This window comes from Nonomuraea sp. NPDC049141, assembly GCF_040648415.1.
Classification (GTDB): Bacteria; Actinomycetota; Actinomycetes; order Streptosporangiales; family Streptosporangiaceae; genus Nonomuraea.
The window spans coordinates 166,659-253,883 of record NZ_JBEZDR010000018.1; the positions used below are offsets into that span (position 1 = coordinate 166,659).

Sequence of the window (87,225 nt, forward strand, 5' to 3'; positions counted from 1 at the left end):
CCCTCTTCGCCACCGCCCCAGAGCAGCCGCATGACATCGATCGCCTCATCAGTACGACGGCCGCGGGTGCTGAAGTCGACCCCCACCGCCCGGGCCTCGCCCGCCAAGGAGCCGAGGCCCACGGTCAGCAGCCGCATCCGTCCCTTGGACAGCAGATCGATGGTCGCCAGGCGCTTGGCGAGGATCACCGGATGGTGGTACGGCAGCAGCAGCACCCCCGTTCCGAGCAGGATCCGCTCCGTGGCCGCGGCGACGAAGCTCAGGCAATCGAGCGGATCGCCGTAAGGCAGCGACGGCGGGAGCTCAAAGGGCCCGACCGCGGCGCCGGGATAGAGCGCGATGTGCTCCGGCAGGTACAGCGACTCGAAGCCACAGTCCTCGGCATGCCGGGCATAGGCCGTGATCCTTTCGGGGTCAACGCCGTAGTAGGCCGAGTTGTAGCTGATCCCGAACTTCATCCGTCATTCCTCCGATGATGCGGCACCCACTTGTCGCGGCCACGCTAGAACGTTGCCACCAGCGTCAAGGCAACTGAGACAGCGGAGAGCTGATCAGGGTCGCCCAGGGTGCCGACTCCCCGCCGGAGAGCCGGGCTCAGTTGCCCACGCCGAGGTTGGACATGAACGCGGGCGGGTATCGGTCGCCGCGGGCCGCGTTCGGTGGCACCGCCTTCTCGATCTCCGCGAGGTCGTCCGCGGTGAGGTCCAGGTCGATCGCGGGCAGCGCCTCGGCCAGCCGCTCGCGGGTGCGCGCGCCGACCAGCGGCACGATGCCCTCGCCCTGTGCGGCCACCCAGGCGATGGCCAGCTGGGCGACGGTGCGGCCCTTCGCCTCGGCGACCCGGCGCAGGGCCTCTACGAGGGCGAGGTTGTGTTCCACGTTCCCACCGGAGAAGCGCGGGCTGATGCCGCGGATGTCGCCGGGACCGGCGGTGTGACCGGCGGTCCAGTGCCCGGAGATGAGGCCGCGGCCGAGGACGCCATAGGCGGTCAGGCCGATGCCGAGCTCCCGCAGTGTGGGCAGAACGTCCGCCTCCACCGCCCGGGACAGCAGTGAGTACTCGATCTGCAGGTCGGCGATCGGGTGCACGGCGTGCGCCCGGCGGATCGTCGCCGCATCGACCTCCGACAGGCCGATGTGCCGCACGTGTCCGGCGTCGATCATCTCCTTGATCGCGCCCACCGTCTCCTCGATCGGTACCGCCGGGTCCAGCCGGGCGGGACGGTAGATGTCGATGTGGTCGGTGCCCAGCCGGGTCAGCGAGTAGGCCAGGAAGTTCTTCACCGCATCGGGACGGCTGTCATGCCCGCCGAACTCGGAACCCGGCCCCCGCAGCATGCCGAACTTGACGCTCAGCTGGTAGCTGTCGCGATCCCGGCCGCGCAGCGCCTCGGCGAGCAGCAACTCGTTGTGGCCCATGGCGTAGAAGTCGCCGGTGTCGATCAGTGTGATGCCGCTCTCCAGCGCGGCGTGCACGGTGGCGATGCTCTCCGCGCGGTCGGTCGCGCCGTAACCGCCCGACATGCCCATCGCACCCAGGCCCAGCTCGGACACGGTCGGTCCGGTGTCGCCCAAAGTTCGGCTCCGCATCACGTTCTCCCTCGTTGTCAGATGTCGTCCCCCCAACCATGGGCCCGGGCCGGGACCTGCGGGAGCGGAGCGTTCATCATGGGAGAGCCGCTCCCTGGCTCGGCTGACGGGCCGCGAGGCAGGATGTAGCCATGCAACGTGACCAGCTCGCCGACTTCCTGCGCCGCCGCCGCGAGGCGATCCGTCCGGCCGAGGTGGGCCTCGCCGACGGCCCTCGCCGCCGTACCGCCGGCCTGCGCCGGGAAGAGGTGGCGATGCTCGCCGGCATGTCGGTGGACTATGTCGTACGCCTTGAGCAGGGTCGCAGCAGTCAGCCCTCGACCCAGCTGCTCGGCTCGCTGGCCCGGGCGTTGCGTTTCTCCGACGACGAGCGTGACCATCTGTTCCACCTGGCAGGCCACCGGCCGCCGCCCGCCGACGGGGTGGCCCGCCTGGCCCGCGCCGGCCTGATGCGCATGCTCGACCTGCTCGGCGACACCCCGGCCATGGTGCTGTCCGATCTGGGGGAGGTCCTCGCCCAGAACCGGGCGGCCGTCCTGCTGATGGGCGACCAGACCGGCTTCTCCGGCGACCGGCGCTACATCATGTACCGCTGGTTCACCGAGCCCGCCGTCCGCGCCGTCTGTCCGCCCGAGGAGCAGGAGCATCGGGCCCGTCAGCTCGTGGCCGACCTGCGCGCGGCCGCCGGCCGCCGGTCCGGCGACCCCACGGTCGACGGACTCGTCGACCGTCTGCGGGCCGCGAGCGCCGACTTCCGCCGGCTCTGGGCCGAGCACGAGGTGGCGGTCCGGCGCGCCGACCGCAAGACCATGCTGCATGAGCGGGTGGGCCGGCTGACCATGAACTGCGAGACCCTGGTCACTCCCGATCAGGGGCAGCAGCTGCTGGTGCTCACCCCGGCGGACGCCGATACGCGCGAGCGGCTGGAGCTGCTGCGGGTGCTCGGCATCGAGGAGTTCCCCACGGGGGCAAGGGGCACGCCCGTACGGTGAAGCGGCCGCTGGAGACGTTGTAGGTGTCGTGTCAGCGGCTGCGTCAGGACGGCAACGGCCCGGGCGATCACGTTGATCGGCTACCTGCGGGCGCGCGCGTCGTTCACGAAGCGAGGGTGATCTCGGCCAGCTCACGCCAATCCCGCTGCTGTCCGTCACGGGTCGCCTCGGTGAACGCGGTTTCACCGAGGCGATTCCGCGTGTCCGCGGCGATCCTGGAGGCGTCCGGCTGCGAACGATCAGGTGTACCGCGCACGCTGTCGCTTCCCGCGAGCAATCGGGCGGCCTGCTCGTACTGTTTCTGGCGCAGTGCGAGATCCGCGACCCCGATCAACATCTCGGCGATCAGCGGTGGATACGTCATCTCCACAGCGGCGCGGAACGCCTCGGTCTGATGCTCGCGGGCCTTGTCGAGATCCTCGGTGAGGTAGCCGGACAGGTTCGCGGCCTTGACGCGGGCCAAGGCGCTCAGTTCCTCGCTGCCCAGCATCGCCCGCACCATGGCCAGGTGCTGATGTGCCTTGTCCGGCTCGCCGCGCCAGCGCGCCAGCTGCGCCTTCGAAAGCTCCAGGTCGGCAAGCGTGTCCGGCCAGGTGATCCCCTCCGCGTACCGCTGAGCTTCGGCCATGGCGGATGCGCTGGATCGCTCGTCGCCGAGCAGCCAGTACAGCTGAGCCTGCCGCGCCCGCAGGCCGACCACGTCCTCGATCGCGCCTACCTCGGTCAGCGCCACAGCCGCCTCTTCGTGGTGCTCACACGCGCGGGCGAACTCGCCGCGCATGGCGAGCCGATCGGCCAGGAAGGTCAGCGACAACGAGATCCCCATCCGGTCACCCAGCGTGCGGAACTCGGCGAGGGCGATCTCGGCGTCGATGTCCACGTCGGTCTCGTCGCCGCCGAGCGTGAGCCGGAATCGGCCGCGAGTGATCCTGGCCTGCGCGCGCACCCAGGGATCGTCGTCGGTGATGAGCGGCTCGAGCACGGGCAGGAAGTCCGTCGGCGCCCGCAGCAGTTGCTCCCACAGCGCGACGAACCCGAGCATCTGGTGGTGATGCCCGCCGCGCTGGGTGAGCCGGTGCGCCTTGTGGATCCACTCCTCCGCCTGATACTGATCGCGGCCGGGCCCGGAGGTCAGGAACACCGTCACGATGGTGTACGCCAGCGCCCGCACCTCATCGGAGACCTCACCCTGCAGCGAGGCCGCCGCGATGCTCAACTCGGTGCCCTCGGTCCGGTGCCCGCTGAGGAACCAGTACCAGCCCGCGGCCCCGACCAGCCGCATCGCCTCCTGGGCCCATCCCTCGGAGATCGCCCCGCGCAGGGCCGCACTGATGTTGTCGTGCTCGGCCTCGAGCCTGGACAGCCACTCCAGTTGCTCGGCCCGGCGCAGGTGCGGATCGGCCGTCTCGGCCAGCTCGGTGAAGTAGGCAAGGTACGCCTGGCGCGCCGGCTCGGTCTCCCCGGCTTCGGCCAGCCGGTGCGCCGCGTACTCCCTGATGGTGTTGAGCATCCGGTAGCGCGGCATGCCCTCGCCGTCGGCGAGGAGAAGCGACTTCTCGATCAACGCGGTCAGCACGTCGAAAAGCTGTTCCCCGGCGAGTGCCTCGTCCCCGCACACCCGTTCGGCCGCTTCCAGGCTCGCCCCGCCGGCGAACACCGAGAGCCGCCGCAGCACGCCGCGTTCGGCCTCGGTCAACAGATCCCAGCTCCAGTCCACGACCGCGCGCAGCGTCTTGTGCCGGGGAAGCGCCGTACGGCTGCCGCTGGTCAGCAGCCGGAACCGGTCATCGAGCCGATGTGCCAGCTGATCGACGGACATGGTACGCAGCCGTGCCGCGGCCAGCTCGATCGCCAGCGGCACCCCGTCGAGCGCCCGGCAGATCCGCGCCATGCCCGACAAGGCGTGCGCGTCGGAGCCGATGTCCTTGCGCACCAGATCCGCGCGGTCCCGCAGCAGTCGCACCGCCGGCGAGGACCCGACCTCGGCGGGGTCCGCTCCCTGCGCGGGCAGCGCGAGCGGCTCGACCTGCCACAGCACCTCCCCGGTGATGCCGAGTGGCTCCCTGCTCGTGGCCAGGATCCGCAGCCTCCGGCACTCCCCCAGAAGCCGGTCCGCGAAAGCGGCGGCCGCCTCGATCACGTGCTCGCAGTTGTCCAGGATCAGCAACATCGTGCGCTCCCGGACCGCGGCGATGAGCCGATCCATCGGCTCCCCGTCCCGCGCACCACCGAGCAATGGCTGGTCACGCAGGCCGAGCGCGGTAAGGGCGGCCTGCGCCAGATCGCCGCCTGCCCCCACCGAGGCCAGTTCGACCAGCCACGCCCCATCCGGCAGCTCGGTGAGCATCGTCCGCGCGGTCTCCGTGGCCAGCCTCGTCTTGCCGGAGCCACCCGCGCCCGTCAAGGTGACCAGTCGGTGCCCGATGGCCAGAACGGCGACCGCGGCGATGTCATCGTCCTTGCCGACGAAACTCGTCAGCTCGGCGCGCAGGTTCGTCCTGCGGTTCTCCGCCCGCTCGCCCAGCTCACCCCGCAGCAGCGCGGTGTGCAGCGCGGAGAGCTCGGCCGACGGATCGGCGCCCAACTCCTCAGCGAGCCGCTCGCGCGTCCGCTGGTAGACGGTCAACGCCTCGTTTCCACGCCCCGCCTCGGCGAGCGCTCGCATCAAGGCCGCCACGAACCCCTCTCGCAGTGGGTACGTGGCAACCAGCTCGGTCAGCTCGGAGACCAATTCCGAGCCACGGCCGAGGCGAATGTCCGCATCCACCCGATCGCCGAGCACGGCGACGTAGAGGTCGTCCAGACGCGCGACCGCGGCGTCGAACGCATCGCTGTCTCGCAGTGCGATGTCCGCCATGGCCGAACCGCGCCACAGTGCCAAGGCCGCGCGCAGCAGATCCGCCCGCGCGGCGGGCTCGGCGGCACGGGCCTGACCGACCAGGTGCTCGAACCGAGACACGTCCACGGCATCAGGAGCCACGGCCAGCCGGTATCCGCCGGAGCTCGCCTCGATGACGCCGTCAGGCAACGCCCTGCGCAGCCTGGACACCAACGCCTGCAAGGCATTCACTTCGTCCGCGGGCGGCTGTTGCCCCCAGATCCAGTCCACCAGCCTCGCACGCGTGACGATCCGGCCCGGTTCGAGGGCGAGTGCGGCCAGCAGCGCGCGCAGCCGAATCCCGGGAACCTCCGCCACGACCCCATCGTGGTTGCGAACCTCGAACGGTCCAAGCAATTCAACTCGCACATCAGACATTGTGCCGTGTCATGTCAGCGGCCGTGTCAGCACGGCGACGGCCCCATATCAGGGCGGTCGGCGATGGTGGATGCCATGGAACACACCGTCACCACGATGCCGGCCACGCGTCAGCCCGGCTGTCCCTTTGACCCGCCCAAGGAGCTGATCCAGGCCCGCGAGCAGAGCCCGATCAGCCACTTCCCCTTCCCCGACGGACATCAGGGCTGGCTGGTCACCGGCTTCGACCTGGTCCGGTCGGTCCTGGCCGACTCGCGGTTCAGCTCGCGCAAGGAGCTCATGGGCCACCACCCGACCATCGACTACGGCGGCTTCGAGGTCCCGCCGGCGCCGCCCGGTGAGTTCCTGCTCATGGACGAGCCGCAGCACGGCCGCTACCGCAAACCGCTGGTGGGCAAGTTCACCGTCCGGCGGATGCGGCTGCTCACCGAGCGCGTCGAGCAGGTCACCGCCGAGCACCTGGACGCGATGGAGAAGGCCGGGCCGTCGGCGGACCTGGTGACCGCGTTCGCCAAGCCCATCCCCGCCATCATCATCTGTGAGCTGCTGGGCGTGCCGTACGAGGACCGGGGCTCCTTCCAGGACAACATCGACAAGTTCCTCGGCGGGGAGGTGAGCGACGAGGAGCTGATCGCGGCCTACACCGCGACCCAGAGCTACCTCGCGGAGCTGGTGGCCGCCAAACGCGCCAACCCCACCGACGACGTGCTCAGCGACCTGCTCGACAGCGACCTCACCGACGAGGAACTGAAAGGGATGGCCCTGATCCTGCTGTCGGCCGGGTTCGACACCACCGCGAACATGCTCGCGCTGGGCACCTTCGCGCTGCTGCGGAACCCGGAGCAGCTGGCCGCGCTGCGCGCCGACCCCGCGCTCACCGAAGGGGCCGTCGAGGAGCTGCTGCGCTATCTGAGCGTCGCCAAGCAGTTCCAGAGGGTCGCGCTGGAGGACGTCGAGCTGGGCGGCCACACCATCAAGGCCGGCACGACGGTCATCCTGTCTCTCAACACCGCCAACCGCGACCCCGAACGCTTCACCGACCCCCAAGCGCTCAACCTGCGCAGGCAGGACGGCGGGCACCTGGCCTTCAGCCACGGCATCCACCAGTGCCTGGGCCAGCAACTGGCCCGCGTCGAGATGCGGGTCGCCTTCCCCGCGCTGCTCAACCGCTTCCCCACCCTGCGCCTGGCCGTACCGGCCGACGAGGTCGCCCTGCGCCCGGAGGCCGCGGACATCTACGGGGTCAAGAGCCTCCCGGTCACCTGGGACGCGTGACCGGGAATGATCGTGCCCGCTCTCTGTGTTGCGCGGAGCAAAGATTCGTCGACAGCGTGGAGATGGGCGACATGCCACTCAAAGGCGAGTACGAGCCGAGCACGGCGCAGTTCGTACGTGACCAGGTGGAACTGTACGAAAGCTCCGGTGGTACGGAAGGAACGACGCTCGGCAGCCTGGTCGGTTCGGAAGACGTGCGGCGGCGGGACCTGCCTGTCGTCATCCTGACCACCCTGGGCGCGAAGAGCGGCAAGATCCGCAAGTCCCCGCTCATGCGGGTGGAGCACGACGGCTCCTACGCCGTCGTCGCCTCCTTGGGAGGCGCCCCCAAGCACCCGGTCTGGTACTACAACGTGGTGGCCGACCCCCGGGTGGAGCTTCAGGACGGCCCGGTGCGCCAGGACATGCTGGCACGCGAGGTGACCGGGGACGAGAAGGCCGTGTGGTGGGCTCGCGCCGTCGAGGCGTACCCGGACTATGCCGACTACCAGAAGAAGACGGACCGGGAGATCCCGCTCTTCGTTCTGGAGCCGGCGGCCGAGGAGCACTGATTCCGGGCCCTTACCGTGGGCTCCGGGTCGATGCGCCGGTCATGCGCCGCATGATCGCGGCGACGGTGGCGGGGTGAGTGAGGTGCGGATGGTGCCCGGCGCCGGGGACGGTCGTGACAGTCGCCGGGCCGGGCTCGCCGGCCAGCGGATCCAGCTGTCCGGCCACGATGTGGACCGGGACTGAGACGGTTCCGCCCAGCAGGGCTTGGAGGGCGGCGCGTTCTGTGGGCTGGTACGCGGCCCGCAGCCACTGGGCCGTACGACGGGCGACGCCGGGCCGGTGCAGTTGGGCGGCGGCGCTCGCGATGGCCCGACGGGCCTCGTCTGAGGGAACGCCGCCGCTCGTGCCCAGGAGTGAGGTCGCGAGCCGGTCGGTGGAGATCCTCTTCAGGAGTGGCGCGGCGAGCATCGGTGTACGGAGCAGCCACGAAGCCTCCTCCTGGAGGAAATAGGGCGAGACGAGGAGCAGGGCCGAGACGCGTTCGGGATGAGCGGCGGCATAGCGGAGCGCCGGTGCGGTGGCCGCCGAGTGGGCGACGATGACGGGCCGGGTTCGTACGGGCGCCAGCAGATCGGTGAGCCAGTCCAGCGAGGTGGCAGCCGTGGGCGCGGAACGGCCGAGTCCCGGCAGATCGGCGACGAGGGCGGGTGCTTCGTCCAGTTCGCCGAGCACTCCCTGCCAGGACTCGCCGTCGAGGGGAAGCCCGTGCAGGAGGACGAAGCCGGGCGAGGTCCTGTCGCCGGCGACATAGGTCCGGGATCCGCCGACGTCGTGGAAGCCGCCGGGAAGCCCGCCCGGGGCCGTCCCGAACCTCTCCGCCACCAGCCGATCGGCCCAGCGGCGCAGCGCGGTCTCGACGGGTGGCTGCCGGAGCCCCGCGGCCTCGGCGACCTTCTCGGCTGAGACCGTGTCGTACCGGTCCTCGGTCAGGAAGGCCAGGGTCTCGGGGTTGGCTCCGGTCAGCGCGGCGGGCAGGCGGCGGATCAGGGACACCGGTACGAGAGTCCTCGGCGCGGGTACGCCCAGGTGGCCGCCGAGCAGGCGCACCAGGTCGGGCAGGTCCGGGGTGTTCTCGTCGAGCACCCAGTGCAGGCCGCCGGGCTCCGGGTCGTGGTCGGGAATGGCGGCCATGAACTTCGCGAAATGATCCACGCTCACCACGGGCACGAACGTACGGGCGGTGCCCGGCAGCGCCGGAAGCTTACCCATCCACAGGTCGCGGACCAGTTCGGCCAGGCCGATGAACTGGCCGGCCTCGCCCGTGGTGGAGTGGCCGATCACGGTGCTCGGATTCACCACGGTCAGCGGGACCCCCAACTGCGCCGCGATGACCCGTACGGCCGCGTCCCCCTCGGTCTTGGAGCCTTCATAGGCCCCCTTGCCTCGGTAGAGCTTCACCAGTTCGGCCTCCGGGAGCGGATACCGCGCCACCGGGTCCAGCCCGACCCGGTAGCCCGACACGTGGACCAGCCTGCGCAGGCCGGTCCGGGTCGCGGCCCAGCGCAGCACGTTCAGGGCGCCTTCGACGTTGACCGTCCTGGCCTCCTCGCGCCGCAGCCCGAACCGGTAGACGGCGGCGGTGTTGAAGACCTCCCGTACGCCGGCCAGCCGCTCGTCGTCCGCCCCGCTCAGCCCCAGGCCCGTACCGGCCGTGAGATCACCGGCCACGACCACGAGCCGTTCGGCACTCACGCCGTGATCTTGTAGCCAGGCGCGCAGTTCGCCCGCGCGGCTCTGCACCGGTTCGCGGAGAACGGCCGCGATCGTGCGGCCCTGCTTCAGCAGGTGCAGCACCGTCCACCTGCCGATGAAGCCGTTCGCGCCGAACACCACGGCGTCCATCTCTTCCATTCCCATTCCTATCTAGACCGATCTACATAATCTGTGAGCAGAAAAAAGGCGCCGGCACCCCCTGCGCTGGTCAGCCAGTGCCGAGCAGCTTGGCGATGCGGCGGCCGGTCCGCTCGATGGGGATCCGGCTGCGGCCGGCGCGAGCCAGCACCAGCGCGCCTTCGATCAGGGCGAGCACTGTCGCCGCGAGCTCGTCCGACTCCTCCGCGTCGTGACCGTCGGCCCGCAGGGCATCGGCCAGCGCCCGCTGCCAGCCCGCGTAGATGCCGCCGCAGATCGGCTGGAGGTCGTCGTTGGTCGCGGCGACCTCCAGGGCGACGGTCGCCACCGGGCAGCCCTTGGCGTAGCCGGCCGCCACCATCCGGTCGGCCAGCCCGTCCAACAGGGCCTGAATGAGATCGCGAGCGGTGGAAGCCGTCGCGGCCAGCTCTTCGACCATGCCGTCGACCTCCCGGCCCGCGGCGGCGAGGGCCTCGCCGACCAGCTGGTCCTTGCCGCCGGGGAAGTGATGATAAAGCGAACCCCGAGGGGCGCCGGCCACCACGAGCACCTCATTGAGCCCGGTGCCGTGGTAGCCCTTCGCCTCCACGAGCGTCCGAGCCGCCTCGATCAGCCGGGCCCGCGTCTCATCACCTTTGATCGCCACCCTCTAGAAAATAGACCGGTCTGCATAGTCTTGTCTAATTCGGCGCTTCACTTCTCGGCGGCCAGCCGTACTCCCAGCCCGATGAAGATGCTCCCCGTCGCGATGTCGAGCCGGCGGCGCGCGGCGTGCCGGCGACGCAGCCATCCTCCGATCCGTCCCGCCAGCACTCCGACCAGGCCGTCGACCAGGAACTCCAACACGATCAGAATGGCGCCGAGGATGGCGAACTGCAGCCAGACCTGACCCAGCCGCGGGTTGATGAACTGGGGAAGGAAGGCGATCGTGAAGGTGACCATCTTCGGGTTCAGCAGGTTGGTCAACAAGCCGTTGAGATACGCCCGCCGGCCCGGCATCCCTTCGCCGACGACGGGCATCTCATCATGACCGGCCTTGCTGCGGCGAAGGGTCTGCACGCCGAGGTAGATCAGGTACGCGGCGCCGGCGATCCGTACCACCGTGAAGGCGACCGGCACCGCCGCGAAGAGCGCGGCCAGTCCCGCGGCCGCCACGGCGATGTGCACGGCCTCGCTCGTCGCCACCCCGGCCGTGGCGAGCAGGCCGGCGCGCGGACCGCCCCGCATCCCACAGCCCAGGATGAACAGCATGTCGGGCCCCGGAGTGATCATGGCGACGATCGTGGTCACGGTGAAAGCGAGGAGTAGGTGCTGGTCGATTGGCATAACGCGATGGTGCCATAGCCGGAAATGTCGGCCGCATGGTGCCCCATGCGGCCTGCGGGGCGTGAGATAATTACTCCCACGACGCCCTCTCGGCCTCGGGTCCAGCGACCCAGGCGAGAGGGTTTTTTCATGCCCGCAGTGACGCGTCACCCTGCGGCGGCATGCCACCCGATCAAGGAGTATTCGATGAAGCTCGGTCTGACCTGCCCACGTTTCACCTGGCCCGGCGGTGATTCCGCCATCTCCGGGCGGTTCGCGGCCGTCGCCCGCGGCGCCGACGAAGCGGGACTGCACAGTCTGTGGGTGATGGACCATTTCTTCCAGATCCCCAACTTCGGCGCCGTGGAGGATCCGATGCTGGAGGCGTACGGCGCGCTGTCCTACGCCGCCGCCCTCACCAGCCGGGTCACGCTGGGCACCCTGGTCACCGGCGCCGTCTACCGTGAACCAGGACTGCTGGTGAAGCAGGTCAGCACCCTGGACGCCCTCTCGGGCGGTCGCGCCGTCCTCGGCATCGGCGCCGGCTGGTACGAGTCGGAGGCCCGCGGGCTCGGCCTGCGCTTCCCTTCGCCGGCCGAGCGGTTCGAGCGGCTGGAGGAGACGCTCCAGATCGCCCGGCAGATGTGGAGCGAGGAGGACAAGCCTTACGAGGGCCGGCATTACCGGCTGGAACGTACGCTCAACGCCCCGCAGGCGCGTCCGCCGATCCTGATCGGCGGCAGCGGGGAGAAGAAGACGCTCCGGCTGGTCGCCGAGTACGCCGACGCCTGCAACTTCCTGGATGGCGCCGACGTACGGCACAAGCTCGGCGTGCTGCGCGCGCACTGCGAGCGGCTGGGCCGGCCCTACGAGGAGATCGAGAAGACCCTCCACATGCGGGTGCCTGACGGGCAGAGCATCGAGGAGAGCGTCCAGCGCTGCGGCGACCTCGCCGCTCTGGGCATCGACCACGTCATCGTCGCCGTCCCCGATGCCGCCGCCGACTCCTCACTCGCGCACCTGGCCGAACTCGCCACGCGGATCTCCACCATCACCCCAGCGGGGCGCTGACCGCGAGCGCCTGCCTCAGCCTCGGTTGCTCGGCTTGAGCAGGCCGTTCTCGTACGCCGCCGCGACCGCGGCCGCCCGGTCGTTCACCTTGAGCTTGGCGAAGACATGCAGCAGATGCGTCTTCACCGTCGCCTCGGTGATGAACAGTTTGGCGGCGATCTCACGATTGGTGGCGCCCCGGGCGATGAGCCCGAGCAGTTCGAGTTCGCGGCGGCTCAGCGGCTGCTGTCGCGGCGGCTGCGCTCGGGGCGTCAGCACGCCGGCCACGGAAGGGGACAGCACCGTCTCACCACGCGCCGCGGCCTGCACGGCCCGGCGCAGCTCGGTTCGGGGGGTGTCCTTGAGCAGATAGCCGGTGGCGCCCTCCCGCATCGCGGGCAGGACGTCGGCGTCGTCGTCGAAGGTGGTCAGCACCAGGACGCGGACGGCGGGTGCCTGTTCGCGTAGCCGGCGGATGACCTCGGCGCCGCTCATCTTCGGCATGCGCAGATCCATGAGCACGACGTCGGGGTCGGTCCGCATGGCCACGACGAGCGCTTCCGGCCCGTCGGCCGCCTCGCCGACGACCTCGAAGGCGTCGTCATCGGCGAAGATCCCGCGCAGCCCGTCGCGGACGACTGGATGATCATCCACGATGATCAGGCGAATGGGTGGGTTCATGAGGCAGCCGCGGGAATCGCCGGAACGGTGGCGGAGATCCCCGTCCCCTGACCGGGGGCCGTCTCGACCTGGAAGTCACCGGCCAGCCGGGTGACCCGTTGCCGCATCGCGATGAGCCCGAAACCGCCCTCCTTCGAGGGATCAGTCGCCCCGGGGGTGAAGCCGGAGCCGTCATCCCGTACGTCCAGCACCACCACATCCTCCATGTACGACAAGGTGAGACCGACCCGGCCGGCCGAGGCGTGCTTGCCGACGTTGGCCAGCGCCTCCTGCGCCACCCGCAGCAAGGTGAGCTCCACCTCCGCGTGCAGCGGCAGCTGATCACCGGTGACCGACACGAGGACGGGCACGCCGGTGGTCTGCGTCCATTTCGCCGCGACGTCACGCAGGGCGGCGGCGAGCTGGGCCTCGCCCAGCGACGCCGGACGCAGCGCCTGAACCGAGCGGCGGGCCTCGTTCAGGCTCTCTCTGGCCATGGCGCGCACCGTGTCCAGGCGCGAGCGGGCGGCGGGCGCGTCCTCGATCACCCTGTCGGCGGCTTCGAGCTGGGTGAGGATGGCGGTCAGCCCCTGCGCGAGGGTGTCGTGGATCTCCCTGGCCATCCGCTGCCGCTCCCCCAGCACGCCGGCCTCCCGAGCCCGGACCAGGAGCTGGGCCTGCAGGCCGGCGTTCTCCTCGGCGAGCGCGGCCAGCTTGGCGCCGGTCTCCTCCAACTGCGCGATCATCACCTTGCGCTGCTCGTTCTGCGCGGAGATGGTGCGGTTCAGCAGGCCGGCCGCGGAGGCGACCAGCACCGCGACGAGGAAGGAGAAGATCAGCTCGCTCGGGGTCCGCCCGCGTCCGGCGACCAGCACGGCGGCCGTCGCGACCACCCCCGCGTACGCCCACCATCCGGGCAGCACGCTGAACGCCTGGATGAAGGCGCCGACACCGGTCACGAAGAACAGCGAGTCGAGGCCGACCAGCACCCCGATGACGGCGAGCAGCACGACGAAGTAGCCGATCCCCGCCACCGGCCGCTCGATCCGGGCGAAGCGCGAGGCGACCATGAACCAGTGCCACGCCGCGGCGAACACCGCCAGGACCAGCACTTCCGGCCGCCACTCCCGCAGCAGGGCGAACACCGCCGGAAGCAGGATGAACAGGTACGGCAGAGCAGCCGAGGCACGATCCCAGCGCGAGAGCCCGATCACCACAGGGACGCCCGGCCGGCGACGACGGATAACGCGACCATGATTCTCAGGGTAACGAGCTTGAACCTCCCGTGGCGGGAGGTCTTACCGTCGTGTCCGTGACCGAAAACGACGGCGACGAGCGTCGATGGACCATCGGGGAACTGGCCAAGGCCACCGGTGTCACCATCCGCACGCTCTACCACTATGACGAGATCGGCCTGGTCCAGGCCGGCGAGCGGACCGCGTCGGGCCACCGCCGATACACCGGGGCCGACCTGCGGCAGCTGTATCGCGTACGCGCCCTGCGCGGGCTGGGACTGTCGCTGGAGGAGATCGCGAACGTCCTCGCGCGGCCGGTGGACGACCTGACGGCCATGCGCGGCCTGCTCGCCGCCCAGCTGGCCGAACTGGACCTGCAAGTCGCCCGGATAGGGCAGCTGAAGCAGCGGCTCGGCGGGCTGGCGGGACTGCTCGACCAATCGGTCATGCCCGACCCCGAGCAGTTCATGACCACCCTCGAAATGATCTCGGTGTACGAGAGCTACTTCGGCCAGGAGGTACGCGACGACCTGGCCAAACGCCGGATGCAGCTCGGTGAGGACGCGATGGAGCGCTTCCGGGCCGAGTGGCTCGTCCTCCTCCGGGAGGCCCGGGAGCACGTGCTGGCGGACACCCCCGTAGACGACCCGCGGGTGCGGGAGGTGGCCACGCGCTGGGAGGCGCTGGCGACCGCGCTCCAGAGCGGTGACCAGCAGGTCGACCAGCGGGCCCAGGCCGCCGGAATGGCGTTCTGGCGCGACAACAGCGCCGGGATCAGCGAGGAGATCAGCCGCCAGATCGACTGGCTGGACGCGGGCGACCTGCCCGCCATCATGAGCTACTTCGAGCGCGTCCGTAAGGCGCGCGACGAACACGAATCAGGAGGGTGACACGGGGATGCGCTATCCCGAGGCACCGGTACGGCCGGAGCGCAACGAGGTGGGTGGGATGGTCTTCGACGACCCCTACCAATGGCTGGAGGAGGACGACGGGGAGGGCGTGGCGGCCTGGCAGCGGGCCCAGGACGAGCTGGCCCGGTCCTACGTGCACGGCTGGCCGCATCATGAGGCGCTCGCGGCCCGCGTCGGGGACCTGGTCGAGCAGATGGACGCCCGCAACCTGGTGGTCCCGGTGCGATACGGGCCGCGATGGTTCCGCGGCCGCATTCCCGACGGCCGGGAGCTGATGGTCTTCGAGACGGCGGACGCTCCCACCGGTCCATGGCGCATGGTGATCGACCTCAACGAGATGTCCGACGGTACGCCGCTGCGGATGAGCCCGCAGCCCTCGCCAGACGGCAGCCTGCTGGCGTACTCCCTGGACGCGGGGGGCCAGGAGTTGCCGGCGCTCAAGGTGATCGAGATCGACACCGGGAAGGTGCTGCTGGACGGCGTACCGCAGCAGCGACCGGGCCTGGTGGCCTGGCTCCCGGACGGCAGCGGCTTCTTCTACATGGCCAACGAGGCAGGAGCGGCGGCGTTACGGTGGCGGCTGTTCTTCCACCGGCTGGGGCAGCCGGCGCCCGCCGAGCCCGAGCCGTTGGACATCCCGCACATGTTCGCCATCCCCAAGATCTCCCGGGATGGGCGCTGGGCGCTGCTCCAGGTCGACCATCTGCGGCCCCGGCCGCACTTCATCGCCCGCCTGGACGAACCGTGGGAGTGGCGCGAGTTCATCACCGACGCCGAGCATCTGTACAAGGGCGTCCTCGTCGACGGCTCCTACGTGGCCGTCACCACGGCGGGCGCCCCGCGCGGCCGCCTGGTCCGCATCCCGCTGGACAGCCCCGGCGACCCCGCCACCTGGACCGAGCTGGTGCCCGGCGGCGACGCCGTACTCACCGGTGTGACCCTGGTCGGCGACCGGCTGGTACTCGGCGAGCTGGTGGACACCGTCTCCCGCGTCCGGATCCTCGGCCTGGACGGCGCGGACCTCGGGGAGGTCCCGCTGCCCGGCCAGGGCTCGGTCAGCTCAATCGCCCAGGGAGTCGTCGCGCTGGGCGTGATGGACCAGGTGGTGGGCTGCGAGGACGCGATCACCTTCGGCTACACCTCCTACACCCAGTCCCCCACGGTCTACCACTATGAGCTGGAATCGGGGACGTTGACCGCCCTGCAGGGGTCGGGTCACACCCTGACCGGGATGGTCACCACCCGCGTGTGGGCCACGTCGGCCGACGGCACCCGCGTGCCCTGCACCCTGGTCCACCGCGCCGACCTGGACCGTTCGCGCCCGCAGCCGACCCTGATCCAGGGGTACGGCGGTTTCAACGTCGCCGTTCTGGCGTCCTATCTCGGCCCTTTGGCGGCGTTCGTGGAGGCGGGCGGGATCTACGCGCACGCCCACGTACGCGGCGGCGGGGAGTTCGGCCTGCAGTGGTGGGAGGGCGGGCGGCTGCACGCCAAGCAGAACACCTTCGACGACCTGTACGCGATCGCCGAGCAGCTGATCGCCGATGGGGTCACCACGCCCGACCGGCTGGCGATCCAGGGCGCCTCGAACGGCGGCCTGCTCACCGCCGCGGCCGTGACCCAACGGCCGCAACTGTGGCGGGCGGTCGTCTGCGGCGCCCCCAAGCTGGACCTGATGCGGGTCGCCCGCGACCCGGTGGGCACCGCCGCCACCCTCTCCGAGTACGGCAACCCCAACGACCCGGCCGACGCGCCCGTGCTCATGGCCTACTCCCCCTACCACAACGTGAAACCGGGCACGGCCTACCCGGCGATCCTGCTGGACGCGGGCGCCAACGACCCCCGCTGCCCCGCCTGGCACTCCCGCAAGTTCGCCGCCAGAACGCAGGCCGCCACCACCTCCTCCCATCCGATCCTGCTGCGCGTCTGGTCCGACGCGGGACACGGTGGGACGAACTGGAGCACGATCGTTCAGCAGCAGAGCTTCTGGCTGGCGTTCGTCATGCGGGAACTTGGGCTCACGGCCGCATCCCCTTAGGGAACCCGGTCCAGCGCAGATCGGCCGGGAGGTGGCTCATGTCGTTGAACATCACGATCGTGGGCGGCAGGGCGTCGCGGTACTCGATGACCGTCAGTGCGGTGTTGGCGCTGTTCAGTCCGAGCCACCGGGCCGGCGGCGCGTCCAGTGCGTGCCGCAGCAGCCACGCGATCGGATAGGCGTGCGTCACCAGGATCTCGTGCGTGTCGGCTTGGGCGGTCGTGCCGGGGACCTTCGCGAACCGGGCGACCAGCGCCTGGGCCAGCCTTTGGCCCGCGGCCGCCTCGGTGTCGTCGTAGCCGTCGAAGAAGCCGGCCCAGGACGGGGGTGTTTCGGCCGGACTGGGAACATAGGGCACGTGGTCGATGAGTTCGGCGGCCTCGGCCACGGGCACGTTCGGGAGATGCCGGGCGAGTTCGTACGCGCTCGCCGCGGCGCGTGGCAGCGGAGAGTGCCACACGGCGTCGACCGGTAGGCCGGCGAGCCGTTCGCCGAGCAGGCCCGACTGCCGCCGCCCGATGCCGGTGAGCTCCCCGAACGCGTCGGCCGCGCCGTGGCGGGCAAGGTAAAGGTGTCGCGTTGTCATGGGCGGTCAGGGGCGCGGCGTCCGTGCGGATCCGCTTCCCGGCTCCTTTCGAGCTGCTGGTGGCTTGGTCGCCGTGATGGTGCCGGTGGAGCCGTCGATGGTGATGACGGTGTCGTCGTGGAGCCTGCTCGTCGCGTTCGGGACGCCCAGGACAGCGGGGATGGCGTGCTCGCGGGCGACGATCGCGGCATGGCAGAGCACGCCCCCGGTTTCGGTGACCACGCCGGCGACGATGCGCAGCAGCGGCGTCCAAGCGGGGTCGGTGAAGGGGCAGACGAGGATGTCGCCCGGGTGCACGCGCGCGAAGTCGCCGGGGCCGCGGACGATCCTCGCGGTGCCGGTCACGGTCCCGCGGCTGCCTGGTGTTCCGGTGAGTGCGGCGGCCGGGGTGTCCGAGGTGCTGGAAGGCGGTGGGGGCGCGGCGGTGACCGGTCGTGCCTGCAGAACCCAGGTGCGGCCGTCGGCGATCGACCACTCGATGTCCTGTGGTCCGCCGCGCAGGGCGGCGATCTCCTTGCCCAGCTTGGCGAGCCGTGTGGCGGTCGCGTCGTCGATCGTCGGCCGGTCCCGGGCCTGAGCGGGCACGTCGCTCACGACGAGCCGTGTGCCGCGCCGGTCAAGGCGGGTCCGCTTGTCCGCGACAGTGCGGGTGACCGACCCGTCCCCCGCGACGCGGTAGGCGTCAGGGGTGACCGTGCCCCCGACGATGCTGGGGCCGAGGCCCCAGGACGCCTCGATCTCGGTCGTGTCGTCCGGGTCCGCGGGGGTGAACATGACCCCGGACACCTCGGCATCCAGATGGCGTTGGACGAGGACGGCCATCACAGGACCGTCGGAAGCCTGGTCCTGCCGGTAGTCCATGGCACGTGGAGAGAACAGTGAGGCCCAGCAGGCACGTACGGCATCGGCGACCTCGCCGACTCCGTGCACAGCGAGAAAGCTCTCGTACTGACCGGCCGCCGATGCCTGACCGGTGTCCTCATCCGCGGCCGATGATCTGACCGCCACGGGCGGATCGCCGAGCTCGTCGAGCGCGCGTCCCAGCGCTTCGATCACGACCGGGCTGGCCTCGATCGTCTGCCGCACCGAGTCAAGATCGTCCAGGTCCCGGAGGGCGGCGAGGTAGGTAGCGAACGGGACGACGAAGCCGTCAGGAACCGGCAGACCCGCGCGCAGCAACGCGCCCAGCGCGCCCGCCTTGCCCCCGCAGGTATCGGAGGCGGCCTCCATGAGGGGTACGATCATCCGCCCGCCTTTCAACAGAATGTTGACAACATTTCGTTGAGTGTGCACCATGAGGTGCATGCCACGCAAGCAGGACTTCGATCACACCGAGCACGCTGAACACGTCCCGGCAAAGCCGGACGTCGCTCACGCCGAACACGTCCAGGCCCACCGCGAGCGGGACGCGTCTGAGCGCCTTCTGAGCCTGGGTGCGGCCGCGCTCGACGCCCGCCCGTGGCGCCCCGCGCCCGCCCCGCCGACTGCGGTCGACCTCCTGCAGTTCGCCGTCTGGCGCTGCGCCGACCTGGACCCGGAGGACATCCTGAGCGCGCTCGCCCTCCTGCCCGCTGCCCGCGCCGAGGTCGAAGGACTCGAATCGGGCCTGCTGTTCATGGCCCGGAGTGCCGGACTGACCTGGGCGCAGATGGCGCAGGTGATGGGGTTCAACTCGCCGCAGGCGTGCCAGCAGTGGTACACCCGCCTGAGCGCCCGGCAGGAGGCCGGCTCGTGACGCGGGACTCCGCGCCTGACCTCCTGGTCCTGCACGCCGTGCGCATCACCGGGTTCGCGGACACCCCGGTGATCGCCCATCGCTACGGGCTCGACGCGGCCGAGACGAAAGAGCTGCTGCACGACGCCGAGGCATACGGGTGGGTCGAGCACAGCGCCTTCGCCGGCACCGGAGGCTGGTCGTTGACCGAACGGGGCCGAGCCGAGAACGAGCGCCGGCTGGCGGCCGAACTCGCCCGCGTCGGCGGTGCCGACGAGGTCCGTGACGTCTACCGCGCGTTCCTCCCGCTGAACGCCCTCCTGCAACGAGCCTGTACCGACTGGCAACTCCGGCCCACCGCCGGCGATCGGCTCGCCGTCAACGACCACTCCGATCCCACCTGGGACGCCGGAGTCCTCCTGGAGCTCGCCGGCATCGATCGCGAGCTCACACCACTCGCGGACCGGCTCGGAAACGTCCTCGCCCGGTTCCGCGGATACGACACGCGCTTCACCACGGCCCTGGCGCGCGCCCGAGCCGGGGAGGGCGCCTGGGTCGACCGCACCGACGTCGACTCCTGCCATCGTGTCTGGTTCGAGCTCCACGAAGACCTCATCGCCACGCTCGGCCTCGACCGGCACACGGAACCCTGACCTGACCGCTGCTGGCACGGGGCCTCAACGCCGCGCGTGGCTCGCGACCCGCCGGGCCGGGCCGTCACCGTCCCCTGCGCACGTAGGCACGCAGCGACAGCGGGACGAACACCACCAGCAGCGCCGCCGACCAGAGCAGGACGGTGGCCACCGGATGCGCGAGCGGCCAGACCACGTCTCCGGACGGGGCGCCCGGGTTGCCGAACAGCTCCCGTGAGGCGGCGGTGAGCGCGCTGACCGGGTTCCAGTCGGCCAGGAAGCGCAGCCAGCCCGGCATGCCGTCGGTCGGGACGAACGCGTTCGACAGCATGGTGAACGGCAGGAACAGCGGCACCATCGCGTCGGCGACCTGGTCGTTCTTCACCGCCAGGCCCACATGGACGCCCACCCAGCTCAGTGCGTACCGCACCACGATCATCAGCAGGAACGCCTGGGCCGTGGGGATCAGGCCGCGGTGCGGCTGCCAGCCCACCAGCAGGCCCGCGCCCACCATGATGGCCAGCATCAGCAGGCCGATCAGCAGGTCGGCGCCGGTCTGCCCGAACGGCACCGCCAAGCGCGCCATCGGCATGGAGCGGAACCGGTCCATCACACCGCGGGAGGCGTCGCTGGCCATCCGCGTCATGACCCCCATCACCGAGGAGAAGGTCACCATCGCGAACAGACCGGGCATGAGGTACTCGCGGTAGTCGCCGCCGTCCGGCACCTGGATCGCGCTGCCGAAGACGTATCCGAACAGCACCACCATGATGGCCGGGAAGATCAGCGCGCCGATGAGTTCGCCGGGTTCCTGGCGCAGCCGTCCCAGTTCGCGGCCGATCAGGGTCAGTCCGTCGGCGAACGTCCAGCGCAGGCGGGTGTACGCGGTCATCGGACGCTCTCCTTGCGGTCGGTGAGGCGCAGGAACACCTCGTCAAGGGTGGGGCGGCGCAGCCTCACGTCGGCGGCGGCGACCCCGGCGCGGTCGAGTTCGCGCACGATGCCGGCGAGCCGGAAGCTGCCGCTGGGCAGGGCGACGCTGAGCTGGTCGGCGCCGGTCATCGTGGGTTCGGTCCCGGCCAGGGCGTTCAGCGCGGTCGCTGCCGCCGGCAGTGAGGCGGGGTCTTCGAGTTCGACGTCGAGGCGGTCGCCGATGGTGGCCTTCAGCTCGTCGGGAGTCCCGGTGGCGATCACCTGACCGTGGTCGATGACGGCGATGTCGTCGGCCAGCTGATCGGCCTCGTCCAGATACTGCGTGGTGAGCAGCACCGTGGTGCCGTCCGCCACCAGTTCGCGGACGCTGTCCCAGATCTCGCCGCGGCTGCGCGGGTCCAGGCCGGTGGTCGGCTCGTCCAGGAAGAGCACCTCGGGGCGCAGGATGAGGCTGGAGATCAGGTCGAGGCGGCGCCGCATGCCGCCGGAGTAGCCGGTGACCTGCCGATCGGCGGCGTCCATCAGGCCGAAGCGTTCGAGCAGCTCGTCGGCCCGCCGGTGCGCCTCGCGCCGGGACAGGTGGTAAAGGCGCCCGAACATGCGCAGGTTGCCGCGGCCGGTGAGCTTCTCGTCCACGGCGGCGTACTGGCCCGCGAGCCCGATCCTTGCCCGCACCTGGCCGGCCTCGCGAACGACGTCGTAGCCGGCGATGCGGGCGTGCCCGGCATCGGGATCGGACAAGGTCGCCAGGATGCGCACCGCGGTCGTCTTGCCCGCGCCGTTCGGCCCGAGCACGCCGCAGACCGCTCCTTTCGGCACGCTCAGGTCCAGTCCTCGCAACGCATGGGTGTCGCCGAAGGACTTGTGCAGCCCCTCGGCGATCACGATCGGATCAGCCATGTTCCCTCCACTGGGTACGTTGTACGCGGTTGCGGGTCAGGTTAGGTTACTGGGTACCATGTACGCAACTGGGGAGGAGGAGACGGTGGCCGACGCCGAGTACGTGAACATCTGGATGCGACCCGAACGCCCGGCCCGCGGGCCGAAGCCGGTCTACAGCCGCGCGCAGATCACCGAGGCGGCGATCCGGATCGCCGACGCCGAGGGGTTGGAGGCCGCCACCATGCGGCGGATCGCCGCCGAGATCGGCGCGGGCGCGATGTCCCTCTACCGGTACGTCCCGAGCCGCGACAACCTCATCGAGCTCATGGCCGACCGGCTGCAGGGCGAGATCGATGTCACGGGCATGCCCTCCGGCGACTGGCGCGCCGACCTGACCCACTACGCCGACGAGTGGCGGGCCATGTGGCTGAGGCATCCGTGGATCGGCACCGTGCAGCGGTCACTCCCCAGCTTCGGCCCCAACCAGCTGCTCTTGATCGAACGGCTGATGGGAGTCCTCGACGCCTTCGTCTCCATCGACGAGAACCTCGGCCTCATGGCCATGCTGAACGGCTACATCGAGGGCACCGTCCGCGAGGAGATCAACTCGGCCGAGGAAGTCCGCCGCAGCGGGCTCAGCGAGTCGGAGTGGATGGCGCGGAGCTACTCGTACGTCGACCGGCTGGTGAAGAGCGGGGAGTATCCGATCTTCGCCAAGATCGTGATGGAGGCGCGCCAGCCGCACCTGAGCCGCGACGACCAGTTCCGGCACGGGCTCCAGCGCGTCCTCGACTGCATCGCCGCGGCCCTCCCGTCAACGGCCGAGCCCCAGGAAGACCGCGCCGGTTAGCACCGGGCAGGCAATGGCCTGTCAGACCGCCCGGGCGATGCAGATGCGGGCGTTCAGTCGCGGACCCGCCTCGTAGAACATGTACGACACACCGTCCTGGGTGCCGAACGACGGCGCCGCCACCCTGCCGTTGTCCGAGGGAATCGGGGAGTGGAAGACGCCGAGGTGCGTCTCCTTGTCGAACGCGTTGCCGACCTCGGTGATCCGCATCCTGCCGTCGTTGCCGTGATAGGCCACGTAGGTGGTTCCGTTGCGTTTGACGAGGGTGGCGCCGGAGATGTCGGTCACGCCGTCGGGTTCGGGGTTCACCAGCGGGGTCGCGCTGAACTGCCAGCCGTCCCAGCCGTTGGGCGACCAGCCGTAGAAGATGCGACGGCCGTTGCGCACCCCCATGAAGGTCATCACGTACTTGTTGTTCCGGCCGGGCAGCGCATGCTCGAAGACCCGCGCGTAGGACGTCTCGGAGGTGCCGGGCACCAGGCGGGTGCTCAGGATCGGGGTCTCGTCGGTGAAGGTGACGCCGTCGGTGGAGCGGGCCACGCGCGTGGTGTAGTTCTCGCCGTGGAAGTAGCAGAAGAACTGCCGGGTGGCGGCGTCCCAGGTCACGTGGGGTGAGGACACGTGCGAGACCGTGGTGGTCGGCAGGTGGTTGTCGATGATCGGGTTGCCCGAGTAGTCGTCGAAGGGGCCTGCCAGGGAGTCGGCGAAGGCCACGCAGATGCCGCCCGGGTCCTCGTGCGGGGCGTAATAGAGGTAGTAGCGCGATCGGGGGTTGCTGAGCTTGTCGTACACCCCTCTGATGCAGGGGAAGATGAACTCCCCCGTCGGGTTGTGGCTGAGCGGCAGGGACAAGGCGTCGCGCAGGTACCGGTAGGTCGGCATCCCGGCCGGGCCCGCCGCCGCGTTCGCGGCCGGTCCGAGACCCAGGCCCGCGGCCACGCCCGCCGCCGCGCCCAGTAACACAGTCCGCCGTCGGATCATTTGGACTCCTTCACGCTGCGTCGCGGTGCGGACTCACACGCTCTCCCCCAGCGGAATGCCGCGTCAAGATGCTAATACGAATTAACGTGGGAAAATTCGCTCTTGACAGCACGCATCTCCGCGCGAAAGATAGGGCCCCACCAAGCTGCTAATGCGCATTGCCGACTCATGGGAGAACACAGACGGTGACTGGTCCGGGCCGACGTCTCACGCAGCAGGACATCGCCAAGATGGCTGGCGTGAGCCAGACGACGGTGTCCCTCGTGCTCAACAAGCGCGGCGACGCCGAGGTGCGGATCGCCCCCGAGACCCGCGAAAGGGTCCTGCGGGTGATCAAGGAGACCGGCTACGTGGCTGATCCCGCCGCGCGACGGCTCGCCGACGGCCGCAACCGCATCCTCGGCGTGTTCACCTACGAGGCGGTCTTCCCCACCGAGAGCGCCGACTTCTACCATCCGTTCCTGACCGGCATCGAGGAGTGCGCCGAGGAGATCGGCTGCGACCTGCTGCTGTTCACCAGCGCCAGGGCGGTTTCGGGGGCGCGACGGCAGATCTTCAACGAGGAGAGCCGCGTGCGGCTGGCCGACGGCTGCCTGCTGCTCGGCCGTACGGTCGACCGTGACGACCTGGCCCGGCTGCTGGCGGAAGGGATCCCGTTCGTCTCCGTAGGCCGCCGCGACGACGCGGGCGGGCCGGTGCCGTACGTGGGGGCCGACTACCCATCGGCGGTCCGGGCACTGGTCGAGCGGGCGGTGGCCCTCGGCCATCGGCGTCTGGCCTATGTCGGGGCGGGCACGGGCGGCGAGTCCAGGGCCGACCGACTGCGCGGGTTCCACGAGGGTGTGGTGGCCGGCGGCGTCGACGGCCGCCACCTCCCGCCCGAGGCACCCCTGGAGGACCTGGTCGCGGCCGGGGTGACGGCGGTCTTCGTCGAGGAGTACGCCGACTGCGTCGCGCTCGCCAGAGCGGCCGGGGAGCGTGGCATGGAGATTCCCCGCGACCTGTCCATCCTCACCCTGGGCGCGTTCACCCGGCCCGTCCATGCCGACACCGACTTCGCGGGATTCCGCATCCCCAGGCGTGAGATGGGCCACCGAGCCGTACAACTGCTGGCCGGAGTGCTGGAGACCGGCGGGAGCCCGCAGGAACTGCTCCCCTGCGAGCTGATCGCCGGCAGCACGCTGGCTCCGGCATCCGGAAAGTGACAGGAGATCCCTACGTGGTTGAGATATCAGCAGACGCGGTCATCGTCGGCGGCGGGTTGGGCGGCGTCGCCGCCGCGCTGGCCCTGCTGCGGGCCGGCCGCACGGTGGTCCTCACGGAGGAACACGACTGGCTCGGCGGCCAGCTCACCAGCCAGGCCGTCCCGCCCGACGAGCACTCCTGGGTGGAGCGGTTCGGCGTCACGGCGAGTTACCGGACCCTGCGCGAAGGCATCCGGCGCTACTACCGCGACCACTACCCGCTCACCGAACGGGCGCGGGCGCAGCGGGAGTTCAACCCGGGAGCCGGTCATGTGAGCCGCCTGTGCCACGAGCCCAGGGTCGCGGTCGCGGTGATCGAGGCGATGCTCGCCCCCTATCGGGGCTCGGGCCGGTTACGAGTGCTGCAGCCGTACCGGCCGGTGGGCGCGGAGGTGGATGGCGACCGCGTCACGTCGGTACGGCTGGCACACCGCGACAATGACGCCGAGCAGATCGTGCTGGTCGCGCCGTACGTGCTGGACGCGACCGAGACCGGCGAACTGCTGCCCCTGACCGGCACCGAGTACGTCACCGGATTCGAGGCACAATCGGAGACGGGCGAGCCGAGCGCGCCCGCCGAGGCGCAACCGCTGAACATGCAGGCCGTCTCCGTCTGCTTCGCGGTCGACCACGTCGACGGTGACCACACGATCGATCGGCCCGCCTCCTACGACTTCTGGCGAACATACGAGCCGCCCTTCTGGGGCGACAAGCTGCTGTCGTGGCGGTGCCCGAACCCGCGCACCCTCGCGATCATGGAACGTTCCTTCACCCCCAATCCCGACGACGACCCCCAGCTCGTCGAGGCCGACCAGCGCGTCAACCCGGGCGACGCCAACCTGTGGACCTTTCGCAGGATCGCCGCGCGCCGCAACTTCACGCCGGGCGCCTACGCCAGTGACATCACCCTCGTCAACTGGCCGATGATCGACTACCTGGAGGGGCCGGTCATCGACGTGCCGGACGCCGACCGGCACCTGGCGGCCGCCCGTGAGCTGTCCCTGTCGGTGATGTACTGGCTGCAGACCGAGGCCCCCCGCCACGACGGCGGCACCGGATACCGGGGCCTGCGGCTGCGCGGCGACGTCACCGGCAGCGCCGACGGGCTCGCCCAGGCCGCCTACATCCGCGAGTCCCGGCGCATCCGGGCCCTGACCACCGTCACCGAACAGGACCTGTCCGTGGCGATACGCGGCGACAAGGGCGCCGTCTCCTATCACGACTCCGTGGGCGTGGGCATGTACCGCATCGACCTGCACCCGTCGACCGGCGGCGACAACTACATCGACGTCGCCTGCTCCCCGTTCGAGATCCCCCTCGGGGCGCTGGTCCCGCAGCGGATGACCAACCTGCTGCCCGCCGGCAAGAACATCGGCACCACCCACATCACCAACGGCGCCTACCGCCTGCATCCGGTGGAGTGGAACGTCGGCGAGGCGGCCGGCGCGCTCGCCGCCTTCTGCCTGGACCAGGCCACCACACCGCACGCCGTGCGCGCGGACGACCGGCTCCTGGCCGACTTCCAGCAGCGGCTCGTCCGCGACGGCGTGGAGCCGCGCTGGCCCGACGTCACCGGCTACTGACGCCGTCATCAACGCCAGAAGGAGAAACCCCCATGAAAGCTCCCGGGAAGCTGGCGGCCCTTTCGCTGACCGCCCTCCTCGTGGCCACCGCCTGCGGCAACGGCGGCACCGCGCCGGCCGCGCAGGGCCCGCAGCCGCTGCGCATGTCGATCTGGACCTCCAACGAGGCCCACCTGAAGCTGTTCAACGACATCGCCGCCGAGTACCGCAAGTCCCACCCGCAGGTCGGCAAGATCACCTTTGATCCCATCCCGTTCGAGAACTACACGACCACGCTGACCACGCAGATCGCCGGCGGCAATCCCCCCGACATGGCGTGGATCCTGGAGAACTCCGCCCCGGACTTCGTCGGCTCCGGCGCCCTCGTCCCGCTCAAGAGCAAGATCGAGAACGTGGGCGAGCTGGTCCCGGCCGCCACCCGGTTGTGGGAGCGTGAGGGAGAGCTGTACGCCTACCCGTTCTCCACCTCGCCCTTCGGCGTCTTCGTCAATACCGACCTGGTCAAGGCCGCGGGCCAGAAGCCGCCGCGCGAGCTGATGAAGGCCGGCCAGTGGGACTGGGAGCACGCCAACCAGATCAACAAGGCCATCGCGGCGAAGGGCAAGAACGGCCTGACCATCCTCAACTTCGACTACAAGGCCTGGGACAACCTCGCCACCATCTGGCAGGGCTGGGGCGCCAAGGCGTGGAGCGACGACGGCGGCACCTGCCAGTTCAACGCGCCCGAGATGGTCGAGGCCATGACGTTCGTGCACAAGGCGATCTTCACTGACAAGTCCATGCCGGGGCCGGGCACCGCCGTCGACTTCTTCTCCGGTGACACCGCGATGGCCGTCGCCCAGATCTCCCGCGCCGCCATGCTGAAGGACGCGACGTTCAAGTGGGACCTGGTCCCGCTGCCCGCCGGGCCGAAGGGCAAGTACGCGGTCATCGGCCAGGCCGGGATCGGCGTGCTGAAGAAGTCGCCGCGGGCTCAGCAGGCGACCGAGTTCCTCGCCTACTTCGCCAATGCCGCCAACGCCGCCAAGCTCGCCGCGTACTTCCCACCCGCGCGCACTTCGCTGCTGACCGCCGACACCATGGCCAAGACCAGCCCCATGCTGAGCGGCGACCAGCTCCAGGAGGTGGTGATCGACGGCATCCAGAAGGGCGTGGTCAAGCCCAGCCACACCGGTCAGGCCGAGCTCGCGCAGACCGCCAGGGCCGCCCTCGACCCGCTGTGGAAGCCGGACGCCGACGTCAAGGCGGTGCTGGACGGCGTGTGCGCGAAGATCCAACCGCTGCTGGGCGGATGACGTGGTGGCTTCGGACCTCGGCGAACGGGTGGCGGCCCGCGCCGCCACCCGGCGCCGCCCCTTCTGGACCATCCCCCGGCGTGACGCACTCGTCGGCTATCTGCTGATCTCGCCGCAACTCGTGGGCAGCGTGCTGTTCGTCCTGGTGCCGCTCGGCCTGGTCGTCTACTACAGCCTCCAGGAGTGGAACGTGCTGGCGGGCACGTTCGAGTACATCGGCGGCGAGAACTACGCCAAGCTGCTCGCCGACCCGAAAATGGGTCAGGTGCTGACCAGCACCGTGCTCTTCTCGGTCGGTCTGGTCGTGCTCAACCTCACCCTCGCCCTCACCCTGGCCATCCTGCTCAACCAGCGGCTGCGCGGCACCACGTTCTTCCGCACGCTGTTCTTCTCGCCGGTGCTGGTGTCGCTGGTCGCCTGGACGATCGTCTGGCAGTTCCTGCTCCAGCAGGACGGCGGCGTCAACGGCGTGCTCGGCGTGGCGGGCGTCGAGGGCCCCAACTGGCTGCGCGGCGAGAGCACCGCCCTGCTGTCGGTCGTCGTCGTCCAGGTCGTCAAGAACGTGGGGCTGAACATGGTCCTGTTCCTGGCGGCGCTCCAGGGCGTGCCGCGCCAGTTGTACGAGGCCGCGGAGCTCGACGGCGCCGGCGCCTGGACCCGCTTCCGCCGCATCACGGTGCCGCTGATCAGCCCGACGATCCTGCTCACCTCGATCATCACCGTGGTCGGGTCGCTGCAGGTGTTCGCCCAGATCGCCGTGCTCACCCAGGGCGGGCCCGGCATGTCCACCACGGTTCTCGTCTACTACCTGTACCAGCAGGCCTTCCAGTTCCGGCACCTCGGCTACGGCGCCACCCTGTCGGTCCTGCTGTTCCTGATCGTCGCGGCGCTGACACTGCTGCAGTGGCGGCTGCGCCGGAAGTGGGTCTTCCATGAGTCGTAGGGTCAAGCTCGCGCTGTACGCGCTGCTGTGCGTGTTGTGCGTGCCGTTCGTGTTCCCGACCTGGTGGATGGTCACCTCGTCGGTGAAGCCGATCAGCGACATCTTCGCCTTCCCGCCCGCGCTGGTGCCCTCCCGGTTCGACTTCTCCACCTACGGCCGGGTCTTCGAGCTGCAGCCGTTCGGGCAGCAGTACCTCAACAGCCTCTACATCGCGGCGGTGGTGACCGTCGGCACGATGGCGGTGGCCGCGATGGCCGGCTACGCCTTCGCCCGCATCCGCTTCCCCGGCCAGAACGTGCTCTTCCTGGTCGTGCTCGTCGGCCTGCTGATCCCCAGCGAGGTGACGATCGTCCCGCTGTTCCAGATGTTCCACACGGCGGGGCTGACCGACACGCACTGGCCGCTGATCCTGGTGCCGATCCTGGGCGCGCCCAGCGTGCTGGCGACCTTCATCATGCGGCAGTTCTTCATCACGCTGCCCGGCGAGCTGGAGGAGGCCGCCAGGGTCGACGGGCTCGGCCGCTTCGGCACCTTCTACCGGGTGGCGTTGCCGCTGGCCAGGCCCGCGCTCGGCGCCGTCGCCATCTTCACGTTCCTGCACTCGTGGAACCTCTACCTCGAACCCATCGTCTTCCTGTCCACTCCGTCGAAGTTCACCCTCCCGCAGGCGCTCACCCAGTTCGTCGACGCCTACGGCTCGCCCCTGTGGAACGTGCAGCTCTCCGCCGCCACGATGACCGCCCTGCCCATCCTGGTCGTCTTCGTACTGGCCCAGCGGCAGTTCATCGAGGGGCTCGCGCACACCGGTCTGAAAGGCTGACCATGCTCTCTCGCCGAACGCTCTCTCGCCGCACCCTCCTTCGCGCCGCCGCCCTGCTCCCGGCAGTCCCCATGCTCGCGCCCGGCACCGCCTTCGCCGCCGTCCCCGACCTGCCGCCGCCGCCCGGTCTGGACCGCAGGTTGTTCGCCCCCCACGAGCAGCGGTTCGCGCCGTACCTGGCCACCCTCGCGCCCATGGTCAACGACATGGACGACACCGGCTTCTTCGCCGGCGGCTGGTGGCGCTCGCCGGCCGCGCCGTACAACGCCCGCGTGCAGGAGCACGTCTTCACGCTGGCCTGGTTCTACGCCAACGCCCGCCCGTGGAACCCGTACGCCGGGGACGCGAACCTGCTGGCCGCCCTCGACGCGGCGCTCGGCCACTACCTGTCGCTCCAGCACGCCGACGGGTCCTTCCCCGAGTACAGCCGCAATGAGCACGGCCTGGCCCCCACCGGATTCGGCCTCGGCTACCTCGCCAAGACCCTGCGGATCCTGCGCGCGGCCGGGGCGCTGCCCACCCGGCAGTCCCAGATCACCGCGGCATTACGGACGACGATGACGTGGTTCCTCGACCCCGCCAACCGCACCGTCTGGCAGGAGCCGCTCAACTACGCCAACCAGACCAGCTCCGGCCTTGCCGGGGCCACGCACGCGCTCAAGCTCGACCCCGACCCCGCGCTCGCCACGAGCCTGCGCGAGGCGTTCGCCAGGATCGCCGCGACCGGCGTGAGCTCCGCGGGCTTCTTCCACGAGGAGGGCGGCCACGACATGAACTACAACTTCGAGGTCATGCTGCCCGAGCTGGCCGACGCCTACCTCCACAGCCAGGACCCGCACCTGGTGGACATGGCCCGCGGATTCACCGGCTTCCTGTCCTACAACCTGCTGCGCGAGCCCGACGGCGCCGGGTACATGGTCAACGTCGCGCCGTCCACCCGCACCAGCGCGCGCTGGTACGACGAGGTCCGGCCCGATCCCGACCGGACCGCGCTCAACTGGACGTTCACCCGTCAGGTGCCGCTGCTGTCGGCGTTCATGACCGCCCGCGAGGACCTGGCCGACGCCCGCACCGCCTGGGCAGCGTCCACCGAACCGGTGACACCGCTCGCCAAGCAGGACACCTCACCGCGCATCCTCACCCACGGCCTGTACGGCGAGGGCTTCCCCACCCGGCGGCAGCGGACCGCCGCCATCGCGGACCTGCCCTACCTGCGCTCGCAGGACTTCGTCGAACTGCGCAGGGACAGGGGCCAGGACTTCCTGTACGTCCGCAAGCCCGGCCTGTACCTGGGCGGCTACTTCGGCGACCGCGCCTCCCGCGCCCGCACCGGCCTGACCTTCCTGTGGCATCCCGAGGCCGGCACGATCATCTGCGGGCTCAACGACAACAACTACGCCTGCTGGTCCACCGTCTTCCCCGGTCAGGTGCCCGACTCCAACGGCGACCTCCCGGCCGCCTACTTCCGCGGCGCCCCCGGTGGCAGCGAATGGACCGGCGGCCGGGTCCCCGGCGCCTTCGGCATCCGGTACGGCAACGCGAACGTCACCACGGACGTCCTGGTCACTCGCCAGACGATCCGGCGTACGGTCACGGCCAACGCCGCGGCCACCGAGCAGATCCCTCTCATCCTCCAGCCCGAGGACGTCCTCACCTTCACCGACGGCACGCGAGCCACGTTCGGCGGCTCGACCACCGCCACCGCCGACGGCTTCGATGTGCGCCGGGGCCGCACCACGATCCGCTTCCGCTGGGACACCCCCCTGCAGGCGACCATCGCGGCCGGCAGCGTGCGCTACTTCCGCGACGGCGCCCGCCGCTTCCACGCCCTCCGCATCCCTCACCAGGGCGCATTCGGCCTCACGATCATCATGGGCTGACGCGTCCCAGTTTGTGGCCCCTTACGAGACGAAGCTCTCGTAAGGGGCCACGCGTTTTCATACCTTGCGGCTCGTCCTGGGTCCGTCCAACCCCCAAGTAATGATCCGACTGGGAGTGATCGTGATGATCTGCCGGGACAAGCCAGGCACCGGCGGCTCGTGGTCCGTCAGCGCCACCGCCGAACCCCGGATCTCGATGCCGCGCGGCGTCCACGGATCGACCGCCGCCAGGTCGTCCACGACGAACGCGACCGTGCTGCCCTGCTGGACGTTCCGGAACTTCTTCGTCCCGCCCAGCGCGCCTCCGCCGATCACGATCGTGCCGGTGTCGGCATCGAGGAAGAAATTGGTCGGGTTGTTCTGCACCTGCCCGTCGGGCGACACGGTGGCCAGCCGCCCGATGGGCTGCGTGGTCAGATAGTCGAGTTCGGCTTGGGTGAAGATCATTATGTGTGAGCCTTTCAGTGAGCCAGATCACGGTTGAGGTTGACCTTAGGTCAGGGTGGAAGCTCCTCGCAGCGGCGCGACGCCGACCGGACATAAAAGATTTGAAGGAGCAAACCACCATGTCCATCACCCTTTCCGACCAGGACAAGAGCACTCTGCGGACCGCCGCGTACGGCGTAGTGTCGCTGATGGCCGCCGCCACCGGCTCGCCCCAGAAGACCGCCACGAATGCCACCATCGCCCTGACGTCGGCGACCGGTCTGGTCGGGCACGTGCTCGCCGCGAAGGCAAAGGACATCGAACTGACGGGCAAGACCGTCGCCGAACTCGCCGACCAGGTGCTGCCGGCCCTGACCGCGGCCATGAGCCTGCTCGGCGAGCAAGCTCCGGCGGAAGCCGACAACTTCCGCGGCACCATCCTCCTCGCCATCGAAGCCGCCCAGGTCCACCCGGACAAGCCCAGCCCCACCAAGGCCGAGATGGCCCGCAAGATCACCGCCGCCCTCGACGCCGCTGGGGTGGCCACTGCGGGGCAGGATCGCCCGGAACTGCAGAAGGCGATCGAGGAGATCGTCGATTCCGGTTTCGTCGGGGTGCAGCTGCGCGTACATGATGAGCGGGGCGAATGGGCCGGCAGCGCCGGGGCGGCCGAGCTGGGCGGGGCCGCCAAGCCGCCGACGAACGGGCATGCCCGGATCGGCAGCAACACCAAGACCTTCACCGCGACCCTGGTGCTGCAGCTGGTGGCCGAGGGCAAGATCGGGCTGGACACCCCGGCGGCGGACTACCTGCCCAAGTTCGGGCTGGACGAGCGGATCACCGTGCGGATGCTGTTGCAGCACACCAGCGGGGTGTTCAACTTCACCGGCGAGGTCTATGACGACGGGACGATCGTGACGGGGATCCCCATCCCCTACGGCACCACGGGCGAAGAGTGGCTGGACAACCGGTTCAAGGCCTACCGGCCGCAGGAGCTGGTGGAGCTGGCGTTGTCCAAGCCTGCGCGGTTCGAGCCGGGGACGGGCTGGAGCTACTCCAACACCAACTACGTGCTGGCCAGACTGCTGATCGAGAAGGTCACCGGCCGCCCGCTCGCCGAGGAGATGCAACGACTGATCCTGGGGCCGCTCGGCCTGTCGGACACCGTGGTGCCCGACACCTCACCGGAGATCCCCGAGCCGTACGCCCACGCCTACTACCGCTACCAGGACAAGACGGTCGACGTCACCCGCCAGAACCCCTCCTGGATCTCCACCGGCGGCGACATGATCTCCACCACCCAGGACCTCCACACCTTCATCTCCGCCCTGCTGAGCGGCAAGCTCCTGCCCGCCCCGCTCCTGGCCGAGATGTGCACCCCGCACCCCACGGGCATCCCGAACATGGACTACGGCCTGGGAGTGTTCGTCCTGACCACAGACGACGGCGGCACCCTCATCACCCACAACGGCGCCGCCGTGGGCCACGCGGCGCTGATGTACAGCACACCCGACGGCAGCAAGACTCTGACCGCCGCGCTGAACTGTATGGACGACGCCGACCTGTCCATCGCGACAGCATTCCAGAGCGCCCAGCAAAGGCTCGTCAACGAGGTGTTCTGCCGTAGGCAGGACTGAGCACCTGCGACCCGTACACCTCGAGCACAAGGCAGGCTGGGCAGATGAGGAACGGAGTCACGATCGGGCAGGCGGCGGCATTCGTCGGCGTCACGGTGAAGACGGTGCGGCATTACCACAAGCTCGGCCTGGTCAAGGAGCCGGAACGCGACAGCTCCGGCTACCGGCGGTACGGATCGGCCGATCTGCTGCGGCTGGTGCAGGCCCGGACGCTGGCCGCCGCCGGGGTGCCGCTGGCCGAGATCGGGCCCCTGCTCGACGCCGACGCCGCGCTGTTCGCGGCCGCGCTCGCCGACGTCGAGCGGCAGCTCACCGAACGGATCGAGGAGTTGACCGCGCGGCGTGACACGCTGCATCGGCTCGCCGACGGTGACCGGGCTCTGCTGCCCGACCGCGCTGTGGCGCTGCTGGAGCGGATGCGGGGCCGCGGATTCTCCGCCGACGAGGTGGCGGCCACCAGGGAGGGCTGGGTGCTGGCCAAGGCCCTGGTCCCAGAAGGCTTCGACGACTACCTCACCCATTTCGAGGACGCCCTCGAAGACACCGGGCTCGTCGCCTTGGGCAAGCGCACAGCCGAAGCCGCGGCCTGGGACCCGGACGACCCCCGCATCGCCGAACTCGCCACCGACGCGGCCGACCACTACCTCGCCAACCCCGCACTGCTGAAGACCGTGACCGGCCTGCAAGCCCGCACCGAGGCCGCGACCCGGTACACGCTGATCGCCCACCACGGCGAAGAGCGGACGCCGGCCGCGGCACGGCTGGCCGCGCTTTTCGAGACCAAGCTGCGCGCCGCCGGCGTCCATATCCCCAGACCAGACTCCCACTGACCCGCCGCCCGCGGGCGTCACGGTCTGCGGGTCCCCGCACGGCTCTTCACGCGTCCCGGCGCCGCGATGTACACTTCGTAAAGTACGTACTTGACGATAATTGCGGAGTTGGCGCCAGTGGAGCCTCAGGAGAGTGAGTTCGTCGACCGGATGGGGCTGGTCATGGAGCGTCTGGGCGGGACGCGCACGATGGGCCGCCTGCACGCGTGGCTCATGATCTGCGACCCGCCCGACCGTTCGCTCACCGACCTGGCGGCCGAGCTCGGTGTGAGCAAGACCGCGGTCAGTACGGTCGCCAGGCAGCTGGAGGTGAGCGGGATGATCGAGCGCGTGCCCACAGCCGCCCGCGAGCACCGCTACCGGATCATCGGCGGCGGATGGGCGCAGGTCATGCAGGTTCAGCTCGACGGCGTTCGGAGGAGCCTGGAAACGCTGGACTTCGGGCTGTCCATCCTCGGCGAGGGCCCACCCGAGCGGCGCGCCCGGGTGGAGGACACCCGCGAGTTCTTCGACTTCATCCTGCGCGACTCCGAGGAGATGCTCGAGCGCTGGGCGGAATACCGCAAGAAATCGTCCTGACGTACATCTCGACAGAGAGATCCTCAACCAAGGAGAGGCAATGGCCGACTTCGTCGAGCGGTACGACGTCCCGAAGCAACACTTCTGGCTGCACGGGCCCCGATCGGGCCCGCCCGTCGAGTTCGACGCGCAAGCCGGGATGTGGAACGTCTACGGTTACCCGGAGCTGCAGGAGGTCATCGGCGACCCCGCGACCTTCTCCTCCGACACGATGCGGATAGTCCCCAAGGGCATGCTGCCGGAGGAGGGCTTTTCGCTGGACGGGTTCATCACCCAGATCGACCCGCCGGAGCACGGCAAGCTGCGCAAGCTGGTCAGCAGCGCGTTCACCCGCAAGGTCGTCGCGGATCTCGAACCGCGGATCGCCGCGATCACCCACGAACTGCTCGACGCGGCACGGGAGCGCGAGCGGTTCGAGCTGGTACGCGATCTGGCCTACCCGCTGCCGGTCATCGTCATCGCCGAGTTGCTGGGGGTGCCCAGCAGTGATCGCGATCTGTTCAAGCGGTGGGCGGACGGACTGTTCCAGCGAGACGCCAAGGTCTCGCTCAACCGGTCCGCCGAAGAGCGGAGCGCGGACCTCGCAGCCACGATGAAGCCGTGGCGGGAGATGAGCGACTATCTCGCCGACCACGCGGCCGAACGCCGCCGGCAGCCGCGCGGCGACCTGCTCAGCAGGCTGGTCGAGGCCGAGGTGGACGGGGAGCACCTGCCCGACGATCAGGTGGTCAACTTCGCGATCGTGCTCCTGCTGGCCGGGCACATCACCACGACGATGCTGCTCGGCAACACGGTGCTGTGCCTGGACGCCTTCCCCGCCCAGCAGGACAGGGTACGCGCCAACCGCGACTCGGTCCCGGCCGTCATCGAGGAGTCACTCCGGCTCCTCACCCCGTTCGCCGCCCTCGGCCGCGCCACCATGCGCGAGGTCGAGCTCGGCGGGGTGACGATCCCGGCCGATCAGATGGTCATGTGCTGGGTCGCGGCGGGCAACCGGGACCCCCGGCAGTTCCCGAACCCGGAGACGTTCGATCCCGATCGCGATCCCAACCCGCATCTCGCGTTCGGCCGCGGCATCCACTTCTGCATCGGCGCCCCCTTGGCCCGGCTGGAGGGGCGGGTCGCGCTGAACATCCTGCTCGACCGGTTCGATCCCCTGCGCACCGATCCGGCGGACCCCGTGGAGTTCATCCCCACGCCGACCATGAGCGGGGTGCGCCGCCTTCCGCTCCTCTAGAAGCGCGGAAGCCGTAGTTCCGCTGGGGCGGGGTGTGCTGCAGGCCCTCGCAGCGCACCCTGCTTTAGTGGAGTTACCCGACATCGCCCGCGTGACCACCGTCGTCGTTGCCCGCGGCGGAGATGGGGGCACGGTGCGGGTTCGGCTCGGCGGAGAGCCTGCGGCAGCTACGTATGTTCCGCTCAACCGCGCAGCTGCGCGTTGAGCCGTGCGGCCTGTCGCGTGAGGTGGTCGCGTTCGGGCAGGCTGGGCGCCGATCGGGCGGCTTCGGCGTAGAGCCGTGCCGCGGTCACCGGGTCACCGTCACGTTCGTGCAGGTACGCCGCGACGGCGGTGTAACGGGGCAGGGCGGGGTCGAGCTCCGCCAGGGCGGCCAGGCCGGCGCGCGGGCCGTCGGCCTCGCCGACCGCGACGGCCCGGTTGAGGCGGGCCACCGGGCTGTCGGTGAGGCGCACCAGTTCGTCGTACCACTCGACGATCTGCACCCAGTCGGTCTCCTCGGCCGCCTGGGCGTCGGCGTGGAGCGCGGCGATGGCGGCCTGGGCCTGGAACTCGCCCAGGCGGTCGCGGGCGAGGGCCGTCTGGAGCACGTCGACGCCCTCGGCGATCAGGCGGGTGTTCCACAGGCCGCGGTCCTGCTCGGCAAGGGGTACGAGTCTGCCGTCGGGGCCGGTCCGCGCCGGGCGCCGGGCGTGGTGGAGCAGCATGAGCGCGAGCAGGCCCGCGGCCTCCTCATGGTGGGTCTTGGCCGCCAGTTGGCGAGTGAGCCGGATCGCCTCGCCGGCGAGGTCGACGTCGCCGGAGTAGCCCTCGTTGAAGACCAGGTAGAGCACGCGCAGCACCGTGGCGAGGTCACCGGCCTGGTTGAACCGGACGCCCGAGACGGTCCGCTTGGCCCTGCTGATCCGCTGGGCCATGGTCGCCTCCGGCACGAGGTAGGCCTGCGCGATCTGGCGGGTGGTCAGGCCACCGACCGCGCGCAGCGTGAGCGCGACGGCCGAGGCCGGTGTCAGGGATGGGTGCGCGCACAGGAAGTACAGCCGGAGCGTGTCGTCCACCGCCTCGCCCGGGCCGGGCACGGGCTCGGTCTCGACGCGTACCTCGCGGTGCTGCCGGGAGGTATCGGCGCGGGCGGCGTCGAGGAACTTACGCCAGGCCACGGTGACCAGCCAGCCCTTGGGGTCCCGCGGCGGGTCGTCCGGCCACACCCGCACGGCCTCGACCAGGGCGTCCTGCACGGCGTCCTCGGCCGCCGCGAAGTCGGCTCCGCGACGGACGAGGACACCGATCACCGCGGGCACCAGCTCCCGCAGCAGCGACTCGTTCACTCGGTCACCGTGGGCGGCACGCCGTAGAACGGGCGCACCTCCAGCCACTCGTGGATCGGCTTCCCACCCGCACCCGGCGCCGCGGACAACTCGCCGGCCAGCTCGAGCGCCCGCTCGTAGGTCTCGACGTCGATCACCATCCAGCCGGCGATCAGGTCCTTGGTCTCCGCGAACGGGCCGTCGGTGACCGGCGGCCGCCCCTCGCCGTCATAGCGGACGAAGGTGCCCTCCGGGGAGAGCGCCTGACTGTCGACGAACTCTCCGGTGCCCTCAAGCCGAGCGGCGAAGTCACGCATGTACTGCACGTGCGCGTCGATCTCGTCCTGCGTCCACTGGTCCATCGGCACGTCGTTGACCGCTGCCGGCGCGCCTCGGTAGTGCTTGAGCAGCAGATACTTGGCCATCATCTTCTCCTCTGTGCGGTACGGCCCATTGTGGCCGTGTTCATTGCGAGTTTTCGACCTTCCACGTACGGCGCTCAGGCGCGCTGACGCTCCTCCCGCTGCTGGATCAGCTCCTCGACCGCGCTGGGCAGGGTCGTCTCGAAGTCGATCAGCTTCGCCCAGGTCGGGGTCACGACGATCCGGACCATGCCGTCGTAGAGGGAACGCACCTCCGCCTCCCACTCGACCCGCTGCTCGGGCGTCATCTGGTAGCTGCCGTTCATCTGCAGATACTCGGCCGGGATGCCCTCGACGACGTCCAGCTCGGCCCGGCCGCGGATGAGCAAGATCTTCGGCGGGTGAACCTCGGTGTCGATCGTCAGGGCGACCATCGGGTTCTCGCTCAAAGACCGGAGCTTCGGAGCGTTCTTCGACGTGCACATGACGACCTCCGAGCCGTTCCAGGTGAACGCGATCGGGACATTGCGCGGTGTGCCGTCCTTGGCGACATAGGCCAAGCGGGTCAGGTCGCGGGCCAGCAGTTCCTGGCTGATCGGCCGGTTCAGAATCTCGGTGATCTCGTTCGGTCGCACGGTTGTTCCTATCCCTTGTCGTTTTCATGGTCGGCCGCGACGGGTTGTCAGCTGAGCTGCTCGGCCAGCCCGATGATGATCCCCTCGGGGCCGCGGACATAGCAGAGCCGGTAGCTGTCCTCGTACCGGGCCAGCTCACCGACGAGTTCGGCGCCGTGAGCGCGTAGACGGGCGACGACGTCCTCGATGTCGTCGACGGCGAACATGACGCGATGCATGCCCAGCGTGTTGTGCGGCGGGTTGTGCGGTCCGGCGGCGATCACCGCGGGGCTGCGGTACTTCGCCAGTTCCAGCCGGCCGTGGCCATCCGGGGTCCGCATCATCGCGATGTCGCAGCGGACGCCGTCGAGACCGACCGTACGGTCCGCAAAGAGGCCCTCGATCTGCGCCTTGCCCTCCAGCTCCATGCCGACTTCCACGAAGAACGCAATGGCAGCCTCAAGGTCGTCGACGACAATGCCGACGTTGTCCATCCGCTGGAGCGTCATGATGGTTCTCCTTCTTCGTCGCGCGGGCCCGTCGTGGCCGCTGATGTCCCTGGGACGGAGCCCGATCCACAATCTCGACATCGAAAGCGTGCCGAGTTTGAGAATCTTTTTCTGGCTGCCACCGGCACCGGATCTACCTCGCGACGTTCGGCGAACCACCCGACCCGCGGGCAGCCTTCATAGCTGTGCCGGCCCGCTTGCTGTCTCGGATGACGGGAGCGCTTTCGATCTGCCGGACCCCCGGCAGGCTTCCGATGCCGCCCTCGAGGTAGTCGTACAGTGCTTCGGCGTCGTGGCAGGCGACGAAGACCAGCAAGTTGGTCGGGCCGGTGGTGGCGGCGGCGAAGGCGACCTCGGGATGGGCGGCGATCGCCTCGGCAGCGCGGCGGAGCGCGGACGGCTCGACCGTCAGCCAGAGCATCGCGACCATCTCGAAGCCCAGGAGAAGAGGATCGATGTCCACGTCGAAGAACAGCGCGCCGCGGCCGCGCAGCTGTTCCAGCCTGCGCTTGGCCGTCATCTCCGACCAGCCGGTGGCCCGGGCCAGCTCCGGATAGCCGGCGCGGCCGTCGCGGGCCAGAGCCGCCGCCAGCTGTTCGTCGCCTTCTTCCAGGAGGACCCGCCCGTGCTGTTCCCGTTGCGGGTGCCGCGGGCTGAGCGCGGCGATCTGTTCCGGTCCGAGAGAGTTGGCTCGGCCATGCCAGCCGGTGGGACCGCCGGCGAAGACCCGCAGCAGGCAGTGAGCCGTTACCCCGACCACTCTTGGCGTACGGGGCAATTGCCCGAGGAGCAGCGCATCACGCTCGTGCGGGCTGCGTGCCTGGATGACACTGACGATCTGCGTTCCGCCTGAGGTGAGGCTGACCCAGGAGGTGTCCGGGCGGCGGGCCAGGGCGTCGGCGATGGGGACGGCCGCGTCGGGCGTGACCTGGATCCGCACGAACCACTGCACCCAGCCCAGCCGCCGTGCCTCCAACTGGCCGACCACGTTGAGCAATCCGTCGGAGCGCAGCCGGCGGTAGCGGCGCGCGACCGTCTGGTCGGACACGTGCAGCACCGATGCGATGCGGCTGAAGGGCGCGCGTCCATCCACGTGCAGCGCGTGGATGATGGCACGATCGAGCTCGTCCAGGACCGGGGCAGCCACCGTGGTCAGATTAGCGTGACGTGCCTGAGGCCGGGGAGCGGGCCGCGTTCACATCCCTGACCGCTAAGGTCTGACCGGCCATGTACGGCAGCGCGGGCACCGGCTCTTCGCGCAACATCTCCCGGAAGGCGGAGACCGCGACGATCTCCACCCTCCCCAGCGGGAGCGGCAGCACTCCGGAGGAGGACAGGCCGGCCGCGCGCAGCCGCTTCTCGGTGACCGCGACGTCGGAGCAGCCGAAGGAGTAACCGTGCAGGCCCTCGTACGTCGCCGCAGTGGCGTCCATGTCGGTGGCGTAGAGGACGGAGTGGTCAATCCTGTCGAGGTCGTGAGTAGGCATGGAGGACAGGCTGCTGCCACGGCGGCAACGGGTTCCAGCCGGCGGCGTGCGATCGATACTTTTCGACATTGAACGAGCGGCCGTGATGGAATCCGATCAGGTGGCTGTTGTAGCAGCTGCCCGCACGTACCTCCGCTAGCGATTTCCCAGCAAGGAGACGCTGAGCCCGCAGATCGCCTGGATCAGGTTCTCGCCCAAGCGACGCCAGGACTCTTCCGCGGCCGCCGGATCGATGCGCCCATGCGCCAAGTCGTATTCCACTTCGGCGCACATGTGCACAGTGAGCTGGCGAATCATCTCGTGATGCTGGGCGATCAGCGCGCGATCGTCATTCCGCCACTGCGCCCGGCCGAACTCGTCCAGCCGGCGAACGGACGGCAGGTTCCCGTGCGCCTGGATCGCGTACTCCCGCAGATTGGGCTCCACGATCACCTGAGCCAGGAACCGCCCGTACCAGGACGGCGTGCCCAGTTCGATGTGGTGCTCGATGTTCGGCAGGATGTGGCAGCGGATCCGCTCCTCCAGCGGCACCTCCCCCGGCTCGCCCAGCGCCTCCACCAGCGCGACCCGGTGCTTCTCGATCCTGGCCATGTGCCGTTCCAGGATCGCGATGATGAGCTCGTCGCGGTTGTTGAAGTGGTACTGGACCGCCGACTTGTTGCGCTGGCCGGCCGCCTCCCCGATCTTCGCGACCGACACGCTCGCGAACCCGTGCTCGGCGTAGAGCCGCTCCGCGGTGCGCATCAGCTTGTCCCTGGCAAGCACCGAACGGGGAGAAGCCATGGCGGCCGATGGGACGGAGGTCATCCTGCCCTCCAACTTGGGAAACCGACGAACCCACTGTAAGGCCTACGGTTATGCGGGAGTCAGTCGTCGATCGCCTGGTAGAGGGTGGTCCAGAAGTCGTGGATGACCCGCGCCGAATCCGGGGTGGACATGCCGGTCTGGGTGAGCAGGAGGCCGACGAGCTGGTTGTCCGGGTCGGCGTAGGTAGTGGTGCCGGCTCCGCCGTCCCAGCCGAACTGGCCGATGGGCGCGTAGTCGCCACGGTAGGTGCGCACCGTCATCCCGAAGCCCCAGCCGCCCTGCTGCCCCTGCCCGTGCGAGAGATGGACGACGCTGCGGGCCCAGGCCTGCAGGGCGGCCGTCTGCTCGGGCGTGAGGCGGTTGGTGGTCATCAGCTCGACGGCGGGCCGCGACAGGATCCGTTGGGTGCCGTTCATCCCGTGGTTCAGCAGCATCCGGAAGTAGGCGTGATAGTCGTCGACGGTCGAGTCGAGTCCGCCGCCGCCTGACTGGAAGGCCGGAGGCCGGCTGTGGTGTCCCCCTTCGGCCTCGTCCTCCACGCGGAACTCTCCGGTCTGCCAGTCGGGAGCGTACAGGGGCGGGAGCCGGTCGATCTTGTCGGCGGGCACGTGGAAGGCGGTGTCCTTCATCCCCAGCGGATCGAAGACGCGTTCGCGCAGGAACGTCTCGAACGACTGGCCGGTGACCCTGGCCACCAGCACGCCGAGCACGTCGTCGCTGACGTTGTACAGCCACCGCTCTCCAGGCTGGTACATCAGCGGGAGCGTGCCCAGGCGGCGCATCCACTCATCCGGTCCCGGTTCGGGCAACATCCATCCGTCCTCCTGGCCGTAAACCCCCTGCTCGAAGAACGCGCTCATCATCGGAGCGGTCCGCGCCGTCATATCCAGTCCGAGCCCGCACGTGGAGGTGAGCAGGTCCCGTACGGTGATCGGCCGCCGGGCCGGCACGGTGTCGTCCAGCGGGCCGTCGGCGCGCTTCAGCACCTTCCTGTCGGCGAGTTCGGGCAGCCACGGATCCACCGGGTCATCCAGCCGCAGCCGGCACTCATCCAGCAGGACCATCGTCGCCGCCACCGCGACCGGCTTGGTCGTCGAGGCCATCCGGAAGATGGTGTCGCGGCTCATCGGCGCGCCACCGTCATGGCGCATCGTCCCGATCGCTTCGACGTGGGTCTCCTCGCCCCGGCTGACCAGGGCGACGAGCCCGGGAATCTTCCCGGACTCGACATGCCGGGCCAGCACCTCACGCAGTCTGCGCAGCCCCGTTTCGGAGAAGCCGCTCTTGCCAGTTCCCATCATCAATCTCCTTACCTACAGTGTTCCGGCGGCGCGCGTGATGGCGTCGGTCAGCCGCTTCCGCTCACGGGCGGGGACGTAGCCACCCTCGGAGTAGTTATGGACGAACGCCTCGGCGAACTCCACCGGCTCCTCCCCGACGATCTCGCGGATCGGCGTTCCGTCCGCCGCGGCCTGGTCGAACAGGTCGGCGAGGTCTTCGAACATCGACGCGTTGCTCTCGCCGTCGGTCGGCACGAAGTGCATCAGGTACCGCTCGATCGCTTCGACCGCCGTGCGGTAGTTCGGCGGAAGTTGACGCACGCGCGCCTTGTACTGCCGCCACTGCCGCTTGGGGCCGATCACCTTTGTGAGAAAGCCGCTCTTTTCAGCGTCGGACATGGTCAGCTGCCTCCTTTGCGGAGCTGTTCGAGCCGTTCTGCGAGGAAGCTCCAGGTCCTCCAGAATTCGGCGAGATATTCCTGGCCCTGGGCGTTGAGGGAGTACACCTTGCGCGGCGGTCCCTTCTCCGACGGGACCTTCTGCACGTCGACGAAGCCGCGCTGCTCGATCCGGACCAGCAGCGCGTAGATGGTGCCCTCGGCGATGTCGGAGAAGCCCTGATCCCGCAGCCACGCCGTGATCTCGTAGCCGTACGCGGGCCGGCCGGACAGGATCGCCAGGACGATGCCCTCCAGCGTTCCCTTGAGCAGCTCCGTCACCTGCTTGCCCATGGAACACCCCCTTCAGCTACTTGGTGTTGCTGACTACCAGTAGACAGTAACACCGACTACCAGTACTTAGCAACACAGAATAGCTGGCAAGCCTTGGTCTGGAACTGGACAGCGAATGGTCTGGGAACTGGTCAGGCGAAGAGCCGACACTCGGCGCGCTGGTCATGCGGCGGCGGCGGTGCTGTCTCCGTTCCCCTGAGGAAGGTTGATCGTGACTGAACGCGTGCGCGTGGCTGTGCTGGCGGGTGGGCCGTCCGCCGAGCATGAGGTGTCGCTGCAGTCGGCGCAGGCTGTGCTCGACGCTCTGCCGAGGGATCTGTACGAGCCCGTCGCCGTCATCATCGACCGGCAGGGCAGGTGGCCGGTTGAGCTGCGACGCGATCTGGCGGACGTGGTCTTCCCCGCGCTGCACGGGCCGTTCGGAGAGGACGGCGTCGTCCAGGGTCACCTGGAGACGCTGGGCATCCCGTACGTGGGCTGCGGCGTCCTGGCATCGGCCGTGGCCATGAACAAGGTCGCGATGCGGCGCACGTTCCTGGCGGAGGACATTCCGGTCACCCCGCATGTGTCGTTCACCGAGCACGAATGGCGCACCACCACCGACTACTGGGGCCTGGTGAAGTCGCTCGACTGGCCGATGTACGTCAAACCGGCCAACATGGGCTCCTCCATCGGCATCTCACGTGTCACCTCCATGGAGGAGCTGCGCGCGGGTGTGGAGCTGGCGCTGGTCCACGACCGGGTGGTCATCGTCGAGCAGGGTGTGACCGCGCGCGAGATCATCTGCGGCGTGCTCGGCGGCTATGACACGCCGGATGCTTCGGTGCCCGGCGAGCTCATCGTGCCCGGCGACTGGCTGGACTACGAGGCCAAGTACCTCAGCCAGGCCGAGTTGGCCATCATCCCCGCCGTGCTGCCGGAACGGGTGGCCGAGGACGTTCGCGAGCTGGCCCTGCGCGCCTTCCGGGCGATCGGCGGCTACGGCCTGTCCCGTGTCGACTTCCTCTATGAGGAGGACACGGGACGCCTGCACGTGCTGGAGATCAACACCATGCCAGGCTTCACCTCCCGTTCCGTCTACGCCAGGGCCTGGGCCGCGAGCGGTGTCCCGTACCCGGATCTGCTGCGCCGCCTCATCGACCTCGCGTTCGCCAGGAGCGGCTCGTGATCCCCATGACGCTGAACGAGATCGCGCAGGTCGTCGGCGCGAGCCTGTCCGACGTGCGCGACCCGCAGGCGCTGGTGACGGCGCCCTCGGCGGTCGACTCCCGCGAGGTGGTGCCCGGCGGCCTGTTCGTCGCGACGGTCGGCGCCCGCGTCGACGGTCACGACTACGCGGCCGGTGCCATCGCCGACGGCGCCGTCGCCGTGCTGGCCTCAAGGCCCGTCGGCGTGCCCGCCCTCGTGGTCGAGGACGTCCAGCTCGCGATCGGCCTGCTGGCCAGGCACCTGCTCGAACGCATCAGCCCGACCGTGATCGGCCTGACCGGCTCCGTGGGCAAGACCACGACCAAGGACCTGCTGGCCCAGGTGCTCGAACGGCACGCCGCGACGGTCGCCACCGACAAGTCGTTCAACAACGAGCTCGGCCTGCCGCTCACCGTGCTGCGTGCCGATGCCACCACCCGATACCTGGTGCTGGAGATGGGTGCCGGCCGTAAGGGCGACCTGACGTACCTGACCGGGCTCGCACCGCCCCAGGTCGGGCTGGTGCTCAATGTCGGCACCGCACATGTGGAGCGTATGGGAGCCGGGTCGGCCGACATCGCCGAGGCCAAAGGCGAACTGGTCGCGGCACTTCCGGCGAACGGGTTCGCCCTGCTCAACGCCGATGACCCGTACGTCATGGGCATGGCCGGCCGCACCAAGGCCCAGATCCTGTTGTACGGCGGGTCGGCGGAGGCGCAGGTGCGAGCCGAAGACGTGCGGATGATCGACCGCGCGCGGACCGCGTTCGAGATGGTGACGCCCTCCGGCCGGGCCTCGGTCGAGCTCGACCTCATAGGCGAGCACCAGGTGAGCAACGCGCTGGCCGCCGCCGCCGTCGCCACCGCGCTCGGCCTGGGCGTCGCCGAGATCGCCGATGGGCTGAACGCCGCACGGCGGCGCTCCGCGGGCCGGCTGGAGATCGTCGAACGACCTGACGGCATCACCATCGTCAACGACGCCTACAACGCCAGCCCCGAATCCATGCGGGCCGGGCTGCGAGCGGTGAAGGCCCTGGCCGGCACTCGTCGTACCGTCGCCGTGCTCGGCGCGATGGGGCAGCAGGCGGACGCCTCCCGCGCCCGGCACGCGGAGATGGGCCGGCTCGTCGCCGACCTCCGCTTCGATGTGCTGATCGCGGTCGGAGCAGGGGATCCGCTCGCGATGGCGTGGGCAGCGGCGTCCTCGAACCAGGGCATGGCCGTCCATACCGTCGAGGACGTGGCCGGGGCCCTGAATCTGGCCATCGCGCTGCTCGAACCGGGAGACGTGGTGTTCGTCAAGGCCTCCAGCGAGATCGGGCTCGGTGCCTGCGCCCGCGCGCTGGCCGACGCCTGACCAAGTTCTACAAGCTGGCGAAACGGAGTTCCATGCGCACTATCGGTCTTATCGGCGGGTTGAGCTGGGAATCAACGGTGATCTACTACCAGATCATCAACCAGCGGGTACGCGAGCGGCTCGGCGGCAGCCATTCCGCCAACAGCCTCATCTGGTCGGTCGACTACACGACCGTCGAGGACCTCATCTTCGCCGACCGCTGGGACGAGGTGAGTACGTTGCTGACCGGTGCGGGCCGGAAACTGGAGGATCTCGGCGCCGACCTCCTGCTCATCTGCAGCAACACCTTCAGCCGGGTGAGCGACGACGTGGCGCGGGCCGTGAGCGGGCCCGTGCTGCACGTCGCCGACGTCCTGGGCGCCGAGGTCCGCGCCAGGGGCATGCGCAAGGTCGGTCTGCTGGGCACTCAGTTCACCATGGAGCAGCCCTTCTACCGGGATCGGCTGGCCGCCCACGGCTTCGACGTGGTCGTCCCGCGGCGTGCGCAGCGGGAGCTGGTCCATCGCGTGATCTTCGACGAACTGGTGCGCGGGGAGCTCCGGGAATCGTCCAGAGACGCGTACGCCCAGATCATCGAAGACCTCGCGGACGACGGCGCTGAAGGCGTCATCCTCGGCTGCACGGAGATCGAGCTGCTGATCAGTGAGAAGGACAGCGCCATCCCGGTGCTGCCGAGCGCTCGACTGCACGCGGAGGCGGCGGCCGGCCTCGCGCTCGCCGACTGACCTGGCACGATGTGGCGGCTCAGCCGGATCGGTACGCCGGTGCGTCGGTGCCATACAGCTCCCGGTGCCACAGGTCGGCGCAGACACGTTCGATGCCGGCCGTCAGATGGCGGCGGTAGGTGGTGAAAGGGAGGCCGAGTCGTTCCGCGGCCAGCTCCTGGGTGCGCGCGCCGCGGACGAACGTGACGGACAGCGCCCGGTGGAACTTGACCGAGCGCGGATCCTCACGCAGGTCGTCGATCGCCTGGCGTAGCAGGTCACCCAGTGCCGTGGCCGGGTTCTGCCCGGCCCGCTCGGCGATCAGCCTGGTGCGGGTCAGTGGGGAGGCGGCCAGCGCGTCCAGCCGCCCCAACTGGCGCAACGCCTTGCGAACCGCCTCGGCGAACTCCGCCTGGGACAGCACCGCCAGTTTCGCCGTCGCGGCACTCGGGCCGCCGGCGGGCCCCGCGACGAGCAGGTGGTTCATCCGCTCCAGCCACGCCCGCGCCGGCACCGCGCGCCAGTCATGAACGAACAGGGTGTACGCCTCATCCCCCGGCTCCCCGGAAATGGCACGCATCCCGTAGTGCCACCGTAGATGCCGTATCTCGATATATGACCATGCCATCCGCTCGGCCCGCAGACAATTGCCGATCACTCGCCACTGGATCAAATCCATCACCGGTGAGTTTCCGCGATACGGCGGCAGCACCCACACTCGGCTGACCGCCACATGTTCACCGGCGCGCAACGGCGTGGTGGCACGCGCATGCGCCCACGCCCTGGCCACGAGGGGGTCGGCCGTCAGCTCCTCCTCATCGAGTTCCGCCAACCGCAACCATGCGGAGAACGCCACGGGCTCGCCGGTTTCGATCCGTCGATACACCCGGAACGCCGCCGGTTGACGTTCCGCCCAGAAGGCGGCGCGGCTCGCGGACGCCGCACCCTCAGCTGCCGTCGCCACCCGGAGCAAGGTGCCGATGTCCTCCTCCCGCAACACCTCTTCCTGGAACTCGCCCTCGTCGTGGCGACCGTGGAAATCGGCCGGCGCTCCGTTGCCGCGATGCGGGTAGAGCAGTGCCGCAACCGCGCCGACCAGGTCCACATCGCTCGCCGTGCGCACCCTCTCCGCCAGATGGGCGTGAATGCGGTCGTGCATCACCGCGTACCCCTCGGGATCTCGCCATCGTAGGTCCGCCTCCAGCAGCGCCCGTACCACGGCATGCGGAAACAGCCCGAGACCGCCCGACTCCACGAACGGCAACCGCCGCAACCACCGGAACAACGTCCCGGCGCCCTCCGGCAAGGCCGCCCGCAGCAGGTCCTCCGTCGTCATGTACGCATGCGCGCAGATCTCCAGAGCATGCCGATGCGCCGCCGAAGGCGGCTCGCCCACCAGCTGATCCAGCAACGTGGCCACCACGACCTGATTCGGCATCCACCGCCTGCCGGCCCTGCCGTCCTTCACCGCCACGGCCGCCCCCAGCAGGAGCGCCAGCGGATGACCACCGGCGAAGGCCAGCAGCGGCTCGCGCAACTCGGCCGGCACCCCGGAGGAGTCCATCAGGGCCCGCGCATCTCCGGCTCGCAGGTCACGCAGTGGCAGCACCTCCAGCGCCCCAGCCCATCCCGGATCCGCCTGCCACCGCATATCCGGCGGATTTCGCCCCGCGATCACCACCAGCGCCCCCAGGGGCACCCGCGGCAGGCACCACTCGCGCAGCCATCCCTCCAAGCCCTGAATGCGTTCGAAGTCGTCGACCAGCAGCACCGCGTCCGCATCGCGAAGCACCAACTCGGCCTCGGATGCCGCCGACTCCAGCATGTGCCCGTCCACCATGGACACCGGCCGCCCCGCCACCGCGGCCTCCTGAGCGAACCGCCGCAACAAGGCCGACTTCCCGATGCCGCCGGGACCATGTACGTACAGAACGCTGCAGCCGCCGCCGTACAACGCCGCGTTGAAAACCGCGAGCTCTTCTTCTCGCCCCACGAACGCCGTCTCGCGCGCCGCCTGCAGGCGCGATCCCAGCGATCCGGGCTTGTTGTTACTCCCCGACGACATACCCCTGACCCCTCTTCGAACGCCTGTACCTGGGTAGATGCGGATCTGGGCTACGTCTGGTCTCCGTTCTCGATGACGTAGCCCACGCCGGGGTGGGGTCGTCGTCGTGGTGGCGTGTCGCCGCTGTCCGGGCAGTGCTCGAAGTGCCACCACTCGTTGTCGTACATGCGGTAGAGGTCGTAGCGGGCGCCGTGTTCCTCGAGCCAGCGCGCGCCTTCGTGGGGGCGCACGTCCAGCGCGATGCCCTTGACGTGACTGGATTCCGCCGGTGGCAGCACGAGCATGCGGGCCGAGGCCGGGGAGCCGGAGCGGCGCACCTCCTCGTCGAACATCCGTTGCTGGACAAGGGGATCGCGGTATCCCGAGGTGAGGCCGATGAGCTGGCCGTGCCGCCAGAGCGCCTCGGTGCGCGCCGCGTTGAACGCCGCCACTGCGCCGCCGGTGAGCCCGCTGAGGTCCTCGGCGGGGAATCGCATCCGTAACGCCCAGCGGCAGGCCAGTTCGCGGGCGCGGCCGGGATGGCGAACGAATGCCGCGGGCAGCAGGAGCACGGCCAGCACCAGCGTGACCAGGGCGTACAGCCGGTCACGGGGCCGAGGTGGGATGGTGCGTGGTTCGTCCATGACGGCTACGATTGGCGCCAAATGTGCGCGCGTTGTCCGCCGTATGTCATCGTTTCTCGACGGCGGTCACCGTAGCCGCGACCGTGACACAACCATGACACGGCGCGGACGAGGCGGGGACACGGCCGGTCCACAGTGGATGGCGTTGACCGGCGGGCAAGTTACGGAGCGTGCTGTGAACCTCGGCGGCGTGTCGCGAGTGTTGTTGATCGAGGATGACCCGGCCGTGCGGGAGGGTCTTGAGCTGGCCCTGACCCGGCATGGGCACCGGGTGCGCGCGGTGGAGACCGGCGAGCAGGGGCTGGACCGGCTGCGTACGGACCTTCCCGACGTCGTCGTGCTCGATCTGATGTTGCCTGGCATGGACGGGTTCGAGGTCTGCCGCCGCATCCGGGCCGCCAGGGAGGTACCGATCATCATGCTGACCGCGCGCAGCGACGACATGGACGTGGTGGCCGGGTTGGAGGCGGGCGCCGACGACTACGTGGTCAAGCCGGTGCAGCCCAGGGTGCTCGAGGCACGCATTCGCGCGGTGCTCCGGCGGATCGGCCGCGACCAGGCGGAGCTGGAGCGGCACGGGGACCTGACCATCGATCGGGCCGGGCTGGTGGTCACCAACCGCGGCGTGCCGGTCAGCCTCCCCCCGACCGAGCTGCGCCTGCTGCTCGAGCTCTCCGGCACGCCGGGCCGGGTGCACAGTCGCCAGCAGTTGCTGGAGTCGGTGTGGGAGCACGGGTATTTCGGCGACTCACGTCTCGTGGACGCATGCGTGCAGCGGTTGCGCGCGAAGATCGAGGACGACTCGGCGGCGCCCGTCTACGTGCAGACGGTGCGTGGGTTCGGGTACCGGTTCGGGCCGGTGTGAGCCGCCAGTGGCATCTTGGCCGAGCCTGGGGCTGCGCGCCCGGCTGTTGTTCGCGTTCGCGCTGCTGTGTGTGGTCACCGCGGCGTCGGTGGCCGGTGGGATCTATGTCCAGGCCCGCAACGCCATCCTCGTGCGGGCCCAGGATGCGGCGGTCCAGGCGATGAAAAGCCGCCTGGAGACGGTCTTCCCGTTGCGGAGTGCGGCGCCGGGCCCGGACGAGCTCGACGAGATCGCCCGTGCCGCGAATGACGGGAACAGCTATGCGGTCGCCGTCTACCACGAGTTGCGCTCGTCGCCCGGCCTGACGCCGGGGCGCTGGAGGCCGGCCGGGAACGCGCAGATCCCGGATCTCGGGGTGATTCCACCGGCGTTGCGACAGGCGGTGGCCGACGGCGACATCGTGTGGCAACGCGTGATGTTGCGGGGCGAGCCCATCCTGATCATCGGTACGCCGTTGCTGATCGCCGAGCGGGACCAGCCGGCGCGGATCTCCGGCATCGAGGTCTACACCGCGCGCAGCCTCCATGCCGAACAGGCCAGCATCGACGAGCTCGCCACACTCGCCTGGCTCACCGGCGGGGCGGCCCTGGCGTTCGCGGTCGCCCTCGCGTTGCTGGCCACCCGTGGCGTGCTGGGCCCGGTGCGCGAGCTCGGCCGGGCGGCACGCCTGCTGGGTGAGGGCGAGATGCGGGCCAGAATCGCGGTCCGCGGCTCCGACGAGCTGGCCGAGGTGGCACGTACGTTCAACAACACCGCCGCGGAGCTGGAACGGCACGTCAAGCAGCTGCGCGAGATGGAGGCCGACGCCCGCCGGTTCGTGGCCGACGTGTCCCATGAGCTGCGCACCCCGCTGGCCGCGCTCACCGCGGTCGCCGACGTCCTCGACGAGGAAGCGGCCGGGCTGCCCGAGCACGCCGGCCGGGCCGCCAGGCTGGTCAGCCAGGAGACGCTCAACCTCACCGGGCTGGTGAACGACCTCATCGAGATCAGCAGGTTCGACTCCGGCGTCGCGGCCCTCGCGCTGAACGAGGTCGACGTGGCCGAGCTGGTGTGCGCGACCCTGCGTACCCGGGGCTGGTCGGAGCAGGTGCGCACCGAGCTTCCACCCGCGGTGACGGCGCGGCTGGACCCGCGCCGAGTGGACGTCATCCTCGCGAACCTGGTCGGCAACGCCCTGCGGCACGGCGAGCCACCGGTGTCGGTACAGCTCTCCGCCGACCCGCACTGGATCACTCTCGAGGTCCGCGACCACGGACCGGGACTGGACGAAGCGGTGCTGCCGCACGTGTTCGACCGGTTCTACAAGGCCAACGCGGCCAGGGCCAGGTCCGAGGGCAGCGGTCTCGGCCTCGCCATCGCGCGGGAGAACGCGCGCCTGCACCGAGGCGACCTCACCGTCACCAACGCCCCGGACGGCGGCGCCATTTTCACGCTGCGCCTGCCACGCCGGACACACGATCCGGACGGAGGCCCCGAGTGAGGACCGGGCTCGCCCGCCGCGTGCTCGCCGCGGGCCTCGTATCGCTCCTCGCCGTGGCCGGCTGCGGCGTGCGACCCACCGACGTCATCACCGGCGCCGACCCGCCGAGCGGAGCCGTCGCACCAAACACGACGATCACCCTCTACCTGGTGAAGAACGGCCGACTCAGCGCGGTGACGCGCCCGCCCAGTGGTCGTCCGATGTTCAAAGCGGACACGCTCGCGCTGCTGGCAGCTGGACCCACCGCGAGGGAACAGGCGCGCGGATTCACCACCGCCATCCCGCCCGAAACCGGCCCGTTCTCGGTGACCGCCGCGCCGGTTGGCCACTTGGTGGTGACCGTGTCCACTCCGGCCGGCAAACTGTCCACGCTGGCCGTCGACCAGATCGTGTGCACGGCCGCCGCCACGCCGGGAGGCGCTGCCCAGGTCACCGTCATCGGTGCGGGGCAGAGCGTCGGCCCCCGAAACTGCCCGGCGGAACGGTCATGACCAGAGGCGTGCGCTTTTCCAGCCACCACTACCGGGATCCCAGGTCGCCCGCGAGGCCGACCCGGCCTCCTGATGCGGGCGGGTAGTCGTCGACTGTCATCGAGTTGTAGAGGCGTGCGCTCTTGGTCGTGAGGCGCATGAGGGCCCGGCTGGGCCCCGCGGGCAGGGCGGAGAGCAGGCGGGCGCCCTGGGCCAGTCCCCACACGCCCAGGCGGGAGGTGGGGATCAGGGTGTTCGCCGCGCTCAGCGCGACCGCGCGGCTGCCGCGCACGTGCTCCGCCATCGCGCGCTCGTAGGCGGGGAAGGCGCGCTCGTGATCGCCGCCCGCTCGCGCCAGCTCCCTGGCGAGGACGTACGCGCCGACGACGGCCAGGCTGGTGCTGCCGCCGACGGCCGGGCCCGGGCAGTAGCCCGCGTCGCCGACGAGCGTCACCCTCCCGCGCGACCAGGTGTCCATGTGGAGCTGGGTGATCGAGTCGAAGTAGAACGCCGGGGTGCGGTCGAGCTCGTCCAGCCAGCGGTCCACGTCGGCGTGGGCGCCCTCGAACGCACCGCGCAGCAGCTCCTTCTGCCGGGGCACGTCCCGGTGGTGGTAGTCGAGCTCGCGCTCGCTACGGAAGAGGAACAACGCCCGCGCCTCGCCGAGATGCCGCGCGCCGTACATGCCGGCTGTGCGGCCGACGCCGACGTGGATGAGGACTTCGCCGTCGAGGCCGGAGGTGTTGGGCAGGGTCAGCACCCCGAGGTAGGCCCCGATGAAGGCGCTGAGGCGGGACTCGTCGCCGAAGACGAGGTGGCGCACGTTGGAGTGCAGCCCGTCCGCGCCGACGACGAGGTCGAAGCGGCGCGGCGCGGCGTTCTCGAACCGCACCTCGCCGTCGGGCGAGATCGCGGTGATCGAGTCGCCGAAGACATACTCGACGTCGTCACGCGCGGCGTCGTAGTAGATCTCGCTCAGGTCGTCGCGCATGATCTCGACGTGCCGTTCGGAGGCGCCGCTGAAGATCTTGGAGAGGTCCACCCGGACGGGACGCCGTGAGCCCTCCCGGTAGATGGTCATCCGGCTCGTGCCGGTGGCCCGCTCCATGACGCGCGGGAGCACGCCCATCTTCTCTGTGATGTCCACCGCGGGCCGGAACAGGTCGACCGCGTGGCCGCCGGTCTTGCGCAGAGTCGGCGCGCGTTCGACGACGGTGACGGAGAAGCCGTGCCTGGTGAGCCAGTACGCCAGCACCGGACCGGCGACGCTGGCGCCGGAGATGAGAATCCGCATGGTCATGGCCAGAGTGTCACCGCCCTCGCCTGCCGGTGGATTGGACAAATGTCCCTCAGGTCCCGGCGGCCTGTCGACCCGCACACCTATGGCCGCCGAGGTTAACCTGCGTCTGACCTCGTTGCCGAGGTCGTCGACCACTCCTGTCACCTCGCCCTGGAGACGGTTCCGCGCAACCGCCGTCCCGGATGACCACAGACCAGCCACAGGCAAAGGATCAACGATGCACAAGATGTCGACCGAGGAATGGCACGCCTTCGTCAGCCGCGGGGCGCCCACCGGACGGCTTGCCACCATCGGGGCCGACGGCACCCCGAACATCACCCCCGTCTGGTACATCTTCGACGGCGAGGACTTCCTGTTCACCACGGGCGGCACCACGGCCAAGGCCCGCAACCTGCGACGCAGCCCCCGCGCGGCCCTATCTGTCGCTGACGACGCCCCGCCCTTCGCCTATGTCGAAGCGCGCGGCCATGTGACGCTCAGCGAGGACCTGGACGAGCTCCTCGACGTCGCCGGCCGGGCCGGCGCCCGCTACATGGGCGCGGACAAGGGCGCGGAATTCGGCAGACGCAATGCCGTCCCCGGCGAACTCGTGGTCCGCCTGCACCCCACCAAGGTCATCGCATACAGCGGCATCACCGACTGACGAACACCCGGGCGCACCCCACCGCGGCCCGGAGCCAGGGGCGACCGCCATCCGTTCCGAGGCCGTGGACGTCGGCGGATCAGTCCGGCAGCCGTCGGTGACGGCGGCGATGGTCCCAGGACCGGGTTTGATGTAGGTGCCGCACGCTGCACGACAGGTTCGGGGTCACCAGGGGATGACGCCGTCGTCCTCGAAGAACGAACCGGTCGGGCCGCCGTCGGGCAGCGTGGCGAGCCGGATCGCCGTGGCCGCGCCCTGCTCAGGAGTGCGGGGTCCATGGAAGCCGGTGAAGTCGGTCGCGACCAGGCCGGGGCAGGCGGCGTTGATCAGGATGTTCGTGCCGGCGAAGTGCCGGGCGTACTGCACGGTGACGGCGTTGAGGAACGACTTCGACGGCGCGTAGGCCGCCATGATGGGGCCGATCTCGATGTCCGGGTCCGCCTGCCGGGTCAGGGAGGAGACGGCACTGGAGAGGTTGACGATGCGTGGCGACGCCGAGCGCCGCAGCAGCGGCAGCATCGCGTTGGTCACCCGGATGACACCGATGACGTTGGTCTCCACGACCGTGCGGACCACGTCGAGGTCGAGCGTGGTCGGGTCCTGCACCCACCCCGGCCCCATCTCTCCTGAGATACCGGCGTTGTTGACCAGGACGTCCAGGCGCCCGGTCTGCCGTTCGATCAGTTCCGCGGCATCGGTGACGCTCTGGTCGCCGGTCACGTCCAGCGGCACCCCGAACGCGTCCACCCCGCCGGCGCGCAGCTTCTCAACGGCGGTTTCGCGCCGGGCCTCGTCACGGGCTCCCACACCCACGCGGTACCCGAGGGCGCCCAGCCCGGCCGCGATTTCGTATCCGATTCCCTTGTTCGCGCCGGTCACCAGTGCGATCTTCGTTTCGCTCATGCCGTTGATGTTCGCTCACGGACGAGCGGCGCATCCAACACCGATACGGTGCACTGTCATACCTGGTAGGTATCACTGAAGTAAGGTGTGGCCGTGGACACCTTGGAGACCCGCGAGTTGAGGTACTTCATGGCCGTCGCCGAGGAGCTGCACTTCGGCCGCGCCGCCGAGCGCCTCGGCATGGCCCAGCCGCCGCTGTCGCGGGCGATCCAGCAGCTTGAGCGGCGCCTCGGCGTCTCCCTGCTGAAACGTAACCGCCGCGGTGTCTCCCTGACCGGCGCTGGGGAGGTGCTGCTGCACGAGGGCCGCGCAGCCCTCGACGCGACCACCGCCGCCGCTCGCCGCACCCGTCGCGCCGGTGGCGCTGATAGTCCGGGTGGCCCCCGCAATCGCCTGGTGCTGGCGGTGAAGGCCGCCGCGTCTCACGAGCTGCTGCACAAGCTCCTCGACGCCTACGCGGCCGAGCCCGACGCCGCCGAGATCGAGGTGCTGCCGTGCGGCATTGGTGAGCAGGAAGGGCTGCTGCGCGATGGCCGCGCTGATGTGGCGCTGATGCACAAGCCGTTCAACTCCTTCGCCGGGTTCGACAGCGAGGAACTGATGACCGAGGGGCAGATCGCCATCCTGCCCGCCAGGCACCCCCTCGCCGCGCGCAAGACTTTGTCCCTGGCCGACGTCAGCGACGTCTCCGATCTTCCGCTCGCCCGCTGGCCCTGCCACGGCACGTACCCACCCGGCCCGGGCCCCGAGGTCCACGACCAGACGCAGCTGGCCCAGCTGATCGCCCTCGGACGCACCGTGGCCGTCATCCCCGACTCCGCCCGCGCCTGGCTATGGGCCGAGCACACCGCCGTCCCCCTGACCGACGCGCCCCCGGTCGTCACCCACATCGCCTGGCCCGCGCACAGCCGCTCCCCCGCCCTCGCGAGGCTGATCCGCACGGCCACCCAGCTATGACCCTCTCTTACCTTCCATCACCCTGATGACACACCGCCGATGTCGATCGGCGCGTACAAGGCTGTGGGGGCAAGAGGCCTTGGCTCGTCCGGCTTCGCGCGTGGAAGGACATGGCTTCCACGCGGTCGAGAACGCGGCGGACCCGGGCGCGCTCGGCACGGCCGGGATTGAGCGGATGCAGCAGGGGGCGGCAGGCCTTGCGGAAGGCCTCCAGCGCCTGATCAAGATCATGTGCATCGAGTACGGACTTCGGGACGCCGGCCTGCGGCGCACAGCGCATGAGGTGGTCGAGCACGAGAAGCAGCTCCCTCAGACGCATGTCGGCGGCCGTGCGGACAGTCGTGGGGACGATCAGCGCGGCTGCCAGAATCCCGCACCCGGCCCCCAGAACGGTCTCCTGGACGCGAAGGACGAGCAGCTCCGGGGAGAGCGTACGCAGGACTGCGAGCACCATACTGAGCGAGCCGGTGATGAAGAAGGTCACCGCCCAGTAGCTGCCGGATGGGGTGTAGAACATCCCGAAGACGCAGGCGAGGAGAAAGGCCAGGGCCAAGGTCGTGTGCCCGTCGGCCAGGACGGCGAGGCCGTATCCGAACGGCACCCCGGCGACGGTGCCGATCAGCCGCCGGCCGCTCTGCAGCAGGACGTCCCCGGTGTGCTCGGCATTGATGAAGACGACCCATGCCGTGACCACGGCCCAGTACCACAGGTGCGGGGAGACCAGCTGTCCGCCGAGTACGGCGAGCGCGGCCGCGGCGGTCACCTGGAACGCCTGCCGCGTCGTATGCCGCCACGGGCCTGAAGGCTGCGTTGCCCCAGGACGGAGTGCCACACGGTAACGCTCTGTCAGGTCCCCCGTCTCCGTGTTGGCGGAGGACGCCGTCGATGCGCGAATCGCGAGTAGTCCGAGGCGCTGCGCGGTCGCGTCCGCATGTGCCGTCCGATCCAGCTCCGCCGTCGTGTCGCGGAGCAGCCCCTCGGGAGCCTCGTACAGGAATTCCTGAAGCAGCAGCGCGGAGGTGTGCAGCCGGTCGAGACGTCGTTCGAGTCTGCCGACGCCGACTTCCCCGTCCGCGAGTACTTCCGACATGGCCTGCCGCGCATCACGAAGCCGTCTGTCGAACGCCGCCCTCAGGCGCCTCAGGATGCCGTAGGACGTTGTGGGCACCAGACAGAAGCGCGTGGCCGCGGCTGCCGCGAAGGCGACGGTCAACGCTCCGGTCAGCTGCGGAAGTTGGTGGGGCTGGATCCTGGCGAACTGCGACAGGAAGTAGGCCATGAAGGCGTAGATCCCGAGGTCCAGGCCCCGTCGTCCGAAACGGCGCGCATAGACCGCGGCGAAGATCAGCAGCAGGAAGGCCAGGTGGGACGCGAAGGGGAAAGGTGCCAGCAGGCCCCCGGCCGTCAGGGCGGCAAGGGTCACAGGAGCACCCGCGAGCAGAGTGCGGAACTGGTTGCGGGGATGCGGGTCGCTGATCGCCAACGAGGTGACCACTGCTGTGAAGCCGCCGGTCAGAAGCACGACAGAGGGCTGGTCCAGTACCGTCAGCGTGGCCAGGGTGAGAGCGAGGCCGAGGATGGCGCGCAGCCCGGCGGTCAGACGCAGCAGCCCCGGGTCGGCTGCGGCGAATCGCTCCCACAGCGACACTGTCTTCGCAGCCACCATGGATTTCCGTTCCTTCGTCGTGGTCGGCCGTCCCCGTCCGGCCACTGGCCTTCACCCTGCTTTCCGCAGAGCTCACAGGAACAACCGGGGCGAAGGGGTCACCTTGCGGGTTACCCAGTCTGGTCCGGTCGGGATGGCGTGCGGTATGCGTCAGGTGACTGCTTCCATGGCCCGGACGTGCCCTTATTCCTGGTGGCCGGCCCCCGAGAGGGTGCCCTCGATGAGGTCGCGCAGCTGGGATCGGGCGGTGATGCCCAGCTTGGGGAAGCTGCGATAGAGATGCGAGCTGACCGTGCGCGGGGAGAGGAAGAGCTTTTCGCCGATCTCACGGTTGGTCAGCCCGCGGGCGGCGAGCCTGATGATCTGCTGCTGTTGCGGGGAGAGTTCGGCGAGCGCGTCGGGGGTCGAGTTCGTGACGTCGAGGCCGGCGGCGCGCGATTCGGCCCGGGCGCGCTCGATCCACGGGCGTGCGCCCAGGCGCCGGAAGGCCTCCAGGGCCTCGGTGAGCGGCCCGCGCGCCTCTGCGATGCGCCGACGGCGCCGTAGCCATTCGGCGAGGTCGAGCAGGGTCTGTGCGCGTTCGAAGGGCCAGTACTCCAGTACCGGATCCGCCAGGGCCGCCCGGAAGTGCGGCTCGGCGGCCTCGGGGTCCGCCAGCAGGCCACGGGCTCGGCTGATCAGCGCACGCAGACGAGGTGAAGCGTTGTCCGCCAGCTCACCTGCCGAACGTTCGACGATCTCGACAGCCTCCTCACGACGGCCGCAGCGCACAGCGGCGGCGGCCAGATCCGCGAGGGCCGGGTAGGAGGCGTGGTAGTGCACGGGCGCGCCGTCCGCCGTGAAGATCATGCGGAGTTGGTCGTACGCGGTCTCGTAGGCGCCTTCCGCGGCTGCCGCGGCACCGAGCGCACGACGGGCATAGACGCGGACCGAGCGGCTCTCCAGCGGATCGATCAGGGTGAGCGCGTCCTCGGCCTGTACGCGGGCCGTCGCCGTGTCACCCTGGAAGGCCAGCACGGTGGCGTCCACGGTGGCCGCGCAGGCCACGGCGTGGTCGAGGCCGGCCGCCCGGCCGACCGCGGTGGTACGGGCGCAGGCCTCACGGGCCTGTCCCCACCTCCCCCGTTCCACCTGGGCCCAGGCGACCGCGCCGCCCAGACCCTCCGGCAGCGGTCCCTGCAGCTCCCAGCGGTGGAAGGCCTCGTCGAAGGCGCGGACGGCCTGCGGAGTCTCGTCCAGGAGCCACGCCATGATCCCGACAGTGGTGAGCTGCTCCGGCCGGGCTTCCGCCTCGGCGGCCAACCGCGGGAGCAGGCGGACGAGTCCAGCCCGGTCGTCGAAGGGGTCCGCTACGGCCCTCACCCAGGTGCGCAAGCCTGCGTCCTCGGGAAGGCGCCGCAGGATGTCCTGGACGCGGTGCCGCTGGGTGTCCTCTCCGGAGTAGAAGCCGACCACAGCGGCGCCGGCCAGCAGGTCCAGCGCGATGGCGGGCTGGGATTCCGCCAGCGCCTCGGCGGCGTCGGCCAGCCGGGAGAAGACCACGCTGTGGCGTCCGGTCAGGACCGCCAGCCGTCCGGCCTGCACGGCGGCGGAGGCCAGCAGGGTCGCGTCATCCGTGCGTGCGCGTGCCTGGGCGGCCAGTTCCTCGACCCAGGCGATGTCTCCGGTGAACACGGCCGCTGAAGCGGCTTCGACCAGCAGCCGGGCGCCGTCCGCGCGCCGCGGTGCGAGTTCCGCAGCGCGCTGCAGGGCCTTGGCCGCCGCCGCATGGCCGCCGCGCCGGCGGGCCCGGGCGGCGGTCCGCTCCAGTTCCGCCGACACGGCCGCGTCGGGTCCCGGGCAGGCGGCGGCCAGATGCCAGGCACGCCGGTCCGGTTCGTCCAGCAGCAGCTCGGCGAGCGCCAGGTGAGCCTCGCGCTGGGCGCCCAAGGACGCCGCGTGATACACGGCGGACCGGACCAGTGGGTGGCGGAACCGGACGTCGCGACCGGTCCGCCGGACCAGTCCGGCCTGCTCGGCGGGCAGCCAGGCCTCGTCCTCGGCGCGCGGCAGCCCGGCTGAGACGGCGATCACGGAGTCGGCGCTGTCCATGGCGGCCAGGAGCAGCAGGGCCCGCGTGGTGGAGGCCGGGAGGCCGTTCAGGCGGGCGGCGAAGATCCGCTCCAGGTGATCGGTGAGCGGGAGCGGACCTGCGGACGGCAGCCCCGTCGCCGCGTCGTGGGCGGTGGCCGCCCTCGTCAGCTCTACCAGTGCCAGCGGATTGCCGCCTGCCTGGTCGAGGATCCGCGTCCTGGTGCGGCCGGTGGGGCTGTCAGGCTGCAGGTCAAGGAGCCGATCGGCGGCGACCTTGTCAAGCGGTCCCAGAGTGAGCGTCGGCAGGTGACGGTCGAATCCCGGCACGTGATCACCGCCACGGGCTCCGATCAGCATCGTGACCGGTTCACCTTCCAAACGCCTGGCGGCAAAGGACAGCGCGTCCAGGGAAGCACGATCGAACCACTGCGCGTCGTCCAGCACCACGAGCACGGGATGGTGATCACCCAGAGCCGACAGCAGGCTCAGGACGGCGACCCCGATCAGCATGAGATCGGGTCCCGACGTGGCCGAGCCCACTCCGAAGGCGCCCTGCAGCGCCGCACGCTGCCTGTCCGGCAGCCCGTTCACCTCGACCGGCACCGGCCGCAACAACTGATGCAGTGCGGAGAACGCCAGGCTCGACTCCGACTCGCTTCCCTCGGCACGCAGCACCAGAGCACCCTCGGCCTCAGCCCGGCGCACCGCGCGATCCAGCAGCGCGCTCTTCCCCGTGCCCAGGTCACCGACCAGCATCAGCACCGAGTCCACCGGGTGGAAGAGGCGTGCCAGTTCCGCGTCCCGGCCGACGATCAGCTCCCCCGGATCCGGTCCCATGACCGCACCGAGGCCGCCTGCGCGCTCGCCCACGGAATCTCCAGGAATTGTGGCTCTTCGATCGGAGCCGCCTTGCCTTTGCCCACCCAGGCTACAAGCCGCCGAGACCGGCGCCCCGGGCCATGTCCGCAGGTGCAGTCACGTTACGGATACCGCGCGCGCCGGGGTCGCTCGTACGGTTTCAGGGAATCCTTCGCATTCCTAAGGAAGTCTCATGGAACAAATCACGCTCGGCAATGTCACCATCACCCGGGTATGGGAATACTTCGGCCCCGTCGAAATGACGACCGACACCTTCTTCCCCGAAAGCACCAAGGAAGTGTGGAACGACGGCGCCTCCTGGCTGACCCCGCATTTCCTGGATTCCGCGACCAATATCGTGAATTCCGCGATCCAGACCTGGCTGCTGCGCAGCGGGGGCAAGACTATCCTTGTCGACACCGGCGTGGGAAATCACAAGGAGCGCCCGTACGCCCCGGTCTGGAGTCGTTTGGAAACGGATTTCCTGGCCAATCTCGCCCGGGCCGGCGTCCGACCGGAGGACGTCGACATCGTGATCAACACACATCTCCATATCGATCACGTCGGCTGGAACACCTACCTGGACGGCCGGCGTTGGGTGCCCACTTTCCCCAACGCCACCTATCTGATGCCGAAGGACGACTTCGACTTCTGGAATCCCGAGAACGGTCACAAACCGCTGCTCGGCCGCGGCAACCAGAACGTCTTCGAGGACAGCGTGGCCCCGGTGCACCAGGCCGGCCAGACGCTGCTGTGGGAGCACAGCCACCAGATCGACGATGACCTGCGCCTGGATGCGGCTCCCGGACACACCCCCGGCTCCTCCGTGCTGACCCTCACCTCCGGGACGGACCGCGCGGTGTTCGTCGGCGACCTGCTCCACAGCCCCGTGCAGATCCTCGAACCGGACACCAACAGCTGCTTCTGCGAGGACCCCGCGGGCGCCCGCGCCAGCCGCCGCAAGGTTCTTGGCTGGGCGGCCGACAACAACGCACTCCTGATCCCCGCGCACCTCGGCGGCCACGGCGCCGCGGAAGTGGCGCGCGAGGGAGACAAGTTCGCCATCAAGGGCTGGGCTCCCTTCGCCCCGTACACCGAGCAGGGCTGAGGCCCGCGGAGAGGCACCACTGTGAACCACCACCCCGACCCCATCGTGACCACGGCGCAGGGGGCCGTCCGCGGCCTGCGCCAGGGCGACACCGCCGCTTTCCGCAACCTCCCCTACGCCGCCCCGCCCCGCGGCGCCGACCGGTTCGCGCCGCCCCGGCCGCACGAGCCGTGGGACGGCGTACGGGACGCCACCGTGCCGGGGCCCAACGCGCCGCAGTCCGAGCGCAGGCTCGGCAGCGTGGACATGTCCCCCTACTTCGGCACCGGCTGGAGCCGTGGGGAGGACTACCTCACCGTGAACGTCTGGACGCCCGCCGCCGACGGCGGCGACCTGCCCGTCATGGTGTTCGTCCACGGCGGCGGATTCGTCGCCGGATCGACGCGGTCCTCGATGTACGACGGCTCCGCCTTCGCCCGCGACGGCGTCGTCCTCGTGACCCTCAATTACCGGCTCGGTATCGCCGGGTTCCTCGACATCCCCGGCGCGCCCGCCAACCGCGGCCTGCTCGACGTCGTCGCCGCACTGCGCTGGGTGCGGGAGAACATCGCCGCCTTCGGCGGTGACCCGCACAACGTCACCCTCTTCGGCCAGTCGGCCGGGGCGACCATCGTCGGCGGCGTCCTCGCCACCACCGAAGCCGCGGGCCTCTTCCGCCGGGCGATCGTCCAAAGCGGAAGCGGCCTGGGGGCGTTCACCACCGAGCAGGCCGCCCGCGTCACCAAGGCGGCAGCCGAGGTCCTGGGCATCGAGCCCCACGTGGACGCCGTCGCGGGCATCTCCGACGACCGCCTGGTCGAGGCCGCCTCCCGGCTCGGGGGCATCGACCTGCGGACCGAGAGCCACGGCGACCCGCTGATCGGGCTCAGCCCTTTCAGCCTCGTCCTCGACACGCAGCCCGCCGAATCCGTCGCCGCCGGCCTCGGCAACGACGTGGACCTGCTCATCGGGACCAACACCGAAGAGGGAAATCTCTACTTGGTCCCCGTGGACAAGTACTCCACCTCGACTGCCGGGGACGTCGACGACGCGGCGGCGCGCTCGCACCCGGATCCGGCGCGACTCGTCGAGACGTACCGGAAGGCACGCCCCGAGGCGTCCTTCGGCGAGCTGCGCTCCGCCATCATGGGCGACGCGCTGTTCGGCGCGGGCAGTTGGGCCCTGGCCGGCGCGCATGCCGCCCACCCCGAGTCGGCCACCTACGCCTACGAGTTCGCCTGGCGCTCCCATGCCCTGGACGGAGAGCTCGGCGCCACCCACGCGGTCGAGCTGCCCTTCGTCTTCGATCTCGCGAATCTCCCCCAGCTGCACGGATCCGCCGCCCTGCTCGGCCCCGACCAGCCGCCCGCGGATCTCGCCGCCCGCATGCACGAGACCTGGGTCCGGTTCGCCAGGACCGGCAATCCCGGCTGGGACTCCTACGACGACGAGCGCCGGGCCACGATGCGCATCGACACGGAGTGGACCCAGGTCGAGGATCCCCGCAGCCAGGAACGACAGGCCTGGAGCAGACCCGTTAAGGACACACCATGACCAGGACCGTCATCACCACCGAGAACGCACCCGCCCTGGCAGCCCCGCTGTCCCAAGGCATCCGCAAGGGCCCCGTCCTGCAGGTCTCCGGGCAGCTCCCGCTCGATCCGGACACGGGCGAGGTCGTCGGCACCACGGTCGCCGAGCAGACCGCGCAGACCCTGCGCAACGTCACCGCCGTACTCAAGGCGGGCGGCGCAGGCTTGGAGGACGTCGTGATGTTCCGCGTCTATCTCACCGATCCCGCCCACCTGGCCGAGATGAACGAGGCGTACGCGGCGGCCGTCGGTGAGCCCTTCCCCGCCCGCACCACCGTCTACATGCGGCTTCCGCCGAGGCTGCTCGTGGAGGTCGACGCCCTGGCAGTGCTGGACGACTGACCAGGATGGCCGGCCGTCTGACGAGGGCGCGCACCAGCCTGAGGGTTCCGCCGGCGGAACTGCTGGACGCCCTGTGCGCACTGGCGGGACGACCGGCACCCTCCTCCGGGCCTCATCTCGTACGCCGTGTCTATGGGCAGGTGCTCCAAGCGGTGGGGTCGTTGCCGTTGGGGGTGCTGCAGCCAGGCGATGTGAGCGCGGCCACGGACGTGCGCGCGGGCTTCTTGACCGCGGAAGTCCCGGCCCCGTCGGACACGGCCGCACTCTGCATCCGGCACACGGTCGACGACCTGGGATCGGCCGACCTGTGGGAGCTGGCGCGCAGCACCGCCATGACCCGCGACGATCTCATGTGGGGTGCTGCCGCGACCCTGGCGGAGGGACGTCTCGTGAACGGCGACCTTCTGGACGAACTCGCCGCGCGCATCCTCGCGGAGGAGATCGCCGAACGGGCCCCGTGCCACTGGGGCCGTCACCACGCCGACGCGGTACGTGCCGCGTTGTACCGGAGTCTGGCCGACCTCGCGGATGCCCTTCTGGAGGTGTCGGAGTCGACTCCGACACCCCTGGACTGGACTGTCGACGACAACGGCGAGAGGTACGCCACCGCGGTGATCGACGGGATGGCATACGGCGTACTGGTCCAGGTGGCGGAGAACGCGCCCTCGGCCGCCGAGCCCGTCTGGTTCCACCCCTCGCTCCCCGCCGCACGCACCGCCTGGCAGTGGCGGATCGTGAGCGGTCCGGGCGACCGTGCTTCCCACGGCTGTGGGCATTGGGAAGCAGCCCGACATTGGGAAGCGGCCCGACATTGGGAAGCGGCCCGACATTGGGAAGCGGCCCGACACTGGGAAGCAGCCCGACGCTGGGAAGCGGCCCGGCCCTTCCCCTCCGCGCTGGCGGCATGGCACGCCGCCGAGTGCGCGATCACCGCACTCGCCGCCGGGGGATGTGGCCTGTGAGCGGCGTCGGCACGTGGACCCGCACCGCGAGGTTTCTGGAGGGCGAGCGTTTCCAGGTTTACGGCATCGGCCATGGCTTGAGCGCCTTTGTCGTTGAGGTGCATGCCGTCGTGTCGGTGGTACCGATCCAGTCGTTCACCTCGCGTCGGGAGGCGAGGCCCTCCGGGGTACTGATCCCGGGGTAGACGGCGCCCGCGAAAGGGCTGTATCAAGTGCGCTCTTCAAACGCGGGCGCTACTGCAGTTGGTCGCGGCGGCGGGTGAGGTAGGCGGTCTCGCCGGTGTTGCCGGCCAGCTCGATGGCCCGATCGTAGGCCGCGCGTGACTGCTGACTTCGGCCCAGCCGGCGCAGCAGGTCGGCGCGGGTGGCGTGGTAGGCGTGATAGCCGGCCAACGCCTCGGCGAGGCGGTCAACGATGGCCAGTGCCACCTCCGGCCCGTCGAGCTCGGCGACGGCGATGGCCCGGTTGAGGGCGATGATCGGCGAGGGGTCGAGGCGGACGAGCTGGTCGTAGAGGGCGAGGACCTGCGACCAGTCGGTGTCGCGGATGTCGCGGGCGGAGGTGTGCACCGCGTCACCGGCATCATCCTCGCCCTTCATGTGCTGGTCCAGCTCCAACCCGCCACGCTCTTCGCCGACGCCGTGGCGAACATCACTCCCGAGGGCCTCATCGAGGTCTTCATCGGGGAACCTCAACCGGCGGCGGAGGCGATCCTCGGCCTTCTGGCCGGGGGGAACTGCAGATGGGCCTGTTCCTGCCTGTACTCGCCGCCGTGATCGCGGGGCAGGAGTTCCGCTCACGGCAGCTTGGCCTGACCGTGCTCGCCATGCCGCGCACCGTACGAATGTTGGCCGCGAAGCTCCTTGCCACGGCGCTGTACGTGCTTGTCGTCGCGATCCTCATCGCGGGCATCAGCACCGCGTTCATGTACGTCGCCGTCAAAGCCTGGAATCCGGGCCTGCTCCTGACCGGTGCAGCCTTCCTCGGCCACGGCCGGTTCATCACCTTCGCGGTCTTGTTCTACCTTACCGCATTCGCCGTCACCACCGTCGCGCGCAACACCGTGACCGGCATCATCGTCACCGTGGCACTGATCGCCATCACGATGAGCCAGGTCCTGGCCGGGGCCTCCCCGGATCTGGACGCGCTGTTGCCGCTCAGCGCGGCCAGGAACCTCATGCTCGATCCCGGCATCAACGACCTCACGGCCAGCCGGGAGCACGGCCTGCTCGTCCTCGTCGGATGGGCCGCCGTAACCGCCGTCGCCGCGGCAATCACGCTCAGTAAGAGGGACGCGCGATGAGAACCGCGACGTCCACTCCCCTGCCGGTGGAGACCATCCGGTTCAGCGACACGCTGGCCGCCGAGCGGATCAAGATCACCACTCTTCCCGCCACCTGGATCGCTCTCATCATCGCGTTCGGCGCCAACACTCTGCTCGGCGTCATCACGGCCACGGACATCGTCCGTATCGCCGGTCAAGACGGTCCCATCCCGATCGCCCGGCTCGGCACCCTCATGGTCGCACCGGTCTACGTGTTCATCGCGATCACGGTCTTCGCGGCCGGCAGCGAGTACCGCGGCGGCCAACTGCGTGTCAGCCTCGCCGCCGTCCCCGACCGCAACCGACTGTTCGCCGCCAAACTCATCGTCAGCACGGCGTTCAGCCTGATCGCGTCGATACCGGCCGTCCTCCCTGGCTACGTCCTGCAGCACGCTGCGGCGATTCGCGCCGGAGAGCTGCGAGCCGGCGATGTTGTGGTCGGCTTCATAGCTAGCCTGACCGCTTATCTCCTGCTCGGCATCATCGGCCACGGTTTCGCTGTTATCGCGAAGACGGTGGTCACTCCTCTCGCTGTGCTTTTCATCACGCCCGTTCTCATCTCACCGCCGTTTCAGAACACCTTGCCGCACATGGTGAAGTTCCTCCCGCACGAGGCAGCCCTGAGCCTTCTCCGGATTCCCGTCGACCCCGCCACCGCGCTCCATCCAGTCGCTGGGCTACTTGTGTTGACCGCCTGGGCGGCTCTGTTGGCTTCAATCGCCTGGAAAGCCTTTGTGCACAAAGACAGCTAGTTGTCGGCGACCCAACTTGTCTACGCTGAGCACCTGATCAGCGGCGGCAACCCCAGCAGCCGCTGCAGGTCTTCGGCATCGTTCGCGGCCCGCCAGAGATGTTCTGCTCCCCCGCCCAACGGCACGTCGCTGCCCTCTGCCCGGCGCTATCGGTGAGCTGGTCGAACAGCCTTAGCGTACGGTTCCGTTCCTCCACACTCGGAGGGCCGAAGCTGACCATCAAAACCGGCAAGAATTCCCGTATCCCGACGGTCCCCCTACACCAGCAAGGTCAGCGCGTCCGACGTGGTCAGGACGTTGCAGCGCGATGGGCATCCCACCGCTCTGGGTGAGGCGATCGCCACCCGCCTCAGTTCTTTCATGCGAAAGCACATCAACGTCCATGGGAAGTACGCCTTCACGGCCATGGACCCCGCCGATCCTGCCAAGGGCGCCACCGCCACCCGGCAACTGCGCGGCCCCGACACCCGCGACGTCGAGGAGGATTTCGACGAAGACGACTCCTGGCAGGTCTTCAGCCAACCTGAGGTTGGTGAGACAACGGCTGGAGCGTCACGTCCCGGATGCTGCCAGCAGCAGCCGACCAGACTCCTCGGGGCAGGTCAATCGGGTGGCGGGTCACCGAGGGCGTCGCGCAGGGCGGCGCGGGAGGTGATGCCGAGTTTGGGGAAGACCTGGTAGAGGTGAGTGGAGACCGTTCGCGGGGACAGGAAGAGGCGGGCGGCGATCTCTTTGTTGGTGTGGCCCGCGGCGGCGAGCTGGGCGATCTGGCGTTGTTGCGGGGTGAGGAATGCCAGGCCGTCTTCGGTTTTGGTGATGGTGATGCCGCTGGCGCGCAGCTCGCGGTCGGCGCGGGCGGCCCATGGGATGGCGCCGAGCCGGTGGAAGATCTCCGTGGCGGCTGTCAGGTGACGGCGGGCGTCGCTGGTGCGATTGATGCGGCGTAGGTGGGATCCGTAGGTGAGGTGGATGCGGGCCAGGTCGAAGGGCCAGCGGTCGTTGCCCGGTTCGGCGATCGCCGCGTCGAGGGCGGCGGTGTCGGTGCTGGGTTCGGTGATGGCCGCGCAGGCGAGGACGACCAGGCGCAGGCGCGGGGAGAGCCGGTCGAGACGGGCCTCGTGGGCGGCGGCGACGTGGGCTGCGGCTTCGGCGGCGCGGCCGGTGTGGACGGCGGCTTCGATGAGGTCGTGGAAGACCCACAGGGCGTGCGGCGCGTAGGCGGCAAGGGTGCCGGGTGGGCTGATGGCGGCGGCGTTGCGGAAGGCGGTCTCGTAGTCGGCCTGGCCGAGGGCGGCGAGGCTGCGGATGTGGCAGGCGTAGGCGTTGATGATTCCGGCGCCCCGCGGGGTGGCCCAGGTGTCCATGTCCCGGGCGCTGCCGGTCGCGCTCTGGTAGTCGCCGTGGGCGGCGGCGAGCAGGGCGCCTGTGAGCCGTCCGGGCCAGGCGAACAGGCCGTAGCCGTGGAGCTCGCACAGCTGGAGACCTTCCTCCACCATCTGCTGGGCCTCCTTCCAGCGGCCGGTGTGGAAGGCATCCTGGCCGAGGAGGAACAGTGCCTCGATCGCCGAGGTGATCGCGCCGCCTTCCCGGCCGTGCTGGACGACGCGCTGGAGCGGTTCGCGGCACTGAGCGAGCCGGTCGAGGTAGGCGACGGCGATGCCGGTGCGGATGATGCGGGCCGGGCTGACCTGGTGCCCGAGGCCGGCGACGGAGGCGTCGACGCGCGTCAGCATGTCCGGGGTGAGGCGGGCCGGGTCGCTGAAGGCCGCCGACAGTACCGCCAGGATTTCCGGAGGGCGGGGCAGGAGCCGGTCGATGACGGCCCGCACCGGCGGCCACCGGTCGGCCCGGCCGCCGAAAAAGCAGATCATCAGCAGCGTGTAGAGCACTTCCCACAGGGTGTTGTAGTGGCCGTCGCGGGGGTTGTCCAGCTCGTCGATCGCGCCCATCAGCAGGTGGAAGGCGGCGTCGATGTCGCCGTCCAGGTGCAGCAGGAGGTGTCCTCCGGCCAGTGCGGCCGGCAGGGGCAGCCCGGGCCCGGAGTGGGCGCGGCGGGCTTGCTCCATCAGGCGGGGGGCGTCGCGCAGGTCGCCGGTGACCGTGGAGCCGAGATAGGCCGCTTCGGCCAGCCGCTCGCATCGGCCCTTGCCCGACGGACTGAGTGTCGCGGCGCGCAGCAGCTCGGTGACGGCGCCGACCGAGTCGCCGCGCAGCAGGTTGGCGTGGGCGACCTGCTGCAGGAGCGCCGCCACGCGTTCGTCGGGTTGGCCGGTGGCCTCGGCCAGGTGCCAGGCGTGCCGTTCGGGCTGGTCGGCCAGGCGGGCGGCGAGTTCGGCGTGGGCGCGGCGGCGTTGCTCGCTGGTCGACAGCCCGACGATCGCCGACTGGATGAGGGGGTGGCGGAACGTCAGCCGTTCGCCGGACTCATCAGCGCGCACCAGGCCGGAGCGTTCGGCGGCCGACAGCCCCCCGCCGCCCCGGTCGGCGTCGATCGCCCGGACCAGGCGCAAGTCGCCCGTGCCGTCCAGGGCGGCCAGGAGCAGCAGGTCGAAGATCTGCGCCGGCAGCGCACGGACACGGGAGGCGAAGACGGTCTGCAGCCGGTGGCTGAGGGGCAGCGCGGTGGGCAGGGCCCCGGCGGCGGTGTGGGCCAGGTCGCTGAGGGAGACGGGCAGTTCCAGCAGGGCCAGCGGGTTGCCCAGGGCCGCGTCCAGCAACCGCCGCCGCACGCGCGGAGCCATCGCGGGATAGCGGCTGGTCAACAGTTCAGCCGCCGCCTCCGAGAGCGGCTCCACGTACACGACCGGCAGGTTGCCCTGGTCGAAGAAGCTCGCTTCGCCGGTACGGCACGCCGCGATCAGGGCCACCGGCGACCCGGCGAGACGGCGGGCCACCATGCCGAGCACGCGCGCGCTGGCGCAGTCCAGCCACGGTAGGTCATCGACCACAAGCAGCAGCGGCCGCTCGCCGGCCATCGCTTGCAGGAGCGCCAGGACCGCGCGGGCGACCAGGAGCTGCGCGGGTGGCCTGCCCTCGCCCAGGCCGAGCGCCACGTTCAGCGCCCCGGCGAGCAGGGGGCTCAGCCGGGGCACCGCGTCCAGGCAGGGGCGGAGCAACTGGTGCAGGGCGGCGTAGGAAATGTCCGCCTCGAACTGCGAGCCGGTCGCCCGTAGCAGCCGGATCCCCGAGTCGGCGGCGAGGGTGGCGGCCTGCTCCAGCAGGGATGTCTTTCCCACGCCGGGGTCACCCGACAGCAGGAGTGCCCCCGCCGTCCCCTCGGCGACCCGGCCGAGGAACAGGCGTAGTCGCTGGATCTCCGGTTCGCGGCCGATCAGGTTCGCCGGCCCGGCACCCGACCGATCGTGGTGCGCGCTGAACCGGTCCATCCCCCGACCTTCCGTCTTTTGCCGGAACCTGTCCAGGTCCGCACCCCCATCGTGTCCCCTACTGGCCGCCGGCCGCGGTAGCGGCCTGGGCGACGACGGCGGCCACCGCGGCGGGGTTGGACACGTAGACGGCGTGACTGCCCGGGGTCTCGGTGACGGTCGAGCCGGCCCGCTCGGACATGGCGCGCTGCGCGGGCGGGGGAATCATGCGGTCGTCGGTGGCGACCAGGTACCACGACGGCTTGGTCCGCCAGGCGGGTTCGGAGACCGCGCCGCCGAGCGCGTCGACGCCCCACGGCACCTGCGCGTCGGCCATGAACGCGGCCTGCGCCGCGGGCAGGTCGGCGGCGAACGACGCGGCGAACTTGTCCCGGTCCAGGAACAGAAACCCGTCCACCGGCGGCAGGATCGGCGGGACCGGCGCGCCGGGCGGCGGGTCGGCGATCAGCGTGTTGACCGACTCGCCCTTGTCGGGGGCGAAGGCGGCGATGTACGCGAGGGCGGCCACGCTGGGGTGGTTGCCGGCCTCGGTGATGACGACGCCGCCGTAGGAGTGGCCGACCAGGACGGCCGGGCCGTCCAGACCGTCGAGGACCCGGTGGGTGGCGGCGACGTCGCCGGCCAGCGACAGGGTGGGGTTCTGCACGATGGCCACCCGGTAGCCGTCGGCGGTCAGGTGGTCATAGACCCCCTGCCAGCCGGAGCCGTCGACGAACCCGCCGTGCACCAGCACGATGTTCTTCACGTCCGGACCTGCGTTCACGGCATTGCCTCCTTCGCCCGAGTCCAGGCTCGGGCTCGGGCTCGGTTGGGAAGATGCCCGGAACGCTAGACCGGCGCGAAGGGCCGTCGATTGCGTCAAATGACGTAGATGTCGGAGGTCTTCTCCACCTGCGGCCCTGACTTCAGTAGCGCCCGGATCGCCGTGCCGGTCACGTTCGGGCGCAGTGGCCGGGGGCTGGTTCACGAAGGTGCCCCGGCGGGCGAAGCTAATGCGGGTGCCGACACCGGCCGATCGCAACCCCGGCCAGCCATGGCGGCCAGGCACACCGCCGCCCGCGCCGCTCAGGGACGACCGGCCGACATCCGGATCGGCTACGCCCGCTGCTCCGCCCTCACCCAGGAACTGCAAGCGCAGCGGCATCCCGAGTGATTCGCCGAGAAGATCTTGACCCGCGTGAAGGTCCGCCCGCAGTTCGAGAACACTCTCGACAGCGATCGTGATCTACGTAGAACTACTTGGCGGTCGTCGTACCGCTGGCCTCGAAGAGCCTGGTCATGGCCGATTGCGACGTACCAGCACCCGGCTCAGAGCTTGCACCGGGCCCCTTCGGCCGGGGACTTGAGGTCGATGAGGTAGGCGGCGACGGCCTCGTTGACACAGGCGCTGCCGGCCAGCAGGGCGCCGTGCTGCTCGCCCTCGACGGCGAGCAGGCTGCCGCCCAGCGCCTTGGCCAGTTCGATCCCGCCTTCGTGCGGCGTGATGGGGTCGCGCGTGACGGAGACCGTGAGCGTGTCGGCCAGGCCCTTGATGCCGGTTGCGTACGGGTAGCCGAGCGTCGGCTTGACGGGCCACTGCTCGCAGCCGTCGCGCGCCTCCTTGATCGGACGGCCGGGGTCGGTGAACGGCGCCGCCTTGAACCACGCCCGGTTCAGCGCGGTCTCCTGCTTCGGCGTGTGGCGCTCCTCGTCCAGGCAGTTGATCGTCATCGCGGCCTCGAGCGAGTTGGGGTAGACGCCGTCGGCGGTCCGCCCGTGGTAGCCGTCGCGCAGCTTCAGCAGGGTGTCGCCTTTGCCGGCCTTCAACTCGGCGATGCCCGTGATCGCGGCGGGCCAGATCGCCTGGGTGTACATCGCGGCCGTCACTCCCTCGACCGCTTGCTCGAACGTCAGCCCGCGCCCGTCAGACGTCCGTGCCGGCTTGTCGATCAGCGGCCGGACGAGCTTCTGGAAGACCTTGGTGGCGCGCTTCGGATCGGTACCGAGCGGGCAATCCTGCTTGGTGGCGCACGACGCCGCCAAGCGCTCGAACGAGGCCTGCCTCCCGGTGGCCTGCTGGACGCGTCGCTCGTGGGTGCCCGCCAGCGGGTCAAAGGCCGCGTCGAGCACCAGCGCGCGGACCTTTTTCGGGAACATCTCCGCGTACACGGCGCCGAGCCGGGTGCCGTAGCTGGTGCCCGCGAAGGAGCCTCTCGTCGCCCAGGGCCTGGCGCAGTACGTCCATGTCCCGCGCGACGTCGCGGGTGCCGACGTGCGCGAGCACCTGCTTGCCGCCGGAGCGCTCGGCACACCGTTCGAGGAGCCGACGGGTTTCCTGCTTGGTCCAGTCGTCCAGGCCGGCGGGGATCGAGGAGAGCTTCGCATCGCGGTCACGCTCGGCATCGGTGTAGCAGTCGAGCGCCGGCTTCGAGGCGCCGACGCCGCGCGGGTCGAACCCGAGTAGGGCATCGCTCGCGCGTGGGGCAGCAGCATCGCGGCCAGGCGTGGCGTGCAGGCTGCGGTCGCTACCGCTTCGACGGGCTGATCGGCCTCGACCGCGGAGGCGCCTTCGGCAACGCCATGCGGGTGATCCCGCGCAACGACCTGTTCACCTTGGTGGCCGGGCCGGGGGTCGTGGCCGTCGCCCGTTCAGTCGTCGGCGGCCTGTGCCGCGGCGGCGATCGGCTCGAGCTCTGCGATCAGTTCGTCGAGCTCGTCCGCGCTGAGCACGTCGTACGCCGGGGCTGCCAGCTCGTCGGTGAGGGCCTCGATCCGCTGCTTGATCTCCCGGCCGGCGTGGGTGAACTCGCCGACGGCGTTCACGAGGCCGCGGCCGCGCAGCCCGTCGACGACTGCGGCCAGCTGTGCCTTGGGCAGGTGGTGGATCCGGCCGAACTCCTCTGCCCTCATTCCGAGGGAAACAGCCATGAGGACGTGGGACTCGGTGCCGCCGATGCCGTGGGCGAGGAGGGCGGCGTTGTGGCCGTCCCCGCGGTGCTCGCGCAGCAGCGTCGCCGCGTGCCAGAGCCTGGCCACCGGCTCCTGGGGCACGTCGAGCGTCCGGAGCCCGGCGTACAGCGCTCGGCCCTCGGTCGGCGCGCTGAGCGCTGCTCGGATGGCGAGGTCGGCGACCCGTACCAGAGCGGGAGAGTCGGCGAGCTCCCCAATCCTTTGCCGCAGCGCGGCGGCGCTGCCCCGCTCGCGCACGGCGATCGCCTCCTGCGGGCTGATCTTCCCCCACACCCACGGGATGTGGCGCGCCACCTCGCCGTCGGCGAAGTTGTAGAAGACCGCGTGCACGACCTCGGCCGGTGCCCGCCCCAGTGGTGCGGCCCGGCCGGCGAAGTATCCGTCCCAGTAGTTGCGCATGCCGAGGGCCAGGAACGCCTCGTTCACCACCTCGGAGAAGGTGACGGTGGCGATCGGCTCGACGAGCTCGTACATGCGGTGGATCTTGGCCTGAGGGTGCGGCATCGTTCGCATCTCCCTTAGTCGTGACAGCGCCCTGATGGGCGGCTTCTCACCCCAACTACGAACAAGGTGGCCCGGATTCGACAATTCCGGTCGATTCTGCCGGGCAGCGTAGCAGTATCATCCGGACTCGGTCGCCCGCTCGGTTGCCGCCGTCTGGTTGCTGGCCGGGCAAGACTCGGTCCGTGCTCACCACAGGTCATGTCGGCCTCACAGGCACATCAGCCGGGAGCCCCCGCTGGGAGGTTGCTATGCGTTGCTCCCGTCGGAGACGCTGAGACTGACTTCTCGCCAGGCCTCGTCGCTGGCGCCGAGTTCCTGTGCCGCCTGCTGCGCCAACGGCACAGCATCGGTGCCGAGCAGCAGGCGCAGAGGGGCATCGTCTCGGCCGGCGAGGTCTCGGACCACCTGGGCGACACGGCGCGCGCTCGTCGCCTCGTGACCGGAGGCGGCGCGCACCAGCTCGGCGAACTCTCCGATCGTCGGCCGGTACGGCGCGCTGGGCTGCGGGATCGTCATCGACGAGCCCGCCCAGTCGGTACGGGGCATGACGAGCATCCGAACGGAGAGTCCCGTTAGCGGGTGCCCCAGCTGATCTTCCGCTCGTCCTGCTTGCCGGGCCTGCCCTACCTTCGGCGTCTGTGCCGGTTGAGTTTTTGAGTGATGGTGAGGCGGCCGCTTCTCGGGTGCTCCGTCGCAGGCGGAGCTGGAGCGGTTCTTCTACCTGGACGACGCGGACCGGGCGCTGACCGCCGAGCGGCGTGGGGCACATGCCCGCCTCGGTTTCGCTCTCCAGCTGACGACAGCCCGGTACGTCGGGCGATTCCTGACGGACCCGCTGGATGTGCCCGGCGAGGTGCTGGTGTATCTCGGCGAGCAACTCGGGATCGAGGATGTCTGGCAGATCAACCAGTACACCGAGCGGCGCAATACGCCGTTCGAGCACCAGGAAGTGATCCGCAAGACATACGTCGCCAAAACGCTGGCGGGCCGACGGCCCGCAGCCGCTGCTCGTCGGTGACGTCGACCGCACGATGCCCCTCTGGTCTGTCATGGTCCCCTGGGGCATCATGCTCACGATCGACTTGGTGGTCTCCTTCAGCTACCCCATCGTCCCTCGCGGTCAGCGGACGACGCGGTAGGAAAGGTGGGTCGCCGCCGGGGTCGCCATCACCTGGGTGCGTTCGAGGGTGATCGAGGAGTCGAGCATGCCGAACAAGGGCGTACCGCCGCCGACCAGGACCGGGATCACGTGCACGCGGATCTCGTCGACCAGGCCGAGCGGGAGCGCCTGCTGCATGACGGTCGCGCCGTGCAGCCCGACGACCTTGTCCCCCGCCGCCTTCCTGGCCTGCTCGATCGCGCTGGCCACTCCGTCGGTGACGAAGGTGAACACAGGCGGGTACGACCTGGTCGGCTCGTGGTGAGTGACCACAAAGCACGGGACATCGCCGACCGGGCCGGCCTCGCCCCAGCCGCCCTCCCCCTCGTTCTTCTCAAACGACTTGCGGCCCATCACCACCGCACCCCAGTCATCGATCACCTGCTCCAGGATGGCCCGATCCTCGTCGGTCGACTGGTCGGACATCCACTTGTGCAGCATCCAGGCACCGTCGCCGAACGGGTTCTCGCGGCTGTCGTTCGGGCCGGTGACGTACCCGTCGAGCGATATGGACATGTCGCAGATCACCTGTGCCATAAGTAACGCCCTCCCTCTGTCGGTGTCCTACCAACGCGTCGTACGCCTCGCGGGCTTTCGACAGGCCGCGCGAGCTGCGCGCGTCCGGTGCGCATGGGCGGCGCGTTCACCCTTGCCACGCGCAGCGCCCAGACCGCCGATGCTGAGTGGCTTGGCGAGAGCGGCCGTGGCAGAGGTGGTGGTGACGCGTTGGATCGTCATGCCCAATCCTCTCCGCGCCCGCCGACGACCAACAGATCAAAATGTCATCAGCCAGGGTGAGCAGCGTCTCCTCGATGACGGCGAACAGAACCCTGCGCTCCCTGGACACCCAGCTCGACGCTCTGACGGAGGCAGGTGTCACCCGGATCTTCTCCGAGAAGATCTCCACCCGCGCAACGCGGCCGCCCGAACTCGAGCGCGCCGTCGCCCTGGTCCGCGAGCTGCGGGCCTCCGGCGTCGCGGTCACTTTGGTGGTCCACGAACACAAGCGGCTGGGCCGCGGCCTGGAGTTGGCGGCGCTGGCCGAGCAGCTCAAGGCGGCCGACGTCGGCCTGGAGTTCCTCACCGGCGACCTGCAGGGCTCGCATGACCCGTCCGGGATCGTGTTCACCGTGCTGGCCGCGTTGTCGGGGATGGAACGCGAGTACATCCGCGACCGCACCCTGGAGGGCCACGAGGCGGCCCGAAGGCGCGGCAAGAACATCGGCGGCGCGGCCGTTGTCGACGACGCCATGCTGTCAATGGCCTTGCACCTGCGCGAACAGAACCTCAGCCTGCGCGGCATCGCCTCACGCCTGGTTATCACCACGGGCAAGCGGAAAGGCCGGCACCCCTCGGCGGCGACCGTCCTGCGCATGCTCCGCGATCACGACGCCAGGACCGCCATCGGCACGGCAGGCGCGGACGCCGCGGCGGGCGCTGTGACCTTAGCGGTCCACGCTTGCCCTCTTCCGGTCTTCCGCGAGTTCAGGATTACCGACGGGGCAGCTGGCCGGAACCCAAGGATATTCGGCTGGCGGGCGGAGCCCAGGGCCGCGGGTTCAGAGGGTGCCTTCGATCCCGAGCGCAAGATCGTGATCTGGCCCGGGGAAGGCAACATCGCCGGAAAGACCTTGTTTGCAGGGGGAATGTCATCGAGGGCGATGGGCCCGGATATCCACAGGGCGTCCATCGGGATCGCGGGCCGTCATCGTCCATTGCGTTGGCAGTGTCTCGATCTGTCCGACCGGCCGCCCGGCATCCAGAATCCGTTCGCGAAGCTCACACAGTTGTTCGTATGTGCCCACGCGCAGTCCCCAACCCGCCCGGTTCAGGGGATCAAGATCGAGGGAGGGGACGGTAGCGGTTTCGACGATCATCAAATGGTCGGCCCCGCCGACATCGAGGACTGCGATCCGAGGATCAGCAGAGGTTGCAGCGCGCTCGAACGCAAGCGTTGCTCCGAGCAACTCCGTGTAGTACGCCACGAGCTGGTCGAGTTCGGTCGTGGACAGTGTCAGATGGTTGATTCCGAGCAGGTCAGTCATGATCAACCGAGCGTAGCTCGGCCAGATCACGATCTTGCACTCGGGATCGAAGGCACCCTCTCAGGCACCGGCGCCCGGTCCGCTCAGGTCTGGGTGCTCGAAGGCATCGATGTAGCGCAGGGCGCCGCCGACGGTGAGCCCGAAGAGGTCGCAGATGCGGCGTACATCACCGGCGCTGGCGTGTGCTTCGTCGAGGATCCGGTCCTCGCGGAGCTGCTGCGCGGTGATCCCAAGGGTCTTGTTGACCCATTTGTAGTGGGCTTCTGCGGTCTCGGGTGCGGTGGACACGTTGATGAAGACGTGCGGGTTGGCACTGTTCGGCCATCGTTCGCCGCGGTAGTTGAGGTAGGCCGTGAGGCGGGTGCTGACTTGCGGCGCGAGAGGGATCACGCGCTGGTCGAGGTGGAGTCGGCCGTCACGCAGGTCGGTGAGGCGTATCTGGCGGATCTGCTGCGGGCGCAGCCCGTGGAAGATGAGCAGGCTGGCCGTCGCGGCTCGGGTGAGGTTGGTCGAGTTCAGGGCTTCGCGCAGGTCCGCAGGCCGCTGGGGCGTCGGGATGGTCCGGGGCGGGCTCCCGGAGAAGATCCGGGCGGTGGGGTCGGCGAAGACCAGCTTGCGAGCCTTGAGCACGCGGAAGATCGCCCGCAGACCTTGGAGGACGTCGATCCGGCGGGCCGGGTTCTGCGCCAGCGCTCGCTGGACGTCGTCGCGGGTGATCTCTCGGAGGGACTCGTGGGCGCGGGCCCACTCGTGCAGCACGGGCAGGGCGTAGGTGAGGTTGTTGCGGGTCGTCCGGTCGGCCCGCGGGACGAAGCGGGGAGGCTGGGTGCTGCCCTGCCTCATGATCGTGAACCACACGGAGAGCTCCTGGCGCATGGCGGTCGGGAGGCCTTGGACGCGGTCCTCGAACCACAAGACGATGGCGGGCCGGTGGTCGTCCTCAAGCGCTTGGGCGTTGCGGAGAAGCTCCAGGGTGGGTCCGACGGGAAGCCCGATCTGCCGCAGCAGGTGGACGTCGCTGGCCTTGATCGGGGCACCGGGCGTGTCCTGCAGGGCCAGGAGCAGACGCAGGCCGCGGCGGACCGCCGAGATCGTGTTGACGGCCCAGCCGTACGCGTCGGCATGCTCGAACGCGAGGGCCTCCAGAGCGAGCGAGAGCTCGGGCAGCGGCGGGTCGGGGAATCGGCGAAGCCGGGTCAGGTCCCGCGCAATGTCGAACAGGGTCGTCTGGCGGTGAGTGGCCAAGCTGAAGGGCCGCAGTCTCGGCCGCGCGCGAGGCCGGGTTCGGATGGGTTTGCGGCGTGGTGGCGGCCGACGATCGGCGGGGGTGGCCAGCGCGAGGTGTTGCTCCAGGTCGCTGATGAACACCTGGTGGCCGTGGAGCTGGGCTTCCGGCTGGTCTGGGAAGTCGTCCTGACGGGCCAGAGCGCGGGCACGGCGCCAGCACAGGCGGCACAGGCCGGTCTTGTTCAGCGACTGTAGCCGACCGCAGCCAGGGCAGAGATCCTCTCCAGGGTTGCGGGATCTCCAATCTCGGCACGCGGGGCACACTCCGCCGTTGGTCTTGAACAGACCCCAGGCCAGGCAATACGGGCAGTCCTCAGGCAGGGCGGGGGCGTACTTGTGGCAACGCTGGCACAACCCCGCGGTGTAGTAGAGCGTCGTGGATCCGCATGCCCGGCATGGGGGCGGCGTCCGGGTGCCGCGGGGTCGGCAGTTGTAGCAGGACTTGGCCGAGCGGTGGGCGACAGGTCGTTCGCCGCAGACGGGACATGGTCGTGGGATCGGCCCTCTCATGCGGGCGGCGGGGTCCGGTTACGGCCCAATCGCGGCGTCCGGCTGGCCCCCGGGCTGCCCTCCGCAGCCGCCGGTCGGCTGGGCTTGCGCGCGGCAACGGCTTCCGGCTCGCAGATCAGCAGGTCGGTCGGGGTGCAGTCGAGCACCGTGCAGATGACGTCGAGGTCGTCGAGCCGGATGGTGGTCGGCGTGCCGATCCACAGCGCCGACATCTTGCCTGCGCTGATCTCAAGGCCCGCCTCGGCGAGCTGGCGGCGCATCTCGGTGGATTTCCAGATTCCGCGTTCGGCGGCCTTCATCCGCAGGTTCCACTTCATCGCTCTACCGCTCTTCCGCCTCAAGGCGGGCGGCCACACGCGCGTTGGCGCTGGACCAAGCCCGCTCTACGTGATCGTCATGGACGTGGATGTACCGGGTCGTGGTCGAAAGCCACTCATGCCCGAGTTGCTCCTGGATGGCCTTCAGGTCCGGGCCACGCTCATACAACGACGACGCGCAGTAGTGCCTCAGCCCATGAGGAGTCAGACGTCCCGCCCAGGCCGGGAGATAGCGGGCCACGGGCCCTGCCAGCCCGGACCGCAGCGCGTCGTCGCCGGCGCGGCGGCACCGGCCGGTCTGCGGGTCGCGGCGTTCGCTCGGCAGCAGCGGCGCGTCGGGGTCGTCCCAGTCGTCGCCGAACTGGTGGCGGACATCGTTCAGCCACCATTCCAGCAGCGCGTCGACCTCGTTGATGGCCGAGACCAGGCGGGTCTTCGGGCCACGGCCGCGGCTGCCCTTGCCGAACCGGACGTGAAGCTTTCCGCTCGGGCCCAGGTCGGGCCGCCAGTCGCGAATGTCGAGCATGACCGTCTCGGTGATCCGCAGTCCCGCCCGGCGCCACAGCGACGCGGCCAAGTAGTCCCGCGCCGCAGGCAGGTACTTGCGGGCGTGGGGCAGGCTCTCCCGCCATGCGGCAAAGAGCGCCTCCACCTCCGCGGTGGACGGCGGGACGCGGGGCGCTCCATAGTCGGCCTTGGGTGGCCGGTTGAACTCGTCGATCGGCTGGACGACGACATGGCCGGTCAGCCGGTGGATGTCGACCTGGTAGCGAGCGATCAGGAAGTCGAAGAACTGCCCGATCGTGACGGCCTTCCGATAGATGGTCGACCGCGCCAGGCCGACTCGGCGCTGGCCGACGAGGAACGCGTCCGCGGCCTCGGGGTCGGCAGTCCAGATCGGCTGGCCGAAGCCGCGCACGAACTCCACGAGCACCGATCGGTCCGCGGCGAGGACCCCGTCGCTGATGCCCGCGCCGACTTCCGCGAGGAGGAACTGGTCGACGAGCTCCTGCTCGAAGTCCTCGATCTCCTGCGCAGTCCGAAGACGACGAGGCGAGCTCAGCGACCGCACCGCCGCCAGAGTCACTATGTCTCCAGATCCACAGGAGTGACCATGCGTCATAGATATCACAAGAGCATCAGGAATCCCGACAGAATCACGAGATTGCACTTCGATCAAGAACACCTATGTGGACCAGGCCAGGGTCTCAGCCTGGGCAGAGAGACACTCACCAAACCCGCGGGAGTTGCGACACAAGAGGAGGATGGTGCTCCATGTCCGCGCAATCCGAACACCGCGTGGTGTATGAAGTGGTGAAGGTCGCCCGTCTGCCCCACCCAACGAGGTCCGCGAACCGGACTGCATGATCGGCCAGCGCCGCCAACTCCAGGCCGCGCCCAGCGCCGCAGGCCCTCAACGGCGAGCCGCTTGGCGGCTTTTGCGCCGCTCGGCCAGCCGTACCCGACGAGACCAGCACCGCCGCCACCACCATGGCGACCACCACGTTCGTGCCGAGGCCGACGTAGGTCTCGACCAGTGACCAGTTCTCGCCCAGGAAATAGCCGGCCAGCACGAAGACGGTGTTCCAGATGAGGCTGCCAACCATCGTCAGCAGGGTGAACGTGGGCAGCGGCATCCGCTCCACGCCCACCGGGATCGAGATGAGGCTGCGGAAGAGGGGGATCATCCGGCCGAAGAACACGGTCTTGCGGCCGTGGCGCAGGAACCAGGCCTCGGTCTTCTCGATGTCGGATACCTTTACCAGCGGCAGCTTGGCGGCGATGGCCAGCACGCGCTCGCGGCCCAGCAGCGCCCCGATCCAGTACAGCGCCAGCGTGCCGATCAGGGAGCCGAGGGTGGTGCACGCCAGCACGTCCAGCAGGCCCATCTCGCCCCGGCTAGGACCACGGAAGCAGCACGGTGAAGTGGGCGCCTTGGCCGGGTGCCGTCCGGAGTTCGACGCGGCCGCCGTGGGCCTCCAAGATCGCGGCGGTGATGGCCAGGCCGAGCCCGGTGCCGCCGCGCGTGCGGGAGCGGGCCTCGTCGACCCGGTAGAACCGGTCGAAGATGTTCGGGGCGGCCTCCAGCGGTATGCCAGGTCCTTTGTCGATCACTTCCAGCACGACGCGACCGCGCGATTCCAGGCTCCCCGCCGCGGCCACAGGAGGTCCGGGCCGTTGGGCGGGCATGCCTACGCGGACGTGTACGGGCGTGCCGGGCGGGGTGTGGGCCATGGCGTTGCTGACGAGGTTCGTGATCACCTGGCGCATGCGGTGTTCATCCACCGTGACGCGGACCGGTTTGCTGGCGCTTTCCAGGATCATCGGCCGCTCCGGGTCGCGGGCTTTGGCGTCGTGCACGGCGTCCTCGACGAGCGTGCGGATGTCCAGTTCGGCCAGGTCCAGCGCGCGTTCCTGGTCCAGCCTGGCCAGCAGCAGCATGTCGTCGACCAGCCAGCCCAAGCGGATCGCCTCGTCCTCGATCCGGCCCATCAGCCGGTCCACGTCGGCCCGGTCCGGCGCGCCGCCGCGGCGGTTCAGCTCGGCGAAGCCGCGGATCGACGTGAGCGGGGTGCGCAGTTCGTGCGAGGCGTCCGTGACGAACCTGCGCAGCCGCGCCTCGGACTGTTCCCGTTGGCCCAGCGCGGCGGACAGCCTGCCGACCATGGTGTTCAGGGCGACGCCGAGCCGGCCGACCTCGGTACGTGGATCTGACGCGACCCGCAGATCGAGGTGGCCGTCGGCGATGTCCTCCGCGGTCTTCTCGATCTTGGTTAACGGCCGCAGTCCCAGCCGTACCAGCAGGAATCCGCCCACACCGAGGGCGAGCACGGGGGCGAGGAGCCGGCGGACAGCCGTTGGCGCTGAGAACGATCAAGACGCACTCACGGGTGAAACATCCTCACTTGTAATGCGTCGATCACTATGAGTTGATCCCCGCCGATATGGTCCTACCGTGCGGGCTATGCCTGCGGAATTTCTGTCTGCCGAGCACAGGGCTGCCTACGTCTCGTTCATCGAGGTGCCGTCGCTGTCAGACCTGGAGAAGTTCTTCTTCCTGGACAGCTTCGACCGGAATGTGATCGCGCAGTCGAGAGCCGATTCTCACCGGCTGGGCGTCGCCGTCCAGATCGGGACCGTCCGGTACAAGGGGCTGTTCCTGGAGGATCCGCTCGCGGTGCCCTGGCCGGTGGTGGACTACCTGGCCGAGCAGCTGGGAATCGGTGACGCGTCGCAGGTCAAGAAGTACGCCGAGCGGCCCAAGACGACGTACGAGCACGCGTGGATGATCCGGGACGCCTACGGTTGCCACACCTTCGATGACACCAACAGCTGGAGCGAGCGGCAGCTGACGCGCTAGTTCCGGACTTTCCTGCACGGCAGGGCGTGGACGCACGCCGAGGGGCCGGTGGCGTTGTTCGAGCAGTCGGTGGCGTGGCTGCGGCGGCATCGGGTGTTGCTGCCCAGGGTGACCGTGCTGGAGCGGCTGGTTGGCAGCGTGCGGGAACGGGCCGATGTCCGCATGTACACGGTGGTGACCAAGCAGGTCCGCCGTGCCGATCCGCACCTGTCGGCCTCGTTGTCGGATCTGCTGGTAGTGCCCGAGGGATCGCGCATCTCGGAGCTGGAGAAGCTGCGGCAGGCGCCCAAGCGCACGTCAGGGACGGAGATGGTGCGGGCGCTGCAGCGGGTGGACAACCTGGCCGCCTTCGGGTTGAGCCGGGTCGCGGTGTCGAAGGTTCCGGTGCGGCGGATGAAGACCCTGGCCAAGTACGGGGCGAGCAGCAAGGCGCCGGCGCTGGACCGGCTGGTCGAGCCGCGCCGGACGGCGACGCTGCTGGCGGTCACGCGGAGTCTAGAGGCCGAGGCGATCGACGACGCTTTGGATCTGTTCGCGCTGTTGATGGCGACCCGGTTGATCAGCCCGGCCCGCCGCAAGTCCGCCGACGAACGGCTGCGGATGCTGCCCCGGCTGGAGCGGGCCTCCAAGCTGGTGGCCAAGGCCGGCCGCGTGCTGGTCGACCAGCTCGACTTGGTCGACCAGGAGGGTGCCGACCTCGATGTGGCGGCGATGTGGGCCGCGGTGGCCGAGATCGCCAACGTGAGCAAGGAGCAGGTCCGTGCGGCGCTGCAGGTGGTGGAGGAGCTGGTCCCTGAGGAGGACGGCGCGGCCGAGGCGGCGATGCGGGCCGCGCTGGTGGAGAGGTACCACACGGTGCGCCCGTTCCTGCGGCTGCTGGGCGAGTCGAAGGCACTGTCGGCGGCGCCGGGCGGGCGGCGCGTGCTGGCCGCGGTGCGCCGCTTGCCGGAGCTGTCGCGTCGGCAGGTGAGCAAGAAGCCGCTGTTGCCCAGGGAGATCGACGCCGCGCTGGTGACCGCGTCGTGGAAGCGGGCGGTGTATGCCAACCCGGACCTGCCGCAGGGCGCGGTCGATCGTGACGCGTACGTGGTGTGCGTGCTGGAGCACCTGCTACGGGCCCTGACGATCAGGGACGTGTTCGCCACGCCGTCGCTGCGCTGGGCCGACCCGCGCGCGCACCTGCTGGCCGGGGCGCAGTGGGAGTCGATCGCCGAGGATGTGCTGGCATCCTTGTCGCTCACCGACCCGGTCCAGGAGCACCTGAACGGCAAAGTCCTGGCCCTGGACGCGGCCTGGAAGCAGATGGACGCCCGGCTGGAGGAGGCGGGCGAGGACGCGCTGGTCTCGGTGGTAACCCCGGCCGGGGGCGGGCGGGCCCGGCTGTCGGTGGAGAAACTCGGCGCGCTCGGCGAGAGCGAGTCCCTGGCGTGGCTGAGGGCCGCCTGCCAGGCCATGCTGCCCCGCATCGACCTGCCAGAACTGCTGCTGGAGGTGCACGCCTGGACCGGGTTTCTGGACGCCTACGTGCACCTGGCCGACATCTCCACCCGCATGAACCACCTGCCGACATCGCTGGTGGCGCTGCTGATCAGCGAGGCCTGCAACGTCGGACTGACCCCTGTGATCAAGGCGGGGGAAGAGGCGCTGACCCGTGGCCGGCTGTCCCACGTGGATCAGAACTACGTGCGCGCCGAGACGCACGCCGCGGCCAACGCGATCCTGATCGCACACCAGGGCAAGGTGCCGATCGTCGCCTCGTGGGGCGGCGGCTTGCTGGCCTCGGTAGACGGGCTGCGGTTCGTCGTCCCGGTCAAGACGATCAACGCCGGACCTTCACCCAAGTACTACGGCTACAAGCGCGGTATCACCTGGCTCAACGCAGTAAATGATCAGGTGGCGGGGATCGGGCAGATGGTGGTGCCGGGCACTCCCCGCGATTCGTTCTACATCCTGGACTGCCTGATCAACCTGGACGTCGGGCCGAAACCCGAGCTGGTCACGACGGACCAGGCCAGCGACAGCGACATGGTGTTCGGGATCTTCTCCATGCTCGGCTACCGGTTCGCGCCCCGCTTCGCCGACCTGGGCGACCAGCGGTTCTGGCGCGCCGAGCTGCCCGACGGCACCACCAGCGCATACGGGGTGCTGGAGGCGATCGCCCAGAACAAGCTGAACACCAAGAAGGTGATCGCCCAGTGGCCGGACATGCTCCGCGTCGCCGGATCGCTGGTGACCAACCAGGTGCGCGCCTACGACCTGCTGCGCATGTTCGCCCGCCAGGGTTCTCCGACGCCGCTGGGGCAGGCGTTCGCCGAGTACGGCCGTATCGACAAGACGATGCACCTGCTGAGCATGCTGGACCCGATGGATTCCAGCTACCGTCGGAGCCTGGGTAAGCAGTTGTCGGTCCAGGAGTCCCGGCACCGCCTGGACCGCAAGATCTGCCACGGCAACTCGGGCCGGATCCGACAGGCATATCGGGAAGGCCAGGAGGATCAACTCGCGGCTCTTGGACTTGGCGTCAATGCCGTCGTGTTGTGGAACTCACGGTATCTGTCGGCGATCGTGGACCAGTTGCGCGCCCAGGGTGTGCCGGTCAAGGACGAGGACGTGGCACGGTTGTCCCCGCTGGGCCACGCCCACCTCAACTGCCTGGGCCGCTACGCGATTGCTTCCTCGGCCCCGGACAAGGGCCTGCGGCCGCTCGGCGCGGCGGCGCTGCCCGAGGTCAGTGCCGCCAGTGCCGCTGTCGTGGACGATGACGGTGTCTGAACCGCTGACCGATGACCGTCTGAATGACGGCTCAGCTCATGGGCTGGAGCTCTTTCACTTGCGTGTGTCCCAAAAGCGGCAGTGGTGTTCGGTGGAGCCGTCGCCATTGCTTCGGGCCGAGGAAAGGGAGCGGACGCGGTTCGCGCTCTTGCTGGTCAGGGGCTTCCATCGGGGCAGGCTCGGGTCGTTGGGATTGCCGGTGGCGGCGAAGCGGGTCCAGTAGGCGATCATCTGGTCGGCCAGCCGGCGTTGGCTTGTCGAGAGGGGCTGGGCGGTGGCGGCGCCGGGGCCGTCGAAGAGGTAGGGCAGTTCTCCGCCGTGGTAGGCGCCCAGAGGGAAGGCGGCGGGGATGGGAAACCCGGATGGTCTGGGGGCGGGGTCGTCGGCGAACTCGTATTGGTAGACGGGGGTCTTGCGGGCGAGCAGGCGGTTGCCCGCCTGGGTGGGGCAGGTCCAGCCGCGGTCGGTGGCGATGGCGGCCCATGCCAGGGAGGGGGAGCCGTGTGCGCTGAGGGGATATCTGGCCGCGACCCGCCGGGCGTCGGTGCCGAAGGCGGTGCGCAGGAACTGCTGATAGGTCTGCCGGGTCAGAGGCTGGCCGGGACCGTCGAAGTACATGGCCACGAAGTATCGGGCCTCGTGCGCGGTGGTGCCGGCCATGAGCGGCACCGGGTGGAGGCGTCCCTCGGCCACCGCCCGGCGCGGGTCGAGCGGCAGCGTGTCACTTCCGTACGAGGGCGCCCAGGTGGCGGGAATCTTCTGCTGCGCGGCGAGCAGGGCCGGGACCGGGGCCCGGCGCAGGCAGGCCATCGTCTGGGCGGCGTCGGTGCATCCGATCTGTTCGGCGGCGGCTGCGGCGATCTGTTCGCCGGACTGCCGTGATGGCCACACGGTGTCGCCGCCGGCGGGGTCGATGCCCATCTGGCGCATCGAGCATGTGCCGCTTTGGACGATCGCCTTGTCGAACAGCCCCGCCGCCGTGGGGGATGTCAGCTGAGCGCAGGTGCTGAACGCGCCCGCGGACTCGCCGAACAGGGTGATGTTGCGCGGGTCGCCGCCGAAGGCCGCCGCGTTGTGCCGTATCCAGCGCAGCGCGGCCTGCTGGTCGAGCAGGCCGAATGCTCCCGAGCCGTTCAGGGCGGGGTGGCCGAGGAAGCCGAAGATGCCCAGCCGGTAGTTGACGGTCACGACGACCACGCCCGCCTTCGCCAGCCGCTGGGTGTCGTAGTCGCCGCCGGCGCCCTGGGTGAAGCCGCCGCCGTGCAGCCAGACCATCACCGGCAGCCGTTGTCCGGCGGGCACGGCCCGGGGGGCGGTGACGTTCAGGTACAGGCAGTCCTCGGCGGCGCTGGCCGGGTTGGAGTCGGCGGGATTGGCGTTCTGCGGGCAGCGCGGGGCCGTGCGGGTGCCGTCCTCGATGCCCTTCCACGCTTGGACGGGCTGGGGCGGCTGCCAGCGCAGCGCTCCGGTCGGCGGTGCGGCATAGGGGATGGCGTTGAACCGCTGCACGTCCCGGCCGATGTGAGCGCCGGTGACGGCGCCGGACGAGGTGTGCGCGACAGGCTGGCGCGAGCTCGATGGGGGGCCGGTGGCGCTCCCGCAGGCCGCGACGACGGACAGACCGGCCACCGCCGTGACCAGCCGCACGCGCGCCGTCCTGCGCGCCGTTCCTCGGGGTCTCATCGGCGCACCGCCCGATACGTCGCGATGAGCAGGAACGCGGCTCCGAGGGTGCCCAGGGCGAGATCGGCCCAGCCGGGGACGCCGACGGCGCGCAGGATGCCGGCGATTCCGAAGCTGGTGTCCCACTGCGCCTCGGTGATCGCCGAGCCGAACCCCTGCACGGTGAACAGAGCTCCGGCCAGCCACAGCGCCTTATCGGCTGTGCGGTTGCGTGTTTGCGAACGACTCATGGCGTCCTCCCTTGTTCCGATGCGTACGCATCAAATAAACCGGAAAAGTTGATACGATGCAACCGCATCGAAATGCTGGCGGAAGGAACCCCATGCCCAAGCAGGTCGACTACGAGACGCGACGCCGCCACATCGCCGAAGCGGTCTGCGACCTGATCGACCGGCACGGCCCCGAAGGCGCGACCCTCCGGGACGTGGCGCAGCAGGCTGGGGTGTCCATGGGAGCAGTGCAGCGATGCTTCGTCACCAAGGACGAGATGCTCGCCTTCGCACTGCACCACATCACCGAACGCATCACCGCGCAGGGCCAGGAGGAAATCGACGCCTCCGCCGCCAAGGAGTCGGCGGTGACCCTGCTCACCGCCACCCTGCGTACGCTCACCCTGATCGAGCCGCACCAGCGACGCGACGCCAGGATCCTGGCGGCCTTCACCGCCCACGCCACGGCCATCCCGTCCCTGGCGGAAATCCTGCGCCAAGCCCACGCCAAAACGCGCGACCTGCTGGTCTGGCTGATCCGCTATGGCCAGCGAACCGGCGAGTTCCGCGACGACCTCGACGCCGACCTGGAGGCCGAGACCCTCCTGCCACTCGTCGAAGGGCTGACCTCACTCGCCCTGCTCGGACACCGCCCCACCGTGCCCGCCCACGACACGCTGACTCGTCGTATCGACGGCCTGCTCATGCAGCCATCCCGGCCAAGCCGACCGGCCTCATCGACCGCAATCACCTGAGGGTGCCTTGCGAGCGCGGCACCAGCGCTGCGTCCGTCACACCACGTACGCCAAGATGCCTTCCAGAGGCGCCAGACGTTCACCGTCACGCTTGGCGTGTGATGTTCTTGGGGTGCCACCGGTCGGGTCGCCCCGGGCGTCTCAGCCCGGGGCTCCCACAGAACCGTGCGTAACAATCTCTCGTTACACGGCTCTTGTCGTCCTGGTCACCAG

The 87,225-nt window shown here is 69.8% G+C and carries 84 protein-coding genes and 3 pseudogenes (1 of these 87 cut by a window edge); 42 read left to right on the forward strand and 45 right to left on the reverse strand.

Features of this window, described 5'->3' with window-relative positions:
* Positions 1–458: the 5' portion of a TIGR03619 family F420-dependent LLM class oxidoreductase gene (locus AB0B91_RS43375; RefSeq protein WP_358333383.1), read on the reverse strand. Its footprint begins 412 nt before the window's first position; 458 of the gene's 870 nt are visible here — the first part of the coding sequence; the start codon lies at positions 456–458; the stop codon falls past the left edge of the window.
* A gap of 136 nt (positions 459–594) precedes the next feature.
* Positions 595–1,590 (reverse strand): aldo/keto reductase, encoded by a 996-nt coding sequence (locus AB0B91_RS43380; protein ID WP_358333385.1) that lies wholly within the window; start codon positions 1,588–1,590, stop codon positions 595–597.
* A 131-nt stretch (positions 1,591–1,721) separates the two neighbouring features.
* On the opposite strand from AB0B91_RS43380, the gene AB0B91_RS43385 reads away from it, so the two are divergent.
* A complete protein-coding gene (locus AB0B91_RS43385) occupies positions 1,722–2,582 on the forward strand; it encodes a helix-turn-helix transcriptional regulator (RefSeq protein ID WP_358333388.1) in 861 nt (286 codons plus the stop codon).
* 103 nt (positions 2,583–2,685) lie between these two features.
* Here the strand turns inward: AB0B91_RS43385 and AB0B91_RS43390 are convergent, their stop codons facing one another.
* Positions 2,686–5,778 (reverse strand): BTAD domain-containing putative transcriptional regulator, encoded by a 3,093-nt coding sequence (locus AB0B91_RS43390; protein ID WP_358333391.1) that lies wholly within the window; start codon positions 5,776–5,778, stop codon positions 2,686–2,688.
* A gap of 135 nt (positions 5,779–5,913) precedes the next feature.
* Between AB0B91_RS43390 and AB0B91_RS43395 the strand changes: the two genes are divergently transcribed.
* Positions 5,914–7,113, forward strand: coding sequence for a cytochrome P450 (locus tag AB0B91_RS43395; RefSeq protein ID WP_358333394.1), 1,200 nt, complete (start codon positions 5,914–5,916; stop codon positions 7,111–7,113).
* A gap of 71 nt (positions 7,114–7,184) precedes the next feature.
* Positions 7,185–7,664, forward strand: coding sequence for a nitroreductase family deazaflavin-dependent oxidoreductase (locus AB0B91_RS43400; RefSeq protein ID WP_358333397.1), 480 nt, complete (start codon positions 7,185–7,187; stop codon positions 7,662–7,664).
* A gap of 10 nt (positions 7,665–7,674) precedes the next feature.
* Here AB0B91_RS43400 and AB0B91_RS43405 read toward each other — a convergent pair whose 3' ends face one another.
* The 3 genes from AB0B91_RS43405 to AB0B91_RS43415 form a co-directional block, all read right to left on the reverse strand.
* Complete coding sequence (locus tag AB0B91_RS43405; protein ID WP_358333400.1) at positions 7,675–9,516, reverse strand: alpha/beta fold hydrolase; 1,842 nt, start codon at positions 9,514–9,516, stop codon at positions 7,675–7,677.
* A 70-nt stretch (positions 9,517–9,586) separates the two neighbouring features.
* Positions 9,587–10,162: a TetR/AcrR family transcriptional regulator gene (locus AB0B91_RS43410; protein WP_358333403.1), complete on the reverse strand. Its 576-nt coding sequence runs from the start codon at positions 10,160–10,162 to the stop codon at positions 9,587–9,589.
* A gap of 47 nt (positions 10,163–10,209) precedes the next feature.
* Positions 10,210–10,842: a LysE family translocator gene (locus AB0B91_RS43415; protein WP_358333405.1), complete on the reverse strand. Its 633-nt coding sequence runs from the start codon at positions 10,840–10,842 to the stop codon at positions 10,210–10,212.
* Between the two features lie 186 nt (positions 10,843–11,028).
* Here AB0B91_RS43415 and AB0B91_RS43420 point away from each other — a divergent pair, with 186 nt between their 5' ends.
* Positions 11,029–11,892 carry an LLM class F420-dependent oxidoreductase gene (locus tag AB0B91_RS43420; RefSeq protein ID WP_358333408.1) on the forward strand — a complete coding sequence of 288 codons (864 nt, stop codon included), beginning with the start codon at positions 11,029–11,031 and terminating at the stop codon, positions 11,890–11,892.
* A gap of 15 nt (positions 11,893–11,907) precedes the next feature.
* Here AB0B91_RS43420 and AB0B91_RS43425 read toward each other — a convergent pair whose 3' ends face one another.
* A complete protein-coding gene (locus AB0B91_RS43425) occupies positions 11,908–12,552 on the reverse strand; it encodes a response regulator transcription factor (RefSeq protein ID WP_358333411.1) in 645 nt (214 codons plus the stop codon).
* Complete coding sequence (locus AB0B91_RS43430) at positions 12,549–13,745, reverse strand: sensor histidine kinase (protein WP_358333414.1); 1,197 nt, start codon at positions 13,743–13,745, stop codon at positions 12,549–12,551. Before AB0B91_RS43430 ends, AB0B91_RS43425 begins: the two co-directional genes overlap by 4 nt.
* Positions 13,746–13,843: 98 nt before the next feature.
* Here AB0B91_RS43430 and AB0B91_RS43435 point away from each other — a divergent pair, with 98 nt between their 5' ends.
* Both AB0B91_RS43435 and AB0B91_RS43440 read left to right on the forward strand, forming a co-directional pair.
* Positions 13,844–14,656: a MerR family transcriptional regulator gene (locus AB0B91_RS43435; protein WP_358333416.1), complete on the forward strand. Its 813-nt coding sequence runs from the start codon at positions 13,844–13,846 to the stop codon at positions 14,654–14,656.
* 7 nt (positions 14,657–14,663) lie between these two features.
* Positions 14,664–16,715 carry a prolyl oligopeptidase family serine peptidase gene (locus tag AB0B91_RS43440; RefSeq protein ID WP_358333419.1) on the forward strand — a complete coding sequence of 684 codons (2,052 nt, stop codon included), beginning with the start codon at positions 14,664–14,666 and terminating at the stop codon, positions 16,713–16,715.
* Here AB0B91_RS43440 and AB0B91_RS43445 read toward each other — a convergent pair.
* Complete coding sequence (locus tag AB0B91_RS43445) at positions 16,696–17,301, reverse strand: histidine phosphatase family protein (RefSeq protein ID WP_358333422.1); 606 nt, start codon at positions 17,299–17,301, stop codon at positions 16,696–16,698. The two genes, AB0B91_RS43440 and AB0B91_RS43445, sit on opposite strands and share 20 nt — an antisense overlap.
* Positions 17,302–17,307: 6 nt before the next feature.
* Positions 17,308–18,546, reverse strand: coding sequence for a PEP/pyruvate-binding domain-containing protein (locus AB0B91_RS43450; protein ID WP_358333425.1), 1,239 nt, complete (start codon positions 18,544–18,546; stop codon positions 17,308–17,310).
* A 58-nt stretch (positions 18,547–18,604) separates the two neighbouring features.
* Here AB0B91_RS43450 and AB0B91_RS43455 point away from each other — a divergent pair, with 58 nt between their 5' ends.
* Together AB0B91_RS43455 and AB0B91_RS43460 are read left to right on the forward strand one after the other, a co-directional pair.
* Entirely contained in the window at positions 18,605–19,036 is a 432-nt protein-coding gene (locus tag AB0B91_RS43455) for a DNA-binding protein (RefSeq protein WP_358333428.1), read from the forward strand.
* Positions 19,033–19,668: a transcriptional regulator gene (locus AB0B91_RS43460; protein WP_358333431.1), complete on the forward strand. Its 636-nt coding sequence runs from the start codon at positions 19,033–19,035 to the stop codon at positions 19,666–19,668. The genes AB0B91_RS43455 and AB0B91_RS43460 overlap by 4 nt, the downstream gene beginning before the upstream one ends.
* A gap of 64 nt (positions 19,669–19,732) precedes the next feature.
* Here AB0B91_RS43460 and AB0B91_RS43465 read toward each other — a convergent pair whose 3' ends face one another.
* Together AB0B91_RS43465 and AB0B91_RS43470 are read right to left on the reverse strand one after the other, a co-directional pair.
* Complete coding sequence (locus tag AB0B91_RS43465; RefSeq protein WP_358333434.1) at positions 19,733–20,539, reverse strand: ABC transporter permease; 807 nt, start codon at positions 20,537–20,539, stop codon at positions 19,733–19,735.
* Entirely contained in the window at positions 20,536–21,480 is a 945-nt protein-coding gene (locus AB0B91_RS43470; protein ID WP_358333436.1) for an ATP-binding cassette domain-containing protein, read from the reverse strand. The genes AB0B91_RS43465 and AB0B91_RS43470 overlap by 4 nt, the downstream gene beginning before the upstream one ends.
* A gap of 58 nt (positions 21,481–21,538) precedes the next feature.
* Between AB0B91_RS43470 and AB0B91_RS43475 the strand changes: the two genes are divergently transcribed.
* The gene (locus AB0B91_RS43475; RefSeq protein WP_358333439.1) at positions 21,539–22,312 is read left to right on the forward strand and encodes a TetR/AcrR family transcriptional regulator; all 774 of its coding nucleotides are present in this window, start codon (positions 21,539–21,541) and stop codon (positions 22,310–22,312) included.
* Between the two features lie 21 nt (positions 22,313–22,333).
* Here the strand turns inward: AB0B91_RS43475 and AB0B91_RS43480 are convergent, their stop codons facing one another.
* Positions 22,334–23,293, reverse strand: coding sequence for a hypothetical protein (locus tag AB0B91_RS43480; protein ID WP_358333442.1), 960 nt, complete (start codon positions 23,291–23,293; stop codon positions 22,334–22,336).
* A 185-nt stretch (positions 23,294–23,478) separates the two neighbouring features.
* On the opposite strand from AB0B91_RS43480, the gene AB0B91_RS43485 reads away from it, so the two are divergent.
* The 6 genes from AB0B91_RS43485 to AB0B91_RS43510 are packed head-to-tail and all read left to right on the forward strand — an operon-like array spanning position 23,479 to position 31,058.
* Positions 23,479–24,498 carry a LacI family DNA-binding transcriptional regulator gene (locus AB0B91_RS43485; protein ID WP_358333445.1) on the forward strand — a complete coding sequence of 340 codons (1,020 nt, stop codon included), beginning with the start codon at positions 23,479–23,481 and terminating at the stop codon, positions 24,496–24,498.
* Positions 24,499–24,512: 14 nt separating this feature from the next.
* Positions 24,513–26,120 (forward strand): FAD-dependent oxidoreductase, encoded by a 1,608-nt coding sequence (locus tag AB0B91_RS43490; protein WP_358333448.1) that lies wholly within the window; start codon positions 24,513–24,515, stop codon positions 26,118–26,120.
* Between the two features lie 32 nt (positions 26,121–26,152).
* The gene (locus AB0B91_RS43495; RefSeq protein ID WP_358333451.1) at positions 26,153–27,415 is read left to right on the forward strand and encodes an extracellular solute-binding protein; all 1,263 of its coding nucleotides are present in this window, start codon (positions 26,153–26,155) and stop codon (positions 27,413–27,415) included.
* A gap of 4 nt (positions 27,416–27,419) precedes the next feature.
* The gene (locus AB0B91_RS43500; RefSeq protein ID WP_358333453.1) at positions 27,420–28,358 is read left to right on the forward strand and encodes a sugar ABC transporter permease; all 939 of its coding nucleotides are present in this window, start codon (positions 27,420–27,422) and stop codon (positions 28,356–28,358) included.
* Entirely contained in the window at positions 28,348–29,178 is an 831-nt protein-coding gene (locus AB0B91_RS43505) for a carbohydrate ABC transporter permease (protein ID WP_358333455.1), read from the forward strand. Before AB0B91_RS43500 ends, AB0B91_RS43505 begins: the two co-directional genes overlap by 11 nt.
* 2 nt (positions 29,179–29,180) lie before the next feature.
* Positions 29,181–31,058, forward strand: coding sequence for a hypothetical protein (locus AB0B91_RS43510; protein ID WP_358333457.1), 1,878 nt, complete (start codon positions 29,181–29,183; stop codon positions 31,056–31,058).
* 57 nt (positions 31,059–31,115) lie between these two features.
* Here the strand turns inward: AB0B91_RS43510 and AB0B91_RS43515 are convergent, their stop codons facing one another.
* Complete coding sequence (locus AB0B91_RS43515) at positions 31,116–31,505, reverse strand: PPOX class F420-dependent oxidoreductase (protein WP_358333459.1); 390 nt, start codon at positions 31,503–31,505, stop codon at positions 31,116–31,118.
* A gap of 119 nt (positions 31,506–31,624) precedes the next feature.
* Here AB0B91_RS43515 and AB0B91_RS43520 point away from each other — a divergent pair, with 119 nt between their 5' ends.
* From AB0B91_RS43520 to AB0B91_RS43535, 4 genes are all read left to right on the forward strand, one after another.
* The gene (locus tag AB0B91_RS43520) at positions 31,625–33,121 is read left to right on the forward strand and encodes a serine hydrolase domain-containing protein (protein WP_358333462.1); all 1,497 of its coding nucleotides are present in this window, start codon (positions 31,625–31,627) and stop codon (positions 33,119–33,121) included.
* Between the two features lie 44 nt (positions 33,122–33,165).
* The gene (locus AB0B91_RS43525; protein ID WP_358333465.1) at positions 33,166–33,951 is read left to right on the forward strand and encodes a MerR family transcriptional regulator; all 786 of its coding nucleotides are present in this window, start codon (positions 33,166–33,168) and stop codon (positions 33,949–33,951) included.
* A 117-nt stretch (positions 33,952–34,068) separates the two neighbouring features.
* A complete protein-coding gene (locus tag AB0B91_RS43530) occupies positions 34,069–34,530 on the forward strand; it encodes a MarR family transcriptional regulator (RefSeq protein WP_358333628.1) in 462 nt (153 codons plus the stop codon).
* Between the two features lie 40 nt (positions 34,531–34,570).
* Positions 34,571–35,767, forward strand: a complete 1,197-nt coding sequence (locus AB0B91_RS43535; protein WP_358333468.1) for a cytochrome P450 — start codon at positions 34,571–34,573, stop codon at positions 35,765–35,767.
* Between the two features lie 182 nt (positions 35,768–35,949).
* Here the strand turns inward: AB0B91_RS43535 and AB0B91_RS43540 are convergent, their stop codons facing one another.
* The 10 genes from AB0B91_RS43540 to AB0B91_RS43585 form a co-directional block, all read right to left on the reverse strand.
* Complete coding sequence (locus AB0B91_RS43540; protein WP_358333470.1) at positions 35,950–37,095, reverse strand: DUF6596 domain-containing protein; 1,146 nt, start codon at positions 37,093–37,095, stop codon at positions 35,950–35,952.
* The gene (locus AB0B91_RS43545) at positions 37,092–37,499 is read right to left on the reverse strand and encodes a YciI family protein (RefSeq protein WP_358333473.1); all 408 of its coding nucleotides are present in this window, start codon (positions 37,497–37,499) and stop codon (positions 37,092–37,094) included. The genes AB0B91_RS43540 and AB0B91_RS43545 overlap by 4 nt, the downstream gene beginning before the upstream one ends.
* A gap of 74 nt (positions 37,500–37,573) precedes the next feature.
* Positions 37,574–38,071, reverse strand: coding sequence for a pyridoxamine 5'-phosphate oxidase family protein (locus tag AB0B91_RS43550; protein ID WP_358333476.1), 498 nt, complete (start codon positions 38,069–38,071; stop codon positions 37,574–37,576).
* Between the two features lie 47 nt (positions 38,072–38,118).
* Positions 38,119–38,544 carry a VOC family protein gene (locus tag AB0B91_RS43555; RefSeq protein WP_358333630.1) on the reverse strand — a complete coding sequence of 142 codons (426 nt, stop codon included), beginning with the start codon at positions 38,542–38,544 and terminating at the stop codon, positions 38,119–38,121.
* 148 nt (positions 38,545–38,692) lie between these two features.
* Complete coding sequence (locus AB0B91_RS43560; RefSeq protein WP_358333479.1) at positions 38,693–39,706, reverse strand: Lrp/AsnC family transcriptional regulator; 1,014 nt, start codon at positions 39,704–39,706, stop codon at positions 38,693–38,695.
* A 10-nt stretch (positions 39,707–39,716) separates the two neighbouring features.
* Positions 39,717–40,046: a hypothetical protein gene (locus AB0B91_RS43565; protein ID WP_358333482.1), complete on the reverse strand. Its 330-nt coding sequence runs from the start codon at positions 40,044–40,046 to the stop codon at positions 39,717–39,719.
* A 135-nt stretch (positions 40,047–40,181) separates the two neighbouring features.
* Positions 40,182–40,829 carry a helix-turn-helix domain-containing protein gene (locus AB0B91_RS43570; RefSeq protein WP_358333485.1) on the reverse strand — a complete coding sequence of 216 codons (648 nt, stop codon included), beginning with the start codon at positions 40,827–40,829 and terminating at the stop codon, positions 40,182–40,184.
* Positions 40,830–40,912: 83 nt separating this feature from the next.
* Positions 40,913–42,151 carry a serine hydrolase domain-containing protein gene (locus AB0B91_RS43575; RefSeq protein ID WP_358333488.1) on the reverse strand — a complete coding sequence of 413 codons (1,239 nt, stop codon included), beginning with the start codon at positions 42,149–42,151 and terminating at the stop codon, positions 40,913–40,915.
* 15 nt (positions 42,152–42,166) lie between these two features.
* A complete protein-coding gene (locus AB0B91_RS43580; RefSeq protein WP_358333490.1) occupies positions 42,167–42,532 on the reverse strand; it encodes a DUF1048 domain-containing protein in 366 nt (121 codons plus the stop codon).
* 2 nt (positions 42,533–42,534) lie between these two features.
* Positions 42,535–42,864, reverse strand: coding sequence for a PadR family transcriptional regulator (locus AB0B91_RS43585; RefSeq protein ID WP_358333493.1), 330 nt, complete (start codon positions 42,862–42,864; stop codon positions 42,535–42,537).
* A gap of 211 nt (positions 42,865–43,075) precedes the next feature.
* On the opposite strand from AB0B91_RS43585, the gene AB0B91_RS43590 reads away from it, so the two are divergent.
* Genes AB0B91_RS43590 through AB0B91_RS43600 form a run of 3 tightly spaced genes read left to right on the forward strand, consistent with a single transcriptional unit; the run spans position 43,076 to position 46,133 of the window.
* On the forward strand, positions 43,076–44,032 hold the full coding sequence (locus tag AB0B91_RS43590) for a D-alanine--D-alanine ligase family protein (protein ID WP_358333496.1): 957 nt from the start codon (positions 43,076–43,078) through the stop codon (positions 44,030–44,032).
* Between the two features lie 5 nt (positions 44,033–44,037).
* On the forward strand, positions 44,038–45,408 hold the full coding sequence (gene murF, locus AB0B91_RS43595) for a UDP-N-acetylmuramoyl-tripeptide--D-alanyl-D-alanine ligase (RefSeq protein WP_358333633.1): 1,371 nt from the start codon (positions 44,038–44,040) through the stop codon (positions 45,406–45,408).
* Between the two features lie 32 nt (positions 45,409–45,440).
* Positions 45,441–46,133: an aspartate/glutamate racemase family protein gene (locus AB0B91_RS43600; RefSeq protein ID WP_358333499.1), complete on the forward strand. Its 693-nt coding sequence runs from the start codon at positions 45,441–45,443 to the stop codon at positions 46,131–46,133.
* 19 nt (positions 46,134–46,152) lie between these two features.
* On the opposite strand, the gene AB0B91_RS43605 is transcribed toward AB0B91_RS43600, so the two are convergent.
* Positions 46,153–48,177: an ATP-binding protein gene (locus AB0B91_RS43605; protein WP_358333502.1), complete on the reverse strand. Its 2,025-nt coding sequence runs from the start codon at positions 48,175–48,177 to the stop codon at positions 46,153–46,155.
* 50 nt (positions 48,178–48,227) lie between these two features.
* The gene (vanY-N, locus tag AB0B91_RS43610; protein WP_358333505.1) at positions 48,228–48,800 is read right to left on the reverse strand and encodes a D,D-peptidase/D,D-carboxypeptidase VanY-N; all 573 of its coding nucleotides are present in this window, start codon (positions 48,798–48,800) and stop codon (positions 48,228–48,230) included.
* A 190-nt stretch (positions 48,801–48,990) separates the two neighbouring features.
* On the opposite strand from vanY-N, the gene AB0B91_RS43615 reads away from it, so the two are divergent.
* From AB0B91_RS43615 to AB0B91_RS43625, 3 genes are read left to right on the forward strand one after another with little or no spacing between them, the layout of a single operon-like run.
* Entirely contained in the window at positions 48,991–49,665 is a 675-nt protein-coding gene (locus AB0B91_RS43615) for a response regulator transcription factor (protein ID WP_358333508.1), read from the forward strand.
* Positions 49,666–49,672: 7 nt separating this feature from the next.
* Positions 49,673–51,145: a HAMP domain-containing sensor histidine kinase gene (locus tag AB0B91_RS43620; RefSeq protein ID WP_358333511.1), complete on the forward strand. Its 1,473-nt coding sequence runs from the start codon at positions 49,673–49,675 to the stop codon at positions 51,143–51,145.
* Positions 51,142–51,636: a hypothetical protein gene (locus tag AB0B91_RS43625; RefSeq protein ID WP_358333514.1), complete on the forward strand. Its 495-nt coding sequence runs from the start codon at positions 51,142–51,144 to the stop codon at positions 51,634–51,636. The genes AB0B91_RS43620 and AB0B91_RS43625 overlap by 4 nt, the downstream gene beginning before the upstream one ends.
* Positions 51,637–51,664: 28 nt before the next feature.
* Here AB0B91_RS43625 and AB0B91_RS43630 read toward each other — a convergent pair whose 3' ends face one another.
* Entirely contained in the window at positions 51,665–52,915 is a 1,251-nt protein-coding gene (locus AB0B91_RS43630; protein WP_358333517.1) for an FAD-dependent monooxygenase, read from the reverse strand.
* Between the two features lie 217 nt (positions 52,916–53,132).
* Here AB0B91_RS43630 and AB0B91_RS43635 point away from each other — a divergent pair, with 217 nt between their 5' ends.
* Complete coding sequence (locus AB0B91_RS43635; RefSeq protein ID WP_358333520.1) at positions 53,133–53,558, forward strand: PPOX class F420-dependent oxidoreductase; 426 nt, start codon at positions 53,133–53,135, stop codon at positions 53,556–53,558.
* Between the two features lie 165 nt (positions 53,559–53,723).
* Here the strand turns inward: AB0B91_RS43635 and AB0B91_RS43640 are convergent, their stop codons facing one another.
* Complete coding sequence (locus AB0B91_RS43640) at positions 53,724–54,461, reverse strand: SDR family oxidoreductase (RefSeq protein WP_358333523.1); 738 nt, start codon at positions 54,459–54,461, stop codon at positions 53,724–53,726.
* A gap of 93 nt (positions 54,462–54,554) precedes the next feature.
* On the opposite strand from AB0B91_RS43640, the gene AB0B91_RS43645 reads away from it, so the two are divergent.
* The gene (locus AB0B91_RS43645; protein WP_358333526.1) at positions 54,555–55,418 is read left to right on the forward strand and encodes a LysR family transcriptional regulator; all 864 of its coding nucleotides are present in this window, start codon (positions 54,555–54,557) and stop codon (positions 55,416–55,418) included.
* A 7-nt stretch (positions 55,419–55,425) separates the two neighbouring features.
* Here the strand turns inward: AB0B91_RS43645 and AB0B91_RS43650 are convergent, their stop codons facing one another.
* A complete protein-coding gene (locus tag AB0B91_RS43650; RefSeq protein WP_358333528.1) occupies positions 55,426–57,084 on the reverse strand; it encodes an FUSC family protein in 1,659 nt (552 codons plus the stop codon).
* A gap of 183 nt (positions 57,085–57,267) precedes the next feature.
* Positions 57,268–60,027, reverse strand: a complete 2,760-nt coding sequence (locus AB0B91_RS43655; RefSeq protein ID WP_358333531.1) for an AAA family ATPase — start codon at positions 60,025–60,027, stop codon at positions 57,268–57,270.
* 181 nt (positions 60,028–60,208) lie between these two features.
* Between AB0B91_RS43655 and AB0B91_RS43660 the strand changes: the two genes are divergently transcribed.
* The 5 genes from AB0B91_RS43660 (at position 60,209) to AB0B91_RS43680 (ending at position 64,183) form a co-directional block, all read left to right on the forward strand.
* Entirely contained in the window at positions 60,209–61,123 is a 915-nt protein-coding gene (locus AB0B91_RS43660) for an MBL fold metallo-hydrolase (RefSeq protein ID WP_358333534.1), read from the forward strand.
* 21 nt (positions 61,124–61,144) lie between these two features.
* The gene (locus AB0B91_RS43665; RefSeq protein ID WP_358333537.1) at positions 61,145–62,656 is read left to right on the forward strand and encodes a carboxylesterase family protein; all 1,512 of its coding nucleotides are present in this window, start codon (positions 61,145–61,147) and stop codon (positions 62,654–62,656) included.
* Complete coding sequence (locus tag AB0B91_RS43670) at positions 62,653–63,036, forward strand: Rid family detoxifying hydrolase (RefSeq protein WP_358333540.1); 384 nt, start codon at positions 62,653–62,655, stop codon at positions 63,034–63,036. Before AB0B91_RS43665 ends, AB0B91_RS43670 begins: the two co-directional genes overlap by 4 nt.
* Before the next feature lie 191 nt (positions 63,037–63,227).
* Complete coding sequence (locus AB0B91_RS43675) at positions 63,228–63,998, forward strand: hypothetical protein (protein ID WP_358333543.1); 771 nt, start codon at positions 63,228–63,230, stop codon at positions 63,996–63,998.
* Positions 63,995–64,183, forward strand: a complete 189-nt coding sequence (locus AB0B91_RS43680; RefSeq protein WP_358333546.1) for a hypothetical protein — start codon at positions 63,995–63,997, stop codon at positions 64,181–64,183. Before AB0B91_RS43675 ends, AB0B91_RS43680 begins: the two co-directional genes overlap by 4 nt.
* Positions 64,184–64,232: 49 nt before the next feature.
* Here the strand turns inward: AB0B91_RS43680 and AB0B91_RS43685 are convergent, their stop codons facing one another.
* The gene (locus AB0B91_RS43685) at positions 64,233–64,598 is read right to left on the reverse strand and encodes a hypothetical protein (protein WP_358333549.1); all 366 of its coding nucleotides are present in this window, start codon (positions 64,596–64,598) and stop codon (positions 64,233–64,235) included.
* Between AB0B91_RS43685 and AB0B91_RS43690 the strand changes: the two genes are divergently transcribed.
* The 3 genes from AB0B91_RS43690 to AB0B91_RS43700 are packed head-to-tail and all read left to right on the forward strand — an operon-like array spanning position 64,599 to position 66,075.
* A complete protein-coding gene (locus AB0B91_RS43690; protein ID WP_358333552.1) occupies positions 64,599–64,775 on the forward strand; it encodes a hypothetical protein in 177 nt (58 codons plus the stop codon).
* Positions 64,742–65,302, forward strand: a complete 561-nt coding sequence (locus AB0B91_RS43695) for a hypothetical protein (protein ID WP_358333555.1) — start codon at positions 64,742–64,744, stop codon at positions 65,300–65,302. The genes AB0B91_RS43690 and AB0B91_RS43695 overlap by 34 nt, the downstream gene beginning before the upstream one ends.
* Positions 65,299–66,075, forward strand: a complete 777-nt coding sequence (locus AB0B91_RS43700; protein WP_358333558.1) for a hypothetical protein — start codon at positions 65,299–65,301, stop codon at positions 66,073–66,075. Before AB0B91_RS43695 ends, AB0B91_RS43700 begins: the two co-directional genes overlap by 4 nt.
* Before the next feature lie 602 nt (positions 66,076–66,677).
* On the opposite strand, the gene AB0B91_RS43705 is transcribed toward AB0B91_RS43700, so the two are convergent.
* Together AB0B91_RS43705 and AB0B91_RS43710 are read right to left on the reverse strand one after the other, a co-directional pair.
* Positions 66,678–69,461 carry an AAA family ATPase gene (locus AB0B91_RS43705; RefSeq protein ID WP_358333561.1) on the reverse strand — a complete coding sequence of 928 codons (2,784 nt, stop codon included), beginning with the start codon at positions 69,459–69,461 and terminating at the stop codon, positions 66,678–66,680.
* Between the two features lie 58 nt (positions 69,462–69,519).
* Complete coding sequence (locus tag AB0B91_RS43710; protein ID WP_358333564.1) at positions 69,520–70,224, reverse strand: alpha/beta hydrolase; 705 nt, start codon at positions 70,222–70,224, stop codon at positions 69,520–69,522.
* A gap of 108 nt (positions 70,225–70,332) precedes the next feature.
* On the opposite strand from AB0B91_RS43710, the gene AB0B91_RS43715 reads away from it, so the two are divergent.
* Positions 70,333–70,614 (forward strand): hypothetical protein, encoded by a 282-nt coding sequence (locus tag AB0B91_RS43715; protein WP_358333567.1) that lies wholly within the window; start codon positions 70,333–70,335, stop codon positions 70,612–70,614.
* 155 nt (positions 70,615–70,769) lie between these two features.
* On the opposite strand, the gene AB0B91_RS43720 is transcribed toward AB0B91_RS43715, so the two are convergent.
* Positions 70,770–71,609, reverse strand: a complete 840-nt coding sequence (locus AB0B91_RS43720) for an alpha/beta hydrolase (RefSeq protein ID WP_358333571.1) — start codon at positions 71,607–71,609, stop codon at positions 70,770–70,772.
* A gap of 25 nt (positions 71,610–71,634) precedes the next feature.
* Between AB0B91_RS43720 and AB0B91_RS43725 the strand changes: the two genes are divergently transcribed.
* Positions 71,635–71,904 carry a hypothetical protein gene (locus AB0B91_RS43725; RefSeq protein WP_358333574.1) on the forward strand — a complete coding sequence of 90 codons (270 nt, stop codon included), beginning with the start codon at positions 71,635–71,637 and terminating at the stop codon, positions 71,902–71,904.
* 185 nt (positions 71,905–72,089) lie between these two features.
* Here the strand turns inward: AB0B91_RS43725 and AB0B91_RS43730 are convergent, their stop codons facing one another.
* Positions 72,090–72,914 (reverse strand): hypothetical protein, encoded by an 825-nt coding sequence (locus AB0B91_RS43730; RefSeq protein WP_358333577.1) that lies wholly within the window; start codon positions 72,912–72,914, stop codon positions 72,090–72,092.
* Positions 72,915–73,160: 246 nt separating this feature from the next.
* Positions 73,161–73,460: a hypothetical protein gene (locus AB0B91_RS43735; protein ID WP_358333580.1), complete on the reverse strand. Its 300-nt coding sequence runs from the start codon at positions 73,458–73,460 to the stop codon at positions 73,161–73,163.
* 139 nt (positions 73,461–73,599) lie between these two features.
* Between AB0B91_RS43735 and AB0B91_RS43740 the strand changes: the two are divergent.
* Positions 73,600–73,932 (forward strand): annotated as a pseudogene (locus AB0B91_RS43740) (DUF4158 domain-containing protein); the annotation flags it as partial.
* A 102-nt stretch (positions 73,933–74,034) separates the two neighbouring features.
* Here AB0B91_RS43740 and AB0B91_RS43745 read toward each other — a convergent pair.
* The gene (locus AB0B91_RS43745; RefSeq protein ID WP_358333583.1) at positions 74,035–74,610 is read right to left on the reverse strand and encodes a dihydrofolate reductase family protein; all 576 of its coding nucleotides are present in this window, start codon (positions 74,608–74,610) and stop codon (positions 74,035–74,037) included.
* Positions 74,611–74,885: 275 nt separating this feature from the next.
* Here AB0B91_RS43745 and AB0B91_RS43750 point away from each other — a divergent pair.
* Positions 74,886–75,230 (forward strand): annotated as a pseudogene (locus AB0B91_RS43750) (recombinase family protein); the annotation flags it as partial.
* A 492-nt stretch (positions 75,231–75,722) separates the two neighbouring features.
* Here the strand turns inward: AB0B91_RS43750 and AB0B91_RS43755 are convergent.
* Together AB0B91_RS43755 and AB0B91_RS43760 are read right to left on the reverse strand one after the other, a co-directional pair.
* Positions 75,723–76,118, reverse strand: coding sequence for a VOC family protein (locus tag AB0B91_RS43755; protein ID WP_358333586.1), 396 nt, complete (start codon positions 76,116–76,118; stop codon positions 75,723–75,725).
* A 60-nt stretch (positions 76,119–76,178) separates the two neighbouring features.
* Positions 76,179–77,363 (reverse strand): hypothetical protein, encoded by a 1,185-nt coding sequence (locus tag AB0B91_RS43760; protein ID WP_358333589.1) that lies wholly within the window; start codon positions 77,361–77,363, stop codon positions 76,179–76,181.
* Positions 77,364–77,459: 96 nt separating this feature from the next.
* Between AB0B91_RS43760 and AB0B91_RS43765 the strand changes: the two genes are divergently transcribed.
* Positions 77,460–77,600 carry a hypothetical protein gene (locus AB0B91_RS43765; protein ID WP_358333636.1) on the forward strand — a complete coding sequence of 47 codons (141 nt, stop codon included), beginning with the start codon at positions 77,460–77,462 and terminating at the stop codon, positions 77,598–77,600.
* A 311-nt stretch (positions 77,601–77,911) separates the two neighbouring features.
* Here the strand turns inward: AB0B91_RS43765 and AB0B91_RS43770 are convergent, their stop codons facing one another.
* From AB0B91_RS43770 to AB0B91_RS43785, 4 genes are all read right to left on the reverse strand, one after another.
* Positions 77,912–78,232: a helix-turn-helix transcriptional regulator gene (locus AB0B91_RS43770; RefSeq protein WP_358333592.1), complete on the reverse strand. Its 321-nt coding sequence runs from the start codon at positions 78,230–78,232 to the stop codon at positions 77,912–77,914.
* A gap of 4 nt (positions 78,233–78,236) precedes the next feature.
* Entirely contained in the window at positions 78,237–79,319 is a 1,083-nt protein-coding gene (locus tag AB0B91_RS43775) for a tyrosine-type recombinase/integrase (protein WP_358333595.1), read from the reverse strand.
* Between the two features lie 142 nt (positions 79,320–79,461).
* Positions 79,462–80,121: a DedA family protein gene (locus AB0B91_RS43780; protein ID WP_358333598.1), complete on the reverse strand. Its 660-nt coding sequence runs from the start codon at positions 80,119–80,121 to the stop codon at positions 79,462–79,464.
* Positions 80,122–80,131: 10 nt separating this feature from the next.
* Entirely contained in the window at positions 80,132–81,064 is a 933-nt protein-coding gene (locus tag AB0B91_RS43785) for a HAMP domain-containing sensor histidine kinase (protein WP_358333601.1), read from the reverse strand.
* 133 nt (positions 81,065–81,197) lie between these two features.
* Here AB0B91_RS43785 and AB0B91_RS43790 point away from each other — a divergent pair.
* Positions 81,198–84,365: pseudogene (locus tag AB0B91_RS43790) on the forward strand (Tn3 family transposase).
* A 54-nt stretch (positions 84,366–84,419) separates the two neighbouring features.
* On the opposite strand, the gene AB0B91_RS43795 reads toward AB0B91_RS43790, so the two are convergent.
* Both AB0B91_RS43795 and AB0B91_RS43800 read right to left on the reverse strand, forming a co-directional pair.
* Positions 84,420–86,048 carry a carboxylesterase family protein gene (locus AB0B91_RS43795; RefSeq protein WP_358333604.1) on the reverse strand — a complete coding sequence of 543 codons (1,629 nt, stop codon included), beginning with the start codon at positions 86,046–86,048 and terminating at the stop codon, positions 84,420–84,422.
* The gene (locus tag AB0B91_RS43800; protein ID WP_225302423.1) at positions 86,045–86,278 is read right to left on the reverse strand and encodes a hypothetical protein; all 234 of its coding nucleotides are present in this window, start codon (positions 86,276–86,278) and stop codon (positions 86,045–86,047) included. The genes AB0B91_RS43795 and AB0B91_RS43800 overlap by 4 nt, the downstream gene beginning before the upstream one ends.
* Positions 86,279–86,370: 92 nt before the next feature.
* On the opposite strand from AB0B91_RS43800, the gene AB0B91_RS43805 reads away from it, so the two are divergent.
* Positions 86,371–87,012: a TetR family transcriptional regulator C-terminal domain-containing protein gene (locus AB0B91_RS43805; protein ID WP_358333608.1), complete on the forward strand. Its 642-nt coding sequence runs from the start codon at positions 86,371–86,373 to the stop codon at positions 87,010–87,012.
* Positions 87,013–87,225: the final 213 nt, after the last annotated feature.

What these genes read in the sequence shown, in the direction of transcription:
- AB0B91_RS43805 (WP_358333608.1), top strand. Translation starts at nt 86,371, where the DNA reads ATGCCCAAGCAGGTCGACTACGAGACGCGACGCCGCCACATCGCCGAA.
- AB0B91_RS43505 (WP_358333455.1), top strand. Translation starts at nt 28,348, where the DNA reads ATGAGTCGTAGGGTCAAGCTCGCGCTGTACGCGCTGCTGTGCGTGTTG.
- AB0B91_RS43475 (WP_358333439.1), top strand. Translation starts at nt 21,539, where the DNA reads ATGTACGCAACTGGGGAGGAGGAGACGGTGGCCGACGCCGAGTACGTG.
- AB0B91_RS43535 (WP_358333468.1), top strand. Translation starts at nt 34,571, where the DNA reads ATGGCCGACTTCGTCGAGCGGTACGACGTCCCGAAGCAACACTTCTGG.
- AB0B91_RS43545 (WP_358333473.1), bottom strand. Translation starts at nt 37,499, where the DNA reads ATGGCCAAGTATCTGCTGCTCAAGCACTACCGAGGCGCGCCGGCAGCG.
- AB0B91_RS43480 (WP_358333442.1), bottom strand. Translation starts at nt 23,293, where the DNA reads ATGATCCGACGGCGGACTGTGTTACTGGGCGCGGCGGCGGGCGTGGCC.
- AB0B91_RS43670 (WP_358333540.1), top strand. Translation starts at nt 62,653, where the DNA reads ATGACCAGGACCGTCATCACCACCGAGAACGCACCCGCCCTGGCAGCC.
- AB0B91_RS43495 (WP_358333451.1), top strand. Translation starts at nt 26,153, where the DNA reads ATGAAAGCTCCCGGGAAGCTGGCGGCCCTTTCGCTGACCGCCCTCCTC.
- AB0B91_RS43470 (WP_358333436.1), bottom strand. Translation starts at nt 21,480, where the DNA reads ATGGCTGATCCGATCGTGATCGCCGAGGGGCTGCACAAGTCCTTCGGC.
- AB0B91_RS43420 (WP_358333408.1), top strand. Translation starts at nt 11,029, where the DNA reads ATGAAGCTCGGTCTGACCTGCCCACGTTTCACCTGGCCCGGCGGTGAT.
- AB0B91_RS43575 (WP_358333488.1), bottom strand. Translation starts at nt 42,151, where the DNA reads ATGGGAACTGGCAAGAGCGGCTTCTCCGAAACGGGGCTGCGCAGACTG.
- AB0B91_RS43800 (WP_225302423.1), bottom strand. Translation starts at nt 86,278, where the DNA reads ATGAGTCGTTCGCAAACACGCAACCGCACAGCCGATAAGGCGCTGTGG.
- AB0B91_RS43695 (WP_358333555.1), top strand. Translation starts at nt 64,742, where the DNA reads ATGGGCCTGTTCCTGCCTGTACTCGCCGCCGTGATCGCGGGGCAGGAG.
- AB0B91_RS43715 (WP_358333567.1), top strand. Translation starts at nt 70,333, where the DNA reads ATGTCGGAGGTCTTCTCCACCTGCGGCCCTGACTTCAGTAGCGCCCGG.
- AB0B91_RS43455 (WP_358333428.1), top strand. Translation starts at nt 18,605, where the DNA reads ATGCCACGCAAGCAGGACTTCGATCACACCGAGCACGCTGAACACGTC.
- AB0B91_RS43600 (WP_358333499.1), top strand. Translation starts at nt 45,441, where the DNA reads ATGCGCACTATCGGTCTTATCGGCGGGTTGAGCTGGGAATCAACGGTG.
- AB0B91_RS43440 (WP_358333419.1), top strand. Translation starts at nt 14,664, where the DNA reads ATGCGCTATCCCGAGGCACCGGTACGGCCGGAGCGCAACGAGGTGGGT.
- AB0B91_RS43525 (WP_358333465.1), top strand. Translation starts at nt 33,166, where the DNA reads ATGAGGAACGGAGTCACGATCGGGCAGGCGGCGGCATTCGTCGGCGTC.
- AB0B91_RS43605 (WP_358333502.1), bottom strand. Translation starts at nt 48,177, where the DNA reads ATGTCGTCGGGGAGTAACAACAAGCCCGGATCGCTGGGATCGCGCCTG.
- AB0B91_RS43400 (WP_358333397.1), top strand. Translation starts at nt 7,185, where the DNA reads ATGCCACTCAAAGGCGAGTACGAGCCGAGCACGGCGCAGTTCGTACGT.
- AB0B91_RS43555 (WP_358333630.1), bottom strand. Translation starts at nt 38,544, where the DNA reads ATGGACAACGTCGGCATTGTCGTCGACGACCTTGAGGCTGCCATTGCG.
- AB0B91_RS43465 (WP_358333434.1), bottom strand. Translation starts at nt 20,539, where the DNA reads ATGACCGCGTACACCCGCCTGCGCTGGACGTTCGCCGACGGACTGACC.
- AB0B91_RS43510 (WP_358333457.1), top strand. Translation starts at nt 29,181, where the DNA reads ATGCTCTCTCGCCGAACGCTCTCTCGCCGCACCCTCCTTCGCGCCGCC.
- AB0B91_RS43635 (WP_358333520.1), top strand. Translation starts at nt 53,133, where the DNA reads ATGCACAAGATGTCGACCGAGGAATGGCACGCCTTCGTCAGCCGCGGG.
- AB0B91_RS43520 (WP_358333462.1), top strand. Translation starts at nt 31,625, where the DNA reads ATGTCCATCACCCTTTCCGACCAGGACAAGAGCACTCTGCGGACCGCC.
- AB0B91_RS43515 (WP_358333459.1), bottom strand. Translation starts at nt 31,505, where the DNA reads ATGATCTTCACCCAAGCCGAACTCGACTATCTGACCACGCAGCCCATC.
- AB0B91_RS43565 (WP_358333482.1), bottom strand. Translation starts at nt 40,046, where the DNA reads ATGCCTACTCACGACCTCGACAGGATTGACCACTCCGTCCTCTACGCC.
- AB0B91_RS43580 (WP_358333490.1), bottom strand. Translation starts at nt 42,532, where the DNA reads ATGTCCGACGCTGAAAAGAGCGGCTTTCTCACAAAGGTGATCGGCCCC.
- AB0B91_RS43425 (WP_358333411.1), bottom strand. Translation starts at nt 12,552, where the DNA reads ATGAACCCACCCATTCGCCTGATCATCGTGGATGATCATCCAGTCGTC.
- AB0B91_RS43405 (WP_358333400.1), bottom strand. Translation starts at nt 9,516, where the DNA reads ATGGAAGAGATGGACGCCGTGGTGTTCGGCGCGAACGGCTTCATCGGC.
- vanY-N (WP_358333505.1), bottom strand. Translation starts at nt 48,800, where the DNA reads ATGGACGAACCACGCACCATCCCACCTCGGCCCCGTGACCGGCTGTAC.
- AB0B91_RS43395 (WP_358333394.1), top strand. Translation starts at nt 5,914, where the DNA reads ATGGAACACACCGTCACCACGATGCCGGCCACGCGTCAGCCCGGCTGT.
- AB0B91_RS43795 (WP_358333604.1), bottom strand. Translation starts at nt 86,048, where the DNA reads ATGAGACCCCGAGGAACGGCGCGCAGGACGGCGCGCGTGCGGCTGGTC.
- AB0B91_RS43770 (WP_358333592.1), bottom strand. Translation starts at nt 78,232, where the DNA reads ATGAAGTGGAACCTGCGGATGAAGGCCGCCGAACGCGGAATCTGGAAA.
- AB0B91_RS43445 (WP_358333422.1), bottom strand. Translation starts at nt 17,301, where the DNA reads ATGACAACGCGACACCTTTACCTTGCCCGCCACGGCGCGGCCGACGCG.
- AB0B91_RS43745 (WP_358333583.1), bottom strand. Translation starts at nt 74,610, where the DNA reads ATGGCACAGGTGATCTGCGACATGTCCATATCGCTCGACGGGTACGTC.
- AB0B91_RS43585 (WP_358333493.1), bottom strand. Translation starts at nt 42,864, where the DNA reads ATGGGCAAGCAGGTGACGGAGCTGCTCAAGGGAACGCTGGAGGGCATC.
- AB0B91_RS43570 (WP_358333485.1), bottom strand. Translation starts at nt 40,829, where the DNA reads ATGGCTTCTCCCCGTTCGGTGCTTGCCAGGGACAAGCTGATGCGCACC.
- AB0B91_RS43450 (WP_358333425.1), bottom strand. Translation starts at nt 18,546, where the DNA reads ATGATCGTACCCCTCATGGAGGCCGCCTCCGATACCTGCGGGGGCAAG.
- AB0B91_RS43640 (WP_358333523.1), bottom strand. Translation starts at nt 54,461, where the DNA reads ATGAGCGAAACGAAGATCGCACTGGTGACCGGCGCGAACAAGGGAATC.
- AB0B91_RS43780 (WP_358333598.1), bottom strand. Translation starts at nt 80,121, where the DNA reads ATGGGCCTGCTGGACGTGCTGGCGTGCACCACCCTCGGCTCCCTGATC.
- AB0B91_RS43705 (WP_358333561.1), bottom strand. Translation starts at nt 69,461, where the DNA reads ATGGACCGGTTCAGCGCGCACCACGATCGGTCGGGTGCCGGGCCGGCG.
- AB0B91_RS43650 (WP_358333528.1), bottom strand. Translation starts at nt 57,084, where the DNA reads ATGGTGGCTGCGAAGACAGTGTCGCTGTGGGAGCGATTCGCCGCAGCC.
- AB0B91_RS43415 (WP_358333405.1), bottom strand. Translation starts at nt 10,842, where the DNA reads ATGCCAATCGACCAGCACCTACTCCTCGCTTTCACCGTGACCACGATC.
- AB0B91_RS43380 (WP_358333385.1), bottom strand. Translation starts at nt 1,590, where the DNA reads ATGCGGAGCCGAACTTTGGGCGACACCGGACCGACCGTGTCCGAGCTG.
- AB0B91_RS43630 (WP_358333517.1), bottom strand. Translation starts at nt 52,915, where the DNA reads ATGACCATGCGGATTCTCATCTCCGGCGCCAGCGTCGCCGGTCCGGTG.
- murF (WP_358333633.1), top strand. Translation starts at nt 44,038, where the DNA reads ATGACGCTGAACGAGATCGCGCAGGTCGTCGGCGCGAGCCTGTCCGAC.
- AB0B91_RS43755 (WP_358333586.1), bottom strand. Translation starts at nt 76,118, where the DNA reads ATGACTGACCTGCTCGGAATCAACCATCTGACACTGTCCACGACCGAA.
- AB0B91_RS43385 (WP_358333388.1), top strand. Translation starts at nt 1,722, where the DNA reads ATGCAACGTGACCAGCTCGCCGACTTCCTGCGCCGCCGCCGCGAGGCG.
- AB0B91_RS43660 (WP_358333534.1), top strand. Translation starts at nt 60,209, where the DNA reads ATGGAACAAATCACGCTCGGCAATGTCACCATCACCCGGGTATGGGAA.
- AB0B91_RS43730 (WP_358333577.1), bottom strand. Translation starts at nt 72,914, where the DNA reads ATGCCGCACCCTCAGGCCAAGATCCACCGCATGTACGAGCTCGTCGAG.
- AB0B91_RS43735 (WP_358333580.1), bottom strand. Translation starts at nt 73,460, where the DNA reads ATGCCCCGTACCGACTGGGCGGGCTCGTCGATGACGATCCCGCAGCCC.
- AB0B91_RS43685 (WP_358333549.1), bottom strand. Translation starts at nt 64,598, where the DNA reads ATGAAGGGCGAGGATGATGCCGGTGACGCGGTGCACACCTCCGCCCGC.
- AB0B91_RS43700 (WP_358333558.1), top strand. Translation starts at nt 65,299, where the DNA reads ATGAGAACCGCGACGTCCACTCCCCTGCCGGTGGAGACCATCCGGTTC.